General features: G+C 58.9%; 109 protein-coding genes, 3 tRNA genes and 1 pseudogene (1 of these 113 cut by a window edge). 64 read left to right on the forward strand and 49 right to left on the reverse strand.

Going from position 1 to position 112,281, the window contains the following annotated elements; genetic code table 11:
* Positions 1-87 precede the first annotated feature (87 nt).
* The gene (locus AC1DKH_RS04230; RefSeq protein ID WP_477762010.1) at positions 88-1,083 is read left to right on the forward strand and encodes an aldo/keto reductase; all 996 of its coding nucleotides are present in this window, start codon (positions 88-90) and stop codon (positions 1,081-1,083) included.
* A 47-nt stretch (positions 1,084-1,130) separates the two neighbouring features.
* Here the strand turns inward: AC1DKH_RS04230 and AC1DKH_RS04235 are convergent, their stop codons facing one another.
* A complete protein-coding gene (locus AC1DKH_RS04235) occupies positions 1,131-1,661 on the reverse strand; it encodes a hypothetical protein (RefSeq protein WP_477756235.1) in 531 nt (176 codons plus the stop codon).
* Between the two features lie 385 nt (positions 1,662-2,046).
* On the opposite strand from AC1DKH_RS04235, the gene AC1DKH_RS04240 reads away from it, so the two are divergent.
* From AC1DKH_RS04240 to AC1DKH_RS04270, 7 genes are all read left to right on the forward strand, one after another.
* Positions 2,047-2,493, forward strand: coding sequence for a DUF411 domain-containing protein (locus AC1DKH_RS04240; protein WP_477762011.1), 447 nt, complete (start codon positions 2,047-2,049; stop codon positions 2,491-2,493).
* Positions 2,493-2,927 (forward strand): YqaA family protein, encoded by a 435-nt coding sequence (locus tag AC1DKH_RS04245; RefSeq protein ID WP_477756237.1) that lies wholly within the window; start codon positions 2,493-2,495, stop codon positions 2,925-2,927. The genes AC1DKH_RS04240 and AC1DKH_RS04245 overlap by 1 nt, the downstream gene beginning before the upstream one ends.
* A gap of 83 nt (positions 2,928-3,010) precedes the next feature.
* Positions 3,011-4,036, forward strand: coding sequence for an alpha/beta fold hydrolase (locus AC1DKH_RS04250; RefSeq protein ID WP_477797517.1), 1,026 nt, complete (start codon positions 3,011-3,013; stop codon positions 4,034-4,036).
* A gap of 13 nt (positions 4,037-4,049) precedes the next feature.
* The gene (locus AC1DKH_RS04255) at positions 4,050-5,003 is read left to right on the forward strand and encodes a D-2-hydroxyacid dehydrogenase family protein (RefSeq protein ID WP_477797518.1); all 954 of its coding nucleotides are present in this window, start codon (positions 4,050-4,052) and stop codon (positions 5,001-5,003) included.
* A 287-nt stretch (positions 5,004-5,290) separates the two neighbouring features.
* Positions 5,291-5,833 carry a tetratricopeptide repeat protein gene (locus AC1DKH_RS04260; RefSeq protein ID WP_477797519.1) on the forward strand — a complete coding sequence of 181 codons (543 nt, stop codon included), beginning with the start codon at positions 5,291-5,293 and terminating at the stop codon, positions 5,831-5,833.
* A 66-nt stretch (positions 5,834-5,899) separates the two neighbouring features.
* Positions 5,900-6,382, forward strand: coding sequence for an RNA polymerase sigma factor (locus tag AC1DKH_RS04265; RefSeq protein ID WP_477762336.1), 483 nt, complete (start codon positions 5,900-5,902; stop codon positions 6,380-6,382).
* Positions 6,382-7,143: an anti-sigma factor gene (locus tag AC1DKH_RS04270; RefSeq protein WP_477797520.1), complete on the forward strand. Its 762-nt coding sequence runs from the start codon at positions 6,382-6,384 to the stop codon at positions 7,141-7,143. The genes AC1DKH_RS04265 and AC1DKH_RS04270 overlap by 1 nt, the downstream gene beginning before the upstream one ends.
* A gap of 45 nt (positions 7,144-7,188) precedes the next feature.
* On the opposite strand, the gene AC1DKH_RS04275 is transcribed toward AC1DKH_RS04270, so the two are convergent.
* The 3 genes from AC1DKH_RS04275 to AC1DKH_RS04285 form a co-directional block, all read right to left on the reverse strand.
* Positions 7,189-7,464 (reverse strand): hypothetical protein, encoded by a 276-nt coding sequence (locus tag AC1DKH_RS04275; RefSeq protein ID WP_477797521.1) that lies wholly within the window; start codon positions 7,462-7,464, stop codon positions 7,189-7,191.
* A 110-nt stretch (positions 7,465-7,574) separates the two neighbouring features.
* On the reverse strand, positions 7,575-8,876 hold the full coding sequence (locus AC1DKH_RS04280; RefSeq protein WP_477797522.1) for an ATP-binding protein: 1,302 nt from the start codon (positions 8,874-8,876) through the stop codon (positions 7,575-7,577).
* A 4-nt stretch (positions 8,877-8,880) separates the two neighbouring features.
* Complete coding sequence (locus tag AC1DKH_RS04285; protein ID WP_007970971.1) at positions 8,881-9,582, reverse strand: response regulator; 702 nt, start codon at positions 9,580-9,582, stop codon at positions 8,881-8,883.
* 293 nt (positions 9,583-9,875) lie between these two features.
* Here AC1DKH_RS04285 and AC1DKH_RS04290 point away from each other — a divergent pair, with 293 nt between their 5' ends.
* The 10 genes from AC1DKH_RS04290 (at position 9,876) to AC1DKH_RS04335 (ending at position 22,039) form a co-directional block, all read left to right on the forward strand.
* Positions 9,876-11,033, forward strand: coding sequence for an efflux RND transporter periplasmic adaptor subunit (locus tag AC1DKH_RS04290; RefSeq protein WP_477797523.1), 1,158 nt, complete (start codon positions 9,876-9,878; stop codon positions 11,031-11,033).
* A 15-nt stretch (positions 11,034-11,048) separates the two neighbouring features.
* Positions 11,049-14,147 (forward strand): multidrug efflux RND transporter permease subunit, encoded by a 3,099-nt coding sequence (locus AC1DKH_RS04295; protein ID WP_477797524.1) that lies wholly within the window; start codon positions 11,049-11,051, stop codon positions 14,145-14,147.
* A 180-nt stretch (positions 14,148-14,327) separates the two neighbouring features.
* Positions 14,328-14,969: a DUF1345 domain-containing protein gene (locus AC1DKH_RS04300; RefSeq protein ID WP_477797525.1), complete on the forward strand. Its 642-nt coding sequence runs from the start codon at positions 14,328-14,330 to the stop codon at positions 14,967-14,969.
* A gap of 76 nt (positions 14,970-15,045) precedes the next feature.
* Positions 15,046-15,885, forward strand: a complete 840-nt coding sequence (locus tag AC1DKH_RS04305) for an AraC family transcriptional regulator (RefSeq protein WP_477762022.1) — start codon at positions 15,046-15,048, stop codon at positions 15,883-15,885.
* A 52-nt stretch (positions 15,886-15,937) separates the two neighbouring features.
* Positions 15,938-16,546: a LysE family translocator gene (locus AC1DKH_RS04310; protein ID WP_477797526.1), complete on the forward strand. Its 609-nt coding sequence runs from the start codon at positions 15,938-15,940 to the stop codon at positions 16,544-16,546.
* Between the two features lie 140 nt (positions 16,547-16,686).
* Positions 16,687-17,712, forward strand: coding sequence for a LacI family DNA-binding transcriptional regulator (locus tag AC1DKH_RS04315; RefSeq protein WP_477797527.1), 1,026 nt, complete (start codon positions 16,687-16,689; stop codon positions 17,710-17,712).
* Between the two features lie 163 nt (positions 17,713-17,875).
* Positions 17,876-18,658, forward strand: coding sequence for a sugar phosphate isomerase/epimerase family protein (locus AC1DKH_RS04320; RefSeq protein ID WP_477754676.1), 783 nt, complete (start codon positions 17,876-17,878; stop codon positions 18,656-18,658).
* Complete coding sequence (locus tag AC1DKH_RS04325) at positions 18,651-19,637, forward strand: sugar kinase (protein WP_477797528.1); 987 nt, start codon at positions 18,651-18,653, stop codon at positions 19,635-19,637. Before AC1DKH_RS04320 ends, AC1DKH_RS04325 begins: the two co-directional genes overlap by 8 nt.
* A 104-nt stretch (positions 19,638-19,741) precedes the next feature.
* Positions 19,742-21,040, forward strand: a complete 1,299-nt coding sequence (locus tag AC1DKH_RS04330; protein WP_477754674.1) for an MFS transporter — start codon at positions 19,742-19,744, stop codon at positions 21,038-21,040.
* A 21-nt stretch (positions 21,041-21,061) separates the two neighbouring features.
* On the forward strand, positions 21,062-22,039 hold the full coding sequence (locus tag AC1DKH_RS04335; RefSeq protein ID WP_477797529.1) for a 2-hydroxyacid dehydrogenase: 978 nt from the start codon (positions 21,062-21,064) through the stop codon (positions 22,037-22,039).
* Positions 22,040-22,155: 116 nt separating this feature from the next.
* Here AC1DKH_RS04335 and AC1DKH_RS04340 read toward each other — a convergent pair whose 3' ends face one another.
* The 3 genes from AC1DKH_RS04340 to AC1DKH_RS04350 form a co-directional block, all read right to left on the reverse strand.
* On the reverse strand, positions 22,156-23,343 hold the full coding sequence (locus AC1DKH_RS04340) for a pyridoxal phosphate-dependent aminotransferase (RefSeq protein WP_477762025.1): 1,188 nt from the start codon (positions 23,341-23,343) through the stop codon (positions 22,156-22,158).
* Positions 23,344-23,431: 88 nt separating this feature from the next.
* Positions 23,432-24,574, reverse strand: coding sequence for a glycerate kinase (locus AC1DKH_RS04345; RefSeq protein ID WP_477787180.1), 1,143 nt, complete (start codon positions 24,572-24,574; stop codon positions 23,432-23,434).
* 120 nt (positions 24,575-24,694) lie between these two features.
* A complete protein-coding gene (locus AC1DKH_RS04350; protein WP_477762027.1) occupies positions 24,695-25,819 on the reverse strand; it encodes a sugar diacid recognition domain-containing protein in 1,125 nt (374 codons plus the stop codon).
* A 170-nt stretch (positions 25,820-25,989) separates the two neighbouring features.
* On the opposite strand from AC1DKH_RS04350, the gene AC1DKH_RS04355 reads away from it, so the two are divergent.
* The 3 genes from AC1DKH_RS04355 (at position 25,990) to rarD (ending at position 29,584) form a co-directional block, all read left to right on the forward strand.
* Positions 25,990-27,300, forward strand: a complete 1,311-nt coding sequence (locus AC1DKH_RS04355; protein WP_477760642.1) for an MFS transporter — start codon at positions 25,990-25,992, stop codon at positions 27,298-27,300.
* 196 nt (positions 27,301-27,496) lie between these two features.
* Complete coding sequence (locus AC1DKH_RS04360; RefSeq protein WP_477762028.1) at positions 27,497-28,510, forward strand: aldo/keto reductase; 1,014 nt, start codon at positions 27,497-27,499, stop codon at positions 28,508-28,510.
* Between the two features lie 192 nt (positions 28,511-28,702).
* Positions 28,703-29,584 (forward strand): EamA family transporter RarD, encoded by an 882-nt coding sequence (gene rarD / locus AC1DKH_RS04365; protein WP_477797530.1) that lies wholly within the window; start codon positions 28,703-28,705, stop codon positions 29,582-29,584.
* Between the two features lie 126 nt (positions 29,585-29,710).
* Here the strand turns inward: rarD and hppD are convergent, their stop codons facing one another.
* Both hppD and AC1DKH_RS04375 read right to left on the reverse strand, forming a co-directional pair.
* The gene (gene hppD / locus AC1DKH_RS04370; protein WP_095966635.1) at positions 29,711-30,787 is read right to left on the reverse strand and encodes a 4-hydroxyphenylpyruvate dioxygenase; all 1,077 of its coding nucleotides are present in this window, start codon (positions 30,785-30,787) and stop codon (positions 29,711-29,713) included.
* A gap of 250 nt (positions 30,788-31,037) precedes the next feature.
* A complete protein-coding gene (locus AC1DKH_RS04375) occupies positions 31,038-31,994 on the reverse strand; it encodes a DMT family transporter (RefSeq protein ID WP_477797531.1) in 957 nt (318 codons plus the stop codon).
* A gap of 78 nt (positions 31,995-32,072) precedes the next feature.
* Here AC1DKH_RS04375 and AC1DKH_RS04380 point away from each other — a divergent pair, with 78 nt between their 5' ends.
* From AC1DKH_RS04380 to AC1DKH_RS04390, 3 genes are all read left to right on the forward strand, one after another.
* Positions 32,073-32,945 (forward strand): LysR family transcriptional regulator, encoded by an 873-nt coding sequence (locus AC1DKH_RS04380; RefSeq protein WP_477797532.1) that lies wholly within the window; start codon positions 32,073-32,075, stop codon positions 32,943-32,945.
* 112 nt (positions 32,946-33,057) lie between these two features.
* Entirely contained in the window at positions 33,058-34,590 is a 1,533-nt protein-coding gene (locus AC1DKH_RS04385; protein ID WP_477797533.1) for an EAL domain-containing protein, read from the forward strand.
* 233 nt (positions 34,591-34,823) lie between these two features.
* Entirely contained in the window at positions 34,824-35,189 is a 366-nt protein-coding gene (locus AC1DKH_RS04390) for a histone-like nucleoid-structuring protein, MvaT/MvaU family (protein WP_007900052.1), read from the forward strand.
* 163 nt (positions 35,190-35,352) lie between these two features.
* Here AC1DKH_RS04390 and AC1DKH_RS04395 read toward each other — a convergent pair whose 3' ends face one another.
* The gene (locus tag AC1DKH_RS04395) at positions 35,353-35,871 is read right to left on the reverse strand and encodes a DUF4946 domain-containing protein (protein ID WP_477797534.1); all 519 of its coding nucleotides are present in this window, start codon (positions 35,869-35,871) and stop codon (positions 35,353-35,355) included.
* 144 nt (positions 35,872-36,015) lie between these two features.
* Between AC1DKH_RS04395 and gloA the strand changes: the two genes are divergently transcribed.
* On the forward strand, positions 36,016-36,537 hold the full coding sequence (gene gloA, locus AC1DKH_RS04400; protein WP_477787183.1) for a lactoylglutathione lyase: 522 nt from the start codon (positions 36,016-36,018) through the stop codon (positions 36,535-36,537).
* A 133-nt stretch (positions 36,538-36,670) separates the two neighbouring features.
* Here gloA and ahpF read toward each other — a convergent pair whose 3' ends face one another.
* The 3 genes from ahpF to AC1DKH_RS04415 all read right to left on the reverse strand — a co-directional run bounded on the left by ahpF (position 36,671) and on the right by AC1DKH_RS04415 (position 40,001).
* The gene (gene ahpF / locus AC1DKH_RS04405) at positions 36,671-38,233 is read right to left on the reverse strand and encodes an alkyl hydroperoxide reductase subunit F (protein ID WP_477797535.1); all 1,563 of its coding nucleotides are present in this window, start codon (positions 38,231-38,233) and stop codon (positions 36,671-36,673) included.
* Positions 38,234-38,360: 127 nt separating this feature from the next.
* Positions 38,361-38,924, reverse strand: coding sequence for an alkyl hydroperoxide reductase subunit C (gene ahpC / locus AC1DKH_RS04410; RefSeq protein ID WP_007975937.1), 564 nt, complete (start codon positions 38,922-38,924; stop codon positions 38,361-38,363).
* A 138-nt stretch (positions 38,925-39,062) separates the two neighbouring features.
* The gene (locus AC1DKH_RS04415; protein WP_477755296.1) at positions 39,063-40,001 is read right to left on the reverse strand and encodes a site-specific integrase; all 939 of its coding nucleotides are present in this window, start codon (positions 39,999-40,001) and stop codon (positions 39,063-39,065) included.
* Between the two features lie 178 nt (positions 40,002-40,179).
* Here AC1DKH_RS04415 and AC1DKH_RS04420 point away from each other — a divergent pair, with 178 nt between their 5' ends.
* Positions 40,180-41,190: a DNA-binding protein gene (locus tag AC1DKH_RS04420; RefSeq protein WP_477797536.1), complete on the forward strand. Its 1,011-nt coding sequence runs from the start codon at positions 40,180-40,182 to the stop codon at positions 41,188-41,190.
* Here the strand turns inward: AC1DKH_RS04420 and gorA are convergent.
* From gorA to galU, 3 genes are all read right to left on the reverse strand, one after another.
* Positions 41,187-42,545, reverse strand: coding sequence for a glutathione-disulfide reductase (gorA, locus tag AC1DKH_RS04425; RefSeq protein ID WP_477797537.1), 1,359 nt, complete (start codon positions 42,543-42,545; stop codon positions 41,187-41,189). The genes AC1DKH_RS04420 and gorA overlap by 4 nt on opposite strands.
* 107 nt (positions 42,546-42,652) lie before the next feature.
* A complete protein-coding gene (locus AC1DKH_RS04430; protein WP_477797538.1) occupies positions 42,653-44,167 on the reverse strand; it encodes an MFS transporter in 1,515 nt (504 codons plus the stop codon).
* Positions 44,168-44,506: 339 nt separating this feature from the next.
* On the reverse strand, positions 44,507-45,346 hold the full coding sequence (gene galU / locus AC1DKH_RS04435) for a UTP--glucose-1-phosphate uridylyltransferase GalU (RefSeq protein WP_093220174.1): 840 nt from the start codon (positions 45,344-45,346) through the stop codon (positions 44,507-44,509).
* A gap of 272 nt (positions 45,347-45,618) precedes the next feature.
* Here galU and AC1DKH_RS04440 point away from each other — a divergent pair, with 272 nt between their 5' ends.
* Both AC1DKH_RS04440 and AC1DKH_RS04445 read left to right on the forward strand, forming a co-directional pair.
* Positions 45,619-45,807, forward strand: coding sequence for a hypothetical protein (locus AC1DKH_RS04440; RefSeq protein ID WP_477756506.1), 189 nt, complete (start codon positions 45,619-45,621; stop codon positions 45,805-45,807).
* A gap of 136 nt (positions 45,808-45,943) precedes the next feature.
* Positions 45,944-46,246 (forward strand): hypothetical protein, encoded by a 303-nt coding sequence (locus AC1DKH_RS04445; protein WP_477756505.1) that lies wholly within the window; start codon positions 45,944-45,946, stop codon positions 46,244-46,246.
* Here AC1DKH_RS04445 and AC1DKH_RS04450 read toward each other — a convergent pair.
* Both AC1DKH_RS04450 and AC1DKH_RS04455 read right to left on the reverse strand, forming a co-directional pair.
* Positions 46,237-46,467: a hypothetical protein gene (locus AC1DKH_RS04450; RefSeq protein WP_046038394.1), complete on the reverse strand. Its 231-nt coding sequence runs from the start codon at positions 46,465-46,467 to the stop codon at positions 46,237-46,239. The genes AC1DKH_RS04445 and AC1DKH_RS04450 overlap by 10 nt on opposite strands.
* Before the next feature lie 72 nt (positions 46,468-46,539).
* Positions 46,540-46,896, reverse strand: a complete 357-nt coding sequence (locus AC1DKH_RS04455; RefSeq protein ID WP_218430727.1) for a hypothetical protein — start codon at positions 46,894-46,896, stop codon at positions 46,540-46,542.
* Positions 46,897-47,097: 201 nt separating this feature from the next.
* On the opposite strand from AC1DKH_RS04455, the gene AC1DKH_RS04460 reads away from it, so the two are divergent.
* The 5 genes from AC1DKH_RS04460 (at position 47,098) to ada (ending at position 50,249) form a co-directional block, all read left to right on the forward strand.
* A complete protein-coding gene (locus tag AC1DKH_RS04460; RefSeq protein ID WP_007912251.1) occupies positions 47,098-47,400 on the forward strand; it encodes a DUF1883 domain-containing protein in 303 nt (100 codons plus the stop codon).
* A gap of 37 nt (positions 47,401-47,437) precedes the next feature.
* Entirely contained in the window at positions 47,438-47,605 is a 168-nt protein-coding gene (locus AC1DKH_RS04465; protein WP_477797539.1) for a hypothetical protein, read from the forward strand.
* A 117-nt stretch (positions 47,606-47,722) separates the two neighbouring features.
* Complete coding sequence (locus tag AC1DKH_RS04470) at positions 47,723-48,427, forward strand: 2OG-Fe(II) oxygenase (RefSeq protein ID WP_477797540.1); 705 nt, start codon at positions 47,723-47,725, stop codon at positions 48,425-48,427.
* Positions 48,417-49,097: a DNA oxidative demethylase AlkB gene (alkB, locus tag AC1DKH_RS04475; RefSeq protein WP_477797541.1), complete on the forward strand. Its 681-nt coding sequence runs from the start codon at positions 48,417-48,419 to the stop codon at positions 49,095-49,097. Before AC1DKH_RS04470 ends, alkB begins: the two co-directional genes overlap by 11 nt.
* A gap of 87 nt (positions 49,098-49,184) precedes the next feature.
* Complete coding sequence (gene ada, locus AC1DKH_RS04480; protein WP_477762041.1) at positions 49,185-50,249, forward strand: bifunctional DNA-binding transcriptional regulator/O6-methylguanine-DNA methyltransferase Ada; 1,065 nt, start codon at positions 49,185-49,187, stop codon at positions 50,247-50,249.
* On the opposite strand, the gene acuI is transcribed toward ada, so the two are convergent.
* On the reverse strand, positions 50,250-51,233 hold the full coding sequence (acuI, locus tag AC1DKH_RS04485; RefSeq protein ID WP_477797542.1) for an acrylyl-CoA reductase (NADPH): 984 nt from the start codon (positions 51,231-51,233) through the stop codon (positions 50,250-50,252).
* Positions 51,234-51,500: 267 nt separating this feature from the next.
* Between acuI and AC1DKH_RS04490 the strand changes: the two genes are divergently transcribed.
* From AC1DKH_RS04490 to AC1DKH_RS04520, 7 genes are all read left to right on the forward strand, one after another.
* A complete protein-coding gene (locus AC1DKH_RS04490) occupies positions 51,501-52,568 on the forward strand; it encodes an NAD(P)H-dependent flavin oxidoreductase (RefSeq protein ID WP_477797543.1) in 1,068 nt (355 codons plus the stop codon).
* A 122-nt stretch (positions 52,569-52,690) separates the two neighbouring features.
* Positions 52,691-53,458, forward strand: coding sequence for a molybdate ABC transporter substrate-binding protein (gene modA, locus AC1DKH_RS04495; RefSeq protein WP_477797544.1), 768 nt, complete (start codon positions 52,691-52,693; stop codon positions 53,456-53,458).
* Complete coding sequence (gene modB, locus AC1DKH_RS04500; protein ID WP_477797545.1) at positions 53,459-54,139, forward strand: molybdate ABC transporter permease subunit; 681 nt, start codon at positions 53,459-53,461, stop codon at positions 54,137-54,139.
* A gap of 3 nt (positions 54,140-54,142) precedes the next feature.
* Positions 54,143-55,222: a molybdenum ABC transporter ATP-binding protein gene (modC, locus tag AC1DKH_RS04505; RefSeq protein WP_477755541.1), complete on the forward strand. Its 1,080-nt coding sequence runs from the start codon at positions 54,143-54,145 to the stop codon at positions 55,220-55,222.
* Between the two features lie 101 nt (positions 55,223-55,323).
* On the forward strand, positions 55,324-55,545 hold the full coding sequence (locus AC1DKH_RS04510; protein WP_477755540.1) for a hypothetical protein: 222 nt from the start codon (positions 55,324-55,326) through the stop codon (positions 55,543-55,545).
* Positions 55,546-55,675: 130 nt separating this feature from the next.
* Positions 55,676-55,906, forward strand: coding sequence for a hypothetical protein (locus tag AC1DKH_RS04515; RefSeq protein WP_477760451.1), 231 nt, complete (start codon positions 55,676-55,678; stop codon positions 55,904-55,906).
* A gap of 207 nt (positions 55,907-56,113) precedes the next feature.
* Positions 56,114-56,398 carry a hypothetical protein gene (locus AC1DKH_RS04520; protein ID WP_477755538.1) on the forward strand — a complete coding sequence of 95 codons (285 nt, stop codon included), beginning with the start codon at positions 56,114-56,116 and terminating at the stop codon, positions 56,396-56,398.
* Between the two features lie 33 nt (positions 56,399-56,431).
* Here AC1DKH_RS04520 and AC1DKH_RS04525 read toward each other — a convergent pair whose 3' ends face one another.
* Entirely contained in the window at positions 56,432-57,088 is a 657-nt protein-coding gene (locus AC1DKH_RS04525) for a TetR/AcrR family transcriptional regulator (protein ID WP_477797546.1), read from the reverse strand.
* 179 nt (positions 57,089-57,267) lie between these two features.
* On the opposite strand from AC1DKH_RS04525, the gene AC1DKH_RS04530 reads away from it, so the two are divergent.
* The gene (locus tag AC1DKH_RS04530; protein ID WP_477762048.1) at positions 57,268-58,110 is read left to right on the forward strand and encodes an NAD(P)H-binding protein; all 843 of its coding nucleotides are present in this window, start codon (positions 57,268-57,270) and stop codon (positions 58,108-58,110) included.
* A gap of 92 nt (positions 58,111-58,202) precedes the next feature.
* Positions 58,203-58,397, forward strand: coding sequence for a hypothetical protein (locus AC1DKH_RS04535; protein WP_477762049.1), 195 nt, complete (start codon positions 58,203-58,205; stop codon positions 58,395-58,397).
* Positions 58,398-58,525: 128 nt separating this feature from the next.
* Here AC1DKH_RS04535 and AC1DKH_RS04540 read toward each other — a convergent pair whose 3' ends face one another.
* The 3 genes from AC1DKH_RS04540 to lysA all read right to left on the reverse strand — a co-directional run bounded on the left by AC1DKH_RS04540 (position 58,526) and on the right by lysA (position 61,732).
* Positions 58,526-59,131, reverse strand: a complete 606-nt coding sequence (locus AC1DKH_RS04540) for a transglycosylase SLT domain-containing protein (RefSeq protein ID WP_477797547.1) — start codon at positions 59,129-59,131, stop codon at positions 58,526-58,528.
* Between the two features lie 489 nt (positions 59,132-59,620).
* Positions 59,621-60,061: a hypothetical protein gene (locus AC1DKH_RS04545; RefSeq protein WP_477797548.1), complete on the reverse strand. Its 441-nt coding sequence runs from the start codon at positions 60,059-60,061 to the stop codon at positions 59,621-59,623.
* 432 nt (positions 60,062-60,493) lie between these two features.
* The gene (gene lysA, locus AC1DKH_RS04550) at positions 60,494-61,732 is read right to left on the reverse strand and encodes a diaminopimelate decarboxylase (protein ID WP_477797549.1); all 1,239 of its coding nucleotides are present in this window, start codon (positions 61,730-61,732) and stop codon (positions 60,494-60,496) included.
* 127 nt (positions 61,733-61,859) lie between these two features.
* On the opposite strand from lysA, the gene AC1DKH_RS04555 reads away from it, so the two are divergent.
* Entirely contained in the window at positions 61,860-62,774 is a 915-nt protein-coding gene (locus AC1DKH_RS04555; protein ID WP_477797550.1) for a LysR family transcriptional regulator, read from the forward strand.
* A gap of 236 nt (positions 62,775-63,010) precedes the next feature.
* Here AC1DKH_RS04555 and AC1DKH_RS04560 read toward each other — a convergent pair whose 3' ends face one another.
* The 6 genes from AC1DKH_RS04560 to AC1DKH_RS04585 form a co-directional block, all read right to left on the reverse strand.
* The gene (locus AC1DKH_RS04560) at positions 63,011-64,240 is read right to left on the reverse strand and encodes an acyl-CoA dehydrogenase family protein (protein WP_477760450.1); all 1,230 of its coding nucleotides are present in this window, start codon (positions 64,238-64,240) and stop codon (positions 63,011-63,013) included.
* The gene (locus AC1DKH_RS04565) at positions 64,240-65,217 is read right to left on the reverse strand and encodes a class I SAM-dependent methyltransferase (protein ID WP_477797551.1); all 978 of its coding nucleotides are present in this window, start codon (positions 65,215-65,217) and stop codon (positions 64,240-64,242) included. Before AC1DKH_RS04565 ends, AC1DKH_RS04560 begins: the two co-directional genes overlap by 1 nt.
* 32 nt (positions 65,218-65,249) lie before the next feature.
* Positions 65,250-66,779: a class I adenylate-forming enzyme family protein gene (locus AC1DKH_RS04570; RefSeq protein ID WP_477797552.1), complete on the reverse strand. Its 1,530-nt coding sequence runs from the start codon at positions 66,777-66,779 to the stop codon at positions 65,250-65,252.
* Positions 66,776-68,074: an MFS transporter gene (locus AC1DKH_RS04575; protein ID WP_477756636.1), complete on the reverse strand. Its 1,299-nt coding sequence runs from the start codon at positions 68,072-68,074 to the stop codon at positions 66,776-66,778. The genes AC1DKH_RS04570 and AC1DKH_RS04575 overlap by 4 nt, the downstream gene beginning before the upstream one ends.
* Before the next feature lie 108 nt (positions 68,075-68,182).
* The gene (locus AC1DKH_RS04580) at positions 68,183-68,569 is read right to left on the reverse strand and encodes an ectoine synthase (protein WP_320390690.1); all 387 of its coding nucleotides are present in this window, start codon (positions 68,567-68,569) and stop codon (positions 68,183-68,185) included.
* Positions 68,570-69,087: 518 nt separating this feature from the next.
* Positions 69,088-69,993 carry a LysR family transcriptional regulator gene (locus AC1DKH_RS04585; protein ID WP_477760448.1) on the reverse strand — a complete coding sequence of 302 codons (906 nt, stop codon included), beginning with the start codon at positions 69,991-69,993 and terminating at the stop codon, positions 69,088-69,090.
* A 109-nt stretch (positions 69,994-70,102) separates the two neighbouring features.
* Between AC1DKH_RS04585 and AC1DKH_RS04590 the strand changes: the two genes are divergently transcribed.
* Entirely contained in the window at positions 70,103-71,362 is a 1,260-nt protein-coding gene (locus AC1DKH_RS04590; RefSeq protein ID WP_477797553.1) for an SGNH/GDSL hydrolase family protein, read from the forward strand.
* An 88-nt stretch (positions 71,363-71,450) separates the two neighbouring features.
* Positions 71,451-71,591 (forward strand): annotated as a pseudogene (locus tag AC1DKH_RS04595) (aldehyde dehydrogenase family protein); the annotation flags it as partial.
* Positions 71,592-72,143: 552 nt separating this feature from the next.
* Here AC1DKH_RS04595 and AC1DKH_RS04600 read toward each other — a convergent pair.
* The 8 genes from AC1DKH_RS04600 to AC1DKH_RS04635 all read right to left on the reverse strand — a co-directional run bounded on the left by AC1DKH_RS04600 (position 72,144) and on the right by AC1DKH_RS04635 (position 77,812).
* Complete coding sequence (locus AC1DKH_RS04600; protein ID WP_477797554.1) at positions 72,144-73,466, reverse strand: tyrosine-type recombinase/integrase; 1,323 nt, start codon at positions 73,464-73,466, stop codon at positions 72,144-72,146.
* A 172-nt stretch (positions 73,467-73,638) separates the two neighbouring features.
* Positions 73,639-73,725: transfer RNA gene (locus tag AC1DKH_RS04605), tRNA-Leu, on the reverse strand.
* Positions 73,726-73,920: 195 nt separating this feature from the next.
* Positions 73,921-73,994, reverse strand: a tRNA-Cys gene (locus AC1DKH_RS04610).
* Positions 73,995-74,041: 47 nt separating this feature from the next.
* A tRNA-Gly gene (locus tag AC1DKH_RS04615) sits at positions 74,042-74,117 on the reverse strand.
* Positions 74,118-74,180: 63 nt separating this feature from the next.
* Positions 74,181-74,741, reverse strand: a complete 561-nt coding sequence (gene pgsA / locus AC1DKH_RS04620) for a CDP-diacylglycerol--glycerol-3-phosphate 3-phosphatidyltransferase (protein WP_477756494.1) — start codon at positions 74,739-74,741, stop codon at positions 74,181-74,183.
* Between the two features lie 32 nt (positions 74,742-74,773).
* Positions 74,774-76,597 carry an excinuclease ABC subunit UvrC gene (uvrC, locus tag AC1DKH_RS04625; RefSeq protein ID WP_477797555.1) on the reverse strand — a complete coding sequence of 608 codons (1,824 nt, stop codon included), beginning with the start codon at positions 76,595-76,597 and terminating at the stop codon, positions 74,774-74,776.
* Positions 76,598-76,599: 2 nt separating this feature from the next.
* A complete protein-coding gene (gene gacA / locus AC1DKH_RS04630; RefSeq protein ID WP_008015884.1) occupies positions 76,600-77,241 on the reverse strand; it encodes a response regulator transcription factor GacA in 642 nt (213 codons plus the stop codon).
* 97 nt (positions 77,242-77,338) lie between these two features.
* Positions 77,339-77,812 carry a GNAT family N-acetyltransferase gene (locus tag AC1DKH_RS04635; protein ID WP_477757092.1) on the reverse strand — a complete coding sequence of 158 codons (474 nt, stop codon included), beginning with the start codon at positions 77,810-77,812 and terminating at the stop codon, positions 77,339-77,341.
* A gap of 664 nt (positions 77,813-78,476) precedes the next feature.
* On the opposite strand from AC1DKH_RS04635, the gene AC1DKH_RS04640 reads away from it, so the two are divergent.
* Entirely contained in the window at positions 78,477-79,556 is a 1,080-nt protein-coding gene (locus AC1DKH_RS04640; protein WP_477797556.1) for a 3-deoxy-7-phosphoheptulonate synthase, read from the forward strand.
* Positions 79,557-79,613: 57 nt separating this feature from the next.
* Here the strand turns inward: AC1DKH_RS04640 and AC1DKH_RS04645 are convergent, their stop codons facing one another.
* Positions 79,614-80,678, reverse strand: a complete 1,065-nt coding sequence (locus tag AC1DKH_RS04645; protein WP_477756368.1) for a hypothetical protein — start codon at positions 80,676-80,678, stop codon at positions 79,614-79,616.
* A gap of 338 nt (positions 80,679-81,016) precedes the next feature.
* Here AC1DKH_RS04645 and AC1DKH_RS04650 point away from each other — a divergent pair, with 338 nt between their 5' ends.
* The 9 genes from AC1DKH_RS04650 (at position 81,017) to AC1DKH_RS04690 (ending at position 91,981) form a co-directional block, all read left to right on the forward strand.
* Positions 81,017-81,898, forward strand: a complete 882-nt coding sequence (locus AC1DKH_RS04650; RefSeq protein ID WP_477797557.1) for an esterase/lipase family protein — start codon at positions 81,017-81,019, stop codon at positions 81,896-81,898.
* Positions 81,899-82,004: 106 nt separating this feature from the next.
* Positions 82,005-82,286: a peptidylprolyl isomerase gene (locus tag AC1DKH_RS04655; protein WP_477756370.1), complete on the forward strand. Its 282-nt coding sequence runs from the start codon at positions 82,005-82,007 to the stop codon at positions 82,284-82,286.
* 135 nt (positions 82,287-82,421) lie between these two features.
* The gene (locus tag AC1DKH_RS04660; protein ID WP_477797558.1) at positions 82,422-84,290 is read left to right on the forward strand and encodes an extracellular solute-binding protein; all 1,869 of its coding nucleotides are present in this window, start codon (positions 82,422-82,424) and stop codon (positions 84,288-84,290) included.
* Positions 84,290-85,351 carry a microcin C ABC transporter permease YejB gene (locus AC1DKH_RS04665; RefSeq protein WP_477797559.1) on the forward strand — a complete coding sequence of 354 codons (1,062 nt, stop codon included), beginning with the start codon at positions 84,290-84,292 and terminating at the stop codon, positions 85,349-85,351. The genes AC1DKH_RS04660 and AC1DKH_RS04665 overlap by 1 nt, the downstream gene beginning before the upstream one ends.
* Positions 85,351-86,373, forward strand: a complete 1,023-nt coding sequence (locus tag AC1DKH_RS04670; RefSeq protein ID WP_477759960.1) for an ABC transporter permease — start codon at positions 85,351-85,353, stop codon at positions 86,371-86,373. Before AC1DKH_RS04665 ends, AC1DKH_RS04670 begins: the two co-directional genes overlap by 1 nt.
* Before the next feature lie 13 nt (positions 86,374-86,386).
* Positions 86,387-87,964 carry an ABC transporter ATP-binding protein gene (locus tag AC1DKH_RS04675; protein WP_477759959.1) on the forward strand — a complete coding sequence of 526 codons (1,578 nt, stop codon included), beginning with the start codon at positions 86,387-86,389 and terminating at the stop codon, positions 87,962-87,964.
* Between the two features lie 140 nt (positions 87,965-88,104).
* Entirely contained in the window at positions 88,105-89,520 is a 1,416-nt protein-coding gene (locus tag AC1DKH_RS04680) for a sigma-54 interaction domain-containing protein (RefSeq protein ID WP_477797560.1), read from the forward strand.
* Positions 89,521-89,808: 288 nt separating this feature from the next.
* Positions 89,809-91,200 (forward strand): GntP family permease, encoded by a 1,392-nt coding sequence (locus AC1DKH_RS04685; protein ID WP_150723644.1) that lies wholly within the window; start codon positions 89,809-89,811, stop codon positions 91,198-91,200.
* Positions 91,201-91,207: 7 nt separating this feature from the next.
* Entirely contained in the window at positions 91,208-91,981 is a 774-nt protein-coding gene (locus AC1DKH_RS04690; protein ID WP_477759958.1) for a 3-hydroxybutyrate dehydrogenase, read from the forward strand.
* A gap of 154 nt (positions 91,982-92,135) precedes the next feature.
* Here AC1DKH_RS04690 and AC1DKH_RS04695 read toward each other — a convergent pair whose 3' ends face one another.
* The 3 genes from AC1DKH_RS04695 to AC1DKH_RS04705 form a co-directional block, all read right to left on the reverse strand.
* A complete protein-coding gene (locus AC1DKH_RS04695) occupies positions 92,136-92,918 on the reverse strand; it encodes a DeoR/GlpR family DNA-binding transcription regulator (RefSeq protein WP_477797561.1) in 783 nt (260 codons plus the stop codon).
* 298 nt (positions 92,919-93,216) lie between these two features.
* Entirely contained in the window at positions 93,217-94,035 is an 819-nt protein-coding gene (gene ppk2, locus AC1DKH_RS04700) for a polyphosphate kinase 2 (protein WP_477797562.1), read from the reverse strand.
* 58 nt (positions 94,036-94,093) lie between these two features.
* A complete protein-coding gene (locus AC1DKH_RS04705; RefSeq protein WP_477797563.1) occupies positions 94,094-95,815 on the reverse strand; it encodes a SulP family inorganic anion transporter in 1,722 nt (573 codons plus the stop codon).
* Positions 95,816-96,139: 324 nt separating this feature from the next.
* On the opposite strand from AC1DKH_RS04705, the gene AC1DKH_RS04710 reads away from it, so the two are divergent.
* Positions 96,140-96,592, forward strand: coding sequence for a hypothetical protein (locus AC1DKH_RS04710; RefSeq protein WP_477797564.1), 453 nt, complete (start codon positions 96,140-96,142; stop codon positions 96,590-96,592).
* Between the two features lie 247 nt (positions 96,593-96,839).
* On the opposite strand, the gene AC1DKH_RS04715 is transcribed toward AC1DKH_RS04710, so the two are convergent.
* Positions 96,840-97,337, reverse strand: a complete 498-nt coding sequence (locus AC1DKH_RS04715) for a hypothetical protein (protein WP_477797565.1) — start codon at positions 97,335-97,337, stop codon at positions 96,840-96,842.
* A gap of 120 nt (positions 97,338-97,457) precedes the next feature.
* Positions 97,458-97,904 (reverse strand): anti-virulence regulator CigR family protein, encoded by a 447-nt coding sequence (locus AC1DKH_RS04720; protein WP_477797566.1) that lies wholly within the window; start codon positions 97,902-97,904, stop codon positions 97,458-97,460.
* Between the two features lie 424 nt (positions 97,905-98,328).
* Here AC1DKH_RS04720 and AC1DKH_RS04725 point away from each other — a divergent pair, with 424 nt between their 5' ends.
* Positions 98,329-98,565: a hypothetical protein gene (locus AC1DKH_RS04725; RefSeq protein ID WP_090456158.1), complete on the forward strand. Its 237-nt coding sequence runs from the start codon at positions 98,329-98,331 to the stop codon at positions 98,563-98,565.
* Positions 98,566-98,751: 186 nt separating this feature from the next.
* Positions 98,752-99,489 carry a hypothetical protein gene (locus AC1DKH_RS04730; RefSeq protein ID WP_477797567.1) on the forward strand — a complete coding sequence of 246 codons (738 nt, stop codon included), beginning with the start codon at positions 98,752-98,754 and terminating at the stop codon, positions 99,487-99,489.
* A gap of 33 nt (positions 99,490-99,522) precedes the next feature.
* Here AC1DKH_RS04730 and AC1DKH_RS04735 read toward each other — a convergent pair whose 3' ends face one another.
* Complete coding sequence (locus AC1DKH_RS04735) at positions 99,523-100,326, reverse strand: hypothetical protein (protein ID WP_477797568.1); 804 nt, start codon at positions 100,324-100,326, stop codon at positions 99,523-99,525.
* A 656-nt stretch (positions 100,327-100,982) separates the two neighbouring features.
* Between AC1DKH_RS04735 and AC1DKH_RS04740 the strand changes: the two genes are divergently transcribed.
* On the forward strand, positions 100,983-101,273 hold the full coding sequence (locus tag AC1DKH_RS04740) for a fructose-bisphosphate aldolase (protein ID WP_477797569.1): 291 nt from the start codon (positions 100,983-100,985) through the stop codon (positions 101,271-101,273).
* Positions 101,274-101,408: 135 nt separating this feature from the next.
* On the opposite strand, the gene yecR is transcribed toward AC1DKH_RS04740, so the two are convergent.
* The 5 genes from yecR to AC1DKH_RS04765 form a co-directional block, all read right to left on the reverse strand.
* Positions 101,409-101,879: a YecR family lipoprotein gene (gene yecR / locus AC1DKH_RS04745; RefSeq protein WP_477797570.1), complete on the reverse strand. Its 471-nt coding sequence runs from the start codon at positions 101,877-101,879 to the stop codon at positions 101,409-101,411.
* Positions 101,880-102,015: 136 nt separating this feature from the next.
* Positions 102,016-102,564, reverse strand: coding sequence for a cupin domain-containing protein (locus tag AC1DKH_RS04750; protein WP_046042404.1), 549 nt, complete (start codon positions 102,562-102,564; stop codon positions 102,016-102,018).
* Positions 102,565-102,982: 418 nt separating this feature from the next.
* The gene (locus AC1DKH_RS04755) at positions 102,983-104,281 is read right to left on the reverse strand and encodes an NAD(P)/FAD-dependent oxidoreductase (RefSeq protein WP_477797571.1); all 1,299 of its coding nucleotides are present in this window, start codon (positions 104,279-104,281) and stop codon (positions 102,983-102,985) included.
* A 53-nt stretch (positions 104,282-104,334) separates the two neighbouring features.
* Positions 104,335-105,825, reverse strand: a complete 1,491-nt coding sequence (locus AC1DKH_RS04760) for an aldehyde dehydrogenase (protein ID WP_477797572.1) — start codon at positions 105,823-105,825, stop codon at positions 104,335-104,337.
* 218 nt (positions 105,826-106,043) lie between these two features.
* Positions 106,044-107,420 carry a glutamine synthetase family protein gene (locus tag AC1DKH_RS04765; protein WP_223456650.1) on the reverse strand — a complete coding sequence of 459 codons (1,377 nt, stop codon included), beginning with the start codon at positions 107,418-107,420 and terminating at the stop codon, positions 106,044-106,046.
* A 284-nt stretch (positions 107,421-107,704) separates the two neighbouring features.
* On the opposite strand from AC1DKH_RS04765, the gene AC1DKH_RS04770 reads away from it, so the two are divergent.
* From AC1DKH_RS04770 to AC1DKH_RS04790, 5 genes are all read left to right on the forward strand, one after another.
* Entirely contained in the window at positions 107,705-108,466 is a 762-nt protein-coding gene (locus AC1DKH_RS04770; protein WP_477797573.1) for a gamma-glutamyl-gamma-aminobutyrate hydrolase family protein, read from the forward strand.
* 351 nt (positions 108,467-108,817) lie between these two features.
* Positions 108,818-109,960: a polyamine ABC transporter ATP-binding protein gene (potA, locus tag AC1DKH_RS04775; protein WP_095946159.1), complete on the forward strand. Its 1,143-nt coding sequence runs from the start codon at positions 108,818-108,820 to the stop codon at positions 109,958-109,960.
* Positions 109,957-110,871, forward strand: coding sequence for an ABC transporter permease subunit (locus tag AC1DKH_RS04780; RefSeq protein ID WP_477797574.1), 915 nt, complete (start codon positions 109,957-109,959; stop codon positions 110,869-110,871). The genes potA and AC1DKH_RS04780 overlap by 4 nt, the downstream gene beginning before the upstream one ends.
* Positions 110,868-111,752: an ABC transporter permease subunit gene (locus tag AC1DKH_RS04785; RefSeq protein ID WP_477797575.1), complete on the forward strand. Its 885-nt coding sequence runs from the start codon at positions 110,868-110,870 to the stop codon at positions 111,750-111,752. Before AC1DKH_RS04780 ends, AC1DKH_RS04785 begins: the two co-directional genes overlap by 4 nt.
* A gap of 177 nt (positions 111,753-111,929) precedes the next feature.
* Positions 111,930-112,281, forward strand: the 5' end (the start) of a protein-coding gene (locus AC1DKH_RS04790; protein ID WP_477797576.1) for a polyamine ABC transporter substrate-binding protein. The gene runs 746 nt beyond the window's last position; the window shows 352 of its 1,098 coding nt (coding positions 1-352); its start codon is at positions 111,930-111,932; the stop codon falls past the right edge of the window.

The following is a 112,281-nucleotide window of genomic DNA, read 5'->3' on the forward strand; positions in this document are numbered from 1 at the left end:
TAACGAACAGTGATAGCCGTTTTAGCCGGTTTATCTTGTTTCTGTCGAGGCGAACAATAGCGACTCACTTCACAGGGAGCTGATTTCATGCACACACGTCAATTGGGAAAAAACGGTCCGCAGGTGTCGGCCATCGGCCTGGGCTGCATGGGCATGACCGACTTCTACACCACCGGCACGGACACCCGCGAAGCCACGGCCACCCTGCATCGCGCGTTGGAACTGGGCGTCAACCTGCTCGATACCGCCGATATGTACGGCCCGCACACCAATGAAGAACTGATTGGCAAAGCCATTGCCGGCAAGCGCGATCAGGTGTTCCTGGCCAGCAAGTTCGGTATCGTCCGCGATCCGGCCAACCCCACCGCCCGGGGCGTCAACGGTCGGCCGGAATACATTCGCCAGTCCGTCGACGGCAGCTTGAAACGTCTCGGCGTGGACACTCTGGACCTGTATTACCAACACCGAATCGACCCGCAGGTGGCCATCGAAGAAACCGTCGGCGCCATGGCCGAACTGGTCAGTGCCGGCAAGGTGCGTTATCTGGGATTGAGCGAGGCATCGGTGGCGACCCTGGAACGGGCGCACAAGGTTCATCCGATCAGTGCGTTGCAAAGTGAATATTCATTGTGGAGCCGTGACCAGGAAGAAAACGGTTGCCTGGCGGCCTGCCAGCGTCTGGGCGTCGCCTTTGTGCCTTATAGCCCGTTGGGCCGAGGGTTTCTGACCGGCGCATTGAAAAGCCCGGATGATTTCGCGGCGGACGACTACCGTCGCTTCAGCCCGCGCTTCCAGGGCGAAAACTTCACGAAAAACCTGCTACTGGTGCAGCAAGTGCAGGCGCTGGCGGCGGAAAAAGGCGTGACGGCGGGCCAACTGGCGCTGGCATGGGTGCTGGCCCAAGGCGACTACCTGATTCCGATTCCGGGCACCAAACAACGTAAATACCTGGAAGAAAACGTGGCCGCATTGCAGGTGACGCTAAGCGCCGAAGAACTGCAAGCGCTGGAGGCGGTCTTTGCAGCGAATGCCACCGCAGGCCTGCGTTATCCGGAAGAAGTCATGAAACTGCTCGACCGCTAAGGGTTGCCGGCCCGCTCGATGAACCGGGCGGGCCGGGCAACATGGCGTCAGGCCTCTTCCGAGAGAACACTGCCGGGCCTCACCATGGGGCCGTTGTTCTTGCCGTAGGTTTCCAGGTTTTGCAGCACGTAGATCGCTTTTTTGAACTCGGGAACCAGGTAGTTGGCGTACTTGTTACCCTTCAGATTGTTGTTCTGGATATTCTCCAGTTGCGTGGCGAAATATTCCAGCGCATTGAACTTCGCGTCAGGGTCCTTGATACCAAACCGGTCGAACTTGTCACCGGCATTGCTCAGCGTGACCGCCGTCACATCACTGATCAGGCCACGTTCTTTCAGAAAGACACTGAGACTGCCCATGGACTTGACTGAAATATCAGTGGGGTCAAAACCCTTCATCTGCTTGCGCAATTTCATCTTGTCCATCTTGACTGTATCCAGCTCCACTGGATTGTTGCCCACCAGGTCAAGCATCTGCCTGACCTTGACGCTCTGGGGAACAGGCTTTGATCTGCTGGCGGTATCTCGAACCAACAGGCCCGCTTTCGCAGTCCAGGCGCCGGTATAACCGATAGTCATTGAAAACTCCTTGCTTGACCAAGTTAGGAGGTCAGGAGTATCGGCCGGAGCACTTGAGGCCACCAAACTTTAATTCGGAGTTTTAACAATTCTTGTACAATTCAGATACATGCTGTAAAACTTCTTGTTTATTGGGTATTAGCATCTTGAAGAATGATCCTTCAGACTTTTCTTACATGGCAACTAGTTGGTTTTCATCAACACCGATACTTACCCTCGGCATTTCAACCTGACGATTTTGTAATGCGCCCCTCATCTGCCTGACAGCGATGATCTACCATCATCTAACAGCGGATCTTTGTAGCAATTAGAAACACTCCTTGAATACCCGACCAATAAAAATGGTCAAAATGCGTTTTTTTGCCCGTTAGCCGAGACGAATTCCATGCGAAACCCTCTGCGTCTGATCGCCCTGAGCGCCCTGTTCATGTCCTCCCTGGCCCAGGCCGCCGACCTCATCCCGATCGAGGTTCATCGCGACGCCAACTGTGGCTGCTGCAAAAAATGGATCACTCATCTGCAGGCCAATGGCTTCAAGGTCGAAGACCACGTCGAAGCCAACATGAGTGAGTTCAAGCAACAGCACGGTGTGCCGCCGCGCCTGGCGTCGTGCCACACCGCGTTGATCAACGGCAAATTCGTCGAAGGTCATGTCCCGGCCGACCAGGTCCTGGCCCTGAGCAAGCGCGACGATCTGCTGGGCGTCGCCGCCCCCGGCATGCCCATGGGTTCGCCCGGCATGGAAATGGACGGCATGAGCGATGCCTATCAGGTCATTGGCCTGAAAAAGGATGGCACTGACGTGGTGGTTGCGGATTACCCCGCCCATTGATGTCCAGCGCGTACCTCGGGCTGTTTTTCGCGGCATTCGGTGCCGCCACGCTGCTGCCGTTGCAATCCGAAGCCGTGCTGGTGGGACTGTTGCTCAGCGATCGGTATTGGCTCTGGGCACTGCTGGCAGTGGCAACGTGCGGCAACGTTCTGGGGTCGCTGCTTAACTGGTGGCTGGGGCGCGGGATCGAGCGGTTCCGCGACCGGCGCTGGTTTCCGGTAGGCCCCCGACACCTGGAAAAAGCCCGGCTGCATTACCAACGCTACGGCCATTGGTCATTGCTGCTCAGTTGGCTGCCGGTGATCGGCGATCCGCTGACGCTGGTTGCCGGGGTCATGCGCGAACCGCTGGGGCGCTTCCTGCTGATCGTGACCCTGGCCAAAGGCGCCCGCTACGGCGTGCTGGCCATGGCGACATTGTACTGGATGGGTTGAACCATCAAGGGCAGCGATTGCCTGTGTTTAATGTCGCCCTAATCGAGTCGACCCAGCATGCGGATTTTCTATGGAGCGCTCCCATGTCACGCCCTCTCTCCCGCTGGTTACCCGGCCTGCTGCTGACCGCCACCCTGCCCATCATCGCCCACGCCGAAGGACCGGCATACGGCCCCCAATTGCAAGGTTTCGACTACCCCTACACCCTCAAGCACTTCGCCTTTGAATCCCAGGGCCAATCCCTGCAAATGGGTTACATGGACGTCGCCGCCCACGGCAAGGCCAATGGTCGCAGCGTGGTGCTGATGCACGGCAAGAATTTCTGCGGTGCCACCTGGGACAGCTCGATCAAAGCCCTCAGCGACGCCGGTTATCGAGTCATCGCCCCGGACCAGATCGGCTTCTGCACCTCCAGCAAACCGGCGCACTATCAGTACAGCTTCCAGCAACTGGCGACGAACACCCAGCAATTGCTCAAGGCCCTGGGCATCCAGAAAGCCACCCTGCTGGGGCACTCCACCGGCGGCATGCTCGCCACCCGCTATGCCTTGCAATACCCCGAACAGGTCGAGCAACTGGCGCTGGTCAACCCCATCGGCCTGGAAGACTGGAAAGCCCTCGGTGTGCCCTATCGCACCGTTGACCAATGGTACGAACGCGAACTCAAACTCAGCGCCGACGGGATCCGCACCTACGAGCGCAACACCTATTACGGTGGCCGCTGGAAGCCGGAATTCGATCGCTGGGTCGACATGCTCGCCGGCCTGAACAAAGGCCCGGGGCATATGCAAGTCGCGTGGAACTCGGCGCTGATCTACGACATGATCTTCACCCAACCGGTGTACTACGAATTCAAGGACCTGAAAGTGCCGACCCTGCTGTTGATCGGAACGTCCGACACTACCGCCATCGGCAGTGATATCGCCTCCCCCGAAATCAAGGCGAAGCTCGGGCACTACGAGGTCCTCGGCAAACAGGTGGCCAAGCTGATTCCCCAGTCCACGCTGGTCGAATTCCCTGGCATGGGCCACGCGCCACAGATGGAAGAACCGGCACAATTCCACCAGGCCCTGCTCGCCTGGCTGAACAAGACCAACCCCGTGCGTTGAAGAGGAAAGGCTGATGCCTGTGCAGATTGCAGTGCTTGATGATTGGCAGGATGTGGCGCGGGATGTGGTGGACTGGTCGGCGCTGGACAGCGTCGGCCAGGTGAGTTTTCTCCATGATTACCCCTCCGATAACCCAGCCCTGGCCGAGCGCCTCGCCGGGTTCGAGGTGATCTGCGTGATGCGCGAGCGCACCCGTTTCGATGAAGACCTGCTGCGCCGCCTGCCGAAGCTCAAACTGCTGGTGACCGGCGGCATGCGCAACGCCGCCCTGGACCTGAAAGCCGCCACCGCGCTGGGCATTCAGGTCAGCGGCACCGACAGCTACAAACACGCCGCGCCGGAACTGACCTGGGCGCTGATCATGGCCGCAACCCGCAATCTGGTGGTCGAAGCCAATGCCCTGCGTACCGGCCAATGGCAACAAGGCCTGGGTGGCGACCTGCATGGCAAGACGCTGGCCATCCTCGGCCTGGGCAGCATCGGCCAGCGCGTCGCGCAGTTCGGTCAGGTGTTCGGCATGCGCGTCATCGCCTGGAGTGAAAACCTCACCGCCGAACGTGCGGCGCAGGTCGGTGTGACCTATGTCAGCAAGCAGGAACTGTTCGAACAGGCCGATGTGCTGTCGGTGCACCTGGTGCTCAGCGAGCGCAGTCGGGGCCTGGTGGACGCGCAAGCACTGAGCTGGATGAAGCCCACGGCGCTGCTGGTGAACACCGCTCGCGGACCGATTGTCGATGAAGCGGCACTGATCAAGGCGCTGCAGAAACAACGGCTGGCCGGTGCCGCTCTGGACGTCTTCGAGCAGGAGCCGCTCCCTGCGCACCATCCGTTCCGGACCCTGGACAACGTGCTGGCAACACCTCATGTCGGGTACGTGAGCCAACAGAACTATCAGCTGTTTTTCTCGCAAATGATCGAGGACATTCAAGCCTGGGCGGCGGGCACACCGATTCGTCCGCTGGGTTGATAGCTCGTCACCATGCTTCGTTGGAGCACCGCCCAGATCTTGTATTCGACGAAATTCCTATGTGGGAGCGAGCCTGCGCCCCGATATGAGCTTTCCTTGAAAACAACGCAAGATCGCAGTGAATAATTGTTCATGCTGCGGTGTTCTCATGACATCAACCATGAGCATGAGATTGCCGGGGCAGTCAGGCCCCTTCAATTGTTCAAGCCGTTGGCTGGCTCAACCTTGCGCTGCCTCTGGCGGGGCGCGACCTGATCTGAAACGCCTGAACCTGTGGAGCAAAGCCCATGAATATTCGTTTTGCCGTTCTGATGACCCCGCTGTTGCTGACCGTTGCGTTGTCCGGCTCCCTCGCCCTGGCCAACGGTGGAGGCGGCGGTGACGACATGCCCACCAGACCCACCTGCCCGAAAGGTCAAGTGCTGGATACCCGATCGAATCGGTGCGTCAGGCAGACCAGCAACCTGCTGCCGGACGAAGACCGCACCAACTATGCCTGGCAACTGGCCAAGGACGGACGTTACGAAGAGGCCCTGGCCCTGCTCGACACGCTGAAACAGCCAAATACAGCAAAAGCACTGAACTATCGCGGCTACGCCACGCGTAAACTGGGACGCACCGACGAAGGCATCGGCTATTACCTGCAATCGGTGAAGCTCGACCCGCAATACGCGCAAGTCCGCGAATACCTCGGCGAGGCCTATGTGATCAAAGGCCGGCTGGATCTCGCGCAGGAACAACTGCAGCAGATCAAATCCATTTGCGGCAGCACTCAATGCGAGGAGTACCAGGACCTGGCCGAAGCCATCAACGACTCATCGAAAACATGAAAACCTGAGCGGACGGAGGTCGCCATCGCCAGCGATCAGACAATACGAACGGAACTGAACCAGCATCTGGCGCGTTTATGGCGCTACGGCCTGCTGTTGTCCCGTCAACGGCATGTTGCCGATGACCTGGTGCAGGCCACCTGCGTGCGGGCGTTGGAGCGGGCCGGGCAATTCGTGGCGGGAACGCGCATGGACCGCTGGCTGCTGAGCATTCTGCATTCGATCTGGCTCAACGAAATCCGCGCCCAGCGGGTGCGTCAGGGTCAGGGTCAAGTGGATGCCGATGAGGCCTTGTCGTTCGATGGTGAATCCGTGGCCCAGACCCATGTGTTGGCGGCACAGGTCATCCGTCGCGTCGATGCGTTGCCCGAGACCCAGCGCGAAACAGTGTTTCTCGCCTACGTCGAGGGCTTGTCCTACCGCGAAGTCGCCGACGTGCTGCAAGTGCCCATCGGCACGGTGATGAGTCGCCTGGCCGCCGCTCGGGCGAAATTGGCCGAATATCCACCGTTGCATACGGTGCCGCACCCTTACCGAGGAGAACATTGATGAGCGCGAGAACCTCGGACGAACAACTGGTGGCTTACCTCGACAACCAACTCGATGCCGAGCAGCGCTCGCACATCGACGCGGCCATCATCGCCGACCCGATGCTCGGCCTGCGCCTGCAATGGCTGGATCGCAGCAGCCTGCCGTTCAAGGACGCCTACGATGAATTGGCCCGGCAGGCGCCGGTGGATCGTCTGCAAGCCATGCTCGCGACGCTGTCCTCGCCCGTCCGCCCCGGGCTCAACCGGCGCTGGTTCCTTGCCGCCGCGGCCGCACTGTTGGCCGGCGGCGTGCTGGCGGACCGGTTGTTCCTCGGCTGGCAAGCGAGCCAGCAGACCCACAACTGGCGCGGCCTGGTGGCCGATTACATGGCGCTCTACGTGCCGGAAACCCTGGATCATTTACCCGCTGATGAAGCCGCGCAACGGGCACAACTGCGGACCATCGATGCGCGTCTGGGCCTGGACCTCGCGCCGGCAAAACTGAGCCTGCCCCGTGCCGAGTTCAAGCGCGCGCAAATCCTCGAGTACGACGGTGTGCCCATCGCCCAGATCACCTACCTCGATCCGGCGCACGGCCCCATGGCGCTGTGCGTCACCCGCTCCAACAGCGGCAGCCGCCATTTCGCCCGGGAACAGCGGCGCGAGCTGAACATCGTGTATTGGGCTGACATGGAACACGCCTGGATGCTGATCGGGCATCAACCGATGACGGATCTGGAGGAGATGGCGAAGTTGTTGCGCAGTCGGTTGAGCGCTTGAAGCACAGACAATGGCTTGCGGGATCGAAAAAGACCCCGCAAGCCATCAAATTGTCCAGAAATCGACGCCCGCCCTCTCAAGGTCGTATGCCCTCGGCAGCTCTCCGTCAGCCCCCTTCGTCATCGTATATTTCACTGCGTCGCCAACAAGAAAACAGGCGCGACCCTCTGCGGTGATGTTGGGTCCAATCCTGATCGCCAATCTGCTATAGCCGCCATCGGGCAGGACCATCGCGAATTTTGTCGACACACTCTCGACTTTGACGTCCCGGATTGCACTGATCGTGCCTCGCCCGCTGATTCTTATTGTTGGCGCGTTCATTCTTCTCCTCCAGCCTGCCACCTTCTCTTGAGGTCGCAGACCAATGAAACGCGCAAGTGCAGCGTCTTGCTACTGTCAAAGCTGACAGAAGAAGCTACCGCTTGTCGCAATCAGGCCGAAGCCGGCAACCACAACCGAAACCGCGCCCCGCCCAGGGGCGAGGCTTCCACCGTCAGCGTGCCGCCCTGGGCCTCCAGCGCGCGGCGGCTGATCGCCAGTCCCAGTCCGAAACCACCCGTGGCGCGGTCGCGGCTGCGGTCGAGGCGGTAGAACGGTTCGAAAATCCGTTCGCGCTCGTCATCCGGAATACCGATGCCGTCATCGTCGACCCAGATTTCACAGCCGCCGACATACACCTGAACACCGATCTGGATACGCTTCTCGCAGTAGCGCATGGCGTTGCGCAGCAGGTTTTGCAGGGCGCGAGCGGTCAGGCGCGGGTCCAGGCTGAAGCGTTCGAGCTGGCCGTGCAGCAGCACGTCGATGACGATTTCCGGGGACTCCAGTTCTTCGTCGACGCTGCCCAGAATGCTGTCGATGAATTCATCCAGCGACACCTCGACCTGCTCTGGTAGCCGCGCCGGGTTCTGCAGGCGACTGTAGGACAGCAACTCCAGCACCAACTCATCAAGCTCACGAATGTGTGCCACCAGGCTTTGCAGGCGCTCGCGGCTGGCCGCTGGCAAGTCGTCGGACAGCGCCAGCGCCAGGCCGAAATCCAGGCGCGTCAGGGGCGTGCGCAACTCGTGGGATACCGCATTGAGCAAATCCCGCTGCTGGTTGAGCAGGTTCTCGATGTCGCCGGCCATGGTGTCGAACACTGTGGCCAGGCTGCCGATGTTGGAGCTCGGGGAGATTTGCGTGCGCTCGCTCAGGTGCCCCTTGCCAAAGCGTTCGGCCGTGCCCTTGAGGCGCTCCAGATCACGCCAGTGCGGGCGCAACCACAACAACAGGCAAGCGAGCATGGTCGCGCCGATCAGGACGTTGATGCTCCAGTACAACAGGTTGACGTCCAGTGGATCGGGCGGCACGACCATTTGCACCACGGTGCGCTCATTCAGCGGCGCGACCGCCAGCGTGCGCCAGCCCCAGTCGCCGACGCGTACGACGTTCTCGCCGCGCTGCAAACGCTGCTGTTCATCAGGCGTCAGGCTGCTGTCGTCATTGCTGCTGAGCACGATGTGCAGCGGATTGAAGTCCTTGTCCATTTCAGCGGCCAGGGCCGGCCACTGCTCGGCCGGGGCTGCGTGAAACTGTTTGACGATCAGCGTTTGCAACCCGCGGGAGTAATCGAGGTTGTAGGTGACAAAGCGCTCGTGGAACACCTTGACCACCAGATCCGGCACCAGATAGATCGCCGCGCTGAACGAGACGATGGTCACCAGGTACAAACGAAAGAGGATTCTGAACATCGGCTCAGCATTCCCATTCGGAACGGCTGAACAGGTACCCCTTGCCCCACACGGTCTTGATCTTGCGCGCCTCGCCGGCGTGGTCGTCGAATTTGCGCCGCAGCTTGGAAATCGCCACATCCACCGAACGGTCGGTGCCGTTGAACTCGATGCCGCGCAGGCGTTGCAGGATCTGGTCGCGGCTCAACACCTCACCGGCATGCCGGGCCAGCACCACCAGCAGGTTGTACTCACCGCTGGACAGGTCCACCAATTGCTCGCGCCAGGTCACGGTGCGTTCAGACAAATCGATGCACAGGTTGCCCATCAGAATGCGGTCGTTGGCGGTCTGCGGCTCGCTGAGGCTGCTGCGGCGCAACAAGGTCCGCACCCGGGCCAGCAGCACCCGCGGCTCGCACGGCTTGGTCACGTAGTCGTCGGCGCCCATTTCCAGGCCCAGGACCTGGTCGTGGCTGTCGTCGCGGGCGGTGAGCATCAGGATCGGCAAGGTTGCCGAATCGGCGCGCAGCAGGCGGCAGACTTGCAAGCCGTCAAGGCCGGGCAGCATCAGGTCGAGGATCACCAGGTCCGGCGGATTGAGCCGCGCACGTTCGCGCACATGGTCACCGCGACCGATCACGCTGACGGAATAACCGTTGCGTTCCAGGTAGCTGGCAATCAGCTCGGCGAGGGCGGTGTCGTCTTCGACCAGGAGGATATTGGGCATGGGGTGTTTCCAGAAAGTGCTTTGGCGCCAGATACGCCGCCATCGCGAGCAAGCTCGCTCCCACAGTGGCCGGTGGTGTTCACAACATTTGTGTTCACATCAAATCCCTGTGGGAGCGAGCTTGCTCGCGATAGCAATCTATCTGGCGCAATAGAAATCAAGGACTGAAGGATATACGCCCTCACGCACACCTGAGTAAAACCCTTACACAATTTCACACAGCACCAACAAAGCTTCACCGCTACCCTCGCCTGCGCCCAGTAGGATGCTGGGAGTCTTTATTGGGGTATTACATGTCGAAGAATCTGCTTGCCAGGCTCAGCCTGATTGCACTGGCGTTGACACTGGCCGCGTGTGACAAGGCCTCGAATGCCGAGGAACAGGCGCCGCTGGCCACGGTTCGCATCGAGACCATCGAAGCGCAGCCACTGACCATCAGCAGCGAACTGAGCGGGCGGATTGCCGCACCTCGCATGGCCGAAGTGCGTGCCCGCGTGGCCGGCGTGGTCTTGCAGCGGACCTTCCGTGAAGGCAGTGATGTGAAACAAGGCGATGTTTTGTTTCGTATCGACCCGGCGCCGTTCAAGGCTGACCTGGACAGCGCCGAAGCGGCGTGGCGCAAGGCCGAAGCCAACGCGTTCCAGGCCAGATTGCAGGAGCAGCGCTACGCCCAGTTGATCGACGACAAGGCCATCAGCGGTCAGGACTACGACAACGCCCGGGCCAACGCCCGGCAGACCGCCGCCGACGTCGCCGCCAATAAAGCCGCCGTGGAGCGGGCGAAACTCAACCTCGGGTATGCCACCGTCACCGCGCCGATTTCCGGGCGTATCGGTCGCGCGCTGGTCACCGAAGGCGCGCTGGTCGGGCAGAACGAAACCACGCCGCTGGCGCTGATTCAGCAACTGAACCCGATTCACGCCGACCTGACCCAGTCCACCCGTGAACTCAACGAGCTGCGCCGCGCCTTCCGTTCCGGCCAGTTGCAGCAGGTCGGCCAGGACCAGGCCAAGGCCACGCTGATTCAGGATGACGGCAGCCTCTACCCGCTGCCGGGCAAAATGCTGTTCAGCGACATCAGCGTCGACCCGGGCACCGGCCAGATCATCCTGCGCAGCGAGTTCCCCAACCCCGACCTTGACTTGCTGCCGGGCAGTTTCGTGCGCGTGCGCCTGGAACAAGCGGTCAACCGGCAGGGCATCAGCGTGCCGCAACGGGCCATCCAGCGCGACAGCGCCGGCATCGCCCAGGTGCTGCTGCTCGACGGCGAACAGCGGGTCGGCCAGCAACCGGTCGAACTGGGCGCAGTGCAGAACGATCGCTGGATCGTCACCAGCGGCCTGAAAGCAGGCGACCGCATCGTCATCGAGGGCCTGCAGCACGCCCGCGTCGGCGAGAAAGTGCAGATCGACGACACCCCTCTTCCACTTGCCCAGGTGACTGGTCAGTAAGCAGGACGCTTTTTTATGCCGCAGTTCTTTATCGACCGCCCGGTGTTCGCCTGGGTGGTTGCCCTGTTCATCCTGTTGGCCGGTGCGCTGGCCATTCCACAACTGCCGGTGGCGCAATACCCCGATGTCGCGCCGCCACAAATCGAAATCTACGCGGTGTACCCGGGCGCTTCGGCGCAAACCGTGGACGAGAGCGTGGTCAGCCTGATCGAGGAAGAGCTCAACGGCGCCGATCACCTGCTGTATTTCGAATCCCAGAGCAGCCTCGGCAGCGCGACCATCAAGGCCACCTTCCAGCCGGGCACCCACCCGGAATTGGCTCAGGTCGATGTGCAGAACCGCCTGAAAGCCGTGGAGTCACGCCTACCGCAAGCGGTGATCCAGCAAGGTTTGCAGGTGGAGAAAGTCTCCTCCGGTTTCCTGCTGTTGATCACCCTCACCTCCAGCGACGGCAAACTCGACGACGTGGCGCTCAGCGATTACCTGGCGCGCAACGTGATGAACGAGGTCAAGCGTCTGGACGGCGTCGGCAAGGCGCAGCTGTACGGCGCCGAACGGGCGATGCGGATCTGGATCGACCCGCAGAAACTGCTCGCCTTCAACCTGACACCGGCGGACGTCAACACCGCCATCGTCGCGCAAAACGCCCAGGTGTCGGCGGGCAGCATCGGCGATCTGCCGACCCGCACCACCCAGGAAATCACCGCAACCATTCTGGTCAAGGGTCAGTTGTCGACCCCCGAAGAGTTTGCCGACATCGTCCTCAAGGCCAATGCGGACGGCTCGACCGTGCGCATCAGCGATGTGGCGCGGGTCGAGATCGGTAGCCAGGAATATCAGTTTTCCACGCGCCTGAACGGCAAGCCGTCCACCGCCGTCGCCGTGCAGTTGTCGCCCGGTGCCAACGCCCTGAACACCGCGACCCTGGTGCGGGCGAAGATGGATGAGCTGTCGCGCTACTTCCCGGCGAACGTCGAATACAAGATCCCGTACGACACCTCGCCCTTCGTCAAAGTCTCGATCACCAAGGTCGTCTACACCCTCGGCGAGGCGATGTTGCTGGTGTTCGCGGTGATGTTCCTGTTCCTGCAAAACATCCGCTACACACTGATTCCGACGTTGGTAGTGCCGGTGGCGCTGATGGGCACCTTTGCAACGATGCTGGCGCTTGGATTTTCGATCAACGTGCTGACCATGTTCGGCATGGTGCTGGCCATCGGCATTCTGGTGGACGATGCCATCGTGGTGGTGGAGAACGTCGAGCGGATCATGGCCACCGAGGGCTTGTCACCCAAGGAAGCCACGCGCAAGGCCATGCGGCAGATCACCGGGGCCATCATCGGCATCACCCTGGTGCTGGTCGCGGTGTTCATTCCGATGGCGTTCATGCAGGGCTCGGTCGGAGTGATCTACCAGCAGTTCTCGCTGTCGATGGCCACGTCCATCCTGTTCTCGGCGTTCCTCGCCCTGACCTTGACCCCGGCCCTGTGCGCGACGTTGCTCAAGCCGATTGCCAAAGGCGAACACCACGAAAAGACCGGCTTCTTTGGCTGGTTCAACCGCCGCTTCGAGCAACTGACCGAACGCTATCAGGGCTGGGTGGCCTACGCGTTGAAACGCACCGGGCGCTACCTGCTGATCTACGGCGTGCTGCTGATCGGTCTGGGCTTGGCCTTCAGTCGCTTGCCCTCCTCGTTCCTGCCGGTGGAAGACCAGGGTTACACCATCACCGACATCCAGTTGCCACCGGGCGCGAGCAAGAACCGCACGGTACAGGTGGCCGAACAGGTTGAAGCGCACAACGCCGGGGAACAGGGCATTCGTGACAGCGTGGTGATTCTCGGATTCAGCTTCTCCGGCAGCGGGCAGAATGCGGCGCTGGCGTTCAGCACGCTCAAAGACTGGTCCGAGCGTGGCAGCGACGATTCGGCCAGCTCGATTGCCGACCGGGCCAACGTCGCCCTCAGCCAGATCAAGGACGCGGTGACATTTGCCGTACTGCCACCGCCGGTGGATGGCCTGGGTACATCCAGCGGATTCGAATTTCGCCTGCAGGATCGCGGCGGCCTCGGTCATGAGAAGTTGATGAAGGCTCGCACCGACCTACTCGCGGCGGCCGAAAAAAGCCCGATTCTGATGAACGTGCGCGAAAGCGCCCTGGCCGAGGCACCGCAGGTGCAACTGATCGTCGACCGCAAGCAGGCCAACGCGCTGGGTGTGTCCTTTGCCGACGTCGGCAATGTGCTGTCCACGGCCGTGGGCTCGGCCTACATCAACGACTTTCCCAATCAGGGGCGGATGCAACGCGTCGTGGTGCAGGCCGAGGGCGACCAGCGCAGTCAGGTGGCTGACCTGCTGAAGATTCACGTGCGTAACACCCACGAAAAAATGGTGCCGTTGTCGGCCTTCGTGCAGGCCAAGTGGACTCAGGGCCCGGCGCAGTTGACCCGCTACAACGGCTACCCGGCGATCAGCATTTCCGGTGAACCGACCCCGGGCCACAGCACCGGTGAGGCCATGGCCGAGATCGAGCGGCTGGTGGCACAAGGTCCGGCGGGCCTGGGCCAGGAATGGACCGGGTTGTCGTTGCAGGAACGGTTGTCCGGCAGCCAGGCACCGATCCTGCTTGGGCTGTCGCTGTTGATCGTGTTCCTGTGCCTGGCGGCGTTGTACGAGAGCTGGTCGATCCCGACCTCGGTGCTGCTGGTGGTGCCGCTGGGTGTGCTCGGCGCGGTGCTGGCGGTAACCTTGCGCGGGATGCCCAACGATGTGTTCTTCAAGGTCGGGCTGATCACCATCATCGGCCTGTCGGCAAAGAACGCGATCCTGATCATCGAGTTCGCCAAGAGCCTGTACGACGAAGGCCACGACCTGATCGATGCAACCCTGCAAGCGGCACGCCTGCGGTTGCGGCCGATTGTCATGACCTCACTGGCGTTCATTCTTGGCGTGGTGCCGCTGGCGTTGGCTACCGGCGCCAGTTCGGCGAGCCAGCAAGCCATCGGCACCGGGGTGATCGGCGGGATGATCACGGCGACCCTGGCCGTGGTGTTCGTGCCGGTGTTTTTTGTGGTGGTGATGAAGTTGGTGCGCAAGCGACATAAAACTACCTGACCCAACACCAGTCCCTGTGGGAGCGAGCTTGCTCGCGATGGCGCCTTGTCAGTCGATGACTGTGTTGACTGTCAGTCCGCTATCGCGAGCAAGCTCGCTCCCACAGGGGGGGCTCGGTGATTTCAAGATTGGGGTCACCTGGGCTAAGGTGTTGGCAAAGCCCCAACCCGTCGAGCCTCCATGATCTTCCTCGCGCGCACCCACCCTCGCCTGTCCGCCGCCATCCTGCTTGGCATCGCGGTGGGCTTTCTGGCTCCGGCCGATTCGCCAATCAGCAAGATCCTCATCGGCTGGAATGCCGGCGTCTGGATCTACCTGCTGCTGATGTTCTGGCTCACCGTGCGTTCGAAAGCGCCTGATGTGAAACGCATCGCCGAAATCGAAGACGAAAACGCCGGGCTGGTGCTCGCGCTGGTATGCATTGCGGCACTGGCCAGCCTGGCGACCATCACCTTCGAACTGGCCGGCAGCAAAGACCTGGAAACCACGCGCAAGCTGATGCATTACGGTTTCACCGCCCTGACCGTCATCGGTTCATGGCTGCTGATCGGGGTCATCTTCAGCCTGCATTACGCCAGGCTGTATTACATCTGGGACGGCAAGGAACCGGCGCTGCGTTTTGCCGAAGGGCTGACGACCCCCAACTACTGGGACTTCCTGTACTTCTCGTTCACCATCGGCGTGGCGGTGCAAACCTCGGATGTCGGCGTCGCCACCCGGGGCATGCGCAAGATCGTGCTGGCGCAGTCGTTGATCGGTTTTCTGTTCAATACCGCCATTCTCGGGTTCACGATCAACATCGCCGCCGGCCTGTTCGGCTGATGACTGCACAAACGTTCTAGGCATGACCCTCGGCCGAGGCGTTAAATAGCCCGGCAAACCGTTTCGCAGGTACCCCATGAGCGCTCACAACTGGATCGACCTGGCCCAGGATGCCGACACCGGCATCGAGACCCTGCGCGCGCATTTCGAAGGCCACGCCTACGACCCGCACTGGCACGACAGCTATCTGGTGGGCGTCACCGAGCAAGGGGTCCAGCAATTCAATTGCCGACGGGCCAGGCACCAGAGCACGCCGGGCAAGGTGTTTCTGCTCGAGCCCGGTGACATCCATGACGGTGAAGCGCCGACCGCCGACGGTTTCACCTATCGCATGCTGTACCTCGACCCGCAGTGGTTGCAGCGCGAACTCAGCGCCGTGTTCGACCATGCCCCCGACAACAGCCAGCTGAGCTTCGCCGCCACCCTGGCCAGCGATGCGCGCCTGGCCCAGGCCACCAGCCTGGCGTTTGAAACCCTGCATCGCGGTGAACTGAAGATCGTCCGCCAGTCCGCCCTCGACGGTTTGCTCGAACGCCTGACCAGCCATTTGCACTGGCGCGCCCGCGATGGCCAGGACCCGCGTCTGCCGCGAGTGGCACAGAAAGCCCGGGAATACCTGCATGCCAACGCGCAATACGACATCGGCCTCGATCAACTGGCCGCCGTCACAGGCGTCGATCGCTTTCGCCTGACCCGCGCGTTCAAGGCTGCCTATGGCATGGCGCCCCACGCGTATCTGGTGCAACTGCGCCTGGCCACCGCCCGCCGCCTGCTGGCCCGTGGCGAACAACCGGCGGCGGTGGCAATGGCGCTGGGCTTTGCCGATCAGAGCCATCTGGGGCGCTGGTTCATGCGCGCCTACGGCCTGACGCCGGCGCTGTACCGCAAGCGCTGCTCAAATCTTCCAGACAGATAAGCCCGGGATTGTGAAGATCGACTTCACTGATCTTCACCGGAGTTAGCCCGCGATGCTGCCCTCGTTCCCGACTTTGTTGCCTTTCCTGCTGTTTGCCTTCGTAGCCTCGATCACCCCCGGCCCGACCAATATTCTGGTGCTGAGCAACAGCGCTCGATACGGGTGGGTCGCGGCTGTGCCGATCATCGTCGGCGCCTGTGCCAGCGCGGCGACCCTTGTGTGGCTGGTGGGTACGGGGGTCGGGTCATCATTGACTGCGTGGCCCGAGGTGCAAAACGTCATGCAATGGGCCGGTGTGGCGTGGCTGAGCTATCTGGCCTGGCAGATTTACAGCGCCCCGACAACGGCCATTGCCGCCAGCCATAGCCAGGCGCGCCTCGGATGGAGGGGGGCCGCCAGCCTGCAACTGATCAACCCGAAAACCTGGATGATGGCGCTGGCGGTGGTCAGTGTATTTGCCGGGGCTGGCGATCATCACGCCGTGCAAGTGATGTATTTGTCGCTGGTGTTTTTTCTGGTTTCCCTGCCATGCCTCGCGGTCTGGGCGCTGCTCGGTGCCGGTTCAAGCCGCTGGTTGCGCTCACCCCGTGCCATGCAACGCTTCAATCGCTGCATGGGCCTGTTATTGCTGGGTTCTGCGTGGTTGAGCGTGTTGGCCTGAGCGCCACTTGTCGGTGATTGTTCGACAAAAAACCATCCGGGGCTTGACGGCGAATTGACTTTTGGTGTCTTCTGAAACCGGTTTCAGTGCGATCTCACGAAGCACTCGACCTTATAAATCCAATAAGAAGGTTTCAGACCGTGAATGATTTCTCCGCCGCCCAGCGCAGCCGCGTGACCATGCTCGACGTGGCCGAACACGCCAAGGTCTCCAAGGCCAGCGTTTCGCGGTTCATTGGCGATGATCGCGCTCTGCTCTCCGATGCCATTGCCCAGCGCATCGAACAGGCAATTGCCGAACTCGGCTATCGCCCGAACCAGATGGCCCGCGGCCTGAAACGCGGACGCACCCGCCTGATTGGCATGCTGGTGGCCGACATCCGCAACCCTTATTCAATTGCCGTGATGCACGGGGTGGAAACCGCCTGCCGTCAGCACGGCTATAGCCTGGTGGTGTGCAACACCGACCGCGACGACGAGCAGGAGCGCCAGCACCTGGCCCTGCTGCGCTCGTACAACATCGAAGGCCTGATCGTGAACACCCTCGGTCATCACCGTGATCAATTGCACGAACTGCACCGGGAAATGCCCCTGGTACTGGTGGATCGCAAGGTCGAGCACCTCGAAAGCGATATGGTCGGGCTGAACAACCCTGCGGCGGTCGAGATGGCCCTCGCCCATCTTCAAGAGCGCGGTTATCGCGATGTGTGGCTGGTCACCGAGCCGTTCGACGGCACCAGTTCGCGAATCGAGCGGGTCACCAGCTTCAAGGCGCAAATAGAGCAACGCCCGGCGCTTCGCGGCACGCACATCGAAACCGGCAGCGAACTGACCGCCCAACTGAAAACCTTCCTCGACACGCCTGGCCCCGGCCCGAAAGCGCTGTTCTGCGCCAACGGGATCGCGGCGTTGGCCAGCACCCATGCGTTGCGTGAACTCCAGTGCAACCTGTTCGATGATGTGGGGTTGATCGCCCTCGATGACCTGGATTGGTACCCGTTGGTGGGCAGCGGCATTACCGCCCTCGCTCAGCCGACCACCGAGATGGGCGCCAGCGCGTTTGAGTGTCTGCTCAAGCGGCTGCGCGGGGATGACGGGGCGGTGCGGACTCTGGATTTTTCGGCGCGGCTGGTTGTTAGAGGGTCGACCCTTGGAAATTTTCGTTGAATGTTCCGGCGCCATCGCGAGCAGGCTCGCTCCTACAATGGGCCTGTATTCACAAATCTACTGTAGGAGCGGGCTTGCCCGCGAAGGGGCCCCGAAGAACAGCACAAATTCACAGCCATTTTTTTTGAACAAAAATGAAACCGGTTTCAGAGGTATAAAAACAATGAACAGACCAGCCGTTTCCATCAGCCTTTCCAGCTACGGTGCCGACCTTGTGCGTCAACGCGGCCAAGGCAGCTTCATCGAGATTCTCGCCGCCGCCGGCGCCACGCGCATTGAGTGGCGTGAAGAATTACTGACCATCGAGGACCCCGCTCAACTGGCCGATGCCACTCAAGCAGAAGGCCTGCAGAGCGTGTATTCATCACCAATGGAGCTATGGCTGGCCGGGCAATCCAGGCCCAACCCCGAACTGATCACGGCCCTGCAACGCGCCCAGGCGTTCGGCGCCAAATGGCTGAAAGTGTCGTTGGGCTATTTCACCGACAACAGCGATCTGCAAACCCTCGCCCGGGTGCTGGGCGAGAGCGCCGTGCAGTTGCTGGTGGAAAACGACCAGACCCTGCACGGCGGCCGCATTGAACCCTTCCAGCGTTTTTTCGCGGACGTCGAGCAGCACGAGCTGCCGATCAAAATGACCTTCGATATCGGCAATTGGCACTGGCAGGACCAGTCCGCCGCCAGCGCCGCGCGGTTGCTCGGTCGTCACGTCGGTTATGTGCACTGCAAAGCGGTCACGCGTCGTGCCGACGGCAAACTGGTGGCCATCGCGCCCGCCGTCAGTGACTTGCAACAGTGGGAACACCTGCTGCAGCACATGGCCCAGGGCGTTATGCGGGCCGCGGAATATCCGCTGCAAGGCGATGACCTGGTGCAACTGACCACCGAGCACGTCGCTGCCCTCGCCCACCTCGGCCAATCGCAGCTGGAGAGTGCTCATGTCTGAGATCGATATTCTGTCCTTCGGCGAGACCATGGCGATGTTCGTCGCCGAGCAGGCGGGTGATCTGGCCAGCGTCGGCGCTTTTCACAAACGCATTGCCGGGGCTGACAGCAATGTCGCCATTGGCCTTTCCCGACTGGGCTTCAACGTGGCATGGCTGAGCCGTGTCGGTGCCGACTCGCTGGGCCGGTTCGTGGTCGACACCCTGGAAAAACAAGGCCTGGATTGCCGCCACGTCGATATCGACACCGCCCACCCGACCGGTTTTCAACTCAAGTCCCGCACCGACGATGGCAGCGATCCGGTGGTCGAGTACTTCCGCCGTGGTTCGGCGGCCAGTCACCTGTCGCCGCACTCGATCGTGCCCCAATTGCTCAAGGCCCGACACCTGCACGCCACCGGCATTCCCCCGGCGCTGTCGGAGTCGGCGCGGCAGATGTCGTTCGAATTGATGACCCGCATGCGCGAGGCCGGGTGCAGTGTGTCCTTCGACCCGAACCTGCGCCCGAGCCTGTGGGCCAGCGAGCAACAAATGATCACCGAGATCAACCGCCTCGCTGCCCTCGCCCATTGGGTGCTGCCGGGGTTGAGCGAAGGTCGCTTGCTGACCGGTTTCGAAGATCCGGCCGACATCGCCGCCTTCTACCTTGACCAAGGCGCCGAAGCTGTGGCGATCAAACTTGGCCCGCACGGTGCTTACTACCGCACACAATTTGATCAAGGTTTCGTGGCTGGGGTGCCGGTGGAAACTGTGGTCGATACGGTGGGTGCCGGCGATGGGTTTGCCGTCGGCATGATCAGCGCGCTGTTGGAAAACCAAAGCGTTGTCGAGGCCGTGCAACGCGCCAACTGGATTGGCAGCCGTGCGGTGCAGAGCCGGGGGGATATGGAGGGGTTGCCTACCCGATCCGAAATGGTCAGCGAATTTGAGGCCGCCATCGCGAGCAAGCTCGCTCCCACAGGGGATATGTGTCGAACCTAGATCAAATGTAGGAGCGAGCCTGCTCGCGATGAGGCCCGCACAGTCACTGAAGATCTGAAACCGTTACCTGCTGCGACAAAAACAACAAGCTCAGGAGCACCACCATGAAAACCGCAACGCTCGCCACCCGCCGCTGGTGGTACATCATGCCCATCGTGTTCATCACCTATAGCCTGGCGTATCTGGATCGCGCCAACTATGGGTTCGCCGCCGCGTCCGGCATGGCGGCGGACCTGATGATCACACCAGGCCTGTCGTCGATGCTCGGCGCGCTGTTCTTCCTCGGCTACTTTTTCTTCCAGGTACCCGGCGCGATCTACGCGCAGAAACACAGCGTGAAGAAGCTGATTTTCGTCAGCCTGATCCTCTGGGGCGGCCTGGCGACGTTGACCGGGATCGTCTCCAACGCCTACTGGCTGATCGTCATCCGCTTCATGCTCGGCGTGGTCGAAGCGGCAGTGATGCCGGCGATGCTGATCTACCTGTGCCACTGGTTCACCCGCGCCGAACGCTCGCGGGCCAACACCTTCCTGATCCTCGGCAACCCGGTGACCATGCTCTGGATGTCGGTGGTCTCGGGCTATCTGGTGCAACACTACAGCTGGCGTTGGATGTTCATCGTCGAAGGTTTGCCAGCGGTGTTGTGGGCATTCATCTGGTGGCGCTTGGCCGATGATCGTCCATCACAAGCCAAGTGGCTCAACGATCAGGAAAAACAGGACCTGGAAAGCGCACTGGCCGCCGAACAGGTCGGCATCAAGGCCGTGAAGAACTACGCCGAAGCGTTCCGCTCACCCAAAGTGATCATCCTGGCCCTGCAGTTTTTCTGCTGGAGCATTGGCGTGTACGGTTTCGTGTTGTGGCTGCCATCGATCCTCAAGGCCGGCGCGCAGATGGACATGATTCAGGCCGGCTGGCTGTCGGCGCTGCCGTACCTGGCGGCGGTGATCGGCATGCTGCTGGTGTCCTGGGGTTCGGACAAGCTGCAAAAACGTAAACGTTTCGTCTGGCCGCCACTGCTGATTGCCTCGATTGCCTTCTATGGTTCCTACGCCTTGGGTGCCGAACACTTCTGGTGGTCCTACACCCTGCTGGTGATTGCCGGCGCCTGCATGTACGCGCCTTACGGACCGTTCTTCGCAATCATTCCAGAGATCCTCCCGGCCAACGTCGCGGGCGGCGCCATGGCGCTGATCAACAGCATGGGCGCCCTCGGTTCCTTTGGCGGTTCCTATCTGGTCGGTTACCTGAACAGCTCTACCGGCTCGCCCGGCGCCTCGTACCTGTTGATGAGCGGCGCGCTGATGTTCTCGGTGCTGCTGACCATTTTCCTCAAGCCCGGCGCCAGCGATCGGGAGCGGCCCACGGCCACAGTAACGCGCACCGCCACGGCACATTCCTGAATTGAAGTTGAGATCCCGAAGATGAAAAAGCAGGTCGTCCTGTACAAGAAACTCTCGCCGCTGCTGATGGCTCGCCTGCACGAGCAGGCCGAAGTGACGCTGATCGAAAGCCTTGATGCCGAGGGCCTGGGCAAACTGCGCGATGCCCTGCCCCGCGCCCACGGTTTGCTGGGTGCCAGCCTGAAACTGGATGCCGAATTGCTCGATCTGGCACCCAACCTTCAAGCCATTGCCAGCGTCTCGGTGGGTGTCGATAACTACGACATCGACTACCTGAGCGAGCGGCGCATCCTGCTCAGCAACACGCCGGATGTATTGACAGAAACCACCGCCGACACTGGTTTCGCGCTGATCCTGGCAACGGCCCGGCGCGTAGTGGAATTGGCAAACATGATTCGCGAAGGCAATTGGACCCGCAACATCGGCCCCACGCATTTCGGCAGCGACGTGCACGGTAAAACCCTGGGCATCATTGGCATGGGGCGCATTGGCGAGGCGCTGGCCCAGCGCGGGCATTTCGGGTTTGGCATGCCGGTGATTTATCACAGCCAGTCACCGAAACCAGCGGTGGAACAGCGGTTCAATGCGCACTATCGAAGCCTGCCGGAGCTATTGCAACAGGCCGATTTCGTTTGCCTGACGTTGCCGCTGACCGCGCAAACCGAAGGGCTGATTGGCGCAGAACAGTTCGCCCTGATGCGTCCCGAGACCATCTTCATCAATATTTCACGGGGTAAAGTGGTGGACGAAGCAGCACTGATTGAAGCCTTGCGTGCGGGCCGGATTCGCGCGGCGGGGCTGGACGTATTCGAACGCGAACCATTGAATCAGGACTCGCCGTTGTTGCAGTTGAACAACGTGGTGGCGACACCGCACATCGGCTCGGCCACCCATGAAACACGGGAGGCCATGGCCAGATGCGCGGTGGACAACCTGTTGGCGGCGCTGGCGGGTGAACGGCCTGTGAACTTGGTGAATCCTGGGGTTTGGAAAAGCTGAAGATCAAAAGATCGCAGCCTGCGGCAGCGCCTACATGGACCGGGTTCACCGCAGTTTTGTGGATGGACATCAATCCTGTAGGAGCTGCCGCAGGCTGCGATCTTTTGCTGTGGCGATCAGGCCCGCCGCGCCTCCAGCAAATTCGTCGCACACAAAGCAATCCGCCGACATGCATCAGCCAGCTTCATCTGATCCACTACCAACCCGATCCGGATATGCCCCGCCGCACTCGGCCCGAACGCTTCTCCGGCCAGCACCGAGACGCCATAGCCCTCCAGCAATCGCTCGGCGAAGCGCTGGGCCGACAACCCGGTCTGGCGTACATCGACCATCACGAACATCCCGCCATCCGGGCGAATCGGCCTGAGGCCCGGACATTGGCCCAGACTTGCGCACACCAGGTCACGGCGCTGGCGATACTCTTCGCGCATCATCGCCACTTCCGGCAAGTCTTCATCCAGCGCCAATTGCGCAGCGTTCTGCACGAAATCCGGAATGCCGAACAACATGCTCAGCGACAAATTGACCAGGTGCCCGGCCATGGGTTTCGGCCCGATCACCCAGCCCACCCGCCAGCCGCTCATGGCGTGGGACTTGGACAGGCTGTTGATCGTCGCCGTCCGTTCGGCCATGCCCGGCAGGCTCGCGGGGCTGATGTGCTCGCCCTCGTACAGCAGATCGCTGTAGACCTCATCGCTGATCAGCCACAAATCATGACGAATGCACAACGCTGCCAGCTCCTGCCAGATCGGCAACGACAGACTGGCGCCGGATGGATTGTTCGGACTGTTGAGCAGGATGGCGCGTGTTTTTGGCGTGATCCGTGCCGCGACATCCGCCGGGTCGACGCGAAACCCGTTCTGCGGACGCACTGGCACCGGGACCACCGTGGCCGCACAAGCGCCGATCACGCCTTCATAGGTGACGTACATCGGTTCGGCGACAATCACTTCATCGCCCGGATCGAGCAGGCATTGCGCCACCGAATACACCGCGCACTGCGCGCCCGGAAAGACGATCACATGCTCGCTATCCACCGGCTGACCGCTGCGTTGCCGATGTCGGCGGGCAATGCTGTCGCGCAGCCCCCGACTGCCGCGCACTTCAGGATAGTGCGTATCACCGGCCAACAGGCTGGCAATGGCCGCCTGGACGATGGGTTGTGGCGTATCGAAGTCCGGGTCGCCAATTGACAGCAGCAGGACATCGACGCCCTGTTCGCGCAATTGCAGCGCTCGATCGTGAATCTGCCAGGCCGCCGCTCCGTCACCGGCGATTCGTTGGGTCAAGGCTGAATAGCGCATGTCTGTCTCCTGTCGCGCGGGTGCTCCCAGCCACAACCCTATCTCAAATCACGAAGCGCGCCACCATGGCGTTCAAAACATGGATGAGTCAGTGCTTGCGAACGGCCATCCGCCATACGCGAGCGATATCGGTCGCCCGCTCACGCAGCAAGCGCGGCGCCTCGGCACAGGCCTGGTCCAGGGTCATCGGCCCGCTCGCCAGGGCAAACGCAGCATCGATGCCGTGCTCATAGAGCGCCTGATAACCGTCGCCCAGAGTGCCGGCGATGACGATGACCGGCACGCCTTGCTGGCTGGCGACACGCGCCACACCAAACGGCGTCTTGCCGCGCAGGGTTTGCGCATCGAAACGCCCTTCCCCGGTGATCACCAGATCGGCACCTGCAACCGCCTCGGCCAGGCCCACGAGTTCGGCGACCACCTCGACCCCGGCCTTGAACTGCGCGCCCAGAAACGCTTTGGCGGCAAACCCCAGGCCACCCGCCGCGCCACTGCCCGGCTCGTCCCGAACGTCGATGTTCAAGGCTGTCGCGCAATGGTCGGCAAAGTGCCCCAGCGCCAGGTCCAGTTGCTCGACCTGCGCCGGCGAGGCACCTTTTTGCGGGCCGAAAATCGCCGAAGCGCCGTGGGGGCCGCACAACGGGTTGTTGACGTCGGCGGCAATGTCGAAGCGTACCTGCGCCAGACGCGGATCCATGTCGCTCAGGTCGACGCGGGCCAATTGCGCAAGGGCGAGGCCGCCCGGTGACAGCGTCTGCCCCCGGGCGTCCAGCAGTTTCACACCCAGGGCCTGCATGGCACCGGCACCGCCGTCATTAGTCGCACTGCCGCCAATCGCCAGGATCACCCGTTGCGCACCGGCATCCAGTGCGGCGCGGATCAATTGCCCGGTACCGAAGGTGCTACTGATGCACGCATCCCGTTGCGCCACCGGGACCAACTGCAAACCGCTGGCCTCGGCCATTTCGATGATCGCGGTGTGGCTCTGCGGCAACCAGCCCCAGGCGGCATCCACCGTTGTTCCCAGTGGCCCGCGAACCACGGTGCGGCGCTGTTCGCCTTCACATGCGGCAAGAATCGACTCGACAGTCCCTTCCCCGCCGTCGGCCATCGGGCATTTGATCAGTTGGGCATCAGGCCAGACTTGCGCCAATCCCAATGCAATGGCGTCGGCCACGCCTTGAGCGCTGAGGCTGTCCTTGAACGAATCGGGGGCGATCACGATTTTCATGGGAATTCTCCAGTTCCAATGTCCACATGCTGCCAGCCGCCTTGAACAATAACGCCGGTCCGCTGCACAAGCGGCGATGAGGATTATTGTTCATTTCCACAAAACCGGCATTCACACCTCCTACAGGGGGCCTGCGTCGGTTTGCGGGAGGAGTTGCACGCCCAGATACAACGCCAGCATGCCGTCCAGGCGCAACGGATCAACCCCGCTCAGTTCGGCAATCCGCTCCATCCGGTAACGCAGGCTGTTGCGATGGATGCCCAACGCATCGGCGCAAGCCTGGCTCTGGCCATCGTGTTCGCACCAGCTGCGCAGGGTCGCGAGCAACTGACCGTTACTGTCCTTGGCAATGACCTTGCGCAGTGGGTTGAGCAGTTCGTCGAGGGCGTCGTCGTTGCGATGGCGCCAGAGCATCACCGGCAGCCGATAGCGGTTCAGCGTCAGCAATCGGGAGCGCGGCAGCACTTCGCGTCCATAGGCCAGCAAGTCACCGACCCGACGATAGCAGCGGCGCAACCCTGCCAGCCCGTCGGCTTGCCCACCCACGGCGATACGCAGGATGTTCCAGCCAAGGCCATCGAGCTTGTCCAGCAAGCGCGCGTTCTCGACCGACTGGCTGGCCGGCCGGCACCAGAGCAATGAAGTTTTGGCCGAGCTCACGCACCAACTGTCGGGGTGACGGCTGGTCAACCAGGCACTGAGTGCCTCGACGGTTTGCCCTGGAGCGTGTTCCAGGCCGAGCTCGAACAAGTACGGCACCCGGGTCATTTGTGGCTTGAGGCCCAACTGCTGCGCTTCATCGACCAGTCGCGGAGCATCCCCGGCTTCGCTCAGCAGCAGCGCCAGCAGATCATCGCAGCGCTGGCGCCGCCATTGCTGTTCGGCCTGCTGGTTACGCTGGCCCACCAGCATCTCGGCGGTCATGCGCACCAGCTCGGCGTAGGTGCGCAGTTGCTCGGGTTCGCCGGTGATGCCCAGCACGCCGATCAGGCGCTGGTCCAGCATCAGCGGCAGGTTGATGCCCGGCTGCACGCCCTTGAGATGAATCGCCGTCTGCGCATCGATCTCCACCACGCGACCGTTGGCCAGCACAAGTTGCGCACCTTCATGCCGGGTGTTGACCCGCTCCGGCTCGCCGCTGCCCAGGATCAAGCCCTGGCTGTCCATGACGTTGACGTTGTACGGCAGGATAGCCATCGCCCGGTCGACGATGTCCTGGGCCAGGTCGTGATCGAGTTCGAACATGCAAGTGATCCTTGAAGACGGTGATGGAACGGGTTGTTCACCCGCACAGGCCTTGGTTGCAAACCCTGTGCTCAGGCACAAAGACAGCCACCCTGAGGGTGGTCGAGACTCTCTTGGCGATCAACGTTACCCTTTGCATCGCAAAAAATCATAATAAAGAGAGAGCCGCCATGACACAGAGCGCCGTAGCGTCCGACGCCATCGCTGACGACAAAAACGCCGTCTACAAGCGCATCACCCTGCGTTTGATCCCCTTCATTTTCATCTGCTACCTGTTCAACTACCTCGACCGGGTCAACGTTGGGTTTGCCAAACTGCAGATGCTCGACGCGCTGAAGTTCAGCGAGACCGTGTACGGTCTCGGCGCAGGCATTTTCTTTATCGGTTACGTGCTGTGCGGTGTGCCAAGCAACCTGGCGCTGACCAAATTCGGCCCGCGGCGCTGGATTGCGCTGATGATGATCACCTGGGGAAGCCTGTCGACCTGCCTGCTGTTCGTCACCACGCCGACCGAGTTCTATACCCTGCGCCTGTTCACCGGCGCGGCCGAAGCCGGGTTCTTCCCGGGCGTGGTGCTGTATCTCTCGCAGTGGTTCCCGACCTTCCGCCGTGGCCGCATCATGGCGCTGTTCATGTCGGCGATCCCGGTATCCGGCCTGCTCGGCAGTCCGTTCTCCGGCTGGATTCTCAACCACTTCGGCGCAGGCCAGGGCGGTCTGGCCGGCTGGCAGTGGATGTTCCTGCTGCAAGGCATTCCGACCGTGATCCTCGGTGCACTGGCTTATTTCATGCTCAGCGACAGCTACGCCAACGCCAAGTGGCTGACCCCGTTCGAGCGTTCGGTACTGGAAGCCGACCACGCTATCGATCTGGCCAACAAACCGAAAAGCACGTCCGATTCGCTGCTGGCGGTATTCAAGAACCCGGCGATCTGGGCCTTCGGCCTGATCTACTTCTGCATCCAGAGTGGCGTCTACGCGATCAACTTCTGGTTGCCGTCGATCATCAAGAACCTGGGCTTCAGCGACAACCTGGTAATCGGTTGGTTGAGCGCGATTCCGTACCTGCTGGCCGCCGTTTTCATGCTGATGGTCGGCCGTTCGGCGGACCTGCGCAAAGAACGCCGCTGGCATTTGGTAGTGCCGATGTTGATGGCCGCGCTGGGACTGCTGATTGCGGTGAACTTCGCCGCCAACCCGGCCATCGCGATTCTCGGCCTGACCATCGCCACCATGGGCGCCCTCACCGGCCTGCCGATGTTCTGGCCGGTGCCGACGGCCCTGCTCAGTGCCGGCGCCGCGGCTGGCGGCCTGGCGCTGATCAACTCGATGGGACAGATGGCCGGCTTCCTCAGCCCGTACCTGGTGGGTTGGGTCAAGGACAGCACCGGTTCGACCGATGCGGCGCTATATCTGCTGGCGGGCGTGATTGTCTGCGGCAGTCTGTTGGCGTTGCGCATGACCCGCACGCTGCGCGCCTGATCAACACAAATCCAATGTGGGAGCGAGCTTGCTCGCGATGACGGAGTGTCAGTCAACACAGATGTTGAATGTAAAACCGCCATCGCGAGCAAGCTCGCTCCCACAGTTTGATCTGCGGTGTTCGATATTTCAGTTTGATCCCTGCAGTTGTTCTGGTATCTGATTGAGCCTTTCCCACTGGTAAAAGGATTTGCTCATGAGCTACCGCACGCTGGGTCATTCGGGTCTGCAAGTGTCCACCCTGACCCTGGGCACCATGATGTTCGGCGAACAGACCAACGCCGAAGATTCCCTGCGAATCATCGACAAGGCCTGGGACCAGGGCATCAATTTCATCGACACCGCCGACGTCTACACCAACGGCCGTTCCGAAGAGATCGTCGGCGAAGCCATCGCCAGCCGCCGCCATGAATGGGTGCTGGCGACCAAGGTCGGCTTCGGCCCCGTGGACGGCGTCCCCAACCGCAGCGGCCTGAGCCGCAAACACCTGTTCAACGGCATCGATGCCAGCCTGACGCGCCTGGGCACCGATTACCTCGACATCTATTACCTGCATCGCGAAGACCACAATACGCCGCTGGAGGTCACGATCTCGGCCATCGGCGACTTGATTCGCCAAGGCAAAATCCGCTATTGGGGCCTGTCGAACTACCGTGGCTGGCGCATCGCCGAAGTCATTCGCGTGGCCGACAAACTTGGCGTTGACCGGCCGGTGATCAGCCAGCCACTGTACAACATCGTCAACCGCCAGGCTGAATCCGAGCAGATCACGGCGGCGCAAAACTACGGTCTGGGCGTGGTGCCTTACAGCCCGCTGGCGCGCGGGGTGCTCAGCGGCAAATACGCGCCTGATGTGAAACCGGACGCCGACAGCCGTGCCGGACGTCAGGATAAACGCATCCTGGAAACAGAATGGCGCGTCGAATCCCTGCGTATCGCCCAGCAAATCCAGCAATACACCCAGGAACGCGGCGTCGGCATCGTCGAGTTCGCGATTGCCTGGGTGCTGAACAACAGCGCCGTGACCTCGGCCATTGTCGGGCCGCGTACCGAAGCGCAGTGGGACGCCTACACTAAGGCGCAAGCGGTGAAGATCACGGCCGAGGATGAGGCGTTCATCGATTCGCTTGTGACGCCGGGGCATGCGTCGACACCGGGGTTCAATGATATGAGCCATTTTGTGTCGGGGCGTACACCGCACACCAACTGACAAAACCGCACCCTCCGTAGGAGCTGGCTTACCAGCGAAGGCGCCATCTCAGACAACCCTTCGCTGACTGGAAGACCGCTTTCGCTGGCAAGCCAGCTCCTACGGAGGCGAGTGTTGATCAGTTGGTCAGTAATCACCGCAAAAACCACGTATCCTCCGCCCCCGTTTCACCTTCAACCTTGCGAGGACAGCTTGTCTAAAGGTATCGCTCTATCGGTTTCAGCCTCGGTGCTGTTTGCCGTCATGTATTACTACACGTCGCTGCTCACCCCCTTGAGCGGCGTGGAAATCTTCGGTTGGCGCATGCTGCTGACCGTCCCGTGCATGACCGTGTTCATGGTGGCATCCGGGGAGTGGAAGCGCGTGCTGGAGATCGTTCGACGCGCCATTGCCAACCCGAAACTGATGGGCGCGCTGATCGCCTCCTCTGCCCTGCTCGGCGTGCAATTGTGGCTGTTCATGTGGGCGCCGCTGAACGGCTACAGCCTCGACGTATCACTCGGCTATTTCCTGTTGCCGCTGACCATGGTCTTGACCGGGCGGATCGCCTACGGCGAACGCCTGTCCTACCTGCAAAAAGTTGCCGTGGTATTCGCCTGCCTGGGCGTGATCAACGAGGTATATCGGGTCGGTGGTTTTTCCTGGGCGACCTTGCTGGTCTGCATTGGCTATCCGACCTACTTCATCCTGCGCAAACGGCTGGCGGCGGACAACCTCGGCGGGTTATGGCTGGACATGGCATTGACGCTGCCGGTGGCGTTCTGGTTCGTTCAGAGCGGCGCGCAAGGTTTCGGTGTATTTGACCAGCATCCCTGGTTGTCGCTGTTGATCCCGCTGCTCGGCGTGATCAGCGCGTCGGCGCTGGTGGTCTACATCATTGCCAGTCGCCTGCTGCCGTTCAGCCTGTTCGGCCTGTTGAGCTACGTCGAACCGGTGTTGCTGTTGGGCGTGGCGCTGTTGCTTGGGGAGAGCATCAAGGCCGGCGAATGGCTGACCTACATCCCGATCTGGATGGCCGTGCTGGTACTGATGTTCGAGGGGTTCAAGCATCTGGTGCGGCAGCGCAGACCTTAAGCACCCACAAAACAAAATGTGGGAGCGAGCTCGCTCGCGATGGCGTCTTCAAATTCAACATTGATGTTGACTGAAAGATAGCTATCGCGAGCAAGCTCGCTCCCACAGGTTTAACGTTTAGGTCGATTAGTCGGTGGAGAGAACACCACGACGCACCTGGTCACGCTCGATGGATTCGAACAGTGCCTTGAAGTTGCCTTCGCCGAAACCGTCGTCGCCCTTGCGCTGGATGAACTCGAAGAACACCGGCCCCATCAGGGTTTCCGAGAAGATCTGCAACAGCAGGCGCTTGTCGCCCGACTCGGACGAACCGTCCAGCAAAATGCCCCGCGCTTGCAGTTCACCGACCGGCTCGCCGTGGTTCGGCAGACGGCCTTCGAGCATCTCGTAGTAGGTCTCCGGCGGCGCGGTCATGAAGCGCATGCCGATGCTTTTCAGGTGGTCCCAGGTCTTGATCAGGTCATCGGACAGGAATGCAACGTGCTGGATGCCTTCGCCGTTGAACTGCATCAGGAACTCTTCGATCTGCCCGGCGCCCTTGGACGATTCTTCGTTCAACGGAATGCGGATCATGCCATCGGGTGCGGTCATGGCCTTGGAGGTCAGGCCGGTGTACTCGCCCTTGATGTCGAAGTAGCGGATTTCGCGGAAGTTGAACAGCTTCTCGTAAAAGTTGGCCCAGTAGGCCATGCGACCGCGATACACGTTGTGGGTCAGGTGATCGATGATCTTCAGGCCGGCGCCAACAGGGTGGCGGTCCACGCCTTCGATGAACACGAAATCGATGTCATAGATCGAACTGCCCTCGCCGAAACGGTCGATCAGGTACAGCGGCGCACCACCGATGCCTTTGATCGCCGGCAGGTTCAGCTCCATCGGGCCGGTTTCAATGTGGATCGGCTGGGCGCCGAGTTCCAGGGCACGCTTGTAGGCTTTTTGCGAATCCTTGACGCGAAACGCCATGCCGCACACCGACGGACCGTGCTCGGCCGCAAAGTACGAGGCCACGCTATGGGGTTCGTTATTGAGGATCAGGTTGATCGCGCCCTGGCGATACAGGTGCACGTCCTTGGAACGGTGGGTCGCCACCTTGGTGAAGCCCATGATCTCGAAGATCGGCTCCAGGGTGTTCGGGGTCGGCGATGCGAGCTCGATGAATTCAAAGCCCATCAGGCCCATTGGGTTTTCGTATAGATCTGCCATGGTCGGCGCCTCATCATTTTTTATCAATTAACAAAGGTTAGTTGTAAGCAATGCTGAGACTGGCGGGTGGCGCACAGGAGATGCCCCGCACACTGCGGGCGAGAAAGTCACCGTAGATCAGTTGAAACCCGAATATCTTCATTGTCGACCCAAGGCTCTTGCGGGCGAGGCTTCTGCTGCCAGAAGACGATTATTATTGTATGCGTAAACCGATTCTACACAGCGTAAATCAATTTGTCCGCCTTCTGTATCAAATCCCCTTTTTCCCTGCTCGTGCAAGGGGTTTATTGCACAGGAAAATCCCCGCCAGAATCAGCCCGCCGCCCAGACACATGGCCAGCGTCAGCGGCTCACCCAGCAGCAGCGCGCCAAGGACTACCGCCGTCAGTGGGTTCAAGGCAATGAACACCCCGGAACGCGTCGCGCCGATTTTGCGGATGCCTTCGTAATAGCCGATATAGGCCAGCGCCGAACCCAGCACGCCCAGGTACAAAAGGCTCAACCATTGCTGCGCACCCAGCTGGCTGATCGCGGCGACACTCACCTCGCCGCGGACGATGCTAGTCATCCAGAGCATGCCGGTGCCGAGCAAAATCGAATAGGTCACTGTTTGCACCGGTCCCAGGGTCTGGTTCAGCTCTCTGGAGAACAGCGAGTAGACTCCCCAGCCGAGGACACAGCCAAAAATCAGCAGATCGCCGAGCCAGGCACCAGCACCGACACCGACACCGCCGGCCAGTAATTGCGGATCGCGACTGATGATCACCATGCTGGCGCCCGCCATGCAGATCGCAATACCCACGACTTTTGCCTTGTTCAAACGCTCCTTGTACAGCAGCCAGGAGGCCAGCCCGATCACGGCCGGATTCAGTGCCACGATCAAGGATGCCCGTGAAGCATTGATGTAGTGCAGGCCGTAAAAGAAGCACAGGTTGTAAAAAAAAATCCCGAAAAAGCCAAGCAAAAGCAATTGCAGCCATTGCCGGGCGCTAGGCCGAACCATCGGTATCCGCGCCATGCGCACAAACAGCAGCAACGCCACGCTGGCCAGTAGAAACCGCAGGCTGGCCGCCAGCAGTGGGTTGAGGCTATCGGCCAGATAGCGTCCGGCAACGAAGGTGCCACCCCACACCATGGTGACCGCCGCCAGTTTCAGATACACCGGCAGATCCGAGGGTTTTGACAGCGCTTGCTCGCAGATCGTCATTAGATTCCAGGACCGGATATTGGAGAGATGACGTATCATTTGACTAATACCCAGTCATCGTAAAATGAGCAAACACTCATGACCCTCACTCAACTGGAGATTTTCTCCCTCGTGGCCGAACTCCAAGGCTTCACGGCAGCAGCCAATCGCCTGGGTATTTCCCAATCGGCGGTGTCCCATGCCTTGAAGTCCCTGGAACTGGAGTTGGGTGTCGAGCTGTTGCGCCGCCATCAATCCCGGGTCGAGTTGAGCGACATTGGCCAGCAGTTGTTGCTGCGCGCCCGAACGATGCTCGGCCTGGCCAACACCCTGCGCCAGGAAGCGGCCGACGCGAGGGGCATGAAACGCGGCACGCTGCGCATCGGCTCCTTCGGCCCGACCTCATCGATCAAATTGCTGCCGTTGATTCTGCAGCAGTACCGCGCCGCCCATCCCGGCATAGAGGTGCATATCGACGAAGGCCCCGACCGCCAGGTGCTCCAGTGGCTAGAGGAACGACGGATCGACATCGGCTTTGTTGTGTTGCCCGAGGAGCGTTTCGACACGGTCGCGTTGATCGAAGACCAGATGGTCGCGCTACTGCCCGCCAACCACCCGCTGGCGGTTCACGACAGCCTGAACCTGAAGGACCTGTGCGATTTCCCGTTTGTGCTGACCGAGGCCGGTTCTTCGGAGCTGGTTTCACGCCTGTTCACGGCGGCCCGACTGACGCCCAACATCCGTTATCGCTGCTCGCAGTTGATGAGTACCCTGGATGTCGTCGCTCGTGGCGACGGGGTGACGGTAGTTGCCGAAGGTTCATTGCCCAATCAAATTGACCGCCGCTGTGTGAAAAAACCGCTGTCGCCGGCGGTATTGCGCCAGGTCGGCCTGGCGGTGCTCGATCGACGCCAGGCATCACCCGCGACACTGGCCTTCATCAAGCTGGCCGAAAGCCTTGACTTGCGTTGAGCGGCATAACCGCCAAGGGCCAACTATCATGGACCGCACCCGAACTCTCCATGGGAGGCGTTTTGCCCTGCCAGCGATTGAGAGCCTTACATCTTCGTGACAGGATTCGCGAATGCCGCTGAAAGCCAAAACCCGCAGTCGCAGCACAAAAATGGCTGTCACCCTGATCAGTGGATTGCTCCCGGTGCTGCTGGGGGCCGCCATTCTTTACATGCAAGCAGGGCGTGCGCTCAAACAAGGCGCCGAACAAACCGCCGAAGAAGCGATTCGCCAGTTCGACTTGATGCTCGACAACAGCGCCCAGGCCGCTCGCGAACTGCTGCCACTGGCGGGCCAAAGTTGCAGTGACGTCAGTCTGGCCCTGCGCGAGCAGGTCACTCGCCGCCCATTCGTGAGTTCAACCAATCTGGTGTGGAACAACAACCTCTATTGCAGCTCTCTGTTCGGCGACTACCAGGAGAAGGTCAACCCCGGTGACTACACCCAGGGCGCCTTATGGCTCATGAACGGCAATCCGGCAACGCCCGACACCGCGTTGCTGGTGTACCGCCTGAGCGAAGGAAAAAAAGGTGCACTGACGACCCTCTATGGTCATCACTTGAGTCATATTCTGCGTTTGATCGGCCGCAAGACCTTGCTCTTGCTGCAAGTAGGCCCGGACTGGATAGCCGCCGACGGCAAGGTTCACAGGGGCGCCGCGCCTGACCTGCCCGTTGCGCAAAGTCGATTGGCCTCCCGGCACTATGCGTTTGCCGTGGAAGCCGGCTTTCCCAAAGGCGAAACCTGGCGATACATGAGCAGTGAATATCCACCACTGTTCAGCTTGCTGATTTTCTTCGGCGTGATTGCCGGGTCAATCGGTCACTTCCTGCAAAAACGCTCATCGGCACCCACCCAGGAAATGCAGCGGGCACTGGAAGCTCAAGAGTTCATTCCGTATTTCCAGCCCGTGGTGCATGGCGACAGCAAAAACTGGTCCGGCGCGGAAGTGCTGATGCGCTGGAAACATCCGAAGGAAGGTCTGGTGCGTCCGGACCTGTTCATCCCGTTTGCCGAGCACTCCGGGCTGATCGTACCAATGACCCGCTCGCTGATGCGACAAACCGCCGCCCTGCTCGCCCCGCACTCCGCCAGATTCAACAAGCCGTTTCACATTGGTATCAATATCACCGCCAGCCATTGTCAGGACCTGGAGCTGGTCAAGGATTGTCGCGAGTTTCTCGATGCGTTCGAGCCGGGCTCGATCCATCTGGTGCTGGAACTGACCGAACGTGAACTGATCGTGCCCACGGCCATCACCCTGCAACTATTGGAGCAACTTCGCGAACTAGGCGTGAAAATCGCCATCGACGACTTCGGCACGGGCCACTCGAGCCTTGGCTACCTGCGGCAGTTCAATGTGGACTTCCTGAAAATCGACCAGAGCTTTGTCGCCATGATCGGCATCGACACACTCTCCAGCCACATCCTGGACAGCATCATCGAGCTGGCGGCCAAGCTCGACCTTGCCCTGGTGGCCGAAGGTGTCGAAACCCGTGAACAGAGTGATTACCTGAGCGCTCATCAGGTCAACTTCCTGCAAGGTTATCTGTACGGCAAACCCATGCCCGGCGCGGAATTCATTAGTGCATTAAGCGACCGTTAACTCGCTATTTTAATCGATAAAACAACGACTACACGCACCTATTTGAATCAAAACACTACTGCCCTTACATGAAAAAAAAGACAGGATTTACTCTTGGCCAATTAACTACTACAATTTTACATGCCTGTGCTAAATTGGCAGGTGAGCCACTATCACCGAGTCGCTTCAAGGCTCTTGGCTTATAGCTTTGTTTGCGGTTGGTATCAGCCAAACACACTATTGGAGTAAAGATATTGTCCAGACTCGCTGAATTCCGTGCAGCCGAAAAGGCTCTTCAAGAACAGCTCAAGCAGCTGGAGTCCTTGAAGAACGATGCCGGGCTCAAGAAAGAAATTGAATTCGAAGAAAAGCTCCAGGGCTTGATGAAAACCTATGGCAAGAGCCTGCGCGACATCATCGCCATTCTCGACCCCAACCCGGCAAAATCCGGCCTGCAGCAGGCAACAGCACCTAAAACCCGCCGCGCCCGTGTGGTCAAGGTTTATCAGAACCCGCACACCGGCGAGCTGATTGAAACCAAGGGCGGCAACCACCGCGGCCTGAAAGCCTGGAAAGAACAGTACGGTGCAGCCACCGTTGATTCGTGGCTGCGCGGCTAACTCTCGCGGCGACAAAAAAGCCCTGCTTATGCAGGGCTTTTTCATGGGTTATCTAAATGCCCGGGGCGGACACCAGCCAACTACCTGACTGCCACCAACTTTGTGCTTAATCCATTTGGATATCTAAAATTTTCTTCATGCATCGAAAAAGCACTGTCGCTTACTAAAGTTTCAAGCTGTTTCGGGCAGCGTCTATTTCATCTTGGCTCGCCTTATAAGCCTCAGCCTGCCCGGCGTAGGAAAGAACATAGGCCTTATCGGCATCCACCGCAGCCACCAATGTTTGAGAAAGCACATGCCTGCCATTTTGCGTGATGGTGCAGGTTGTTTCCAGCGCGGCCAATCGACTCAACGTAGTCGAATGAATGCGCGTACAGACACTTTGATACCCGCCCTGAAAGAAGTCTTTTTGAACTGACTTGCGCATCTCCAGCAATACGCCTTCGAGGTTTACCTGGTGATCGCTTTGCACCGGACTCATGGTCAGTTCCATCACCATGAGCGGCGATCCATTCTGATCATTTTTTACCGCCCGCTGGCGACTGACCCCAAACGCCGATTCAGGCACGACTTCGACCTGCCAGCCTTCCGGCCAGGTCACTACTGGCGCATCGGCGCGGGCAACGCCAGCCAGCGAAAGCACGCTTAGCAAGATGAACAGCACGTTACGGAATCGAATCATTGCAATGGGCACTCACGGATCAAGCCGTAAAGTCTGGGCCCAGGCCGGCTGTCAGGCAATAGCCGACTGTTTGGGTTTGGTGATGTCCGAGCCCTTGCGTATCATTGTCGCCATTCGTTAGCCCACATATTTCCCGGAGGGCCCATGAGCCTGCACGAATTGAACACCTTCCCCGGCGTCACCGCCCAACCGGACGCCGCCACGCAGAAGTTTGTCTTCAACCACACCATGCTGCGGGTCAAGGACATCACCAAGTCCCTGGATTTCTACACACGCATTCTGGGCTTTACGCTGGTGGAAAAACGCGACTTCCCGGAAGCCGAGTTCAGTCTGTATTTCCTGGCGCTGGTCGACAAAAACCAGATCCCGGCCGATGCCGTCGCGCGCACCGAGTGGATGAAATCGATCCCCGGCATCCTGGAGCTGACCCACAACCATGGCACCGAGAACGATCCGGATTTCGCCTACCATAATGGCAACACCGACCCCCGCGGTTTCGGCCATATCTGCATCTCGGTACCGGACATCGTCGCCGCGTGCGAGCGCTTTGAAGCACTGGGCTGCGATTTCCAGAAACGCTTGAGCGATGGTCGTATGAAGAGCCTGGCGTTCATCAAGGACCCGGACGCCTACTGGGTCGAGATCATTCAGCCGGCACCGCTGTAAAGCAAAAACAAAAGATCGCAGCCTGCGGCAGCTCCTACAGAGATCGGTGTAGGAGCTGCCGCAGGCTGCGATCTTTTGATCCATAAAAAACCCCATGATCACTCATGGGGTTTTTTATTTTCAGCGCCAGGATTCATGCCGGGGCGGAAGTCCGGATCAAGTGATCGAAGGCACTCAGGGAAGCCTTGGCGCCCTCGCCCACTGCGATCACGATTTGCTTGTATGGCACGGTGGTCACATCGCCGGCGGCGAACACACCCGGCACCGACGTTTCACCGCGAGCATCGACGATGATCTCGCCACGGGGTGACAACTCAATGGTGCCTTTGAGCCAATCGGTGTTGGGCAGCAGACCGATCTGCACAAAGATTCCTTCCAGTTCCACACTGCGCAACTCGTCGCTCTGACGATCCTTGTAGCGCAGGCCGTTGACCTTCTGACCGTCGCCGGTGACTTCAGTGGTTTGAGCACTGGTGATCACGGTGACGTTCGGCAGGCTGTGCAACTTGCGCTGCAATACCGCATCGGCACGCAGCTGCACATCGAACTCCAGCAGCGTGACATGGGACACGATACCGGCCAGATCGATGGCCGCTTCGACGCCGGAGTTACCGCCGCCAATCACCGCCACGCGCTTGCCCTTGAACAGCGGGCCGTCACAGTGCGGGCAGTACGCCACGCCTTTGTTGCGGTATTGCTGCTCGCCCGGAACGTTCATTTCACGCCACCGTGCGCCGGTCGCCAGAATTAAGGTCTTGGCCTTGAGCTTCGCGCCGCTGGCGAAGTGGACTTCGTGCAACTCACCCTCTTTGCCAGTGATCAATTTGTCTGCGCGTTGCAAATTCATGATATCCACGTCGTACTGTTTGACGTGCTCCTCCAGGGCCACGGCCAGCTTCGGCCCTTCGGTTTCCTGCACCGAGATAAAGTTCTCGATGGCCATGGTGTCGAGCACCTGCCCACCAAAGCGTTCGGCCGCGACACCGGTACGGATGCCTTTACGGGCCGCATAGATCGCCGCCGAAGCACCGGCTGGCCCACCGCCGACCACCAGCACATCAAAAGCGTCTTTGGCGCTGATCTTCTCGGCCTGGCGCTCGATACCGCTGGTGTCGATTTTGGCGAGGATTTCTTCCAGACCCATGCGGCCTTGACCGAAGTTCACACCATTGAGGTAGATACTTGGCACCGCCATGATCTGGCGCTCATCGACTTCAGCCTGGAACAGCGCGCCGTCGATGGCGACGTGGCGAATGTTCGGGTTCAGTACCGCCATCAGGTTCAGCGCCTGGACCACGTCCGGGCAGTTCTGGCAGGACAGCGAGAAGTAAGTCTCGAAGTTGAACTCGCCCTTGAGCGAGCGGATCTGTTCGATCACTTCGACACTGGCCTTGGACGGGTGACCGCCGACTTGCAGCAAGGCGAGCACCAAGGACGTGAATTCGTGGCCCATCGGGATGCCGGCGAAACGCAGGCTGATATCGGCCCCCGGGCGATTGATCGAGAACGACGGCGTGCGTGCATCATCGCCGTTGTCGAGCAAAGTAATCTGGGTGGAAAGACTGGCAACGTCTTTCAACAGTTCGAGCATTTCCTGGGATTTCGCACCGTCGTCGAGGGATGCAACGATCTCGATCGGCTGGGTGACCCGTTCCAGGTACGATTTCAACTGGGCTTTAAGATTGGTGTCCAACATACGGGCGATTTCCTTGAATTCTTGAGACAAAAAAACGCCCGAGCGAATCTCGCCCGGGCGTTTTTATTGGGCGGTGCAGCTTGCTTAGAAGGTGCGGAAGTCCGCCCTGATGAAGCGCGTCACAGACTTAGATCTTGCCGACCAGGTCCAGGGATGGTGCCAGAGTGGCCTCACCTTCTTTCCACTTGGCTGGGCAAACCTGGCCTGGGTGAGCAGCGACGTACTGGGCAGCCTTGATTTTGCGCAGCAGTTCGGAAGCGTCACGGCCTACACCGCCGTCGTTCAGTTCAACGATCTTGATCTGGCCTTCAGGGTTGATCACGAAGGTGCCACGGTCAGCCAGGCCTGCTTCTTCGATCAGCACGTCGAAGTTGCGGGAGATGGCGTGGGTCGGGTCGCCGATCATGGTGTACTGGATCTTGCCGATGGCTGGCGAAGTGTTGTGCCAGGCAGCGTGGGCAAAATGGGTGTCGGTAGAAACGCTGTAGATCTCGACGCCCAGCTTCTGGAACGCGTCGTAGTTGTCGGCCAGGTCTTCCAGCTCGGTCGGGCAGACGAAGGTGAAGTCGGCCGGGTAGAAGAACACCACAGACCACTTTCCTTTCAGGTCAGCGTCCGAGACTTTCACGAAGTCGCCATTTTTGAATGCGTCAGCTTTGAACGGTTTAACTTGGCTGTTGATGATAGGCATCGTTGACTCTCCGTCAGGGGTTAAGAAGTTGATGGAGAGAACTTTACCCACTCGACGAACGGAAGGCTCATTGGCAAACCTGATGCTGCTGATTGGCTTTCGCTATTAGCGAGCTGTATTAATAGAAGAAAACGGTATCTAGGGTGACACGGGCTTTTCTGTGATGCGCGCCATGCCGAGGAACGGACTGGCTTCGATGTAACGCATGGCTGACTTCATGTCTTTCCAGCCTACATAGCTCATCAGCGACTTCAAATCCCAACCACTTTGATGCGCCCAGGTCGCAAAGCCACGGCGCAAGGAGTGACTGGTGTAAAGCTCGCCGGCGATACCCGCCCGCGCCAACGCCTGACGCAATAACGGAATCACGCTATTGGCGTGCAATCCCTCCTCACCCAAATGCCCCCAACGGTCGATACCACGGAACACCGGCCCACGTACCAGTGCCGCCTCGGTAATCCAGTCGATATAAGCCTGCACCGGACACAAGCGTTGCAAGGCCGGCGTCTGATAGGTCTTGCCGAGGTTGTCGCGATCACTCTTGCTGCGCGGCAGATAGAGACTGATGCCGGAACCGGCGCTGGCCTGCACGTGTTCAACCTGAAGCCGGCACAACTCATCACTGCGAAAGCCGCGCCAGAAGCCCAGCAGAATCAACGCCATGTCGCGCCTGGCCCGCAGCAAACCCGGCCGGTCGCCTGCGGCCCTGGCGGTTTGCACTTCTAGCTCCAGACAACTGACCACCTGTTCCAGATGCCGAAGCTGCAAGGGTTCGGCTTGTTTTTCCTGGGCCGGGTGCAGCGCACGAATACCCTTGAATACTTTGCGCACCACCGGCGCCTTGGTGGGATCGGCAAAGCCCTGACTGTTGTGCCACTGCGCCAGCGCCGAAAGCCGCAACTTGAGCGTATTGATCGATAACACCCCGGCATGCGCCACCAGATACCGCGCCACGCTGTCGCCGGTGGCCGGCAGAAAACCACCCCATGTCACCTCAAAGTGTTCGATGGCCGCGCGATAGCTGCGGCGAGTGTTGTCGCGTGTCGCAGCCTGCAGGTAACGATCCAGCTCGGTCATGGGGTCAACTCTTGAATTCATACCGCTTTGACGGGTCAAAAACCGGTACTTGGCGTATCACACGGGGTAATACCAGTATATCCCGTGTTAATAGCATTCGGTATTTAACTTTATGGATTGAATGGTACAATGTGTATTTACGTGGTACGTACCACATCATCAAAACCCGGGAGAACTCATGGCACGCGGCGGTGTAAATAAAGCGGTGGTTCAAGCCGCTCGGTTGGCGATCCTCGCCCGCGGCGAAAACCCCAGCATCGATGCCGTACGCATCGAGATGGGCAATACCGGCTCGAAAACCACGATTCATCGCTACCTCAAGGAACTCGATGACAGGGTCGAACCTGTCGAAGCACCGACGGAACCGATTGACGACGAACTGATGGCGTTGGTGGCGCGGCTCGCACAAAGGCTCAAGGAGCAGGCGCAGGAACCCATCGACCAGGCGCGCACGCAGTACGAGGAACAACGCAAGGCGCTGGATAACCAGCTCGGCAAAGCGCAAGAGGCCAACAGCGAACTGCACCAGCAATACGAATTTCAAAGCCTGGCGCTGACCCAGGAATCCGAGGCCCTGCATGAAACCCGCGCCATTCTGCAAACGGAGCAAACCCGCAACGCCGGGCTGAACCAGGCGCTGGCCGATTTCGAATTGCGCTTGAAAGACAAGGACGAGCAGATCCGCTCCCTTGAAGAAAAACACCTGCACACTCGCGACGCACTGGAGCACTACCGCAATGCGGTCAAGGAACAGCGCGAACAGGAAATGAGTCGCCACGAAGGCCAGGTGCAACAGCTACAGATGGAACTGCGCCAGGCACAACAAAGCGCGCTGGTACGCCAGGATGAAATCACCCAATTGCACCGCGACAATGAACGCTTGCTGACTGAAAACCGCGGCACGCTGCGCGAACTGAGCCTGCTGCAAGAACAGCTCAAGCAAAGCAATAGCCGTCAGGATCAGTTGCTGGAACAAACCACCCGCGTCGACGGCGAGCGCACCCTCCTCCAGGAACGCCTGCGCGTCGCCCTGCTGGAAAGCCAGGCACTCAAACAGAACGTCGATGAGCAGTCGCAGCTCAACAGGTCACTGGAAATGGATTTGGCCAAGACCCGGACGGATCTGGAAGAACGCGTGCGTCTGGCCGCGACCCTTGCGGCAGCGGCAGACGCAGCGAAGGACGCTTAACCGGCGACCGGCGTACGCATGGTGACGAACTCTTCGGCGGCCGTCGGGTGCACGCCGATGGTTTCGTCGAAGTCACGCTTGGTGGCGCCGGCCTTCAAGGCAATCGCCAGGCCCTGGACGATTTCACCGGCGTCCGGACCGACCATGTGGCAACCCAACACCTTGTCGGTCGTGGTGTCCACCACCAGCTTCATCAGCGTGCGCTCCTGGCATTCGGTCAGGGTCAGCTTCATCGGCCGGAAGCGGCTTTCGAAGACCTGCACGTCGTGGCCGGCTTCGCGGGCCTCTTCTTCGGTCAGACCGACGGTGCCAATGTTTGGCAGGCTGAACACCGCCGTCGGGATCATCTTGTAATCCACCGGACGATACTGCTCGGGCTTGAACAGGCGTCGCGCCACCGCCATGCCTTCAGCCAGTGCAACCGGTGTCAGTTGAACACGGCCGATCACATCGCCCAGCGCCAGGATCGACGGCTCGGCGGTTTGATACAACTCATCGACCTCGACAAAGCCTTTCCTGTCGAGTTTGACCCCCGTGTTTTCCAGCCCGAGATTGTCCAGCATCGGACGACGACCCGTGGCGTAGAACACGCAATCGGTTTCCAGTTGGCGACCATCCTTGAGCGTGACTTTCAGGCTGCCGTCGGCCTGTTTGTCGATGCGCTCGATGTCCGCGTTGAATTGCAGGTCCATGCCGCGCTTGGTCAATTCTTCCTGCAAATGCTTGCGCACAGAGCCATCAAAGCCGCGCAGGAACAGTTCGCCGCGATACAGCAACGTGGTCTCGGCGCCCAGCCCGTGGAAGATCCCGGCGAACTCGACCGCAATGTAGCCACCACCCACCACCAACACTCGCTTGGGCAACTCTTTAAGGAAGAATGCCTGGTTGGAACTGATGGCATGCTCGTGCCCCGGAATCTCCGGAATCTGCGGCCAGCCGCCGGTGGCGATCAGGATGTTCTTGGCGGTAAAGCGCTCGCCATTGATCTCGACCTGATGCGGATCGACGATCTTCGCGTGACCTTCATGCAAGGTCACGCCACTGTTGACCAGCAGGTTGCGATAAATGCCATTGAGGCGATTGATCTCGCGGTCCTTGTTGGCGATCAGCGCCGCCCAGTCGAACTGCGCTTCATCCAGGCTCCAGCCAAAACCGGAAGCCTGCTCGAAGTCTTCGGCGAAGTGCGCACCGTAGACCAGCAATTTTTTCGGCACGCAGCCGACATTCACACAGGTCCCGCCCAGGTAGCGGCTCTCGGCCACGGCCACTTTCGCGCCGAACCCGGCGGCAAACCGCGCCGCCCGCACACCGCCGGAACCGGCACCAATCACATATAGGTCAAAATCGTAGGCCATTTTCAATCTCCTCGGCAGGCCAACAGCATACCTGCGGACGGCCGCTGAGCAAGCATTGTGCTGAAATGCTCAGGCCGTGTGATGCGCGGCCCAATCTTCGTTTTCGATCAATGCCCCTCTGCGGATTGCGTTTTCGGTGCCCGCAGAGTGCGCCAAGCAATCAAAATCGCCATGAGTGCCAAGCCGAACGTCACCCACGAAACCAAACCGATCCCACCTTCGAATGCCCTTCCCGCCTGCGCCATCAATTCCCTTGCTTGATCACCCGACAAGTCTGCCGCCACATGATAGGCGCCAGACAGCGTCTCACTCGCCAGCATCATCTGCACTTCGCTCAGGAACCCCGGAAGCTGCAATGCGCCGCGATAGTAGGCGGTGACGACACCGCCGAGCACTGTCGTCCCCAAAACTACGCCCACTTCATAGGCCGTTTCGCTAATGGCCGACGCGGCGCCCGCCTTTGCCAGTGGTGCGGCTGACAAAATCCCATCATTGGACACCGTCGCGATCGCGCCCACGCCGATGTTCAGCAAGGCAAAAGCCACCACTAGAACGGTCAGGCTACTGCCCATGCTGGCAACCAGCAAAAACGCTGCGCCAGCAAACGCCATCAAAATCGGTATCAGCACATGCACCTGTAATCGCCGTGCGACAGGCACGACCGCCATCCCCACTACAATCGCCATGACCTGACCAGGAATCAACGCGAGGCTAGCACTCAAGGGCGACATCTGAAGAACGATCTGCAGGAACTGAGTGGCAAAGAATACGAAACCGACGAGAAACGCGAGACTCATCAAATTGATCGCGACAGAGCCGCTAAAGGTGCCACCGCGGAACAGACTCAGGTCCATCAGCGGCACTGGCAGACGTAACTGTCGACACACAAACATCCAGCCCGCAACTGCGCCTACTGCAAATGCTGTCAGCGCCATCCAGTCGAAACCATTACTGGCACTGTGTTTAATGCCATAAACAATGGCACCAAGAGCTACCATCGATTGCAGGATGCTTATCGGATCCAACGGTCCTGAAGCATCTCGCTCGGATTCGGGCAACAACAGTGGCCCCAACACCAGCAGTGGCACCAACACGGGCACCGCCAACAGGAAAATCGACCCCCAACTGAAGAATTCCAGCAACACCCCACCCACCAAAGGACCGAGGGCCGAGCCGACCGTCAACGTCGTTGCCCAGATCGCGACTGCCAGTCTGCGCTCTTCTCGATCCTCGAACACCGAACGTATCAACGCCAGCGTTGAGGGCATCAGCATTGCACCGAAAACGCCCATACAAGCTCGCCCGGCAATCAGTTGCGCGGCGGTATCGGAATACGCGGTTAGCACCGACACAATCGCAAAACCCAAGGACCCGACCAGCAACAACTTACGATGACCGACTCGATCTCCCAGACTACCCATCGACACCAGCAACCCCGCCAATACCAGCGAATAAGCATCGATCATCCACAACTGCTGGCTAGCACTCGGACGCAGGGCCTCGGCAATTTTTGGTAACGCGAATCCAAGCACCGTATTGTCAACTGTCACCAGCAATACCGGGAGCATCAGTACGCTTAGAGCCAACCACCGTTTTAGGGTCACGCTTCCTGTTAACGCCATTCACGAAGCTCCATTTCCTCATAAAACCTCAGCGACTTTAAGCGCGTCCTTGACGTGACATTAGTCACGCAGTGCAAACCGGCTCTGGTATATCCCATTTAATACAGAGGTTTTTAGCCACAACAATCATCGTTTGCGCCGGCAATTAACAAATCAGAATTTTCTTTCGCAACTCCTAGCGATGGATGTCAGGCGATACCTACCTTCTCGTTCCCCTGCGTACCTGAGCCCGCACAAAAGCAAACGCCCCGAACAAGTCGGGGCGTTTGCCTGGGCCTTCATCTGTTTGTTGTTACACAACCTGAGAAGGTGAATTCAATACAAGCAGCTCAAGCGCTATCAGTAAGCCTTGCCCGTCTTGTAGAAGTTCTCGAAGCAGAAGTTGGTCGCGTCGATGTAGCCTTCGGCGCCACCGCAGTCGAAACGCTTGCCCTTGAACTTGTAGGCAATCACGCAACCATCCTGCGCCTGTTTCATCAGGGCGTCAGTGATCTGGATCTCGCCACCTTTGCCTGGGTCGGTTTGTTCGATCAGGCTGAAGATGTCCGGCGTCATGATGTAGCGACCGATGATCGCCAGGTTCGACGGGGCATCTTCCGGCTTTGGCTTCTCGACCATGTTGCGCACGCGGTACAGGTCGTCACCAATCAGGTCGCCGGCAATCACACCGTACTTGCTGGTTTCTTGCGGGTCGACTTCCATGATCGCGACGATGGTGCAGCGATACTGCTTGTACAGCTTGACCATCTGCTTCAGTACGCCGTCACCTTCCAGGTTGACGCACAGGTCATCCGCCAACACCACGGCGAACGGCTCGTCGCCGATCAGTGGACGACCGGTCAGGATCGCGTGACCCAAACCTTTCATTTCAGTCTGGCGAGTGTAGGAGAACGAGCACTCATCCAACAGGCGGCGGATGCCGACCAGGTATTTTTCCTTGTCGGTGCCCTTGATCTGGTTTTCCAGCTCGTAGCTGATGTCGAAGTGGTCTTCCAGGGCGCGCTTGCCGCGACCGGTGACGATGGAGATTTCGTTCAAGCCAGCGTCCAGTGCTTCTTCAACGCCGTACTGGATCAGTGGCTTGTTCACCACCGGCAGCATTTCTTTAGGCATGGCTTTAGTCGCTGGCAGGAAGCGAGTACCGTAGCCGGCTGCTGGGAACAAGCATTTCTTGATCATATAAGTCCTTGTAAGGGCTGTGCGTGTACGAGTTTCGGCGCAGTCTAATCAGGCGGCGTGCACCTTACAATGCCCCCGCGCTGGCTAACCGATGCCAACATAGAGAAATAAACTTGCCGATAGTTCCCTGCGCAAGCCCTTATGCATAGCAGAGACTTGCGCAATTGCACGGCTTTCAACCGCCAGGAACGAAGCACCATACGCCCTTCGGCACCCGTTGAGTGCGTTTGGCGGTATCATGGCGCGATTGAACCAGACAACGAGGCAAATAGATGTCGGCAGTAAAAAGCGTCAACGGATTCCTGATCAATCAGGTGAAAGACGGTCAATGGTGGGTAGCCAGTGTCGCCGGTGAAAATATCGCCGGACCTTTCCCTTCCGAAGCCCTGGCAATCGAAGTGGCCTCGGTGCTGGAGCTTGAGCACCCGGAGCCCAAGCGACGTGGCAAGGACAATAGCTGATCGACGTCCAATGCGAATAGCCCTGCCATTGCGCAGGGCTTTTTTATGAATGCATGCAATAACGTGGCGTTTGGCTATAACCTTTTGCCTGCGGCGCTGTCTCAGCCTTAGCCCCTCCCCTGATGATGATCAAGCCATGAACAAAATTTTGCCTTTGCTAGCGGTATTGGCCCTGAGCGGCTGCGCAACGTCGGAAGAAACCTACCTGGGCAACGGAGAACAAGGCCTATCGATTGATTGCTCCGGGGAAGCCAATTCCTGGGCTGCGTGCTACGAAAAGGCCGATGCGTCCTGTGCCGGCACCGGCTACAAGATTGTCGGAACCGATGGTACGCCCTCGCTCAAGGAGAGCGACAAGACCCTCGGCGCCGATATCGGCAACTACAAGAGCCGCAGTGTCGTGGTGGTCTGCAAAGAAGGCGCTCGGCCCTACAGATGAATTTCGGCGAACTTGATCCCAAGTCCACGCACGGTATCGATCAAATCATCAAGGCGACTGAAAGACTCGACTTCATCATTGTCATCCACCAGGAAATAGCTGCGCCCGGCGCTTTTCTTGAAAAACACGATCCATTCCCCCAGCTCCGCCGGATTCTGAATCACATGAGTGGCAGAGATTAAACCCTCTGCATGGCGCTCCCGGACCTGCTCTCGCTTCATGTTCGACTCCAGAAATGACGATGCCGCCAAAGCATGGCTTTGGCGGCATCGGTGCTGATCGTCGACAGTCTATCAGCCGGAAATGCACTCGTTGGCAGCATTCTGTACGTCCATTGGACGCACCGGGACATTGGACATGCTCTCGTGCAGCTTGATGCTGCTGCCACCCGAACGCTCTTCAATGTCGAATACGGCAGACGGGCCCGAGGAATACTTGAGTGGCACGATGACACGCAACCCGTCCTTGTGCGGCTCGATTTGCAAGGCGCCACGACTGTCGGCCAGTTTTTCGCTCAGGCATTGCGCATATTCATGGGGTTTCTTGCCAGAAATCACGTTCATGGTCGGCAGCGACTCGTTGATTTCCGAGACGTTCGCACAACCACTCACCAATACCGCCAGCGAAAGAACCAAAAAACCCCACTTCATACAAAACCTCCGATAAAGAGGCTCGGACAGCGCAGATGCGTTTTTTCTCCGAGACAAACTGCTTTATCGCTCATCAAACGTGAAATTAGCGTTTTTAATTGTCAAAGTGGCCGGATAATAAGCCCTTCGGGCTGATAAACTGCGCCAATCGCCCATGCTATCGTTTTGATTTTGTAGAAAAAGCCCTTCTGGAGGCGCCTCATGAAATTTATCCATCAGCGCGAGCACCTCAATGAAGACGACATTGTCGTCATTCAATGCTCCCAAATGTGCAACATCCGCTTGATGAACGACGCCAACTTCCGCAGCTTCAAGAATGGCGGTCGTCACACCTATCACGGCGGCGCATTCGACACGTTTCCGGCCCGCATCACCGCTCCCAGCACCGGTTTCTGGAACATCACGATCGACACCGTCAACCGCCGCGCTATCAGCGTGACGCGCAAACCCACCCTGACCCACTCGATCAAAATCATTCGCCGTTCCAGCACGAAACTGAGCTGATCAGCGAACCCGAAACACAAGACAGGCAGATACAACCGTGGCCCAAACGACCAAGTACGTCATCAAATACAAACTCAACGGTGAGCGCCGCTTCGAGTTTGCCCAGCTTGAAAACGGCACCCCGGAAGAAGCCAAAGAGGCGCTGGATGCCCTTCATGGACAGGACGACGTCATCAGCGAAATCAGCGTCAGCAAAGCGCTGTAACGCGATCCGGAGCGACAATGGACGTCAGCTCCCACTCGCAATTCGACCGCAAGCACCGGAGTGCCTGCTTCATCCTTGCCATGCAGACTGGCCACCTCAACAACAAGAGGCCCGGCAATGAGCGAGCAATATCTGGACAGGCTGGACTGGCCCCGGCTGGAACAGCAACTTGATCAGGACGGTTACGCCGTCATCCCGTCACTGTTGAGCCACAAGGCTTGTGATCAGGTCAGCGCCTTGTACCCTCGAACCGAGCCCTTTCGCTCGCACGTGGTGATGGCTCGTCACGGGTTCGGCCGCGGCGAATACAAGTATTTCAACTACCCGTTGCCGGAATTGGCGGCCCGCTTGCGCAGTGCGCTCTACCCGCGCCTGGTGCCCATCGCCAATCGCTGGCAGGAACAAATGGGTTTGCCCGAGCGTTTTCCTGAAACCCATCAAGCCTTCCTCGAACGCTGTCATGCCGCTGGTCAGAACCGTCCGACACCGTTATTGCTGCAATATGGTCCGCAGGACTACAACTGTTTGCATCAGGATTTATACGGTGAGCATGTTTTCCCACTGCAAGTAGCGATTCTGCTGTCGGAACCCGATGAAGACTTCACCGGTGGCGAGTTTGTCCTGACCGAACAGCGCCCGCGAATGCAGTCACGCCCGATGGTCATCAGCCTGAAGAAAGGCGACGGGTTGATCTTTGCCGTCAACCAGCGGCCGGTCAAAGGCGTTCGCGGTTACTATCGCGTGACCCTGCGCCACGGCGTGAGTCGCCTGCACAGCGGCAAACGGCATACCCTTGGAATCATCTTTCACGATGCGTCATGAACCCATGAATCCGCTGACTTTCGATCTGTTTGCCGATGCAGAGCCCGAGCAACAGCCCAGGCGCGAGCAGATTGGTGAACAGTCCTACGTACTTAGAGGCTTCGCCCTGCCCTGGCTGGAGTGTTTGCTGCCTGCCTTGGAAGAAGTGCTGGCGGCTGCGCCGTTTCGGCAGATGGTCACGCCCGGCGGCTTTACCATGTCGGTCGCCCTGAGCAGTTGTGGCACATTCGGCTGGACCACTGACCGCAGCGGTTATCGGTACACCCGCGACGATCCACAGACCGGCCGGCCCTGGCCAATGATGCCCGAGGTGTTTCTGCAACTGGCACAAGCGGCGGCGCAGGTAGTGGGTTTCGCCGATTTTGCCCCGGATTCCTGCCTGATCAACCGCTACATCCCCGGGGCAAAAATGTCATTGCATCAAGACAAGGACGAACATTCCTACGCAGCCCCCATCGTTTCGGTATCCCTGGGCTTACCGGCGATGTTCCTGTTCGGTGGCTTTGCACGCGGCGATAAAAGCCAGCGCATCCCCCTGCTGCATGGCGACATCGTCGTCTGGGGTGGCGTGGATCGCCTGCGTTATCACGGCGTGTTGCCGATCAAGGACGGCCATCACCCGAGACTGGGCGAGCAACGCATCAACTTCACCTTCCGCACCGCCAGATAAAGACTTCGAATTTGACCGCAAGCGCCGGAGTGTGTGGGAATTGCCCCATGGTTAATGTGCAGGCAACCCCTCAATGGACGTGACGCCATGACTACCCAATCGACCAAGATCTCCATCGAAAACGATCCGCGCTGGGCCGCCGTGGTCGCGCGCGACCCCAAGGCTGACGGGCAGTTTGTCTATGCCGTGAAGACCACAGGCATCTATTGCAACCCCAGCAGCCTCGCGCGCTTGCCCAAGCCGCAGAACGTCGAATTCTTCGATAGCGCCGAACAGGCCCGGGCCGCGGGTTATCGTCCGAGCAAACGCGCGACAAAGGATCAGAGCGAACTCGCCGCGCAACATGCCGCCACCGTGGCCGCCGCGTGCCGCCAGATCGAAACCGCCGAAACGCTGCCTGCCCTGGGCGAATTGGCCGAGGCGGCGGGCCTGAGCAGCTTTCACTTCCATCGTGTGTTCAAAGCCGTCACCGGCCTGACGCCCAAGGGCTACGCCGATGCCCATCGTTCACGCAAGGTACGCGAGCGACTGGCAGACGGCGGCTCGGTGACCGATGCCCTGTATGACGCCGGCTTCAACTCCAACAGCCGGTTTTATGAAGCGGCAGACCAACTGCTGGGAATGAAACCCGGGGACTACCGCGCCGCCGGTCAAAACAACGACATTCGTTTTGCCGTCGGCCAGTGTTCGCTGGGCGCGATTCTGGTGGCGCAGAGTGAGCGCGGGGTCTGCGCGATCCTGCTCGGCGATGATCCGCACCAACTGGTTTGTGATCTGCAAGACAAGTTTCGGCGCGCCAACCTGATTGGTGCTGACCAGAAGTTCGAGGCGTTGATTGCCAGGGTCGTCGGCTTTATTGAGGCGCCGGCCATTGGCCTTGATTTGCCATTGGACGTGCGCGGCACCGCATTTCAGGAAAGGGTCTGGCAAGCGCTGCGGGAGATCCCTGCCGGAAGCACGGCGAGCTACGCCGACATCGCCCTACGCATCGGTTCGCCGAAAGCCGTTCGCGCCGTGGCTCAAGCGTGCGGCGCGAACAGCCTGGCCGTGGCGATCCCTTGCCATCGCGTGGTGCGCAGCGACGGCAATCTGTCGGGCTATCGCTGGGGTGTCGAGCGCAAACGGCAGTTGCTGGAGCGCGAGTCGCCGTAATCAGCGATTCACATCCACTACCACGCGCCCGCGCAACTGCCCGGCAAGCAAGCGCGGCGCGGCTTCGATGGCTTCGCTCAAGCCGATTTCGTGACTGATAAGCGGCAACAGGTTGAAATCCAGATCCTTGGCCAGGCGATTCCAGGCCTCTACGCGCTTGGCCTTGGGCTGGGTCACGCTGTTGATACCGGCCAGGGTCACGCCGCGCAAAATGAACGGCGCTACGGATGCCGGAAAGTCCATGCCTTGCGCCAGACCGCATGCCGCGACGGTGCCATTGGCCCTGGTGCTGGCGCAAGCGTTGGCCAGGGTGTGGCTGCCGACCGAGTCGATGACGGCCGCCCAACGCTCCTTGGCCAGCGGCTTGCCTGGCTCGGACAGCGTGGCGCGGTCGATGATTTCGCCAGCACCCAGTTGCTTCAGGTAGTCATGCTCCGACGTACGCCCGGTGGAGGCCACCACCCGGTAGCCGAGCTTGTTCAGCAACGCGATGGCGAAACTGCCGACGCCACCGTTGGCGCCGGTGACCAGGATTTCACCCTGTTCGGGCGTAACGCCATTGTGCTCAAGGGCCAGGATGCACAGCATGGCCGTGTAGCCCGCCGTACCGATGGCCATCGCCTGGGCAGCGGTGAATGCCTTGGGCAGCGGAATCAGCCAGTCACCGTTCAGGCGAGCCTTCTGCGCCAATCCCCCCCAATGCCCTTCACCCACGCCCCAGCCATTGAGCAGGACCTGGTCACCGACCTTGTAGTCCGGATGCCCGCTGACTTCAACGACACCGGCCAGATCGATGCCCGGCACCATCGGGAATTTACGCACCACCGGGCTGCTGCCGGTGATCGCCAGGCCATCCTTGAAGTTCAGCGTGCTATAGGCAACGCGCACCGTGACATCGCCCTCGGGTAACTGATCGTCCTGGATCTCTTGCAGTATGGCCCGGTAACCGCTGTCGTCTTTGTCGATCAAAATACCTTTGAACATTACGGCCTCTCAATGGAATCAGTCTGGTTGGGGTACAGTGGAAATAACACATGGCAGCAGATTGGCGTACTCGACTTTAAGCCAATCTGCCAATTCCATAACTCTTCCCAAGTGATGAATCACTCCTTCGGTGGCTGAGGTCGAGGCTTCCAACGACGCTGAAGAAAGCTTGAAGTACTGAAATGACGACTGGCCTTGCGCCAGTCGTTGCGTTACAAATCCTGTTCTACCGTCCCTGCCCTGCTTCAATGTCGGAGAACACAGCACATGAACCAATGGCCAGATACCCGCATTCTTGACCTGCTCGGAATCGAACTGCCGATCATTCAGGGGCCGATGGCCGGTGCCACGAACTCGTCCATGGTGATTGCAGCCTGCAATGCCGGCGGCCTGGGCTCGATGCCAGCGGCGATGCTCAGCACCGATCAACTGCGCGAAGAGCTGAAAACCATCCGCCAACACACCCAGCGCCCGATCAACGTCAACTTCTTCTGTCATCAGCCTCCAGCCCCTGATGAACAACGCGCGCAGGACTGGAAAAACCTGCTGCAACCCTACTACCAGGAACTCGGCGCCGACTTTGATGCGCCAACACCGGTGTCCAACCGGGCGCCGTTCGATAACGCCGCCTGCGAAGTGGTCGAAGCGTTTCGCCCTGAAGTGGTGAGTTTTCACTTTGGCCTGCCGGAAAAATCCCTGCTTGACCGGGTCAAAGCCACCGGTGCGAAAGTGCTGTCCTCGGCCACCACCGTCGCAGAAGCGGTGTGGCTTGAGCAGCATGGCTGCGATGCAATCATTGCCATGGGCTACGAAGCCGGGGGCCATCGCGGGATGTTTCTCAGCGATGACCTGAGCAGTCAGGTGGGGACTTTCGCCCTGGTGCCGCAAGTCGTCGATGCGGTGAAAGTGCCGGTGATTGCCGCCGGCGGCATCGCTGACGCACGAGGCGTCGCCGCCGCCTTCATGCTGGGCGCTTCGGCAGTGCAGGTGGGTACGGCGTACCTGTTCACCCCAGAGGCCAAGGTCAGTCCGTCCCATCACAAAGCCTTGCGCACCGCCAGGGAAAGCGAGACGGCCGTCACCAACGTGTTCACCGGTCGCCCGGCCCGGGGCATCCTCAATCGGGTGATGCGTGAACTGGGGCCCATGAGCGCCAAGGCCCCGGCCTTCCCCCTTGCCGGAGGCGCGCTGATGCCTCTGCGGGCCAAAGGTGAAGCGGACTTCAGCAACCTCTGGGCCGGCCAGGCATTTACCCTCGGCGTCGATTTGACCTGCGAGGCACTGACTCGAAAGCTGGCTGAAGAAGGATTAGCGAGACTGCTAGGTCGTCCCTGAGCATCACTTGCGTTAAAATTGTATACAATTTTGTGACGATACATTCCGTTTAAAGGCAATTCGCTATATATTTTTGTACATAACGATTAACCTGCTGCAATTGCCTTTAACGGAGCCGTTTCATGACCATTCGTGCCTCACGTTTTGCCCCAGCCTGCCTGGCGAGCCTTCTCGCCGTATTCGCCTTCGGCTCAGCCCAGGCGGACGAAGTCCAGGTGGCTGTCGCCGCCAACTTCACCGCGCCTATCCAGGCCATCGCCGCTGATTTCGAAAAAGACACCGGGCATAAACTGGTCGCATCCTTTGGCGCTACCGGCCAGTTCTACACCCAGATCAAAAACGGCGCGCCGTTCGAAGTGTTCCTCTCTGCAGACGACAGCACCCCGAAAAAACTTGAAGCCGAAGGTGATACCGTCAAGGGGTCGCGCTTCACTTACGCGGTCGGCACGCTGGCACTGTGGTCAGCCAAAGAAGGCTACGTCGATGCCAAGGGCGATGTGCTGAAAAAGAACGAATACCAGCACCTGTCCATCGCCAACCCGAAAGCTGCACCGTATGGCCTGGCGGCGACCCAGGTGTTGGCCAGGGAAGGTCTGACCGACAAGGTCAAAGCGAAGATCGTTGAAGGCCAGAACATCACCCAGGCCTACCAATTCGTCTCCACCGGCAATGCCGAGTTGGGTTTTGTCGCCCTGTCGCAGATCTACAAGGACGGCAAGATCACCAGCGGTTCGGCCTGGATCGTTCCAGCCAGCCTGCACGACCCGATCAAACAGGACGCTGTGATTCTCAACAAGGGCAAGGACAACCCGGCCGCCAAGGCACTGGTTGACTACCTCAAGGGGCCGAAAGCGGTAGCTGTCATCCAGTCCTACGGTTACGAAATCTAAATGTCGCTATCGAGTGCCGATTATTCCGCCATCTGGCTGACCCTTAAACTGGCGTCCCTGACGACTGTCATCCTGCTGATTGTTGGCACTCCGATTGCGTTATGGCTCGCGCGCACCCGCTCCTGGCTGCGCGGCCCGGTCGGGGCGATTGTTGCCCTGCCCCTGGTGCTGCCGCCGACAGTGATTGGTTTTTATCTGTTGCTGGCGCTCGGCCCTCACGGGTACATCGGCCAGCTCAGCCAATCACTCGGCCTTGGCACCCTCACTTTCAGTTTTGCGGGGCTGGTCATCGGTTCGGTGTTGTATTCGATGCCGTTCGTGGTCCAGCCGCTGCAAAACGCATTTTCCGCAATCGGCACGCGCCCGCTCGAAGTGGCCGCGACGCTGCGGGCCAATCCCTGGGACACCTTTTTCAGCGTGACGCTGCCCCTCGCTCGCCCAGGTTTCATTACCGCGACCATTCTCGGCTTCGCCCACACCGTCGGCGAGTTCGGCGTAGTGTTGATGATCGGCGGCAACATTCCCGAGAAGACCCGCGTGGTCTCGGTGCAGATCTACGATCACGTCGAAGCCATGGAATATGCCCAGGCCCATTGGCTGGCCGGGGCGATGCTGATGTTCTCGTTTGTCGTCTTGCTGGCGCTGTATTCCAGCCGAAAAACCAAAGTGGGCTGGAGCTGATCGATGATTCAAATGCGCCTGAAACTACGCTACTCGAGCTTCGCCCTGGACGTCGACCTGCAACTGCCGGGGCGTGGCGTCACTGCGCTTTACGGTCACTCCGGCTCGGGCAAGACCACTTGCCTGCGCTGCATTGCCGGCCTGGAACGGGCCGATCAAGGCTTTATCCAGGTCAACGATGAAGTCTGGCAAGACAGCGAAAACAGGGTGTTCGTCGCGCCGCACAAACGCGCGCTCGGCTACGTGTTCCAGGAAGCCAGCCTGTTTCCTCATTTGTCGGTGTTGGCCAACCTGGAGTTCGGCCTCAAGCGCATCCCCAAGTCGCAGCGTCGGGTCGATATGGCCCACGCCACCGAGTTGCTGGGCATCAGCCATTTGCTGGACCGGCACCCACAACACCTTTCGGGCGGTGAGCGACAGCGCGTCGGCATGGCCCGCGCACTGCTCACCAGCCCGAAACTGCTGTTGATGGACGAGCCTCTGGCCGCGCTCGATGCCCAGCGCAAAAGTGAAATCCTGCCCTACTTGCAACGTCTGCACGACGAACTCGACATCCCGGTGCTGTACGTCAGCCACTCCCAGGATGAAGTTGCGCGGCTGGCCGACCATATCGTGTTGCTGAGCAACGGCAAAGCGCTGGCCAGCGGCCCGATCGGCCAGACCCTGGCGCGCCTCGACTTGCCGCTGGCAATGGGGGATGACGCCGGTGTGGTGATCGAAGGTCGCGTGAGCGCCTATGACGCCGACTATCAACTGCTCAGCCTGCAGTTGCCCGACACCACTCTCAACATTCGTGTGCCTCACACACCGATGGATACGGGTCAGACACTGCGCTGCAAGGTCCAGGCGCGGGATGTGAGCCTGAGCCTGCACAGTGCCGAGCAAAGCAGCATTCTCAATCGCCTGCCGGTCACGGTGGTCAGTGAAATGAATGCCGACAACGCCGCCCATGTGCTGATTCGCCTGGACGCCGCAGGCTCGCCGCTGCTTGCACGGATCACGCGTTATTCCCGCGACCAATTGAACGTCCATTCCGGTCAGCAACTCTGGGCACAAATCAAAGCGGTCGCGGTGCTGGCGTAAATCCGGCGGCACCTGAGCCGACGAATTAACCTGCCTGTTTTTTGCACGATCACCAATGGCTTCTATAGTTGATCTGTACACGAATCAGCTGCGGAGACGCCATGGAAGAGATTTTCGTAGTGAAGCGTTGCAACAGGATCATCATCCATGGCCGCCGTGCGGGTGAATATGACCACCTGCCACCGGATGCCGCGGCCTGGTACCGCATCGCCGATACCCGAACCCAAGGCTTCATCGGTGACGGCTACGATGTTGAGGAAGACGCCCAGCGCGTTTGCCGGTTGTTGAACGCTAAATCACAAGTGACAGCCCGACAAAGTTGACGGCCCGTCACCATTTTTGAACGGGTCTATACTGAAATTGCAGAAGGATCAGTAACCCATTCGGCAGAAAGCTCGCTCCCGGCGGGCTTTTTGCTGCCACACTCAGGTTTCTTGAACGGAGGTGTCTCCCATGTCCGAAAAAGAGTCCATCACCACCCTGCTCACCTTGCTGGACTCCCGTCAGGCCCGCTTGGCCGCGGCCTGCAAGGAAATTGCCGACTGGGTCGATCATCAAGGCGGGCACCCCACCGCCCTCAGAATTCGTGATCGCCTGAACGACATCGAGAAGGACGCGCCGCTGATTCGGCACACGCTGTCGTCACTCAAACCTGTCGACCCGCCTCTGCCCCGGTTCAGATGATCCGTCGCGGATTTGCGGTACGAGGACAGGTCCGATTCGGGCAGCATGATCGGTGACGGTGACGTCTCCGAACGTTTGGCTGCCTGCCAGCTTTTCACCCTCTCTCACAACCCGACCTGGCGCCGGGATTTTTTGTTGCGCAAAACCAAACGAACGTCACCGCTCACGTGGGGTCAACCGATCACACGTCACCAAGGAGACGTTCCAATGGTCACTCACTTCAAAGTCAGCGGGCACCTGGCCTGCGGTCACAACGGCAACAACCTCGTATCGACCCGCGAACTCAATCGGGTGAAATGCAGAAGCTGCCGAAACACCGACGCATACAAGGAAGCCCGCAAGACCGAACGCAACGCTGCCCGCCGCGCAGCACGCAAAGCCAAAGCCGTCCACACCGCCAATAACTGGCGTTCAGCCTGGACCGAGCGACTGACTGCGATGGCCGGCCTGCAACGACTGCCGCGCGGCTTTGCCGGCCAACCTTTCGTTTAGGAAATTGAAACAACTGCCAGGCTTTTACTGCGATTAGATGTCCCTGCACGCTGGGTCCATGACCTCGCGCAGGGACATGCGCTTGAACGCCTCGACCAGCGCGCGTCCTTCCTCTGGCGTACAAGTGACAGCCAACCGCATGGTCGCCTCGCCCAGGTGCCAAATCAAAAACGCGGACTCCTGAACCTGTAGCTCATCGCTTTGCGGAAATACGCGAAGCATGGCCTGGGCCAACAGCGCTCCGGCAACCCGACTCTCCCCCAGCTCCAGCTGCAACAACTGTTTGTCGGCCTGCATGCCGGACCAGATGTCACGCATCACCGGTGTCGCCATCACGATCTCGTAATACTGATCGAGCAAATGCGAATAAGCCGCCTGCAAACCCTGGGCATCCTCGACCGCCGCCATTGCCTCTGTAATGCAACGACGGCTCTCAGCGTTGTAGCGTTCGGCCAGCATCCGGATGACGGAACTCTTGTCGGGAAAGTACTGATAAAGAGAACCGATCGAGATTTCGGAGCGCTCGGCGATTTCACTCATCTTGAGCTGATCGCTGCCCTTGTCTGCGATCAATTGAGTCGCCATCGCCAATATCCGCTCCTGACGCTCACGGCTGCGCTGTTGCATGGGATTGCGTCGAACCGCTTGCGCAGCAGGCTGTTCGAGGGTTTCAGAGGTTTTTTTGCGCACGAGCGAATTTCCCGGTCAATAACGTGACATGTACTCACCTTAGCATCGCCACTCCTTACGCCCAATATCAGATGTCCACACGTCGGGCAATTCGATCTGATGGGTTGACGACAAAACATGAGCATCTATCATCTTTTAAACGTGAGTATCACTCACATTAACCGATGGAGATGAACGCGATGAAAACCGATCAACCAATCACACTGGTCCTTGGTGCCACGGGCAAAACCGGGCGGCGAATCACACAACGACTCGAAGCGGCCGGCTTGCCCGTTCGCCAAGGCTCCCGCGATGCGAATCCCCCTTTCGACTGGGAAGATCGATCAACCTGGGACGCGGTGATAGATGGCGCTCATGCGGTCTACATTTCCTTCCAACCTGATCTCGCCGTTCCAGGCGCCCTTGAAACCATTCAGGCGTTCACCGACCTGGCAGTGAAAAGCGGAGTCCGCAAACTGGTTTTGTTATCCGGGCGTGGTGAGATCGAGGCGGAACAGGCCGAACGCGTCGTACAGAACAGCGGGATTGACTGGACGATTCTGCGGGCCAGTTGGTTCTGCCAGAATTTCAGCGAGGCGCACTTTCTTGAACCCATTCTGCAAGGCGAACTCGCACTCCCCGTCGGCCGAGTCGCCGAACCCTTTGTCGATGCAGAGGACATCGCCGAATGTGCCGTCGCCGCACTGACCCAACCCGGACACACCAACCAGCTCTATGAATTGACTGGCCCTCGGGCGCTGACCTTTGCCGAAGCCGTGACCGAGATCGCCCGCTCCACCCATCGCAACATCGAATTCGTGGCCGTACCAGCGGATGCCTATCGACAAGCATTGGAACAGGAACAACTTCCCCCGGAGTTGATCGATCTGGTGCTGTATCTGTTCACGACTGTGCTCGATGGCCGCAACACGCCCGTGACCGATGGCGTACAACGGGCACTGGGTCGGCCGGCACGCGACTTTAGCGACTACGTACAGCGCACGGCCGCTACGGGCATCTGGGGAAATGCAAGTCCGACGTAAAGCAGTGGCGAGAACCCGCTTCGTCGACTAGGGTATTTTGCGTATCGAACTGCGGCGCCTTTATTGGCAGGAGCCTGATCAAGGAGGTACCCATGTCACCCAATCGTAGTGCTGAACAAACCTATCGCCAATGGTCCAGCCCGATCCTGTTGGAACTCAAGGAGCGAGAACATCAAATGAACCCGTCAGACCGCCAGGCTTTGGAAAACGTACTGCTGGAAAGAAGACTGATCAATACCGGCAACCCGACCGGCAGCGATCGCCGCAAGGCAGACCCGGCATCCTGAAAAATATCAGGCAACCACGATCAAGACCGATGTAATGAAGCAGAAACAAACAAGGGTTTGCACAGCGTTCGCTCGCAAACCCTTGGTTTCAGAGAATGCCGGGCAACGGAATCGATGGCATTGCCGCTCTAAAACCACCCACTACGTTCGTCTTCCAGCTCCTGGCGGCACTGCTTGAGTTGGGCGCTGTAAATCTCTGACTGCTTTTGCACTTTGCGTGCAACCTGCATCAGCCACGGTTTACTGCGATGGGTATTGCGGCTATAGCCCCCACGCCCCTCGTGGTAAGCCAGGTACTGATTGTAGGTGTCCCATTTGGAGATTCCGAGCTGGCGATGGGTGCCAGTGGTGTACCAACCGATAAACATGATCGCGTCGTCGAAGCTGTCACGCGAACCGCCATTGCCAGTATCGTCCCTGTACTCGCCCCACACCGGATCTTGAGCCTGCGCATAACCATAAGCCGAACTGACTCGCCCCCAAGGGATCACCCAGAGCAGGTAGTCACGAGGCGGCAATGCGTCAGCCACGTAGCTGCTTTCCTGCTTCATTATCGCCATGGCCACATGCGCAGGCGTCCCATATTCATTCTGCATTTCCAGCGAGTCCTCGTACCAGTCGGGATACTCACGGTAAATACTGCAGAGATTGCTTTGATCTTTGGGTGGCGTAGTCGTGCAACCTGTCAAAAACATAAACAACAAAGCCAACAGCGAAACTTGTCTTTGTTTCATCCAGCACCCTCAAAAAAATAAGGGCATAAAGTGCCCTCCGATTACTGCAAGGAGCTTGAGTCGGCAGTTGCAGGCAAAAACTTCAGAAGACATCCATCTTGACCACGTCACCCTCATTGAGAGACTGCTTTGTAAGTCCCTATTGCAAAGCCAGGCCCTGCATGGACTTCATGCCTGAGGTGATTCTTTTTGCGTGAGCATGACCGGGTAGTCCGTTCGGATGCGTAACGTGATGAATTGGAGCAGAGGCTGGTTTTTGCAGAGTGTCTAGTCCTGAAATAGGTTTACACCTGTTTCAGCCTCAATTCTTTCCGAGGCACGCCGCCACAAGCCTTATACCCAGTGGTTTGAGATTTTTTTGCGGCATCTTTTCGGGGTCGTGCCGAGATATGGTAAAAATTAGGACATCCGCTCTGTAACACAATGAATTAGAAGGTAGTTTATAGGTTATTACTTTCTGCTCACCCGTCGTTTGGTTAGATGTCTACTTCAGCGCCAAGGCCAGGCCGGGGTCCATGACGCTCTATAATTTAGTGCAGGGGGACCGTCGGAGGTGGCGCTATGCGTATCTTCAAGCAGCTCCTGCTCTTGGTCGCGGGGCTTTTGGCAAGCAGCCTCTCCCTGGAGGCAATCGGCGGTGGCGGCCTCGGTCAAAATCCTCACCCGACCGTTCTGGTCAGTGGGCAGCCACAGCAATGCGGGCAATTCCACCATTTCCACACGGGCCCGTTTCATATGGGAAACCGGCATTTCGTGCCAATGCACAACCGGCATTTCGTACCAATGGATAACCGGCACTTCATACCAATCCACCGGATGAACAGCGTCAAGGTGATCAGAGGGCCCGGGGTCAGCGACCAGCCCTTCGGTTCCAGGCACGTTCACTTCGTGCGCCACTTCGATCCGAGGACGGGGCAGTTTCTGAGTCAACCGGCAACATCCGGGAGGTAATGGACCAGCTTGGTCACACCACCGTAGTGATGACTAAGCAATACATCCGCCACCGCAAAGGGAAGAAGGTGACGTCTACAAAATAGGAATTGCGGCAATAAAAAACTAAGGGCCTGCATGAGGTATCTCACGCAAGCCCTTGATATTCATGGTGAAGTCTGAATCGAACCTTCTTCTTTGTCGCTGAAAATAAAGGAAAATTTTAAGTTCGAAAATTTCTCTACCTCTATGTGTACCCTCATTGAGCTTTTCCAATGGTACGACTGGAACGCGACGCTAGATGTGAGTTTCGTTTCCCGTTCCGCCTTTTTGCACGGCAGGAAGCGCAGGTGTCGCGTTGTATGAGGGGGGGGCGCAAGCATGGAGAGATTCGCAGCGCATTGATAGATCGGTTTCGATCACCACTTGGCTTTAAAGCCCCAACTCCAAGGCCAGCAAGTCCGACAACGGCTGGGGACGTCGAATCAATTTAGCTTGCCCTTGCTCGATCAACACTTCCGGCAACAGTGTGCGGCTGTTGTAATTGGATGACATGGAGGCGCCGTACGCGCCGGTATCGTGCATGACCAGCAAGTCGCCAACCTGCGCTTCAGGTAACAAACGGGGTGTGACGCCCTGTTCATCCTGCGTAAAAATATCGCCGGATTCGCACAGGGGACCTCCCACTACACAGAGGTGCTCCGGACGACTGACCGGGACACCTTGGGAGTCCAGCAAGGTCATGTGGTGATAGGCGCCATAGAGGGCTGGCCGCATCAGGTCATTGAAGCCGGCGTTCACCAGGATGAAGTTTTGGCTACCGACTTTTTTGACCGCGCGGACTTCGGTAACCAAATAGCCTGACTCGGCTACCAGGAAGCGACCGGGCTCGATCTCCATCCGTACCGGGTGAGCGAGAAAAGCCTCGATGTCCTGTCTGGCCTGGCGCCATGCGTTCGCATAACGCTGGATATCCACCGGTTCATCCCCCACACGATAAGGCGTGGAAAGCCCCCCGCCTATGGAGAAAGCTTCGATATCGTGGTCGAGTGCCCTCACGGCCGAGACCATGGCACAGCCCACTTGCTCAAGGTGCGCGTAATCCACACCTGAACCGATATGCATGTGCAATCCCACCAGCTTCAGCCCGAATTGCCGAATCACGCTGAGCGCTTCTTGAACCTGGTCATGCCAGATCCCATGCTTGCTGTTTTCACCACCGGTATTGGTCTTGCGGCTGTGGCCATGGCCGAACCCTGGATTGATCCGCAGCCAGACGCGATGGCCGGGAGACTGTTGGCCCAATTGGCGGAGCATATCAATCGAGCCGGTGTTGACCTCAATGTTCAGTTCGACGACGCGTCGCAATGTCGCTTCATCGAACAGATCACAAGTCAGAACAATGCCTGCCGGGTCGCCGGCAGGGCTGTATCCAGCGAGCAGCGCCCGCTCGATTTCACCCAGTGATACGGCATCGATCCGCACGCCTTGTTCGCGGATCAACCGGAGAATATGCAGGTTGGAACAGGCTTTTTGCGCGTATCGAATGACATCGAAGCCTTGCAGTTGGTCGATGCGTGCCCTGATGGTCTGCGCGTCATAACACCAGAGCGGGGTGCCGTGCTGTCTCGCAGTCTCGGCTAATTGCTGGAAAACGGAATGGTTGGGCATGGAGGTATTCAATCTGAAGTAAAGAGAGAAGCCATCATGTCGACCATTCAGCATTCAATAAAATATCTATTCTTTGCTAGTCGATTCAGTTTTGATATAGGCCTTGATCAACTGACGGAGGCCAGGTGTGGGAATTTCCATACGGCATATCGAAGTCTTCCGCGCCATCATGCAGGCGGGGAGCGTCACCGGAGCGGCCCGCTTACTATTTACTTCCCAACCCACGGTCAGTCGGGAACTGGCGCGGCTTGAAAGCATCTCTGGCCTTCGGCTGTTTGATCGAGAGGGAGGGAGGTTGGTACCGACGGCTCAGGCCATTATGCTGCTCGAAGAAGTTGAACGTTCCTACATCGGGTTGGAACGAATCAACAGCGTTGCACAGTCGATCCGTCGCTTCGAACATGGCCAACTGAGCGTCGCCTGCGTTCCGTTGTTTTCCCAGACGCTGTTGCCCAAGGTCTGTAAGCACTTTCAGCAACAGCATGTCGGCATAGGCTTGAGCATTGCTGCACAGGAATCCCCCTTACTGGAAGAGTCACTCAGCGCCCAGCGTTACGACCTCGGATTGACCGAGGGTGAGCATGTACCTCGAGGCACCCAAGGGGAATTGCTCTTTTGTTCCGACATGGTCTGCATACTGCCAGAGGGTCACTCTTTGCTGTCCAGGCCGCGGCTCGTAATGGAAGATTTTCGCGGTGTCGATTTCATCAACTTTTCGGGTCTGGACATCTATCGTCAGACGCTCGATGAGCACTTTCGCCAGGCCGGAGTCGAACGGCATACCGTCATCGAAACAACCAACGCCGCATCGGTCTGTGCCATGGTCAGGCAACAGTTGGGGGTGGCGATTATCAACCCTTTGACCGCCGTGGAGGAATCAGGCAGAGGATTGGCCATTCGGCCGATCAATGTGTCCATTCCCTATCGCGTTATGTTGATCAGGCCTGATTATCGGCCCTCCTCTATCTTCGTCGATGCCTTCTGCAAGTCGTTGAGCGATGAGGCGCTGTGTCTTGCCAACGCACTAGAGGGTTCCAGTTAAAAGATAGCCATGCTCTAGCATGAGCGCTCCCATCATGACCCCGCGCATCAATGGCTGCGTGAGTACATCGCGGATTCGGTGTGATCCGAACAAAGCGTTCTACCTCTCAGGCTGTACGATATCTAGCAGTTGGCCGTAATGAAGAATCTTCTTTTCGGCAAGGATTTCGAGCGTTGTGTACGCGCGAAGCAATGTCGGATACCGGGACGGATCACCCTCTCGCCCCAGTGCGCAATTCAGAGTGTTCTCGCTAATGCATCACCTTGGCGCGGATCCAGCACAAAATCCCCATAAGCAAGCATGGCGGCATCCCAATTCACATCCATATGGGACGCCATCACCTGAATGTCACGCCAGTGCCGTTGCACCGGACTCGCATCAAAAATCGCCGCAGTCCCCATTTGCCACACCAGCCGTTGCACGGCCTGCACGCACAACCGAATCAGATACGCACGATCGCGCTTGAGGGTGACCAACTCTTGCAGAGACAGTGACCTGCGGGCGACACCTGCGCTATGGAGTAAAAAGGTAATGGCTTGGTAAAGGTGTCTGGCGCAGCTCAACTCCGCAGCACTCTCCGCGAGTCGCTCCAGCCATATTGGCCGAGCCTTTAATGCCCCGCCCTCCTTCGTGGGTTCATGCTTTCGCAGTGCTGCAATGCAGTCGTCGTAGGCCCCCTCCGCGCAGCCAAGCACCGGGCCGATGTGCAGACTGCCCAGATACGGAATGAACTCCACATCAAACAGGTAGCCGTCCGGATTGTGCCTGGCGCCTGCCGGTGCCGGGCCGAAACACTCGGATTGCGAGACGACCCAAGCATCCGGCACAAAGACATCATCCAGCCGCAGGTCTTTTGATCCGGTACCGCACATTCCAGCAACGTGCCAGACATCCTCGATCTGAACCTGATCCGTGCGGAGCGTGAACAACAGCGTTTGGCCGAACGATGCGCCACGAGGATCCTTGCCGGACACGATCACCCAGTTGGCATGATCGATCCCTGAACTGAAACGCCAGGTTCCGCCGATACGAAAACCACCGTCTTGCTTCAGGATCGAGACCCCTTTGGACACGGAAGCAGTCGCAATGATTTGCCCGGCGCCATCGGCAAAGACCTGCTCCTGACAGGTGGGAGGAAGCCGCCCGACAATCGCCGCATGGCTGCCCACCAGACCTATCATCCAACCGGTCGACGGACAAGCGCGTGCGGCAATTCGGGAGGTTTCAACCAGGGTTGGCCAATCGCGCTGCAGCCCACCATAGCGTCCAGGCACAAACAACTGCATAAGCCCTTCTGCAAGTAATTCCTCCACCGTCTGCTGCGAAACACAGCGAGCCTGTTCGGTTTCAGCGGCACGGGCCCGCCACCGGCCAAGCAGTTTTCGCGCGCGATCGCAGGTTTCATGATGTTCCAATGACAGGTTAGCCATCCAGTCCATGAACTTCGTTACCTCGACAATCAGCATTAGGGACAAAGTTTCCTGACAACCGGAGACTCGAAGCAGAACCCTTCGGGGATAAAGGGTTCGCCTAGCAGTTCGATGAACCTGCGGATGCAGTTTTCGTCATTGGACGCGACAAACTCATAGAAATTGGTGCCGTTCCAGATGACATAGATATGAGAAAAATAGCGGGACGCGGCTTCGACGAAATCAGAGAAAAGGATCTGACCGTTTTCCATCTGCACTAACATGGCCTCCCTTTTCCAGGCTATCTGCGCCTCGGAAAAATAATGAGATTTGTGCTGTTCGTCCTTTACCCGCTCCCGTCGCTCATACTCTTGGATGTCGCTCTGATTGCATTTTTCCAGAAAGAAAGCGAGGCCATCCTCTCGCAAAAAGCGGGAAACGAACTTCAGGTGCTCATCCCTGTTTCTGCCATAGAATTGAAAGGCCGCCATCTCATAGAGGTAGTCGACTCCGCAAAACAGCGAGTCGACGCCTAAGGCGTCCGCCACGATATCCTCTGTGATCTGAAGAAATGACCCCGAATAAAATGCAGAGATTTCCTTGTCGGTGTGGGCGTCGAAATGTTGCTGGTTGGCCTTGTTCGGAGAATTGGTCAGGGTTCTGATGGCCCCATTGGAATACTTCGCCAGGGTCCTTGCACTGCTCCCGTCAAACGCATCGATTTCCCACAGGGAAAAGTTTCGATCGTCTTTTTTTCGTCGCTCACGGGTATATCGGTCGAGCGCCACACCGATGCGTGAAAGCTCTTCCACAATCCCCGGCACACTGGCCAGGAAGTGCGAGAAAAGCGGCCCCGTCTGCGTCACCAGCAAATCATGGTAGGCCCTGACATCATCGTCCTGGATACGCTCACGAATTCTGGTTGTCACAGCCTGCCTGGGCACCTGGACCTTTCCGTTTGCCAGATCGTCAAAATAATCGGCCAGTTTGTTCATCGCAGAATCGACAAACGCAGGGTTTGAATCTGTGGTCATTTCCGTAATTCCATTTACGCGTTAAGTGTTTATTAAATTGCGATAGCGCCGGCGGCCAGGAGATGCGCCGTGGTTTTGCCGTTGAGGTTGCGGGGCAACGCCGCATGAAAACTGACAATGGCGGGCACCATGTACCAATCCAGCTGCGTGGCGCAGTACTGGATGAGCGCATCAGCGGACAACTCATGGCCTTCTTTCAATACCACGCAGGCCTTCGGAACCTGACCGGCCACTTCGTCAGGGACGGGGATCACAACCGCTTCGCTCACGGCTTCATGAGCGACGATCACATGCTCGATTTCCCGGGGGTTCACCTGAAAAGTCCGCCGTGTAAATACGTTGTCTTTTCTACCGACGAAATAGAGATACTGTTCACTGTCCCGTTTGAACAGGTCACCGGTGAAGTAAACCCGCGCTTCACCGAACAGATTGTTTTTAACGACCTGGCGGGTCAGTTCTGGTTTGTTCCAGTAACCGAGCATGACCAAATCACCCGCGACCACAAGTTCTCCCACACAATCAGGCCGGGTAATCAGTTGCCCGGCATCGTCAACCAGGAATACGTTAACCCCGGCAATCGCCTTACCCACCGAGCCGGGGCGTTGATCAAGTTGCTCTGGAGGTAAATACGCGACTCGCTTGCACTCCGTCAGGCCATACATGGAGTAAACGGCAACGCCCGGAAGGAGCGCTCGCAATAGCTGTATATGCTTGGGAGGCAACGCTTGCCCGCTGCTGGCAATGTACTTCAGGGATTTGATTTTTTCCGGTTGAAACGTGTCGGGGTCGGCCTGCAAGAGGTAGTGAATGGCGGGCGGCAGAATATGCATCCCGGTTATGCCTCGGCGTTGAATCAAATCGAGCAAGTGCTCCGGCTGCTCAGGCAGTGCATTTTCGGAAACCGAATGACCACCGCCGAGCAACGGCATCATGATGTTGTAAAAGCCGTAATCAAAATGCAGAGGTGAGAAGTTCAGAATGACCGCATCTGCGAAGTCCCCCAGATAACTGGAAACCGCCGTGTAGGCCGCCATCATATTGCTGTTGCTGACCGCCACGCCTTTCGAGTCTTTCGTCGAACCACTGGTGTGAAAGATGACGCGGACTTCACTGCCCTCAAGCCCCCCATCACACTCCGGGAACGCTTCATTCAACCCGGCAAATCGGCTGGTGTGCCAATCGCCCATGTGCAAGACGAACTGTAAATGGACCTTCCCGGTCAACTCATCGAGGCTGGCACTTGCCGGTACGATCAAGGTCTTTGCCTTGATATCGTTAAGTTGATGGATCAGTTTTTCGGCGGCGATACCGTAATGCATCAGCACCAGGACGAATCCGGCTTTCATGACGCCCAGCGCACAGGCAATGGTTTCGATGGAAGTGGGTGCATGAAGTGCGACCCGATCACTCGTCGTCATCCCCGTGCCCACTAACTGCCGGGCTACCACGCAGGCGAGTTCGTCCAACGCTCCGTAGGTGATCTTTCGGCCACTGATGGTCAGCGCAATCTTGTCCGGTGTTCGCTCGGCGTGGTCTTTTACATAGTCATGGAACTGTTTCATCTGGCCACCTCGCTGCCATCCGCCAAGGTTGACGACGAAGAGTCGTCTTCCCTGTTCGCCTGTACGGCTTCGTTGTCCTTGGGGACGAGCAGCACAATTGCCCCCACGATCACTTCGAAAATCCCGGCACCGACAATCACCAGGCCGGTTTCAAAACGGGCATACAGCGCAGCACCGCAGGCACCGGCAATCAGAATCGACGCACCCAGCGTGGCAAAGCGCAGCCTTGCCAGCCCGGCGATTTCGCTTTGCCTGAACCGGGTTTGAATGAGCAGAATGAATGAGATGTCGATCAGTGGCCCGCCGAGTGCCGCAAGACTTGCGCCAACCATCATCCCCGTCAGGACGTGTTCCGGTGGCAGGTACAGCACGGCCGCACCGATGATCGCGATGCCCAAGCCGTTGACCACGGAGCCGAAGGTAAACCCGTGATACAAGCGGTGGATCTGCAGATTGCCCACAACAAAAATGGAGATCAGGTTCCCTGCCCCGTATGCCCCCATGATCAGGCCGTAGGCAGCAAAACCCTGTACGCCGAATCCCTGGATATCGTATTTGACGACGGCCAGCGCCATGCCGATCGATATACCCACGCTCCAGGCAACATTGCCCAGTCCCGCACACACATACACCGCCTGCATCTGGCGGCGTCCCGCAAGACTTCTCCAACCGGCGGTAAATCCGGCACGCCGGCTTGTTGCCTTGACAGGTTGGCGCGGCAACGCTTTGCCCAGCTTCATGACCGCCCACGCGGAGATCAGGAAGGTGATGCTGTTCAGGGTAAACAGATGCTCGATCGGAATCAGCAGCGTAATCGCCGCTGCCAGCATTGGCCCGATCACCCGGGCGACCCGGATGATCGCATCGAACAGCGCGTTGACCGATTGCAACTGGTCCGGCGCCGCGACAATGCGCGGCAGACTGGCGCGCAGCGCCGGCTCGAACAACGAGTTGACGATCATCATGAGCATGAGCGGCACCGCCAGCATCCACAGACTCATGATGCCGAGCCCCCAAGCCAGCACCGGAATCAAGGCCAGCCCCGCTCGCGCCAGGTCGGCACCGATCATCGTGCGACGGTGGTCCCAGCGCTCTGCCCATATCCCCCCCAGCAAAGCACCTGCCAACGCAGCGGCACCGCGCAAAGCACTGAGCCAGCTCGCATCGGTTCCGGCGATCTGCACCGCCATCCAGGCGATGGCAATCGCGAAGAGTTCGTCACCGATCGAAGAGAGCGCCAACCCTCCCCACAGCAAGGCTACGGGCCGCTGAAGCAACGGCCTGAACAATTTCATATCATCAACTCCGCACAGTCACTCAACAGGACTGAAAAAGCCCCTGTCGTCTCGTTACTCGTTGGTTGGAAACGACTGGCCCGTCGAGCAGGCAGTCCATTTCGGAACTCAGTACGAAGAGGCACTCTGATTGTTTATAGAGTGGCGCTCGGTGCCTGCGAGGGGAGGATTGAAAACGCTGACCAGAATAAGGTCCGTGAACTTGCCACCACGCAGATAGTGACGATCATGTTTGTCCAGAACGTACATATCTCCCGGACGGATTGCATGGATGGTGCCCTCCATGTCTTCGATTTCGCCCTCACCACCGATGCAATAGCAAGCCTCGAGATGATTGCGATAATGAAGCAGCGATTCCGTACCGGCGCGAACCACCGTGTGGCAAATGGTGAAGCCGACTCCGTCCTGCTCTGTCAGCAGGCGGTGGCTGGTGCCGGATCCCCACTCGACGAAAAAATCGGTTTTCTCGACATCTCGGATGCTACGAACAAACATATTCAGTTCCTTGTGAATAGTTGACTTGCCGCTTCAAAAGTTCGATGCAAGCACAGCGGCTGCGTCGGTAAGGTTGAATAGGTAACGCAGAGGCAGGCTTGCACACAGCAAAATGTTCAACAGATCGCTTGAGGCGCCCCTTTCGAGGTAGCGCTGTCTTTCGCAAATAAAATGAAAACTAGCCCCCCAGATCAAGGGCAAATCACAACCAGATAACAGGATGCTTTCCTACAGCAAATGCAGGAAGTCTTGTCGAAGGACGTGCCTGTGGCACGCATGCCATTACGGCAGACCAGTCATTCCCTGACCCGGTTGTTGCTCCCTGAAGAGCCCTGATCCTACGTGTAAGAATTTAGGAGTGTCAACGGGCTTTTTCCGACTTTTTTCAATGCAGGCGACGGCACATTCGAGATCCGCACGCTTAGGTAGACTCGCCGAGCTGGCGCTTTCCTTGACGTAAGAGCCCGTACACCTCTCGCTCTGTGATACAACCGGTTTCGCGTCGATAGAGGTTTTAGCTAGGGCATAAACCCTGGTAACTGCCCCACCCGCTCGGCCAGATACTGCATAAGTAATCGCGTGCGCAGAGGGCGGTAGCGGCGCTCCGGATAGATCAGAAAAGCGTCGTTTGGCGGGCCGCTCCACTCAGGCAGAACACGCACCAACTGCCCTGATTCAAGCAGGTCGCTGACAAGCCAGGCCGGGGTGATACAAAGCCCGGCGCCCTGTAGAAGACCGTCGCGAATGGCCAATGAGCTGTTGGTTCGATAGCGCCCCTGAGTCGTGACGCTTACCTGCTCCCCAAGGGGGCCACTGAGCTCCAGACGATCGCCTGCGGTCAACCACGCAAACCGCAGGAAATTGTGTTCACTCAGGTCGGCCGGGCTTTTCAACGGGGAATGGGGACGCAGGTATTCAGGTGCGGCCACCAGATATCGCGGTGAGGTCGCTATGTGTCGGGCGACGGCGTTCGGTGGCAATGTGCCCCCCAAGCGTAGAGCCAGGTCGACATTTTCCTCAGTGAGGTCGACGAAACGATCATTGAGGATCAGCTCCACTTCAATGGCCGGGTACTCCTCCATGAACGACAATAGCAACCCATTCAAACGCAACACCCCCAGGCTGACTGGAACGTTGATGCGTAGAAACCCCTCGGGGCGTTCGGTCAGACCGCGCACCTCTGCAACAGCTTCGCTGTACTCCTCCAGCACGCCTTTGGCACGCTCGTAGAAACGCTTTCCCGGTTCGGTAGGTGTCAGCCCGTTAGTGCCACGAATCAGCAGACGGGCTCCCAATTGCTTCTCCAGGGCGGCGATCAGCTTGCTGACCGTGGGCTGAGTGCTGCCCGACTCACGCGCGGCAGATGACAGGCTTCCAAGCTCGACGGCGCGTACGAAACACTGCATCGCTTTAAGATTGTCCATGGGTATTCGATTCAGGAATGGGTTGTATGGGATTTCCCCTTCTACCACACCCATTTTGAATAGAGCAATCTGGCCTTCCTGAACCATTACCGCCCAAGGACATACCTGGATGAAGGCCTTTCACTCTAGAATACCGTTGCCTCTCGCTTTGACTGCCCTGCTTGCCGCAAGCCCTGTCATGGCAGCGGAAAACTGGGTCACCACCTGGATGGCCAGCCCTCAACCCACCTGGGGCAATGAGTTGCCGCTGCCCACGCGAACTCCTGAAACACTGACTGACAGCACGATCCACCAAAAAGTGCGCATCAGTAGCGGCGGTAGTCGGGTACGCGTGGTGGTTTCTAATGAATATGGCAAGCAACCGCTGGTCATCGGTGCCGCGCGTGTCGCCATTGTAGAAGGTGTCGATCACATTCGCGCGGGCTCCGGGCACACCCTGACGTTCAGCGATCAGGAGCAGGTCATCATCGCTGCGGGCGAAACGCGGATCAGTGACCCGATAGAACTGGCAGTGCCGGTACTCGCTGAGCTTGCAATCTCTCTTTATCTGCCACAGCGCACGCCGTTGACGACCTTCCACTGGGATGGCAAGCAAACGGCATTCATCACACCAGGAAAACAGCTCGACGCTCAGCGGCTGGAAGGCCGCGAGCACGTGGAGGCGCGGCTGTTTCTCAGTGACATTCTGGTGGATGCACCGCTCGACACCCATGCACTTGTGGTGCTCGGCGACTCCATTACCGATGGCAACGGCTCGACTTTGGACAGCAATCGACGCTGGCCGGACTTCCTCGCGCAGCGCTTGACCACACAGAAACTCGTTGTACTCAATGCCGGCATCTCCGGGGCTCGCCTGCTCGAGGATGGCATGGGGGTCAGCGCGTTGGCACGTTTCGAGCGGGATGTGCTGGCCAAACCCGGGGTAAAAACGGTGATTCTGATGCTCGGTATCAATGACATCAGTTGGCCGGGCAGTTCCTTCGAACCTAACAGGCTCGTGCCGCCCAAGGCAAAATTGATTGCTGGCTATCGTCAACTGATCGATCAAGCACGCCTGAACAACATTCGCATCATTGGAACAACGCTGATGCCCTTCGAAGGCGCCCTGGATGGAACGATCGTGAAGAATTATCACAGCGCGGAAAAAGAACAACTGCGCCAGGCAGTCAACCACTGGATACGAACCAGTCACGCCTTCGACGCAGTGATCGACTTCGATCTGTTGACCCGCGATCCTGAACACCCCACTCGCCTACTGCCGCTGATTGATTCGGGAGACCACCTGCATCCCGGCGATGCTGGCAACAAGACGATGGCGGAGAGTGTCGATCTGAAAAATGCTTTTCTAGTACCTCAGCCCAACCAGTGAAAGGTTGATATGGGTCTTAAATAGCCCTGAGCTCGAGAAGTAATTTAGGGGCTTGGCGGATTACGACGAAGCCCTCGCAACTCATGCACTAAATGTGGGAACCGTCTCAGTCAATGCCATGGATGCTCTGGACGTTGCTGTTCCATTCGGTGGTGGCAAGCAGTCTGGGTTTGGTCGAGATCTTTCGCTACACTCTTTCGACAAGTACACCCAACTTAAAACCACATGACTCCAACTGCGTTAAATTAAAATCATAACCGGTCGCGCATCCACACAATGCGCGACCACTGATGATAAAGCCCCTACATCAGTAAAATATCGACGCTGCAGGCCATATTGAGTCAATTGAAAAAAGCAGCCAGGTAAGCTCTATAAATCTTTTTACTCAACGACTGCACTCCGAGCTCTTAAATCGAAAAATAGATTGCCCCCCCCCAACAATGCGACCAGATCAAGCGGGTTATTCAATGGTAGAAGCAGCATATCGTGATCATTAGCCCGTAGAAATCAGATGCTGACCGTCACTTTTCGAGTTTCTCCCGATGCCTCAGGTGGCATGTGAAGTCCAGCCCTCCAGTGGCAACTCGAAGAACAACAAACGTCCATCAGAAGCACTCAACTGTAACGGTAACATCCTTTGCCACCGCTCGAAGTTAACACCTCAGCTTGAGCCCAGGGCACTGCACACGAACCGCGTGGTCACGTCGAAATTATCCGGAGTGAGGACATCAATTGGCGAACGACCTTTTAATCGCCCCCCAACGAAGCATTACCGGTACACCTACTTCATTGCGCCACGTTTTACTTTTAACCGAGTGACATTCTCGTCGGCCCGATTCGCAAACTCATGAGGGGTGACATGCTCCCGAAGATTCGCCGTAAGGTACCGGCTCCACCAGTTCATGATCAACCGACGCTCTTCAATAAACTCTGCCTTGTGAATGTAGGCGGCTCTAACGCTGTTGCGCTCTCTATGACTCATTTGCCTTTCGATGGCCGTTTCAGACCACAGACCTGACTCGACCAGTGCGCTACAGGCCATTGAGCGGAATCCGTGACCACAAATATCTGTCTTCGTGTCGTACCCCATGGTGCGCAACGCTTTGTTCACGGTGTTTTCTGACATCGGCTTCCAGGCCCTGGCATCACCAGCAAATACGAGATCGAATGTGCCAGTGAGGGTGCGGATCTGTTCAAGCACGGCCACAACTTGCGGCGATAAAGGCACAAGATGAACATCGCCCGCCATTTTCGTCCCCCGCGTTGAATGGCGTACGTCCTCCAGCTCCGGCCGAGTATCCGGGATCTCCCATACGCCACGCTTGAGGTCAAACTCGCTCCAGCGGGCGAAACGTAATTCACTCGAGCGAACAAACACGTGCAACGACAGCATGAGCGTTAGCCGGGTCAGCTCTCGGCCCTTGTAGGCATTGATTCGTGCCAGTAATTCAGGCATGCGTGACAGGGGCAATGCAGGCCGATGGGAGACTCGTGGCGCTTTGATCAAGCCCTGAAGATCGTACGCAGGGTCTATCGGATTAAGACGAAGGCGTTTTGCCTCACGCATAATACTTTGCAGGTATCTTTGTACCCTTAAGGCGACGTCAATCGTTCCTCGTTTTCTGATCGCCTCCAAAGGTTGCATCAGGTCATAGGTATCGAGGCCAGCAATCGCGCGAGCACCGATAAACGGGAAAACATAGTTATTCAGACGGTTCAACACATTCTTGGAATGGTCGGGTGTCCATCTGGCCGACATGTTCTTGTGCCAGTCCAACGCAACGCTTTCAAAGGTACGGCCGTTGACAGCATTTTCCGTTTTGGCTTTACGCTTGTTCTCAACGGGATCAATGCCGTCTGCGAGCATCCGCTTCGCATCTAAACGCTTCTGGCGCGCATCGGCAAGACCAATCACAGGATAGCTGCCGAGGGAGGTCAACCCCTCCCGGCCGTCAGGCTTTACGTATCTGAGACGCCAGCCTTTACGGCCATTGGGTTGGATTAGGAGATAGAGACCGTCGCCGTCGAAAAGCTTGTAGGGACGGTCTGTTGGCTTGGCTAAACGGCAAGCAGCGTCGGTAAGCGGAGCAGTTGTGCGCGACATAAGGGTACTATCCTTAATCGAACCAAAGACTACCCCTAACTTTACCCTCTAAATGACTGGATTCCAGAAGAATGGGCAAGATTCCGACGGAATGCAAAAATGAAAAAACCCGCCAGAAGGCAGGTTTTTCAAGGCTTCCAAAGAACTCAAAAGCGCTCTGTGGAATGAAAGATGGTGCCCGAAGCCGGAATCGAACCGGCACGCCCTTACGAGCGGGGGATTTTAAGTCCCATGCGTCTACCAGTTTCGCCATTCGGGCGGTAGCGCGGTGAAGCGTCCAGGTTCTGTCAAATAACGATCTGGCAGTTCTGACGCTTGTGCAGCAGAGGTGGAAATATATACATCCCGCCCCGGTGAAGCAAGTTCGCAAATACCCTTTTCAAGACTAAATCTTGCAGGCTACTGCAAATAAAAAAGCTCCGTAAATCATAGATCTACGGAGCTCGTTTATTAGTGGAGGCCGAGGTCGGAATCGAACCGGCGTAGGCGGATTTGCAATCCGCTGCATAACCATTTTGCTACTCGGCCTCAAAACATTTGGTGTCTAGTAGCGCGACATCAAATGCGTACAAACTTGGAGCGGGAAACGAGACTCGAACTCGCGACCCCGACCTTGGCAAGGTCGTGCTCTACCAACTGAGCTATTCCCGCGTCTTGGTGTGGCGCATTCTATAGAATCCAGAAGCCCCGTCAACCCTTTGATTCAAAAAAGTTTTATTTCTTTTCAACGTCGGTCTTCAGATGTGGCCAGGCAGCCCGCAGGTACTGGACCATCGACCACAAAGTCAGGCCAGCCGACACCATCAGCAAGGTGTAGCCCAGCAAGACCCAGAAACTGAATTCCTTGGGATTGGCCAGCAGGATCACCAGCGCCAGCATTTGCGCGGCGGTTTTCCATTTGCCCAGGTTCGATACGGCGACGTGGGCACGAGCACCCAGTTCGGCCATCCATTCGCGCAGCGCCGAGACGACAATCTCGCGACCGATGATCACGGCAGCAGGCAGCGTGAGCCACAGGTTTCCGTGTTCCTGCACCAACAGTACCAGTGCAACCGCAACCATAAGCTTGTCGGCAACCGGATCGAGGAAAGCCCCGAACGGTGTGCTTTGTTCCAGACGGCGGGCCAGGTACCCGTCCAGCCAGTCGGTGGCGGCAGCGAATGCGAAGACCGAGGCGGAGGCCAGGTAGCTCCACTGGTAAGGCAGGTAGAACAGCAAAATGAAGATCGGTATGAGTAGAACGCGTAGAACGGTAATCAGATTAGGGATATTCATCGGCACAACTGGCTACGAGGTGAGGGGGCATTCTACTCGCTGTGCAGATTTGCATAAATCAACTCTGCGAGCTTTTTACTGATCCCGGGGGCTTTGGCAATTTCTTCGATGCTTGCACGAGACAGCTCCTGCAATCCACCAAAATGTTTCAACAAATCCCGCCGACGTGTGGGTCCGACGCCGGCGACGCCCTCCAGTGTAGACGTCCGACGGGTTTTTCCACGCCGGGCGCGGTGCCCGGTGATGGCAAACCGGTGGGCTTCGTCGCGAATCTGCTGGATCAGGTGCAACGCGGGAGAATCGCCGCGCAACGTGAACTCATGTGCAGCGTCGTTCAGGTACAGGGTTTCGAAACCGGCCTTGCGCGTCGCGCCTTTTGCCACGCCCAGCAGAATCAGGTCGGGTACGGCCAATTCATCGAGTACGTCGCGAGCCATGGACAACTGGCCTTTACCGCCATCCACCAACAGGATATCCGGCAGTTTGCCCTCCCCGTCCTTCAGCTTGCTGAAGCGTCGGGTCAACGCCTGATGCATCGCCGCGTAGTCATCGCCGGCCGTAACGCCCTCGATGTTATACCGGCGGTAATCGGATTTGATCGGGCCTTCGGGGCCGAAGACCACGCAGGACGCCACCGTCGCCTCGCCACTGGAATGACTGATGTCGTAGCACTCAAGTCGTTGAGGAGGCTCATCCAGCTTCAGCACCTCGGCCAGCGCATCGAAGCGTGCCGTAATGTGCTGACGATTCGCCAGGCGCGCACTCAGTGCCTGCTCGGCATTGGTCACCGCCAATTGCTGCCAGCGCGCCCGCGTACCACGCACACGATGGCTGATGGTCAGTTCACGACCGCGCAACTCGTCGATGGCGGCGATCAGTGTTGGAAAGTCGTCGTGGACCACATTGACGATCAGTTCACTTGGCAAGTCGCGCTCAGGACTGCTGATAAAATACTGGCCGAGAAATGCGGCCATGACTTCGCTAACGTCTTCTTCAATACCAACCTGAGGGAAGAAGTTCTTGCTTCCCAGTACCCGCCCGCCCCGCACGCTGATCAAGTGAACACAGGCACCGCCCGGGTTGACGAAGGCGGCAATCACATCGACGTCCCCGGTCCCGCCTTCCATGCTCTGCTGATCCTGAACCCGGCGCAGTAACGCAATCTGGTCCCGCAACTCGGCTGCTCGTTCGAACTCGAGATTGATCGCCGCCTCTTCCATCCCGGCGGACAACTCGTCTGTCAGAGCATTGCTGCGCCCTTCAAGAAACATCACCGAGTGGCGCACATCTTCCGCATACACCTGGGGCTCCACCAGCCCGACGCAGGGCGCCTTGCAGCGCTTGATCTGGTATTGCAGGCAAGGACGGGTGCGATTCTTGTAAAAACTGTCTTCGCATTGCCGAACGAAAAACGTCTTTTGCAGCAGGCTCAGGCTTTCGCGAATCGCGCCAGCGCTCGGGTAAGGACCGAAATATTTACCCTTGGCCTTTTTCGCGCCGCGATGAATGCTCAGTCGCGGAAACTCTCCGTCGGAGAGAAAGACGTAGGGGTAGGATTTATCGTCGCGCAGCAGGATGTTGTAGGGCGGACGCCATTCCTTGATCAGCGTCTGCTCAAGCAGCAAGGCTTCGGTTTCGTTGGCCGTGATCGTCGTTTCGATCTGGGCGATACGCGCTACCAGTGCGGCGGTCTTGGGGGCGAGCCCGGTCTTGCGAAAGTAACTCGACAGGCGATTCCTGAGGTTTTTCGCCTTGCCGACGTAGAGCAACCGCGCTTCGCTGTCGAACATGCGGTACACGCCGGGGCGCCCGCTAACGGTCGACAGAAAGGCGCTTGGATCAAAGGTGTCGTTCATTTTCAGAGGCTGGCGTCGACCATACCGTGACGAACCGCCAACAGCGTCAATTCGACATCACTGCTGATCGAAAGCTTTTCGAAGATGCGGTAACGGTAGGTGTTCACGGTTTTCGGGGACAGGCACAACTTATCGGAAATGATCTGTACTTTCTGGCAGCCGACGATCATCAGCGCGATCTGGATTTCCCGCTCCGACAAGGCATCGAAAGGCGAATCGTTGGTGGGCTGGAAGGACTTGATCGCCAGCTGCTGGGCAATTTGCGGGCTGATGTAGCGTTGTCCGGCGAATACCAGGCGGATGGCCTGGACCATTTCCGGCAAACCCGCCCCTTTGGTCAGGTACCCTGCCGCCCCTGCCTGCAACAGCCGCGTAGGAAACGGGTCCTCTTCACACACGGTCACCGCGACGACTTTGATATCCGGATGACTGCGCAATAATTTGCGAGTGGCTTCAAGACCGCCGATACCCGGCATCTTGACGTCCATCAGCACCACATCGGGTTTCAGCTCACGCGCCTTGAGCAGGGATTCCTCTCCCGACTCGGCTTGGCCGACTACTTGCAGGCCATCGATGTCAGCCAGCATTCGTGTAATGCCTGTACGAACGAGATCATGGTCATCGACTACTAGCACCCTAATCAAGCAGACACCTCGCAATATGGTCTTATTGGATTGCCAGACACCTTAGCAAAAAGCATCTGGCAGACCTAGCGGAAAGCATCAGATTAAAAGTTTCAATTCATCTTGAAAGGCTTGTTGCAAGCGTGTTGCAGCAATCCCGATCGGAGAAATCCAGCTGCATCCTCAAGAAACATTCGTCCTTGCCCACCACCCTTAATCCCTTGCGCCCGTACAACGCTTGCGCCGGGTTGTTTTCGAAAACCGTCAGGCGCAACGCCGGACGCCGCTCCTTGCACGCCAGAGCCAGCACCTGATCGATCGCCCAGGTTCCAGTGCCCTGCCCACGAAACGCTTCGACAATATGCAATTCGCGGATGTACAAGGCTCTGGCATCACGGCTCAGACTGACATAACCCAGGACATTTTCGCCGCATACGATCAACCGGTTGTCGCGCCCTGCCCAGGCCACATCAAACGCCTCGTCCTGCCACAGCAGATCATGCTGAATGTAGTAGCGCAGCATGCCACTACAGGTCAGTTCGCGGGCGAACTTCAGGTCATCAGGCGATGCCGGACGCCATTGACGCTCCATCATTCCAGCTCCACTGCGAGGGACAGTACCGTCATGAGGCGTCCTTGTGACGATGTGTTTTTTGTTGAGGCGCAGAGTGTGTCACAACCTTCGGGGCACTCAAGCGATAGAAAGCGGGGTCGTTGGCCGATAGCATTTTCTGATTGAATCTGCGTACCGGCCTCTAGTAAGCTCAACCCATCCATCGGAGACAGACCATGTTCAACACCCTCTTACAGCCTCGTACCGCCAGCGCCCTGCGCTCGGTTGCGGCTGCCCGGGTGAACGACGGTTGTGCTCCGGTCAGCTTTTATTTTGGGTATTGGTTTAGCCACTGGCGCGCCTGATACCCACACGGCGCCCACTTTAAACGGGTCGCCACCAGAGAATTCTCAACCCCCGGTCGGCCTCCCGACCGGGGGTTTTGTTTTTTTCAGTCCCAACACTTTTAGCCACACACCAGACATTTAGAGGATTCAGCACATGAACTACGCCACTGATTACCGTTACGACAGTTTTACCGCCTGGCGATTTACCACCCTCCGCTCGGGACAGCCTGCCGCCTCCGATCGGTCACCCACAGGTGGCAAGCACACACACGCAGCCAATCTGGCCAATTGTCGAACACCCCAGTAGGGCCGAGCGCGCGGGCACGAACCCGCCACCAGCCCAGGAAGCCTTGAATATGAACTCGTCCGTCTCCGCACTGCCGCTGTCCACCATGAGCCCTGCCAATGAAGCGCTGACCCTGCGCCTGCCCAGCTCATTGCAACTCAAACAGCAATTACCCCTCAGCAATGCCCTGTCCCGGCAAGTCACCGCCCACCGCCAGGCGGTTCGCGCGATCCTCAACGGTGAAGACTCCCGCTTGCTGGTCATCGTCGGCCCATGCTCGATACACGATCCCAAGTCAGCCCTCGAATACGCTGGCAACCTTGCCCGCCTCGCCGCCGAAGTCAGCGACGAAATGCTGCTGGTGATGCGCGCCTACGTCGAAAAACCCCGTACCACGGTTGGCTGGAAAGGCCTGGCCTACGACCCACACCTGGATGGCAGCGATGACATGGCCGCTGGCCTGACGCTATCCCGCGAGCTGATGTGCGAAATGCTCCGCCTGGGCCTGCCCGTTGCCACTGAACTGCTGCAACCGATGGCGGCCGGCTACTTCGACGATCTGTTGAGCTGGGTGGCGATTGGCGCCCGGACCACGGAGTCGCAGATCCATCGGGAAATGGCCAGCGGCCTGGGGATGCCGGTCGGTTTCAAGAACGGAACTGACGGCGGTGTCGGTGTCGCCAGCGACGCCATGCGTTCCGCCGCCCATCCCCATCGCCATTTCGGTGTCGATAGCCAGGGACATCCGGCGATCATTCAAACCCCGGGCAATGCGGACACTCACCTGGTATTGCGCGGCGGCCATCGCGGGCCGAACTACGACAGCGCCAGCGTTGTCCAGGTAAACAGCGACCTGACCAGGCTCAAAATTCCGGCTCGAATCATGGTCGATTGCAGTCACGCCAATAGCGGCAAAGACCCGTTGCGCCAGCCAGCCGTGTTCAAGGATGTACTTGAACAGCGTCTGCAAGGTGACCGTTCGCTGATCGGCATGATGATCGAGAGCCATTTGTTAGAGGGCTGCCAGCCGTTGAGTTCGTCATTGCAATACGGTGTGTCAGTGACTGATGGCTGCCTCGGTTGGACCGGGACAGAACGACTGTTGCTTGATGCAGCAGATCGGCTGCGGGCATCAAACAACGCCCGATAATTGGCATCATCCTTTCGCCCTCCGGCCTTCATGCGAAGACTGGAGGGCAAATGGCAATCAATGCCCCATCAGGGACTGCACCTGAACCAGTGTCACTCCGGATTGCTGGCGGGTGCCGTCAAGGCGCTCGACTGAATAGGAAACACGGATCGCGGAATCTCGATGCTCCCTCCAGAACCGGTAGGGAACGATGAACACCAACGGCTCGCCCGCAGTGTCTCTGGTTACTTCGCGCTCGTTACAGTGATTGAATTTCTCCCCGTCGCATCTCAGGTAAATCAGTTCACCTTTATCAGCCCTGGCGTTTTCGATGACGACAGTCACGCCATCCTGTGCATCATGCAGATCCACCCAACCTTCGTCGGCCTCCAGCACAATGGGCCCTGGCAGTGGTCGCCGTTCCAGGATGTCAACCATCAGTGCCGTCACTTCAGAGTAACGAGGCCCCTGACCTGCTTGCTTGACGCAATAATCGATGGAAACGGAGGAGCCCAGATTCGACGCAATGCACTCCGGGCTGACCCAAAACGACAGCTCCTCCCCCACAGCAAAGGACTCGACCTTGAGTGCATCACTGAAACTTCCTTCGACCGAAACGCCAGCCCAGGCCAGCAATACCCAGTCGCCCGCCGCCATGCGTGCATAGGGTTTGATCGTAACGATCGCCCCTTCTTTCACCCGATCCGGATCAAGCGTTCTACCCACCGCGTCGTTCACTGTCGCAGGCAACAGGTCGGATTGCACATCACCCACACTCAGTTGCAAACGGTGGGAGTGCAAGGGCTCGGCAAAACGGGTGCTCGTGAGTGAGTAACTGATTTCGAGTGAACCACCGTCAAGCGTCGCTATATGTGCGCTAACCACGGCAAAGATCATGTCCTCGCCGACCCGGTCCTCAGTGACAAACCGCGCGACCTGATGATTGCAGGCGACGCCATCAGCATCCAGACCCGCCCAACTCAATAGCAATTTGTCGCCGCAAGTCATGCCCGGATAAGGCTGGACCCTGATGACGGCTTTTCTGTCAGAGGGGTTCAGAACGCCGTTTTCCGCCTGTTCAAGAATTGGAGGTGGTAATGGTTGCTGCGCGAGATTCAAGGTATCGGGTTCATAAACAGTCATTCATTCGCTCCAGTCCTTGGAATAAACACCGAACAGGTGGCCGGCTTTGGATGACGACTATTTAACCTCACGGCAAACAGCCGCGATGTCGGCCTCTCACCCCGGCTCACTCGGAAAATCGATACATACGAAGTAGGTCTTTGATCAGCAGCAACCTGATTGCCGTGAAAAGTCATCAGTTTATTCCGACTAAGGCCTCAGCCGCTCTTGAGCATTCGCACTTGTTCTATTCCGCTTTCCGCAAGTTTCGGCGGACTTTTCATACATCGCGCCAACCACGAGTGTTTTAGAGTGAAACGCCATGCAGTCCCAACGAACTTCTGTGCAAAGGTATGAACATGCAAAGGAATGCAAGCACTTGTTATCCAATACTGCTGGCCCACGGCCTTTTCGGCTTCGAAAGAATCGGCAAATTCGAACTCTTTCACGACATCAGGCAGGCGCTGAGGAACGCCGGAGCAAGGGTGTTCGTCCCCTACTTGTCGGCCACCCATGACAACGAGGTACGCGGTGACCAATTGCTCACGCAGATCGAGCGGGTACTTGAAGGAACCGGTGCACGCAAAGTCAACCTCATAGGTCATGGCCAGGGCGCACTGACCGCACGTTATGCCGCAGCGATCGCGCCACACAGCGTGGCGTCGGTGACCTCCGTCAGCGGGCCGAATCATGGTTCGGAACTGGCCGATTTCCTGCGCAAGGCATTGACACCAGGCAGTCTGCCGGAACAGGTGGCCGAGACGGTGGTGACCCTGTTCACCGACTTCCTGGCAGCATTAAGCGATAATCAGTACCAACCGAAAAACGCCATTGCGGCCCTCAATGCGCTGACCACCGAAGGCGTAGGCGCATTCAACGACAAATACCCGCAAGGGCTGCCCACCATCTGGGGTGGCAAGGGGCGCGAACGGGTCAACGGTGTGCGTTACTACTCGTGGAGCGGCGTGCTGCAGTCGAATGTTCTCGAAGCAGGGCTCAATGCGTTCGATCCGCTCAACGCGTTCTGCCGGGCCCTTTCCGGTTATTTCGTCACGGAAAGCGAGCAGAACGACGGGTTGGTCGGTCGCTTCAGTTCCCATCTGGGTACGGTTATCCGCTCCGACTATGCGCTGGATCATCTGGACACCATTGGTCAACCGACCGGCCAGTTGCGCACAGGTGTCGACCCGATCGAACTGTATGTCCAGCATGCCAAACGCTTGAGAGACGCTGGCCTTTGAGGTGCCACCTGCCGTGATCCCGTGTGGAACGGAACTTTGAGGAGAAATAGCTCACGGAATCCGGTAGGCTCAGCGCTTTATCGAATATTGAAAGGAGAATTTTTCCATGGCTAAAGCCACTGCCCGTCACATCCTTGTTGCCTCGCAAGAAAAGTGCAACGAACTCAAGGCCCAAATCGAGGCTGGCACCGATTTCGCTGAAGTTGCCAAGGCAAACTCCACTTGCCCTTCCAGCCGCCAGGGCGGTGACCTGGGTTCGTTCGGCCCGGGCCAGATGGTCAAGGAATTCGACACCGTGGTTTTCAGCGCACCAATCAACGTGGTTCAGGGCCCGGTCAAGACCCAGTTCGGTTTCCACCTGCTGGAAGTGACCAGCCGCCAGGACTGATCGACGCTTGAGTTACTCTCACAACGGCCCGCCTTTTGGTGGGCCGTTGTGTTTCAGGTGCGTAATTCGGCTGGCGAGGGACGCGCCGCTAGCGTACAAATTGTCGTTAACGACCACCCGGCTCCAAGGCTGACAATGCGACTGGCTTTCCCTACCTTGTTATTCACTGCCGTGACCCTGCTGACGGCTGCAGCGGGTGTGAATGCAGCACCGCAACCGGCAATGACCGTGTACGGCGAACCGGCGAAATACCCTGCCGGCTTCAGTCATTTCGCCTACACCAACCCGCAGGCCCCCAAGGGCGGCACGATGCGGCGCTCGGCGATCGAAATCGGTCAGTTCGACCACGTTTTGCCTTACATCGACAAAGGCATCGGCGTCACACAGATCGACGGTTTGCTCTATTCACCACTGGCCCAGCGCTCGCTGGACGAGCCTTACACCGTGTACGGTCTGGTGGCAGAGAAGATGGAGCGCTCCGAGGACGGCCTGTCCCTGCGCTTTTACCTCAACCCCAAGGCGCGTTTTGCCGATGGCAAACCGATTACCGCCTCAGACGTGCGTTACACCTTCGACCTGCTGATGACCCAGGGCAGCCTGCGTTACCGCACCCAGTTCGCCGACGTCAAAAGCGTCGAAGTGGAATCGCCACTGACCGTGCGCTTTGATTTCAAGAACAACGAAAATCGCACCCTGCCCCTGGATATCGCGACCTTGCCGGTGTTTCCCGAACACTGGTGGAAGAGCCGCGATTTCGCCGGTGGCGGCGGCTATGAAGCGCCGTTGGGCAGCGGCCCCTATAAAGTCGGCAAGATCGATTCCGGACGCAGCATCACCTTCGAGCGCAATCCCGATTGGTGGGGCAAGGACCTGCCGGTCAGTCGTGGCCTGTACAACTTCGATCACTTCAGCATCGAGTACTTCGGCGATACCGACGTGGCGCGCCAGGTCCTGCGCGGCGGCGCCTTTGACTACAACCGGGAATTTTCCGCCACCGGCTATTCCATCGGCTACGACAGCCCGGCCCTGAGCGACGGTCGCCTGCAAAAGGCCCACCTCGCCACCGAGGCACCGCAGCCGGCCCAGGGTTTTGTGTTCAATCTGCAAAAGCCCATGTTCCAGGACCGTCGCGTGCGCCAGGCGCTGGTGATGTTGTGGGACTTCGAGTGGAGCAACCGGCAGATGATGCGTGACATGTACATCCGCCAGCAGAGCTTCTTTTCCAACACCGACCTCGCGGCCCGGCAACTGCCGGATGCCGGTGAGCTGGCGATTCTCGAACCGCTGCGCGGGCAGATTCCCGACGAAGTCTTCACCCAGGTGTTCGAAGCGCCGAAGACCGATGGCAGCGGCGTGATTCGCGACAAGCAGCTGCAAGCCCTGGACTTGCTCGAACAGGCCGGCTGGAAACCCGTTGGCGACCAACTGGTCAATGCCGACGGCGAGCCGCTGAGCTTCACCTTCCTGGTCAGTCAGAACGGCATGGACCGCCTGCTGCTGCCCTATAAGCGCACCTTGAAACAGATCGGCATCGACCTGAACATCCGCCGCATCGACTCGTCCCAGTACGTCAATCGCCTGATGAACCGCGACTACGACATGATCGTCACCGGCTACCCGGTCACCACCTCTCCGGGAAACGAACTGCTCAATTATTTCGGCTCGGCGGCAGCCACCGACCCTGGTTCCAACAACTACATGGTGTTGAAGAACCCGGCGGTGGACACGCTGATCACCGGGCTGATCCGCGCCAATACCCAGGCTGACATGCTGCATTACGCCCATGCCCTGGATCGGGTGCTGCAATGGAATTACTACTGGATTCCCAACTATTACCCGCCGGGCACCTCGACGGTGTGGTGGAACCGCTTTGGCATCCCGAACGTGCAGGCGAGCAATGACGAAGCCATCGAGAGCTGGTGGGAGATGAGCACCACGCCATTGACCAACCAACAGATGACGGCCGAGCGTATCAGCCGTGGCAAACCCGGAGGGCCGCACTGATGTGGGCTTACATATTGCGGCGCCTGCTGCTGATCATTCCGACGCTGGTGATCATTCTCCTGGTCAACTTTGTCATCGTCCAGGCAGCGCCGGGCGGGCCGGTCGAACAGGCCATCGCACACCTGCAAGGCATTGGCGGCGCCGCAGTCGGCGGCGGTTCCGGCGAAGCCATGAGTGGCAAGTCCCGGGCCAGTCGCGGGCTCGATCCGCAGCTGATCAAGGACATTGAAAAACAGTACGGCTTCGATAAACCGGCACACGAACGCCTCTGGCTGATGCTCACCAGCTACGCGCGCCTGGACTTCGGCAAGAGCTTCTTCCGCGGTGCCACCGTCACCGACCTGATCCTCGAAAAAATGCCCGTGACCATTTCCCTCGGGCTTTGGGCGACGCTGATCACCTATCTGGTGTCGATTCCCCTGGGCATCCGCAAGGCCGTGCACCATGGCAGCCAGTTCGACATCTGGAGCAGTACCGCGATCATCATCGGCTATGCCATGCCGGCGTTCCTGTTTGCGATGTTCCTGATCGTGGTCTTTGCCGGTGGCACTTCGCTGAACTGGTTCCCGGTTCGCGGGCTGGTCTCGGACAACTTCGAATCGCTGTCGACCATAGGCAAAGTGGCCGACTACTTCTGGCATCTGGTGTTGCCGGTGACCGCGCTGGTGATCGGCGGTTTCGCCACGCTGACCATCCTGACCAAGAACTCGTTCCTCAATGAAATCACCCGCCAGTACGTGGTCACCGCCCGGGCCAAGGGTTTGAGTGAACGGCGGGTACTGTATGGACACGTATTCCGCAACGCCATGCTGCTGGTGGTGTCGGGCATACCCCAGGCCTTTATCAGTGTATTTTTTGCCGGCTCCCTGCTGATCGAAGTGATCTTCTCCCTCGACGGCCTGGGCCGCATGAGCTACGAAGCGGCGGTATCCCGGGACTATCCGGTGGTGTTCGGTTCGCTGTTCATCTTCACCCTGTTCGGCCTTTTGATAAAACTGCTCGGCGACCTCTGCTACACCCTGGTCGACCCGCGTATCGACTTTGCCGCGAGGAACGCCTGATGCTCAAGCTTTCACCGCTGGCGCGTCGGCGCTTCGAGCGCTTCAAGAGAAACCGCCGGGGCTGGTGGTCGCTCTGGCTGTTTGTCGGCCTGTTCCTGATGACCCTGGGCGGCGAACTGATCGCCAACGACAAACCGCTGATGGTCAGCTATCAAGGCCAGTGGTACTTCCCGGTCTTCAAGCGCCACACCGAACTGGAGTTCGGCGGGCATCTGCCGTTCCAGGCCGACTACCGCAGCGACTACGTGCAGAAGTTGATCAAGAAGGACGGTGGCTGGTTGCTGTTTCCGCCGATTCCGTTCAGTGACGACACGCCCAACTATGACCTGGATAAACCCGCCCCCAGCCCGCCCTCCAGCGTCAATTGGCTGGGCACCGACGACCAGGCACGGGACGTTCTGGCCCGGGTGATCTTCGGTGCCCGGGTGTCGATCCTGTTTGCCTTGATGCTGACCTTTGTCAGTGCCCTGATCGGCATCGCGGCCGGGGCCCTGCAAGGCTATTACGGCGGCTGGGTGGATTTGCTCGGCCAGCGCCTGCTGGAGGTGTGGTCCGGGTTGCCGGTGCTGTATCTGCTGATCATCCTGTCGGGCTTCGTCGAGCCGAATTTCTGGTGGCTGCTGGGGATCATGGCGCTGTTTTCATGGCTGGCCCTGGTGGACGTGGTGCGCGCCGAGTTCCTGCGCGGGCGCAACCTGGAGTACGTCAAGGCCGCGCGCGCGCTGGGCCTGACTGACCGCAAAGTCATCGTGCGGCACATTCTGCCCAACGCCATGAACGCGACCTTGAGCTACTTGCCGTTCATTCTCACCGGGGCGATTTCCACCCTGACGGCGCTGGACTTCCTCGGCTTCGGCATGCCTGCGGGCAGCGCTTCCCTGGGCGAACTGATCGGCCAGGGCAAGCAGAACCTGCAAGCGCCGTGGTTGGGCCTGACGGCGTTCTTCACCCTGGCGCTCATTCTTTCTTTACTGGTGTTCATTGGCGAAGCGCTGCGCGACGCTTTTGATCCCCGCTCTTGATGCGGATGTTGATATGACCAACCTGATCGAAATCCGTGACCTCAGCGTGGCCTTCAGCGGCCAGACCGTGGTGCGCAATCTGTGCCTGGACATCCGCCCCGGCGAATGCCTGGCGCTGGTGGGTGAATCGGGCTCGGGCAAGTCGGTGACGGCCCACTCGATCCTGCAACTGCTGCCACAAACCGATACCGAGACGACGGGCAGCATCCGCTATCGCGGCCAGGAACTGGTGGGCGCCGATGCCGGCAAGTTGCGAAAACTGCGCGGCAATCGCATCGCGATGATCTTCCAGGAGCCGATGACCTCCCTCAACCCGCTGCACAGCATCGAAAAGCAGATCGGCGAAACGCTGCTGGTGCACAAAGGCCTGGCGGGCAAGGCGGCGCAAGAGCGGATTCTTGAATTGCTGCACCTGGTGGGCATCCAGAAACCCGAGGAACGCCTCAAGGCCTATCCCCATCAATTGTCCGGCGGGCAGCGCCAGCGGGTGATGATCGCCATGGCCCTGGCGTGCGAACCGGAACTGCTGATCGCCGACGAACCGACCACTGCGCTGGATGTGACAGTGCAGCGCAAGATCCTGTTGCTGCTCAAATCCCTGCAACAGCGACTGGGCATGTCGCTGCTGCTGATCAGCCATGACCTCAATCTGGTACGCAGCATCGCCCAGCGCGTGTGCGTGATGAAGGCCGGGGAAATCGTCGAGCAGGCGCCTTGCGAAGTCCTTTTCACCGAACCGAAGCACCCTTACAGCTGCGTATTGCTGCACGCCGAACCCGAGGGCGAAGCCTTGCCCCGGGACGAGCGCGAAAACGTACTGGAGGTGGACAACCTGCAGGTGCGGTTTCCCGTCGGTGGCGGCCTGTTTCAACGCAAGACCTGGCTGCGCGCGGTCGATGGTATCAGCCTGAATATTCAGCGCGGCAAAACCCTGGGCATCGTCGGTGAGTCCGGTTCCGGCAAGTCCACGCTCGGTCAGGCGATTCTGCGTTTGCTCGACTCCGAAGGCAGCATCCGCTTTCAGGGCCAGGCGCTGGACGACCTGACGCAAAAACAGCTGCGACCGTGGCGCAAGAAGATGCAGGTGGTGTTCCAGGACCCCTTCGGCAGCCTCAGCCCAAGGATGTCCGTGGCGCAAATCATCAGCGAAGGCCTGGAAGTGCACAGCCAGTTGAGCACTGAAGAGTGCAATGCCGAAGTGATCCGGGCACTGAGCGAAGTCGGGCTCGACCCGCAAAGTCGCCATCGCTATCCCCACGAGTTCTCCGGGGGGCAACGCCAGCGCATCGCCATCGCCCGGGCGCTGGTGCTGAAGCCGGCGCTGATCCTGCTCGACGAACCGACCTCGGCGCTCGACCGCACGGTACAGAAACAAGTGGTCGCCCTGCTCCGCCAGCTTCAGGAAAAACACGGTTTGACCTACCTGTTCATCAGCCATGACCTGGCGGTGGTGCGCGCCCTGGCCCACGACATGATCGTGATCAAGGATGGCAAAGTGGTGGAGCGCGGCGCCAGCCATGAGGTGTTTGACTCACCGCAGCATCCGTACACCAAGGAGCTGTTGGCGGCGGCGATGTTGGGGCAGGCATAATCCTGACTCTGGACCGAGTCGCAGCCTTCGCTGGCAAGCCAGCTCCTACAGTTGATCTGTGTCGTTCACAAATCCCCTGTAGGAGCTGGCTTGCCAGCGAAGAGGCCAGCACAGCCAACACATCATCAGGACCAACACCCATGAACACCACCGAAAGCCTCAAGGACTACCAGCGCGTTCGCTTGCTGGCGATCCGTTCGTTGTTCGAAATCATCGAGCAATCGAGTGAAGGCACGGTGATTGTCGACCGCGATGCCAATATCGTCTGGATGAATGAGCGCTATGCCCGGCGCTTCGGCCTGCAATCGGCCGAAGTCGCAATCGGCAAGCCCTGCGAAAGCGTGATCCCCGGCAGCCTGCTGCGTGAGGTGGTGCGCAGCGGCCGGCCGATTTTGCTGGATATGCAAGACACCCCCAAAGAGCCGCTGGTGGTCATGCGCCTGCCGATTCATGACGATGCCGGCGTGGTGATCGGTGCCATTGGTTTCGCCCTGTTCGATGAATTGCGCAGCCTGTCGCCGATGCTCAAGCGCTACATGAGCATGCAGGAAGAACTGGCCTCCACCCGCTCGCTGCTGCGGGCGCGGCAAACCAAATACAACTTCGCCCATTTCATCGGCACCAGCACCGCCAGCCTGGAAGTCAAACGCCGCGCCCGGCGCAGTGCGAGTACCGAATCGCCGGTGCTGTTGCTTGGTGAAACCGGCACCGGTAAGGAGTTGCTGGCCCAGGCGATCCACAATGCCTCGCCCCGTACACACAAGGCGTTTGTCAGTGTCAACAGCGCGGCGATTCCCGAATCGCTGCTGGAGGCCGAATTCTTCGGCACAGCCCCTGGCGCATTTACCGGTGCCGACCGCAAGGGCCGCGCCGGCAAATTGCAGATTGCCCAGGGCGGAACGCTGTTCCTCGATGAAATCGGCGACATGCCGCTGCCCCTGCAAAGCAAACTACTGCGAGTATTGCAGGAAAAGGAATTCGAGCCGGTGGGCTCCAACGAAGTGATCCAGAGCGATGTGCGGGTGATCGCCGCGACCTCCACGGACCTCGAAGCTGCGATCAAGCGCGGCGAATTCCGCGCCGACTTGTACTACCGGCTCAACGTGCTGCCGATCCAGGTTCCGCCCCTGCGCGACCGCCTGGATGACGTGCCGGCGCTCAGTGAAGCGATTCTCGAGGAACTGCGCAGCCAGCATGAACTGCACCACGAAGCCCTCGAACTGTTGGGCCAACACGCCTGGCCGGGGAACATCCGGGAGCTGCGCAATGTGCTGGAGCGGGCCGCACTGCTCAGTGATGACTTGCGCCTGACGGCGGCGGACATCCGCTCGGCGATTGGTACGTTCACCCAGGTGGAGCGCGTGGCGCCCTTGACCATCGAACCGCTTGCCCATGAGACGTTCAGTGCGGCGCGGGAGCGATTTGACCGGCAATTGATTGAGTCCACCCTCGCGCAATGTGGGGGCAAGGTGGTCGATGCCGCGGCGCGGCTGGGGCTTGGCCGGTCGACGTTGTACAAGAAGATGGTGGCGTTGGGGATTGCTGAATCTCATTAAAGAGACACATATCTCGATTGATAGAAAGTCCATCGCGAGCAAGCTCGCTCCCACATTTGATCGCCTACTTCTTGAGTACACGGGCAACCTGTGGGAGCGGGCTTGCCCGCGATGAGGCCAGCACTGCCAAAGAAAGTCTCAAATCAGAGACAAAATCACCCGATAGAACCACCATTCTAAAAATATATCCTTATATTTCAACGACTTAACCATCTGGCACAAAACTCGCTATACGCCTCTCCTACCAGGCTTCACCCAACAAAAATAACAACCCAGGAGAGACACACGATGAGTGTGATCATTGCCTTGGCAGCCCTCGCGCTGCTGATGCTGGCTGCCTACCGTGGCTACAGCGTTATCCTTTTTGCCCCGATTGCCGCCCTCGGCGCTGTCCTGCTGACTGACCCGTCTGCCGTCGCCCCCGCTTTCACCGGGGTGTTCATGGAAAAAATGGTCGGTTTCATCAAACTGTATTTCCCGGTATTCCTGCTCGGCGCGGTGTTCGGCAAGCTGATCGAACTGTCCGGTTTCTCGCGCTCCATCGTCGCGGCGGCGATTCGCCTGCTCGGCACCCGCCAGGCGATGCTGGTGATCGTGCTGGTCTGCGCCCTGCTGACCTACGGTGGTGTGTCGTTGTTTGTGGTGGTGTTCGCGGTCTATCCGTTTGCCGCTGAAATGTTCCGCCAGAGCAACATCCCCAAGCGGCTGATCCCGGCGACCATTGCCCTGGGCGCCTTCTCGTTCACCATGGACGCCCTGCCCGGCACGCCACAAATCCAGAACATCATCCCCAGCACCTTCTTCAACACCACCGCGTGGGCGGCGCCGTGGCTGGGGGTGATCGGCACAATCTTCGTGTTCTGTGCCGGCATGCTGTTTCTCCAGCGTCAGCGCAACAAGGCCCAGCGTGCCGGTGAAGGCTATGGTTCTGACCTGCGTAACGAACCGGAAACCGCCGCCGACCTCAAGCTGCCCAACCCGTGGCTGGCGCTGTCGCCACTGCTGGCGGTGGGCATCATGAACCTGCTGTTCACCCACTGGATTCCGCAGGTGTACGGCAAGACCCACAGCCTCGCGCTGCCAGGCATGGCCGCGCCAGTGACCACGGAAATCGCCAAGCTCACGGCGATCTGGGCGGTCCAGGCAGCCTTGCTGGTCGGCATCCTCATGGTGCTGGCGTTCGGCTACAAGGCGATCAGCCGCAAGCTCGCCGAAGGCAGTAAAAGTGCAGTCAGCGGTGCCTTGCTGGCGGCGATGAACACCGCCTCGGAATACGGTTTCGGCGCAGTGATCGCGTCTTTGCCGGGCTTTCTGGTGCTGGCCGACTGGCTCAAGAGCATCCCCAACCCACTGGTCAACGAAGCGATTACCGTGACCCTGCTGGCCGGCATCACCGGTTCCGCCTCGGGTGGCATGAGCATCGCGCTGGCGGCGATGTCCGAGCAGTTCATCAGCGCCGCCCATGCGGCGAACATTCCGCTGGAAGTGCTGCACCGGGTCGCCGCCATGGCCAGCGGTGGCATGGACACCCTGCCGCACAACGGCGCCGTCATTACCCTGCTGGCGGTCACCGGGCTGACCCACCGCGAAGCTTACAAAGACATTTTCTGTATTACGCTGATCAAGACCCTGGCGGTTTTCGTAGTGATCGGCACCTTCTACGCCACTGGCATTGTGTGAGGTATTCATGACGACTCTTTCGGGCAAGACCGCACTGGTCACCGGTTCCACCAGCGGCATCGGCCTGGGGATAGCCCTCAGCCTGGCCAAGGCCGGGGCCAACCTGATCCTCAACGGCTTTGGCGATGCATCCAAGGTGATTGCCGAAGTCGAACAGTTCGGCGGCAAGGTCGGCCATCACCCGGCCGATGTCAGCGATCCGGCTCAAATTGCCGACATGATCGCCTACGCCGAGCGCGAGTTTGGCGGCGTCGACATTCTGGTCAACAACGCTGGCATTCAACACGTGGCAGCGGTGGATGAGTTCCCGGTGGAGCGCTGGGATTCGATCATCGCCATCAACCTGTCGTCGGTGTTCCACAGCACCCGTTTGAGCCTGCCGGGCATGCGCGCCAAGGGCTGGGGCCGGGTGATCAACATTGCTTCGGTACATGGCCTGGTCGGCTCGGTGGGCAAGTCAGCCTATGTCGCCGCCAAGCACGGGGTGATCGGCTTGACCAAAGTGGTCGCGCTGGAAACCGCAACCACCCAGGTCACCTGCAACGCGATCTGCCCAGGCTGGGTATTGACGCCACTGGTGCAGAAGCAAATTGATGATCGTGCCGCCAGAGGGGTTGATCCGCAGCAGGCGCAACACGATTTGCTCGCAGAAAAGCAGCCATCGCTGGAGTTCGTGACACCGCCGCAACTGGGTGAACTGGTGCTGTTTTTGTGCAGCGAAGCCGGCAGCCAGGTGCGGGGCGCGGCATGGAATGTTGATGGTGGGTGGTTGGCGCAGTGACCATCTGCCAGACCGCGTTATCGTTCATCGCGAGCAAGCTCGCTCCCACAGGATTTGTACCGTTCCCAAATTCGGCGTCAAACACAAAACCTGTGGGAGCGGGCTTGCCCGCGAAGGGGCCGGAACATTCAATACACCTGCCAGCAAAAAACGCTCAAGCCTGCACCACCTCGATCCCCAACGCCCGGTAGTCCTCGACATTGCCTGACGCCACATGCCGTTCGGTGATCAACGTGTGCACGCGGTTACAAGGCGCGACGACAAAGGGCTCCACCGCGCCGAGCTTGTCCGCCGTGGTGACGGCAATCACATGGGAAGCACAGTCGAGCATCGCCTGTTTCACCGGTACTTCATCGAAGTGCAGTGAGCTTAAGCCCACCTGCGGGTGAATCGCGCAGACCCCGGTAAACAGCAGATCGGCCTTGATGCCCGCCAGCAGCCGCAGGGTTTCGTGGCCGCTGGCCGACATCGTCGCCGGGTTGAGCTGGCCGCCGGCCAGGATCACCTTGATGCCTTGGTATTCGGACAAGGTAATGGCCGTCATCGGCGACGCGGTGATCGCGGTGATGGCGATGTCCGCCGGCAGCGAACGCGCAATCTGCAAGGTGGTGGTGCCGGAATCGAACACCACGATCTGACCGTCCTGCACCCGTCGCGCGGCCAGTTGCGCCAGATGGGTTTTCACCTCGTCGGTTTCGCTTATCCGGGTGAAATAGTCCTTGCCCGTATCCTTGGGCCGCGGCAACGCCCCGCCGTGCACCCGTTGCACCAGGCCGGCGCTGGCCAGCTCCGCCAGATCGCGGCGGATGGTGTCTTCGGATACCGCGAAATGCTGGCTCAACTCCGAGGCCATGACCTTGCCGTCACGTTCGAGGATCAACAGGATTTTTTGTCGGCGCACCGATGGAAGTTCGGCAGCAGAATGGTTGTCGTGCATGCTTTTGCTCGTTTATGCATGAAGTTGCGTGTTACACGAGAGTATCTGCAACCCGGCGCAAAAACAACGAACCGGCCAAGTATCATTTTTTTCGATCTTTCAAATCATTACGGCGAATTTTTTATTTTTCTGTGACCTGTTCAAGATGGCGCCGTCACTCATGTTTTGGATGGAAACTTCATGAATATCAATTTTGCCTTTGCGTGCATGATCGTGGTCTCGTTTACGATTGCGCTGGTTCACGCCTGATGGCCTGCAGCAGGAGCCGGCCTGGGCTGGCTCCTGCCCAATGCATCGATCAGAATTTTTCCTGGATGTACTTGTATGGATAGTTCGGCTCCCGGTAGTTACCGGGGTCTTGCCGTTTGGGCAGTTTCACTTTTGCCCGCGGTACTTCCTCGTAAGGAACGCTTTTCAGCACATCGCTGATGATGTTCAGCCGCGCCCGCCGCTTGTCATTGGAGTTGGCGACCCGCCAAGGGGCGAATTTGGTGTCGGTGTACTTGAACATGTCGTCCCGGGCACGGGAGTAGTCGTACCAACGGTTGTAGGACTTGAGGTCCATGGGTGACAGCTTCCAGATTTTGCGCCCGTCGGTGATACGTGCCTTGAGGCGACGGGTCTGTTCCTCCTCGCTCACTTCAAGCCAGTACTTGATCAGGATGATTCCCGATTCGACCAGTGCCTGTTCGACGCGCGGCGCCACGGTGAGAAACGTGCGCACCTGCTCTTCGCTGCAAAATCCCATGACCCGCTCGACCCCGGCGCGGTTGTACCAGCTGCGATCGAAGATCACCACTTCACCGGCCGCCGGCATGTGCGGCAGATAACGTTGCAAATACATCTGGCTTTTTTCCCGGTCGGTCGGTGCCGGCAACGCCATCACCCGGAACACTCGCGGACTGACCCGTTCGGTCAGTGCCTTGATGGTCCCGCCCTTGCCGGCGCCATCACGGCCCTCGAAGATGATGCAAATCTTCGCGCCCGTGTGCTGCACCCACTCCTGCAGCTTGACCAGCTCGACATGCAGCTTCGCCAGTTCCTCGAGATACACCTTGTTCTTGAGCTTGTCGCCTTCGACCGGTTTGCTTTTCGGTGCAGCCTTCTTCTTTGCCATGCCCGTTACCTCCTTCAATCCGTTACATAGCGTCCGGAGTGCACCCGGCCGCGTTCATTCAGCCTCGACTGCGCTGGTAATGTTCAACCGCCTGCTCCAGGTTCAGGAACATGCGCGCTTCACCCAGCGTACGACCCAACGGTGCCTTGGTGACCATGTCCCATACGCCAGGGCTCATGCCCACCAGCCACAGTGAAATGCCTTTTTCCCGCAGTTGCTGTTCCGCCCCGGTGAGCATTTTCAGGGCGGTGTACTCCAGGTCGAACACGCTGCGCAGGTCAAGAATCACCACGGCGGGCCTTGCATCTTCGATCAGGGGTCGCATCTTCATGCCGATGCGCTGGGCGTTGGCGAAAAAAATCCGCCCTTCAGGCCGAAGCAACAGCAGCCCGTCAAAGTGTTCGTCATCGAGGTGTTCGGCGGACTGCGGCCGATACACATTGGTGCCAGGCTTGCGCCCGAGGACATGCACGGGCGGGTCCGAGACCTGATAGGCCAGGGCCAGCAACGAGACGATAATCGCCACGACGATCCCTTGCAGCGTGCCCAGCAACATCACGCCGATCATGGCCACTACGGCCCAGGCAAATTCGGTACGGCGAACCGACAGGATCTCGCGAAATTCCGCCGGTTCGATCAGGCCCACCGAATACACAATCACCACGGCTGCGAGCGTGGCATTGGGCATCAGGCCAATCAGCGGCGCCAGCAGCAGGCAAGTACCCAAAGCCAGTGCTGCGGTGACCAGTGCGGCCAGTTGCGAACGGGCACCGGCCAAACGGTTCACCGCCGTTTGAGTGGTCCCGCCACCCGCGACCATGGCCCCGAGAAATGCGCCGCCGATGTTGGCAACGCCAGTGGCCAGCAGCTCCCGATTCGGCTGTGGCACGGGCTCGTCACTGCGGGCGAACGCACGCCCCGCCGCGATGGTTTCGGTGAAGCTCATCAGCGCGATGCCCATCGCCGAAGGCCACAGGGTTGCGGCCAGCGACCACACCGGCAGGGTCAGCGCGGGCAATCCGATCGGCACCAGGCCGACGGCGGACACACCAAAGCTCTCCAGGCCAAACAGGCTCATGCCAATGATGCCCAGCGCCACCGCAATCAACGGTGCGGGCAGCCGCGGCGTAAAAAGCTTCATGCCGACCAGCAGCAGGACCATGAACACACCGACCGCCACGGTGGGCAGCGAGGCATGACCGATGCTCTGAACCGTGGCCAGCAGATTGTGCAGGAAGCCACCTTTGTCGATGTGAGTACCGAGCAATTTGGGTAGCTGGTCGAGCACGATGACCACACCGATGCCGGCCTTGAAACCCACCAGTACCGGTTCGGAAATGAAATTGGCGACGAAGCCCAGGCGCAGCAACCCCGCGACGATCAGGATCGCGCCCACCATCAGGGCCAGCGTGGCGGAACCCGCGAGCAAGGTCGCCGCATCGCCGTCCGGGCTGATCTGGCCCAACGCGGAGCCGGCGAGAATGGCCAGGGTGGTCGTGGTGCTGACACTGAGCGGGCGCGAGGTACCGAGCACGGCATAGATCACCATCGGCACCAGCACCGTGTACAGCCCGACCTGCACAGGCAGGCCGGCAATCGTGGCGTACGCCAGCGCCTTGGGAATGACCACGGCCGCTGCCGTCAGCCCGGCGACCACATCGCCTCGCAGCCAGTCGGGCCGGTAATTGCCGAGCCATTGCGGGATCAACAGGCTGCGCATGGTACCCCGCGGTGGAGTGCCTGGACTCCGCTCTTGCGGATGGCTGCCTTGTTGATTCATGAGTCACTCCAGTCGCCAATCGTCCCATGCGGATGTTGAGTAGACTCAACTGACCGCACAATCCTTTAACTGCACGCGTAACCACTGCAAACCTTCATCGGCAGCGAGCACGTGTACCGGCAGGCAGTCCACGCAGGCTCGACCAGTTACAAATGTAGCCGGTTTGCACGGCTACGCCGCCATATGACTGGCGAAGGGGACAGACGCCCCACCATCACCGGTCAAAAATGGAAAGCCTTATATGGACGACGTCATGAAAGCGATAAATGAGCTATACCGGCTAACTCCCCCCCCATTGCAGTTCTTCAGCTCAGGAGTTTGGCAATGAAGCTCAAAACCTCACTGGCAGCACTCATGGTTGCGGCAAGCCTGTTTGGCTGCGCCACTTCATCGACCCACGGCGTGAACGTTACCCTGGTCGCCACCCGGCAAAACGCCGGTCAGATCGGCACCGTCACGTTGACCGACTGGGACAAGAAAACCGGGCTCAGTTTCTTCGTCAGCGGTGTTCCAACCGGGGTTATCCTGCCCTTGCGTCTTTACTCTTTCATCAATAACGGTAGCTGCCAGCAACCCGGGTCAGTCGCCTACGCGATGAACGACACCGTCAACACCGAACGCCAAGCCGTACGCGGCTGGTCTTTTACCAGAACCGCGCCTGTGCCGTTGCAGACGTTGCTTGACGGCAAGTATTCGGTGGTCGTGCGCACGGCAGCGACCGATGGCAACGTCGATATTTTTTGCGGGGATATCAAGCCTGAAGTGCCGGCGAAATAGCCGCGACCCTTTCAGGCCGGCCCTCGGTACCGCTCGTGCCACCGGTTGTCCGGTGCGAGCGGTGGCGTCTGGTGAGTGCAAATGGGGCCGGTAGAAGCTGCGGTCACGAACCTGTCATTACTCATTGATAAAGTCCTGGCGCTTTTGCGTGTCCGTGTAATGTCCGGCGATCAAATTCCAGTTGCAAAAAAACCCGCCTTTCAGCGGGTTTTGGGCTTTTCAGAAACTGATGTCTACAACCGCGAACTCAATGGGATTTTTTCGAGGTCGACAGTCCGGCTTTACTCAAGCCTTTGGTGTTGTGATCACCTGGCGTCGAAGCCGAAATAGCCCTGGCCTTGGAGATGCCGCGAGTATCCTTGGAATGGGCGAGGCCTGAGGTCGTGGTGCCATGACCGTTGTCATCGTTGCGCTCACTACCGTAGTGGTTCCCGCTCAGGCCATGGTCGCGCACGGATTTGCCAGCATGGTCGCTGTCCAGCCCGTTGCCGCGGCCGTTACTGCCAGAGTGGCCTGTACCGGCGTGTCCGCCACCCATACCGCCGCCGTGGCCTGCGCCGTTTCCGCCACCATTTCCGCCGCCGTTTCCACCGCCGCCACCGCCGCCGTTTCCGCCGCCACCGCCACCGCCGTCCTTCGCGTATGCGGAACCCATGATCGACAGGCCATCAGGGAGTAACGGGGCGGCTGCAAGCATCATGGCGCATGACATTACAGCAACGAGACTCTTGTTTTTAAAAAGCATGATTGCTTCCGTAGGAGGTTGATATCGCGTGACGTAGGACGCGATATCCCTCCAACAGTTCAAGCACTACGACAGACGGCTGGAACACCTTGAGTCAGCGGGAAGACGACCTTCCACACTTTAATCAAACGCACCGTCGAGAATTTCATAGACAAGCCCGGTGGCCAGCGCAACCAGGATCAGATCCGTGCCGACTTGCTGCCATTCGTAGCCATCATAGTGGGGCAGCCGGCCGACCAGTCGGCCATCCAGTTTTTTCGCAATGCCGGGTGGAAGCGGCTTGCCTCGGGCAAGGTTCTTTTGGATACCCGGTGGCAAATCAGGCCCCGGGCTCCAGTAGCCTGTATTCACGCCAATGATCTCGAGCACGCTGCCACGGTTGATGCTCGGGCCATTGCTCCAGTCCCCGCCACCGGAGTTTTTGTTCTTGTTGCCATGACCGCCCTGGTTGCCATGGTTGACCTTCCCGTTTCCCTGGCCATTACCGGGATCGGCCAGCGCCGTCACCGAGCCGCAGACCAGAGTCAAACAGGTAACAGCTGCAATCAATGATCGAGTCCTGAACATGATTCATTCCTTCGTGGTGGGGAATATTTCCTGAAATTTAGACGTTATAGACGAAGTTGGTTCCGTCGAGTCACCAAGCGCCAGACCGTCTACGCTCATCCAATCGAAGCCATGCAGGCGTTTGCCGAAGGATGGGGCGTGTCGATCTACAGGCACAACTCTAATACCTTGTATGGAATTCCATTCGGTGAGTGCCCATTCGGCCCAAGGTACTCGCCACAACCTTCTTCGATGTGAATCCACGCTTGATACGTCGCAGATACTTCAACGCGTGGCGCTGTTTCCCGATTGTTACCTCAGCGCCGCAGTTGTCACTTCTGCGCCGCCGAACTGGCCAATAGAGTATGGCCGTCGGTGTGGAACAGGGTCGTCGACTTGTCGGCCTGCGCTGACACCGATCCCCCCATCACGGAAGAGGTGAATCATGAGTTTCGTCAAAGTGGAAAAAAACCAGAGCAGCGCCCCGTCGGATGCAGACATGAAAAAAGCCATGGTCGAGTCGGGCGGCAAGCCGGGCGAGGTCACCGGGACCAATGCCGCCCGCACCCTGACCTACACCGGTGTGGTCAATCACACGGTGTATGAGAACAAGCTGATCGAGATCGCCAAGGGCAAACGCACCAGCTGGAACTTCGTCTGGGCCGATGCCCGGGCCGCCTGAGATCAAGACGGGGCGGCCGATCGGCTGCCCCGCTCAGCCGCTGATACAACCCCGATACCCGCTTGTAACACCAAGACACTTAGCCGCCCTGCCCCTCGCCCCTAGAGTGAAGCCATCAATGGACTGCAGCGCCAAGCGCCAGCAGCCCATTGTTTGCCCAACACACCACCAAGGAAGAGGGAAACCATGAGCAAATCAATCGCTGTCAGCCAACAGAGCCAGCAGCTTCACAATGATGTGCAAGAAGCCGTCAAGTCGATCATGGGTGCAACGCAACTGAAGGCGGCAGATTACGGCCGGGTACTGAGGTCGGCCCTGGCGGCCTCGCAAAAAACCGTCACCATCGAAATCGCCGCCGGCGACCTGACGCTGCTGAAGAAGTCCGGTTACAAGCTGTGCTTTGCCAAGAAGGTGGGCGATGCCGACTACAACGTGGTCTGGCAGTCCTATGACGCTTACCTGAGCAACAACGAGTTCAGCTGGACGCCGCAGTATCAGCTGTTCGCCTCCAACGTGTTCAAGGAAAACGTGCAAGTCAAAGTCTCGACCAACATCGTCAACATTGGCCTGGGGCAAACCTCGACACTTGATGAAAGCGGTCTGCTGAGCCAGGCGGTAACCGGTGGCCCGGACATTTCCCTGACTTTCGTGAACGACTACGCGCCGATTCATCCGGGGGTCAACCAATTGTCCACCGGCATCGATGGCAATCAGGTCAGTACGCCAATCTACGTGGCCGTAAACCAGGTCGTCACCGGCAATACCGTGCTGACACCGGTGGAAACCATCCTCGTGTGGTTCGAACAGAACGTACAGACCAGCACCATGTTCAGTACCTCACGCTCCAAGGCGATCGAAATCGACTTGACGTTCGATAACACCGCAGGTCGCCTTTACGAAGGCGGTCAGTGGAAAACCGTGTAACCGTCATGCCAGGGCAACCTTGTGGTTGCCCTTTCACTCTTCTTTGCCCGCCGTGGTGAAGTAGCCCGTCAGCGAGCGACAGATCGACTGCGCGAGGTCCTCCTGGGTGGCGATGCCATAGGGTCGATCACGATCGAACTGCGCCGACCAGCGAATCCGCCCCTGCGCCACATCCACCAGGCGCAATGACGCTCGCACCCGCGAAGGCTCGACCCGCACGCTGCCCTCCAGGCAATAACTGTAACGCCCGCCACGCTTGAAGTCCGCTACCGGCTCGCTGTTGCGTGCCACCCGCATCAACACATGATTGGTCCCGGTCTGCGCCTGCTCGAACGACTCGAACAGTCGGCAGCTCAACTCCTCGCACAAGCCTCGGGTAAAGTCATTGCCATCGCGGGTGAGGCAGGTAAACGGCTGGATCTGGACCACAGGATGGCGAGTGCCGACGCCCTTGGGCCGCAGCCGCTGATAGGTCAAGCGATAACACCCGGGTGGAATGCACAAGCGCACCGGGTCCTGCTGGCCGTTGCCGGCGTAATGCGCTGCGAGCTTGCGCCGCAAGCGCCCCACCTGCACTCGCACCACCGGATCGTCGCCCGTGCAATACACTGCCGGGTCACGACGAAACACCTCGATGCCGATGGCGTGTTCGGTCAGCGGCGTTTTGCAAGCCTGAAGGTCGTGCTCGACCAGAAAGCGCAACAGACTGCCCATGCGCCTGGACTTGGCAAACAACGGGCTGACCAGCAACAACGCCAGCACCCGCTCGATTTCTTCCCGATCGAGCGGCTCGGGAACCCCCGCCGCAGTCGAATCGGCCATGCTTTTGATCACCATCGCCTGCCTCCGTGCAGGTTGCCGACAGGAATGGATGTCGCACTCCGTGATAACCCTTGCAGCGTGAGCAGGAATGGGGCTCGGGCACTGCAACGACCAAGCGTAGCAGCCGTGTCGATATCGGCAGGCAATTGCGATGGTAGCAACCCGCCATCCGACGAACGTTCAATCTTGACGCCTGAAAAATTTGTAGGACTTGTCCCTTTGTGGCGAGGGAGCTTGCTCCCGCTGGGCTGCGAAGCGGCCCCATTCCCCTGCGACCCATTTCCTCAGACACACCGCAGTGCCCGGTTTTACGGCGGCAGAGCCGCCGAACGGGACGGTGCGGCGATCCGACAAGCTCCCTCGCCACAGGGGCATTTAGCGTCCTACAGGCCGGTTGCAGCCGTCGAAGTCGATGCCTAATGTGCGCCCGTCGCTGACTTGAATTGGCGGCAGGGTTTCGCAGCCCAACCGACACATACCCTTACACCGTCAAACAACAATTCTGGCAAACTTCGCCAGCATTACGCTTTATGGCGGTTGTGCGTGGGAGATCTACGGGTCTGCCGAGTTTTGGGTTGTGTTCCTCGGTCTGCGAACCCGCGTACAGCTGCCACCCAATTGATTCGCAGCAATCAGGTGGCGCTTCATTAATTTTTTGAGTGAACGTCAAAATGATGAACAACCCACCCCGCCGCTTCACCCCCATGAAACAAATCGCCACCAGCTACCCCGTCCTCCTCATCGACAGCGACGCCCCGCTGCGCGAACTCCACAACTGCGCCGCCGAGCGTCTGAACGCCGTCCTGCAATACCTCAACCTCATGGCCTGCACCAGTCTCCCCGACTACGCCGAAAACGACATCAACACCGTCACCAACATTTCGCGGATTCTGCTTCAGGATGTGCGGGATGTGTTTGGGGTGATTGAGTTGCGGGGGTTTGAAGTGCCGAAAAGGCAGTGACATTTTTCAAGCACAAAAAACCCGCATTTCTGCGGGTTTTTTGTGCTCGCTCAAAATCTCACTTTTCGCTTTCCAACCGACTATCGCACTCACACGAAGAAATGAAACCAGGCAGCGCAAACAATATCGACTGAACTATTCAGCCATGATCGCCTGATATTGCTTCTGGTACTCAGCGTAAGGGAGCTTTTTGTCCATCAGAGCCTTTACTCGCGCTTCCTTGTACTGAGCAGGAGTCAGCATTCCAACCGGTACAGACGACTCCGCAGACGCTGATGCCTTATTTGATGGGGTGATATTTCCAATGCATTGATACTTGACGATCATCTGTCCGGCGTTGCAGTTACCAAAGCCATCCCTTGCCTGACAATTCAGGGTTTTACCACCGAAGGGTTCCGCGCGCTCGTAACCCCACACCGCGCATTTGTTGTTTGCAATTGACTCAGCTTGCTTGTAATCAACGATCGGAGTCTCGAAAGCTTTGAAGTCGTAAGCCATATCAATCGAGCCATCCGCCCGGCTCCCGCCGGTTGCGTAAAATTCTTTACGACTGGAACAACCCGTTACTGCAACGGCTAACATGACCAGAAGAAGTAGCTTACGCATGAGAAAAAAACCTTTTGAGGTACAAGAAGCACAATGATGTCAATGTGCTTTCTTTCTGTCCACAAAAACGATTTTTGGATGGACGATCAAACAACAACGGAAATTTGCGGCCAAAAATAGTCGCTGAAATCCCTGATCAGAAGTTCGCCGGCGTATTCGCGCTAATAATCTCAGCCTCATCCGCCCCGATATTGCGAAACCGGTGCGGCAAGGTTGTCGGGAAGTAATAGCCATCCCCGGCGTTGAGCACGCTCACCTGGCCATCCACGGTCAACTCCACCGTGCCACGGGTCACCAACCCGCACTCCTCGCCTTCGGAATGCACGATCGGCTCTTCACCGGAGCTGGCGCCCGGTGCGTATTGCTCGCGCAGCAAACGCATCTGCCGGCTTGGCACGGACGCGCCGATCAGCAGCAGGCGCAGGCCGTGGCGGCCGAGGTCGGGTTGTTCGTTGGCGCGGAAGACGTACTGGTGTTCGCGCGGTGGCTGATCGAAGGTGAAGAAGTCGGCCAGGGACATGGGGATGCCCTCCAGCAATTTCTTCAGGGAGCTGACGGAAGGACTGACCCGATTCTGTTCGATCAGGGAGATGGTTGCATTGGTGACGCCGCTACGCCGGGCCAGCTCGCGCTGGGACATTTTGTAGCTTTCGCGTACTAGTTTGAGTCGTGAGCCCGTGTCCATGACAGCCTTATGTGCCAAACCTGTAGGAGCGAGCTTGCTCCGGGCGGCGATCCGACGATTGCGATTTTAGCCTCAACATCGATGTCGACTGAACCAACGCTTTCGCGAGCAAGCTCGCTCCTACAGGGATAATGGATGGGTGGAGTGCAGGCGCGGATCACGCCGTTTTCCGGTCCCGGAAACGTGAAAGGCGGCTATTAAATCACGTTTGTTCGTAATGCTCAGCAGGTTCGATAAACGGCAGTAAATGTAGGAGCGAGCTTGCTCGCGAAAAACCCGATGGCGCCGAGGTGATTCAGGTTTCCCGCGTCATCATTGACTTCCTTCGCGAGCAAGCTCGCTCCTACAGGGGATTTGCGGTGTGGCTGAGATAAAAAACCGGCGGCACCTTTTTCGGATGCCGCCGGCGAGGTAAAGCTTAGATGCCGAAACGGTCGCGTAGCGAGTAGTACACGGCGCCGAGGGCGGTCAACGGTGCCGAGAAGGTGCGCCCGCCGATCATCGGCATGTGCGGCAAGGATGCAAACGCGTCGAAACGCTCGGCGTCGCCACGGATCATTTCCGAGATCAGTTTGCCGGCCAGGTGCGAGCAGGTAACGCCGTGACCGCTGTAGCCCTGCATGTAATAGGCGTTTTTCTCGATACGACCGAATTGCGGCATGCGCGACATGGTCAGCAGGAAGTTGCCGGTCCAGCGGTAGTCGATCCTCACGTCCTTCAATTGCGGGAAGGTCTTGAGGATTTTCGGGCGGATCAGTTGTTCGATGTCGTCCGGTTCGCGCGCACCGTAGACCACGCCACCGCCGTACAGCAGGCGGTTGTCGGCGGTCAGGCGGTAGTAGTCGAGCAGGTAGTTGCAGTCTTCGACGCAGTAGTTGTTCTTGATCAGGCTGCGGGCCTGCTTTTCCGACAACGGCTCGGTGACGACGATCTGCGAACCGCACGGCATGCTCTTGTTGGTCACGCGGTTGTCGAGGCCTTGCGGCAGGTAGGCGTTACCGGCGATCAGCAGGTACTTGGCCCTCACCACACCTTTGGCGGTGCGCACGGTGATTGGCTCGCCGTAGGTGATTTCCACCGCCGCCGATTGCTCGTAGATCTTGCCGCCCAGGCCGATGATCGCCGAGGCTTCACCGAGTGCCAGGTTCAGCGGGTGAATGTGGCCGCCCTGCATGTCCAGCAGGCCGCCGACGTAGGCATCGGAACCGACTTCGCGCTTGATATCGGCCGCGTCGAGCATTTTCAGGTTCTTGTTGCCGTAGCGTTCCCAGCTTTTCTTCTGCTCGGCCAGGCCCTTGAGTTGCTTCTTGTTCATCGCCGCGAAGATACCGCCGGGACGGTAATCGCACTGGATGTCGTAGTGCTGTATGCGCTGACGAATGATGTCGGCGCCTTCGAAAATCATGCTGCCGAGGACTTCGGCGGTCTTGTCGCCGTAGCGCTCTTCGATGACATCGACGTCGCGACTATAAGAGTTGACCAATTGGCCGCCGTTGCGACCACTGGCACCGAAACCGACCTTGGCCGCTTCAAGCACGGTCACGCTGTAGCCCGCTTCGGCGAGGAACAGGGCCGAGGACAGGCCGGTGTAGCCGGCGCCGATCACGCAGACGTCGCAGTCCACCGCCCCTTCCAGCACCGGGAAATCGCCGGTGAAGTTGCGGGTGGCGGCGTAGTAGCTGTTTACATGAGTTTGTTTATCAGAGCTTTGTTTCATAGGTTTCTCCGWGGGTCGCCGGCAGCGTGCCGGCGACCGCCGTTTAAAAGGTGTCAGAGCTTGATCCAGGTCGCCTTGAGTTCGGTGTACTTGTCGAACGCGTGCAGCGATTTGTCCCGACCGTTACCCGACTGCTTGAACCCGCCGAACGGCGCGGTCATGTCGCCGCCGTCGTACTGGTTGACCCAGACACTGCCGGCACGCAGGCCACGGGCGAAGGTGTGGGCCTTGCTCAGGTTGCTGGTCCAGACGCCGGCGGCCAGGCCGAAGATGCTGTCGTTGGCAATCGCCAGGGCTTCTTGAGCAGTGTCGAAGGTGATGACCGACAGCACCGGGCCGAAGATTTCTTCCCGGGCGATGGTCATGGCGTTGGTCACGCCGTCGAAAATTGCCGGTTCCAGGTACAGGCCACCGGTGTCCTCGAGGGTGCGGCTGCCGCCGGCGATCAGTTGACCGCCCTGCTGCTTGCCGACTTCGATGTAGCGCAATACGTTTTCCAGCTGACGCTGGTCGACCACCGCGCCAACGGTCGTCGCAGGATCGAGTGCGTGGCCCGGTTTCCAGGCTTGCAGGGCTTCCACCAGCAATGGAATGAACTGCTCGCGAATCGAACGCTCCACCAGCAGGCGCGAACCGGCGGTGCAGACTTCGCCCTGGTTGAAAGCAATGGCACCGGCCGCGGCTTGTGCGGCGACGCGCAGATCCGGCGCGTCGGCGAACACCACGTTGGCGCTCTTGCCACCGGCTTCGGCCCAAACCCGTTTCATGTTGCTCTGCCCGGCGTAGACCATCAGCTGCTTGGCAATCGCCGTGGAGCCGGTGAAGGCCAGCACGTCGACGTCCATGTGCAACGCCAGTGCCTTGCCCACGGTGTGGCCGTAGCCCGGCAGGACGTTGAACACGCCTTTCGGGATGCCGGCATCGAGTGCCAGCTGCGCGATGCGGATCGCGGTCAGCGGGGATTTTTCCGAAGGCTTGAGGATGAACGAGTTGCCCATCGCCAGGGCCGGGGCGAATTTCCAGCTGGCCATGATCAGCGGGAAGTTCCACGGCACGATGGCCGCGACCACGCCGGCCGCTTCGCGCGTCACTAGACCAAGCTGATCGTGGGGCGTGGCAGCGACTTCGTCGTAGAGCTTGTCGATGGCCTCGGCGGTCCAGCGGATCGCGTTGGCGGTCGCTGGAATGTCGATGCTCATCGAATCGCTGATCGGCTTGCCCATGTCGAGGGTTTCGAGCAGGGCCAGTTCTTCCTGGTTCGCCAGGATCAGATCAGCGAAGCGGATCAGGATGCGCTTGCGCTCGGCCGGGGCCAGGTTGGCCCACACGCCGGATTCGAAGGTACGGCGTGCGACGGCGACTGCGGCGTTGGCGTCGGCTTCGTCGGTGCTGGCGACGTTCGCCAGGAAGCGACCGTCCACGGGGCTTACGCATTCGAACGTGGCGCTACTGGCGGCGGCGCAGTATTGGCCGTCAATGAATGCGCGACCTTCGATAGAGAGGGACTGGAAGCGTTGCTCCCAGTCGCTGCGAGTGTTTGTCATGGTTGTGACTCGACGCAGGGGAATAGGTGATCGTCGGGCTGAATGCCCTCAATCAAAAACTTGAAACCCGATCCCTGTAGGAGCGAGCTTGCTCGCGAAGGAAGTCAATGATGACGCGGGAAACCTGAATCACCTCGGCGCCATCGGATTTTTCGCGAGCAAGCTCGCTCCTACAGGGGTAGTCACCCGCCATCAAGGGTGTGGCGGGTAGCTGCCAATCAGACCGTGTGCAGGTACCAGTTGTACTCAAGGTCCGAGATGGAGTTCTCGAACTCTGCCAGCTCGCTTTCCTTGCATGCCACGAACACGTCGATGTACAGCGGGTCGATGTACTTGGCCATGACTTCGCTGTCGTCCAGCTCGCGCAGGGCATCGCGCAGGTTGTTCGGCAGGCTCTGCTCGTTTTGCTCGTAGCTGTTGCCTTCCACCGGGGCGCCCGGTTCGATCTGGTTGGTCAGGCCGTGGTGCACGCCCGCCAATACCGAAGCCATCAGCAGGTACGGGTTGGCATCGGCGCCCGCTACGCGGTGTTCGATGCGCACCGAGTCTGGCGAACCGGTCGGTACACGCACGGCCACGGTGCGGTTGTCGATGCCCCAGCTCGGCGAGTTCGGCACGTAGAACTGTGCGCCGAAACGACGGTACGAGTTGACGTTCGGGCAAAGGAACGCCATCTGCGCCGGCAGGGTCTCGAGCACACCGCCGATCGCATGACGCAGCGCGGCGTTCTGCTCGGGATCCTCGCTGGCAAAGATGTTGTTGCCTTCTTTATCGAGAATCGAAATGTGCACGTGCAGACCGTTGCCCGCCTGGCCCGGATACGGCTTGGCCATGAAGGTGGTGTCCATCTCGTGGTCGTAGGCGATGTTCTTCACCAGACGCTTGAGCAGGACGGCGTAGTCGCAAGCCTTTATAGGGTCAGCCACGTGATGCAGGTTGACTTCGAACTGCGCCGGGGCGCTTTCCTTGACGATGGCGTCAGCCGGGATGCCCTGCTCTTTCGCGCCTTCGAGGATGTCTTGCAGGCAATCGACGTATTCGTCGAGGTCGTCGATCAGGTACACCTGGGTCGACATCGGACGCTTGCCGGACACCGGCGAACGTGGCGATTGCGGACGACCGTTCACATTGTCCTGGTCGATCAGGTAGAACTCCAGTTCGAACGCGGCGCAGATGGTGAGGCCCATGTCGTCGAACTTGCGCACGATATTGGCCAGCACTTCACGCGGGTCGGCGAAGAATGGCTCGCCTTCGAGTTCGTGCATGGTCATCAGCAGTTGCGCAGTCGGGCGCTTCTGCCAGGGTTCGATGCTGAGAGTGCCGGGGATCGGGAAACAGATTCGGTCTGAGTCGCCGATGTCCAGGCCCAGACCCGTGCTTTCCACCGTAGAACCGTTGATGTCCAGAGCAAACAGTGACGCCGGCAGGTTGATGCCTTTTTCGTAAACCTTATGAAGACTGGTGCGCTCGATGCGCTTGCCGCGCACCACACCGTTCATATCCGCAATCAGAAGGTCGACGTACAAAACCTCAGGATATTTCTTAAGGAATGCGTTTGCTTCGTTGAGTTGAACGGCACGCAGAGGGACCGACATGATGCACCTATTTTTTAGCTGTTAATTATTATGTTCACTACCCTTTCACGAACCCAGTCAACCCGAACGACAAAGTGAAGTCAATAGCGAACACTCAGCCTTTAAGCGTTTATTTTCGGGCCTCCAAGAAGGACGAGAGTGCCAGATGCACCCTCAAACACGCGTAAACCCTGAACATCGGACGTGCAGCGTTTAGAATTTTTTACATGAGAGTTGTTAATTAAAATCAACAAGGCTAAGCTCCAGAAAAGCTCGTTCAAGTGTGAAACTTCGAGGTGATAAAAATGGCACTCAAGCCATTGATCGGCGTTACTGCATGCGTCAAACAGATTGGCCTGCACCCCTACCACATCAGCGGTGACAAGTACTTGCGTGCTGTCAGCGTTGCGGCGCTGGGGCTGCCTGTCGTTATTCCTTCCTTAGGCGACCTGACCGAAATCGATGACCTGCTGGGGCAGCTCGACGGTCTGTTGCTGACCGGCTCGCCGTCGAACGTGGAACCCTTCCACTATCAAGGCCCCGACAGCACCCCCGGTACGGATCATGATCCGGCGCGGGATGCCACCACCCTTCCCCTGATCCGCGCCGCTATTGCAGCGGGCGTGCCGGTCCTCGGCATCTGCCGTGGTTTCCAGGAAATGAACGTGGCGTTCGGTGGCAGCCTGCATCAGAAAGTCCATGAACTGCCTGGCTTCCTCGACCATCGCGAGGCCGACCATCCGGACCTGGCCGTGCAATACGCACCCGCCCATGGGGTGAATGTGCAGCCCGGCGGTGTGTTCGAAGCGCTGGAGCTGCCTGCGGTGTTCCAGGTCAACTCGATTCACAGCCAGGGCATCGACCGCCTCGCGCCCGGCCTGCGCGCCGAAGCCGTTGCGCCCGATGGCCTGATCGAGGCGATCTCGGTCGAGCACAGCAAGGCCTTCGCCCTCGGCGTGCAATGGCACCCGGAATGGCAAGTGCCGGATAACCCTCCTTACTTGAGTATTTTCCAGGCGTTCGGCGAAGCCTGCCGGCAACGGGCGGCACTGCGTCACTCGCGCTGACGACCTGATACCCACATTCAACGATTAACTGCCCAACGCGAGCGGGCAGGCGCTTTTGCGTGCCCCGCTGGCGAAAACAACACACTGCAATAACAACAAGTACGACCAGGCAGCCAGGATGGCGGCGCCGAATAAGCCCGGGGTGGGAAACGCAACTCCCTGTAGGAGCGAGCCTGCTCGCGATGGATGTCCGGACACCGCGGGCATTCAGACTGCCAGCGTCATCGTTGGCGACCATCGCGAGCAGGCTCGCTCCTACAGGGATCAGCGCGGACCGGCTTCACGGGTTTGCAATCCACTATTAAGCCGGGCCGTGTTGGCCGGGCGACTGAAACCTGTTGGGAGTTTCACATGGCAAACGCCTCCAGCATCTACAGGAAGGCTCTTGAGGGTCACCAGGCACCGAAAAAGGTGTTGGTGAAAATCGATCGCGTCACCAAGAAGTTCGACGAAACCACCGCGGTGGACGATGTGTCCCTGGAAATCCACCAGGGTGAAATCTTCGCCCTGCTCGGCGGTTCCGGCTCCGGCAAATCGACCCTGCTGCGCATGCTCGCCGGTTTCGAGCGCCCGACCGAAGGCCGGATTCTGCTCGACGGTGTCGACATCACCGACATGCCGCCGTACGAACGACCGATCAACATGATGTTCCAGTCCTACGCGCTGTTCCCGCACATGACGGTGGCGCAGAACATCGCCTTCGGCCTCAAGCAGGACCGTTTGCCAGCGGCCGAAATCGAAGCCCGCGTGCAGGAAATGCTGCGCCTGGTGCACATGACCCAGTACGCCAAGCGCAAGCCACATCAACTGTCCGGCGGCCAACGTCAGCGCGTGGCCCTGGCCCGTTCCCTGGCCAAGCGTCCGAAACTGCTGCTGCTCGACGAGCCGATGGGCGCACTGGACAAGAAGCTGCGTTCGCAGATGCAGCTTGAGCTTGTCGAGATCATCGAGCGCGTCGGCGTGACCTGCGTGATGGTGACCCACGACCAGGAAGAGGCCATGACCATGGCCGAACGCATCGCGATCATGCACCTGGGCTGGATCGCCCAGATCGGCAGCCCGGTCGACATTTATGAAGCACCGGTCAGCCGCATGGTCTGCGAATTCATCGGCAACGTGAACGCCTTCGACGGCACCGTGGTCGAGGACCTGGAAGGTCACGCGATCATCCACAGCCCGGATCTGGAGCAGAAGATCTACGTCGGTCACGGCGTCAGCACCTCGGTGCAGGACAAGTCGATCACCTACGCGATCCGCCCGGAAAAACTGCTGGTCAGCACCGTCAAGCCCGAGCACCGCTACAACTGGTCCAGCGGCAAGGTGCATGACATCGCCTACCTCGGCGGCCACTCGGTGTTCTACGTCGAGTTGCCTGGCGGCAAGATCGTCCAGTCGTTCATGGCCAACGCCGAACGCCGTGGTGCGCGTCCGACCTGGGACGATCAGGTCTACGTGTGGTGGGAAGACGACAGCGGCGTGGTACTGCGCGCATGAAAACCTTCAATCAGCAATTTCTGAGACTGGTCCCCAGCGGGCGCAAGTTCGTCATCGGGATTCCATTCGTCTGGCTGTTCCTGTTCTTCATGCTGCCGTTCTTTTTGGTGATGAAGATCAGTTTTTCGGAAGCAGCGCTGGCCATTCCGCCCTACTCGGAGATCTACACCTTCGCCGAGCAGAAATTTCAACTGCTGTTGAACCTCGGTAACTACAGCCTGCTGACCCAGGACGAACTGTACATCTCGGCGTACCTCGGCTCGTTGAAAGTAGCGCTGCTCAGCACGATGATGTGCCTGGTGATCGGTTTCCCGATGGCCTACGCGATCACCAAGGCCAGCAAGGAAGCGCAAAACGTCCTGCTGCTGTTGATCATGATGCCGACCTGGACCGCGATCCTGATCCGCGTTTACGCGTGGATGGGCATCCTCAGCAACAACGGTTTGCTCAACGCATTCTTGATGTGGACCGGGCTGACCTCGGCGCCGATCGAGATCCTCAACACCAACACCGCCGTCTACATCGGGGTCGTTTACGCCTACCTGCCGTTCATGGTGTTGCCGCTGTACGCCAACCTGGTGAAGCACGATGGCAGCCTGCTGGAAGCCGCGTCGGATCTGGGCTCGAGCAATTTCAACAACTTCTGGAAAATCACTGTGCCGTTGGCCAGGAACGGGATCATCGCAGGCTGCATGCTGGTGTTCATTCCGGTGGTTGGTGAGTTCGTGATTCCGGAACTGCTGGGCGGCCCGGAAACCCTGATGATCGGCCGTGTGTTGTGGCAAGAGTTCTTCAACAACCGCGACTGGCCGGTGGCGTCTGCCCTGGCGGTGGTGATGCTGTTGATCCTGATTGTGCCGATTCTGCTGTTCAACCGCAGCCAGGCCAAAGAGATGGAGGCACGGGGATGAAACGCTTCGGATTTTCAAAGTTCATGCTGATTTTCGGCCTGTCGTTTATCTACCTGCCGATGCTGATTCTGGTGATTTACTCGTTCAACGCCTCGAAACTGGTGACGGTGTGGGGTGGCTGGTCGATCAAGTGGTACACCGGCTTGCTCGACAACTCGCAACTGATGGGTTCGGTGGTGCGCTCGCTGGAAATCGCCTGCTACACCGCCGTCGCAGCAGTCGCACTAGGGACGTTAGCCGCGTTCGTCCTGACCCGCGTCACCCGTTTCAAGGGTCGCACCCTGTTCGGTGGCCTGGTCACCGCACCGCTGGTGATGCCTGAGGTGATCACCGGTCTGTCGCTGTTGCTGCTGTTCGTGGCCATGGCGCAGTTGATCGGCTGGCCTCAGGAACGCGGCATCGTCACCATCTGGATCGCCCACACCACGTTCTGCGCGGCCTACGTGGCGGTGGTGGTCTCGGCGCGTTTGCGCGAGCTGGACCTGTCCATCGAAGAGGCGGCCATGGACCTGGGGGCGAAGCCGCTCAAGGTGTTTTTCCTGATCACCATCCCGATGATCGCGCCGTCACTGGCGGCAGGCGGCATGATGTCCTTCGCCCTGTCGCTGGATGACCTGGTGCTGGCGAGCTTCGTGTCCGGCCCGGGTTCCACGACCCTGCCGATGGAAGTGTTCTCGGCGGTGCGCCTTGGGGTTAAGCCCGAGATCAACGCCGTGGCCAGCCTGATCCTGCTGGCGGTGTCGATCGTGACGTTCATGGTCTGGTACTTCAGCCGCCGTGCAGAAGCCACCCGCAAGCGTGCGATCCAGGAAGCCATGGATCAGACCGCCAGCGAATCCTGGCAGCAACCTGAAAAGAAAATGGCAGGAGCGACGGCCTAGTGCCGCCCCCCCTGTAGGAGCGAGCTTGCTCGCGATGGACGTAAACGATGACGTGGGCTGTCTGAATTAACGCGGTGTCCTTGTGTTTTTCGCGAGCAAGCTCGCTCCTACAAAGGAGCGCTCTCGCCACAAATGTTTGCTATGTGTTTTTGAATAAAAAAAAATGGAGTTGTACCGATGAAAATGTTTGGCAGGACTCTGCTGACACTGTCCTTATTGGGCGCAATCGCCACTGGCGCCCAGGCCAATGACAAGGTTCTGCGCGTCTATAACTGGTCGGATTACATTGGCCCGGATACCGTCAGGAAGTTCGAGGACGAGACTGGCATCCAGGTGACCTACGATGTCTTCGACAGCAACGAAACCCTTGAAGCGCGCCTGCTGGCGGGCAAATCAGGCTACGACATCGTCGTGCCGTCCAACAGTTTCCTGGCCAAGCAGATCAAGGCCGGCGTCTATCAGGAACTGGACAAGTCGAAGCTGCCGAACTGGAAAAACCTCAACCCGGTGCTGCTGAAAAATGCCTCGG

This window comes from Pseudomonas sp. 05L36, from assembly GCF_056398125.1.

What these genes read in the sequence shown, in the direction of transcription:
- AC1DKH_RS04240 (WP_477762011.1), top strand. Translation starts at nt 2,047, where the DNA reads ATGCGAAACCCTCTGCGTCTGATCGCCCTGAGCGCCCTGTTCATGTCC.
- ada (WP_477762041.1), top strand. Translation starts at nt 49,185, where the DNA reads ATGACTACCCAATCGACCAAGATCTCCATCGAAAACGATCCGCGCTGG.
- AC1DKH_RS04450 (WP_046038394.1), bottom strand. Translation starts at nt 46,467, where the DNA reads ATGAAGCGAGAGCAGGTCCGGGAGCGCCATGCAGAGGGTTTAATCTCT.
- AC1DKH_RS04770 (WP_477797573.1), top strand. Translation starts at nt 107,705, where the DNA reads ATGGCACTCAAGCCATTGATCGGCGTTACTGCATGCGTCAAACAGATT.
- AC1DKH_RS04530 (WP_477762048.1), top strand. Translation starts at nt 57,268, where the DNA reads ATGAAAACCGATCAACCAATCACACTGGTCCTTGGTGCCACGGGCAAA.
- AC1DKH_RS04305 (WP_477762022.1), top strand. Translation starts at nt 15,046, where the DNA reads ATGAGCGCTCACAACTGGATCGACCTGGCCCAGGATGCCGACACCGGC.
- AC1DKH_RS04255 (WP_477797518.1), top strand. Translation starts at nt 4,050, where the DNA reads ATGCCTGTGCAGATTGCAGTGCTTGATGATTGGCAGGATGTGGCGCGG.
- AC1DKH_RS04455 (WP_218430727.1), bottom strand. Translation starts at nt 46,896, where the DNA reads ATGAAGTGGGGTTTTTTGGTTCTTTCGCTGGCGGTATTGGTGAGTGGT.
- AC1DKH_RS04670 (WP_477759960.1), top strand. Translation starts at nt 85,351, where the DNA reads ATGCTCAAGCTTTCACCGCTGGCGCGTCGGCGCTTCGAGCGCTTCAAG.
- AC1DKH_RS04640 (WP_477797556.1), top strand. Translation starts at nt 78,477, where the DNA reads ATGAACTCGTCCGTCTCCGCACTGCCGCTGTCCACCATGAGCCCTGCC.
- hppD (WP_095966635.1), bottom strand. Translation starts at nt 30,787, where the DNA reads ATGGCAGATCTATACGAAAACCCAATGGGCCTGATGGGCTTTGAATTC.
- potA (WP_095946159.1), top strand. Translation starts at nt 108,818, where the DNA reads ATGGCAAACGCCTCCAGCATCTACAGGAAGGCTCTTGAGGGTCACCAG.
- AC1DKH_RS04765 (WP_223456650.1), bottom strand. Translation starts at nt 107,420, where the DNA reads ATGTCGGTCCCTCTGCGTGCCGTTCAACTCAACGAAGCAAACGCATTC.
- AC1DKH_RS04600 (WP_477797554.1), bottom strand. Translation starts at nt 73,466, where the DNA reads ATGTCGCGCACAACTGCTCCGCTTACCGACGCTGCTTGCCGTTTAGCC.
- AC1DKH_RS04590 (WP_477797553.1), top strand. Translation starts at nt 70,103, where the DNA reads ATGAAGGCCTTTCACTCTAGAATACCGTTGCCTCTCGCTTTGACTGCC.
- AC1DKH_RS04705 (WP_477797563.1), bottom strand. Translation starts at nt 95,815, where the DNA reads ATGAATCAACAAGGCAGCCATCCGCAAGAGCGGAGTCCAGGCACTCCA.
- AC1DKH_RS04750 (WP_046042404.1), bottom strand. Translation starts at nt 102,564, where the DNA reads ATGGACACGGGCTCACGACTCAAACTAGTACGCGAAAGCTACAAAATG.
- AC1DKH_RS04585 (WP_477760448.1), bottom strand. Translation starts at nt 69,993, where the DNA reads ATGGACAATCTTAAAGCGATGCAGTGTTTCGTACGCGCCGTCGAGCTT.
- AC1DKH_RS04280 (WP_477797522.1), bottom strand. Translation starts at nt 8,876, where the DNA reads ATGTTCAGAATCCTCTTTCGTTTGTACCTGGTGACCATCGTCTCGTTC.
- AC1DKH_RS04300 (WP_477797525.1), top strand. Translation starts at nt 14,328, where the DNA reads ATGATCTTCCTCGCGCGCACCCACCCTCGCCTGTCCGCCGCCATCCTG.
- AC1DKH_RS04720 (WP_477797566.1), bottom strand. Translation starts at nt 97,904, where the DNA reads ATGTTCAGGACTCGATCATTGATTGCAGCTGTTACCTGTTTGACTCTG.
- ahpF (WP_477797535.1), bottom strand. Translation starts at nt 38,233, where the DNA reads ATGTTGGACACCAATCTTAAAGCCCAGTTGAAATCGTACCTGGAACGG.
- AC1DKH_RS04355 (WP_477760642.1), top strand. Translation starts at nt 25,990, where the DNA reads ATGACACAGAGCGCCGTAGCGTCCGACGCCATCGCTGACGACAAAAAC.
- AC1DKH_RS04270 (WP_477797520.1), top strand. Translation starts at nt 6,382, where the DNA reads ATGAGCGCGAGAACCTCGGACGAACAACTGGTGGCTTACCTCGACAAC.
- AC1DKH_RS04650 (WP_477797557.1), top strand. Translation starts at nt 81,017, where the DNA reads ATGCAAAGGAATGCAAGCACTTGTTATCCAATACTGCTGGCCCACGGC.
- AC1DKH_RS04345 (WP_477787180.1), bottom strand. Translation starts at nt 24,574, where the DNA reads ATGAAAATCGTGATCGCCCCCGATTCGTTCAAGGACAGCCTCAGCGCT.
- AC1DKH_RS04290 (WP_477797523.1), top strand. Translation starts at nt 9,876, where the DNA reads ATGTCGAAGAATCTGCTTGCCAGGCTCAGCCTGATTGCACTGGCGTTG.
- acuI (WP_477797542.1), bottom strand. Translation starts at nt 51,233, where the DNA reads ATGTTCAAAGGTATTTTGATCGACAAAGACGACAGCGGTTACCGGGCC.
- AC1DKH_RS04350 (WP_477762027.1), bottom strand. Translation starts at nt 25,819, where the DNA reads ATGTTCGAACTCGATCACGACCTGGCCCAGGACATCGTCGACCGGGCG.
- AC1DKH_RS04430 (WP_477797538.1), bottom strand. Translation starts at nt 44,167, where the DNA reads ATGGCGTTAACAGGAAGCGTGACCCTAAAACGGTGGTTGGCTCTAAGC.
- AC1DKH_RS04320 (WP_477754676.1), top strand. Translation starts at nt 17,876, where the DNA reads ATGAACAGACCAGCCGTTTCCATCAGCCTTTCCAGCTACGGTGCCGAC.
- AC1DKH_RS04575 (WP_477756636.1), bottom strand. Translation starts at nt 68,074, where the DNA reads ATGAAATTGTTCAGGCCGTTGCTTCAGCGGCCCGTAGCCTTGCTGTGG.
- AC1DKH_RS04440 (WP_477756506.1), top strand. Translation starts at nt 45,619, where the DNA reads ATGTCGGCAGTAAAAAGCGTCAACGGATTCCTGATCAATCAGGTGAAA.
- AC1DKH_RS04285 (WP_007970971.1), bottom strand. Translation starts at nt 9,582, where the DNA reads ATGCCCAATATCCTCCTGGTCGAAGACGACACCGCCCTCGCCGAGCTG.
- modC (WP_477755541.1), top strand. Translation starts at nt 54,143, where the DNA reads ATGATTCAAATGCGCCTGAAACTACGCTACTCGAGCTTCGCCCTGGAC.
- yecR (WP_477797570.1), bottom strand. Translation starts at nt 101,879, where the DNA reads ATGCGTAAGCTACTTCTTCTGGTCATGTTAGCCGTTGCAGTAACGGGT.
- galU (WP_093220174.1), bottom strand. Translation starts at nt 45,346, where the DNA reads ATGATCAAGAAATGCTTGTTCCCAGCAGCCGGCTACGGTACTCGCTTC.
- AC1DKH_RS04540 (WP_477797547.1), bottom strand. Translation starts at nt 59,131, where the DNA reads ATGAAACAAAGACAAGTTTCGCTGTTGGCTTTGTTGTTTATGTTTTTG.
- AC1DKH_RS04780 (WP_477797574.1), top strand. Translation starts at nt 109,957, where the DNA reads ATGAAAACCTTCAATCAGCAATTTCTGAGACTGGTCCCCAGCGGGCGC.
- AC1DKH_RS04535 (WP_477762049.1), top strand. Translation starts at nt 58,203, where the DNA reads ATGTCACCCAATCGTAGTGCTGAACAAACCTATCGCCAATGGTCCAGC.
- alkB (WP_477797541.1), top strand. Translation starts at nt 48,417, where the DNA reads ATGCGTCATGAACCCATGAATCCGCTGACTTTCGATCTGTTTGCCGAT.
- AC1DKH_RS04730 (WP_477797567.1), top strand. Translation starts at nt 98,752, where the DNA reads ATGAGCAAATCAATCGCTGTCAGCCAACAGAGCCAGCAGCTTCACAAT.
- AC1DKH_RS04275 (WP_477797521.1), bottom strand. Translation starts at nt 7,464, where the DNA reads ATGAACGCGCCAACAATAAGAATCAGCGGGCGAGGCACGATCAGTGCA.
- AC1DKH_RS04735 (WP_477797568.1), bottom strand. Translation starts at nt 100,326, where the DNA reads ATGGTGATCAAAAGCATGGCCGATTCGACTGCGGCGGGGGTTCCCGAG.
- AC1DKH_RS04260 (WP_477797519.1), top strand. Translation starts at nt 5,291, where the DNA reads ATGAATATTCGTTTTGCCGTTCTGATGACCCCGCTGTTGCTGACCGTT.
- AC1DKH_RS04510 (WP_477755540.1), top strand. Translation starts at nt 55,324, where the DNA reads ATGGAAGAGATTTTCGTAGTGAAGCGTTGCAACAGGATCATCATCCAT.
- AC1DKH_RS04460 (WP_007912251.1), top strand. Translation starts at nt 47,098, where the DNA reads ATGAAATTTATCCATCAGCGCGAGCACCTCAATGAAGACGACATTGTC.
- modA (WP_477797544.1), top strand. Translation starts at nt 52,691, where the DNA reads ATGACCATTCGTGCCTCACGTTTTGCCCCAGCCTGCCTGGCGAGCCTT.
- AC1DKH_RS04675 (WP_477759959.1), top strand. Translation starts at nt 86,387, where the DNA reads ATGACCAACCTGATCGAAATCCGTGACCTCAGCGTGGCCTTCAGCGGC.
- AC1DKH_RS04520 (WP_477755538.1), top strand. Translation starts at nt 56,114, where the DNA reads ATGGTCACTCACTTCAAAGTCAGCGGGCACCTGGCCTGCGGTCACAAC.
- AC1DKH_RS04360 (WP_477762028.1), top strand. Translation starts at nt 27,497, where the DNA reads ATGAGCTACCGCACGCTGGGTCATTCGGGTCTGCAAGTGTCCACCCTG.
- AC1DKH_RS04325 (WP_477797528.1), top strand. Translation starts at nt 18,651, where the DNA reads ATGTCTGAGATCGATATTCTGTCCTTCGGCGAGACCATGGCGATGTTC.
- AC1DKH_RS04740 (WP_477797569.1), top strand. Translation starts at nt 100,983, where the DNA reads ATGATGAACAACCCACCCCGCCGCTTCACCCCCATGAAACAAATCGCC.
- AC1DKH_RS04515 (WP_477760451.1), top strand. Translation starts at nt 55,676, where the DNA reads ATGTCCGAAAAAGAGTCCATCACCACCCTGCTCACCTTGCTGGACTCC.
- AC1DKH_RS04680 (WP_477797560.1), top strand. Translation starts at nt 88,105, where the DNA reads ATGAACACCACCGAAAGCCTCAAGGACTACCAGCGCGTTCGCTTGCTG.
- AC1DKH_RS04490 (WP_477797543.1), top strand. Translation starts at nt 51,501, where the DNA reads ATGAACCAATGGCCAGATACCCGCATTCTTGACCTGCTCGGAATCGAA.
- AC1DKH_RS04645 (WP_477756368.1), bottom strand. Translation starts at nt 80,678, where the DNA reads ATGACTGTTTATGAACCCGATACCTTGAATCTCGCGCAGCAACCATTA.
- AC1DKH_RS04690 (WP_477759958.1), top strand. Translation starts at nt 91,208, where the DNA reads ATGACGACTCTTTCGGGCAAGACCGCACTGGTCACCGGTTCCACCAGC.
- AC1DKH_RS04375 (WP_477797531.1), bottom strand. Translation starts at nt 31,994, where the DNA reads ATGACGATCTGCGAGCAAGCGCTGTCAAAACCCTCGGATCTGCCGGTG.
- AC1DKH_RS04395 (WP_477797534.1), bottom strand. Translation starts at nt 35,871, where the DNA reads ATGATTCGATTCCGTAACGTGCTGTTCATCTTGCTAAGCGTGCTTTCG.
- AC1DKH_RS04695 (WP_477797561.1), bottom strand. Translation starts at nt 92,918, where the DNA reads ATGCACGACAACCATTCTGCTGCCGAACTTCCATCGGTGCGCCGACAA.
- AC1DKH_RS04330 (WP_477754674.1), top strand. Translation starts at nt 19,742, where the DNA reads ATGAAAACCGCAACGCTCGCCACCCGCCGCTGGTGGTACATCATGCCC.
- AC1DKH_RS04685 (WP_150723644.1), top strand. Translation starts at nt 89,809, where the DNA reads ATGAGTGTGATCATTGCCTTGGCAGCCCTCGCGCTGCTGATGCTGGCT.
- lysA (WP_477797549.1), bottom strand. Translation starts at nt 61,732, where the DNA reads ATGCCCAACCATTCCGTTTTCCAGCAATTAGCCGAGACTGCGAGACAG.
- modB (WP_477797545.1), top strand. Translation starts at nt 53,459, where the DNA reads ATGTCGCTATCGAGTGCCGATTATTCCGCCATCTGGCTGACCCTTAAA.
- ahpC (WP_007975937.1), bottom strand. Translation starts at nt 38,924, where the DNA reads ATGCCTATCATCAACAGCCAAGTTAAACCGTTCAAAGCTGACGCATTC.
- AC1DKH_RS04565 (WP_477797551.1), bottom strand. Translation starts at nt 65,217, where the DNA reads ATGACCACAGATTCAAACCCTGCGTTTGTCGATTCTGCGATGAACAAA.
- pgsA (WP_477756494.1), bottom strand. Translation starts at nt 74,741, where the DNA reads ATGAATATCCCTAATCTGATTACCGTTCTACGCGTTCTACTCATACCG.
- AC1DKH_RS04755 (WP_477797571.1), bottom strand. Translation starts at nt 104,281, where the DNA reads ATGAAACAAAGCTCTGATAAACAAACTCATGTAAACAGCTACTACGCC.
- AC1DKH_RS04710 (WP_477797564.1), top strand. Translation starts at nt 96,140, where the DNA reads ATGAAGCTCAAAACCTCACTGGCAGCACTCATGGTTGCGGCAAGCCTG.
- AC1DKH_RS04785 (WP_477797575.1), top strand. Translation starts at nt 110,868, where the DNA reads ATGAAACGCTTCGGATTTTCAAAGTTCATGCTGATTTTCGGCCTGTCG.
- uvrC (WP_477797555.1), bottom strand. Translation starts at nt 76,597, where the DNA reads ATGAACGACACCTTTGATCCAAGCGCCTTTCTGTCGACCGTTAGCGGG.
- gorA (WP_477797537.1), bottom strand. Translation starts at nt 42,545, where the DNA reads ATGGCCTACGATTTTGACCTATATGTGATTGGTGCCGGTTCCGGCGGT.
- AC1DKH_RS04235 (WP_477756235.1), bottom strand. Translation starts at nt 1,661, where the DNA reads ATGACTATCGGTTATACCGGCGCCTGGACTGCGAAAGCGGGCCTGTTG.
- ppk2 (WP_477797562.1), bottom strand. Translation starts at nt 94,035, where the DNA reads ATGGCAAAGAAGAAGGCTGCACCGAAAAGCAAACCGGTCGAAGGCGAC.
- AC1DKH_RS04310 (WP_477797526.1), top strand. Translation starts at nt 15,938, where the DNA reads ATGCTGCCCTCGTTCCCGACTTTGTTGCCTTTCCTGCTGTTTGCCTTC.
- AC1DKH_RS04230 (WP_477762010.1), top strand. Translation starts at nt 88, where the DNA reads ATGCACACACGTCAATTGGGAAAAAACGGTCCGCAGGTGTCGGCCATC.
- AC1DKH_RS04385 (WP_477797533.1), top strand. Translation starts at nt 33,058, where the DNA reads ATGCCGCTGAAAGCCAAAACCCGCAGTCGCAGCACAAAAATGGCTGTC.
- AC1DKH_RS04560 (WP_477760450.1), bottom strand. Translation starts at nt 64,240, where the DNA reads ATGCTGATTGTCGAGGTAACGAAGTTCATGGACTGGATGGCTAACCTG.
- AC1DKH_RS04570 (WP_477797552.1), bottom strand. Translation starts at nt 66,779, where the DNA reads ATGAAACAGTTCCATGACTATGTAAAAGACCACGCCGAGCGAACACCG.
- AC1DKH_RS04420 (WP_477797536.1), top strand. Translation starts at nt 40,180, where the DNA reads ATGGCACGCGGCGGTGTAAATAAAGCGGTGGTTCAAGCCGCTCGGTTG.
- AC1DKH_RS04725 (WP_090456158.1), top strand. Translation starts at nt 98,329, where the DNA reads ATGAGTTTCGTCAAAGTGGAAAAAAACCAGAGCAGCGCCCCGTCGGAT.
- AC1DKH_RS04415 (WP_477755296.1), bottom strand. Translation starts at nt 40,001, where the DNA reads ATGACCGAGCTGGATCGTTACCTGCAGGCTGCGACACGCGACAACACT.
- AC1DKH_RS04340 (WP_477762025.1), bottom strand. Translation starts at nt 23,343, where the DNA reads ATGCGCTATTCAGCCTTGACCCAACGAATCGCCGGTGACGGAGCGGCG.
- AC1DKH_RS04445 (WP_477756505.1), top strand. Translation starts at nt 45,944, where the DNA reads ATGAACAAAATTTTGCCTTTGCTAGCGGTATTGGCCCTGAGCGGCTGC.
- AC1DKH_RS04760 (WP_477797572.1), bottom strand. Translation starts at nt 105,825, where the DNA reads ATGACAAACACTCGCAGCGACTGGGAGCAACGCTTCCAGTCCCTCTCT.
- AC1DKH_RS04580 (WP_320390690.1), bottom strand. Translation starts at nt 68,569, where the DNA reads ATGTTTGTTCGTAGCATCCGAGATGTCGAGAAAACCGATTTTTTCGTC.
- AC1DKH_RS04295 (WP_477797524.1), top strand. Translation starts at nt 11,049, where the DNA reads ATGCCGCAGTTCTTTATCGACCGCCCGGTGTTCGCCTGGGTGGTTGCC.
- AC1DKH_RS04635 (WP_477757092.1), bottom strand. Translation starts at nt 77,812, where the DNA reads ATGGAGCGTCAATGGCGTCCGGCATCGCCTGATGACCTGAAGTTCGCC.
- AC1DKH_RS04665 (WP_477797559.1), top strand. Translation starts at nt 84,290, where the DNA reads ATGTGGGCTTACATATTGCGGCGCCTGCTGCTGATCATTCCGACGCTG.
- AC1DKH_RS04250 (WP_477797517.1), top strand. Translation starts at nt 3,011, where the DNA reads ATGTCACGCCCTCTCTCCCGCTGGTTACCCGGCCTGCTGCTGACCGCC.
- AC1DKH_RS04380 (WP_477797532.1), top strand. Translation starts at nt 32,073, where the DNA reads ATGACCCTCACTCAACTGGAGATTTTCTCCCTCGTGGCCGAACTCCAA.
- AC1DKH_RS04715 (WP_477797565.1), bottom strand. Translation starts at nt 97,337, where the DNA reads ATGCTTTTTAAAAACAAGAGTCTCGTTGCTGTAATGTCATGCGCCATG.
- AC1DKH_RS04470 (WP_477797540.1), top strand. Translation starts at nt 47,723, where the DNA reads ATGAGCGAGCAATATCTGGACAGGCTGGACTGGCCCCGGCTGGAACAG.
- AC1DKH_RS04335 (WP_477797529.1), top strand. Translation starts at nt 21,062, where the DNA reads ATGAAAAAGCAGGTCGTCCTGTACAAGAAACTCTCGCCGCTGCTGATG.
- AC1DKH_RS04655 (WP_477756370.1), top strand. Translation starts at nt 82,005, where the DNA reads ATGGCTAAAGCCACTGCCCGTCACATCCTTGTTGCCTCGCAAGAAAAG.
- gloA (WP_477787183.1), top strand. Translation starts at nt 36,016, where the DNA reads ATGAGCCTGCACGAATTGAACACCTTCCCCGGCGTCACCGCCCAACCG.
- AC1DKH_RS04660 (WP_477797558.1), top strand. Translation starts at nt 82,422, where the DNA reads ATGCGACTGGCTTTCCCTACCTTGTTATTCACTGCCGTGACCCTGCTG.
- AC1DKH_RS04245 (WP_477756237.1), top strand. Translation starts at nt 2,493, where the DNA reads ATGTCCAGCGCGTACCTCGGGCTGTTTTTCGCGGCATTCGGTGCCGCC.